General features: G+C 67.8%; 105 protein-coding genes, 1 tRNA gene and 1 pseudogene (1 of these 107 cut by a window edge). 46 read left to right on the forward strand and 61 right to left on the reverse strand.

Annotated elements, in window-relative coordinates:
• Positions 1-247: the 3' end of a class II histone deacetylase gene (locus U4Z31_RS00780; RefSeq protein ID WP_044843683.1), read on the forward strand. Its footprint begins 863 nt before the window's first position; the window shows 247 of its 1,110 coding nt (coding positions 864-1,110); its start codon lies off the left edge, out of view; it ends in the stop codon at positions 245-247.
• A 97-nt stretch (positions 248-344) separates the two neighbouring features.
• Positions 345-575, forward strand: coding sequence for a hypothetical protein (locus U4Z31_RS00785; protein WP_044843684.1), 231 nt, complete (start codon positions 345-347; stop codon positions 573-575).
• A 92-nt stretch (positions 576-667) separates the two neighbouring features.
• Here the strand turns inward: U4Z31_RS00785 and U4Z31_RS00790 are convergent, their stop codons facing one another.
• Entirely contained in the window at positions 668-961 is a 294-nt protein-coding gene (locus U4Z31_RS00790; protein ID WP_321809200.1) for a hypothetical protein, read from the reverse strand.
• A 194-nt stretch (positions 962-1,155) separates the two neighbouring features.
• Positions 1,156-1,242 (reverse strand) — tRNA-Leu (locus U4Z31_RS00795).
• Positions 1,243-1,486: 244 nt separating this feature from the next.
• On the opposite strand from U4Z31_RS00795, the gene hpnD reads away from it, so the two are divergent.
• Positions 1,487-2,320 (forward strand): presqualene diphosphate synthase HpnD, encoded by an 834-nt coding sequence (hpnD, locus tag U4Z31_RS00800; RefSeq protein ID WP_321809201.1) that lies wholly within the window; start codon positions 1,487-1,489, stop codon positions 2,318-2,320.
• 24 nt (positions 2,321-2,344) lie between these two features.
• Here hpnD and U4Z31_RS00805 read toward each other — a convergent pair whose 3' ends face one another.
• The 3 genes from U4Z31_RS00805 to U4Z31_RS00815 form a co-directional block, all read right to left on the reverse strand.
• Positions 2,345-3,565: a DUF1501 domain-containing protein gene (locus U4Z31_RS00805; protein WP_321809202.1), complete on the reverse strand. Its 1,221-nt coding sequence runs from the start codon at positions 3,563-3,565 to the stop codon at positions 2,345-2,347.
• A gap of 76 nt (positions 3,566-3,641) precedes the next feature.
• On the reverse strand, positions 3,642-5,147 hold the full coding sequence (locus U4Z31_RS00810) for a DUF1800 domain-containing protein (RefSeq protein ID WP_321809203.1): 1,506 nt from the start codon (positions 5,145-5,147) through the stop codon (positions 3,642-3,644).
• A 120-nt stretch (positions 5,148-5,267) separates the two neighbouring features.
• Entirely contained in the window at positions 5,268-5,546 is a 279-nt protein-coding gene (locus U4Z31_RS00815) for a hypothetical protein (RefSeq protein WP_124666474.1), read from the reverse strand.
• A gap of 258 nt (positions 5,547-5,804) precedes the next feature.
• Here U4Z31_RS00815 and ompR point away from each other — a divergent pair, with 258 nt between their 5' ends.
• The 4 genes from ompR to U4Z31_RS00835 all read left to right on the forward strand — a co-directional run bounded on the left by ompR (position 5,805) and on the right by U4Z31_RS00835 (position 9,283).
• Positions 5,805-6,539 carry a two-component system response regulator OmpR gene (ompR, locus tag U4Z31_RS00820; protein WP_004192636.1) on the forward strand — a complete coding sequence of 245 codons (735 nt, stop codon included), beginning with the start codon at positions 5,805-5,807 and terminating at the stop codon, positions 6,537-6,539.
• A 40-nt stretch (positions 6,540-6,579) separates the two neighbouring features.
• Positions 6,580-7,941: an ATP-binding protein gene (locus U4Z31_RS00825; protein WP_044843721.1), complete on the forward strand. Its 1,362-nt coding sequence runs from the start codon at positions 6,580-6,582 to the stop codon at positions 7,939-7,941.
• A 189-nt stretch (positions 7,942-8,130) separates the two neighbouring features.
• Positions 8,131-8,679 carry a peroxiredoxin gene (locus U4Z31_RS00830; protein WP_006478563.1) on the forward strand — a complete coding sequence of 183 codons (549 nt, stop codon included), beginning with the start codon at positions 8,131-8,133 and terminating at the stop codon, positions 8,677-8,679.
• Between the two features lie 76 nt (positions 8,680-8,755).
• Entirely contained in the window at positions 8,756-9,283 is a 528-nt protein-coding gene (locus tag U4Z31_RS00835) for a carboxymuconolactone decarboxylase family protein (RefSeq protein WP_044843722.1), read from the forward strand.
• 138 nt (positions 9,284-9,421) lie between these two features.
• On the opposite strand, the gene ispF is transcribed toward U4Z31_RS00835, so the two are convergent.
• On the reverse strand, positions 9,422-9,907 hold the full coding sequence (ispF, locus tag U4Z31_RS00840) for a 2-C-methyl-D-erythritol 2,4-cyclodiphosphate synthase (protein ID WP_044843723.1): 486 nt from the start codon (positions 9,905-9,907) through the stop codon (positions 9,422-9,424).
• 29 nt (positions 9,908-9,936) lie between these two features.
• A complete protein-coding gene (ispD, locus tag U4Z31_RS00845; protein ID WP_124486221.1) occupies positions 9,937-10,647 on the reverse strand; it encodes a 2-C-methyl-D-erythritol 4-phosphate cytidylyltransferase in 711 nt (236 codons plus the stop codon).
• A 108-nt stretch (positions 10,648-10,755) separates the two neighbouring features.
• On the opposite strand from ispD, the gene mfd reads away from it, so the two are divergent.
• The 4 genes from mfd to U4Z31_RS00865 all read left to right on the forward strand — a co-directional run bounded on the left by mfd (position 10,756) and on the right by U4Z31_RS00865 (position 17,227).
• A complete protein-coding gene (gene mfd, locus U4Z31_RS00850) occupies positions 10,756-14,226 on the forward strand; it encodes a transcription-repair coupling factor (RefSeq protein WP_257771501.1) in 3,471 nt (1,156 codons plus the stop codon).
• A 96-nt stretch (positions 14,227-14,322) separates the two neighbouring features.
• Positions 14,323-15,543: an acetylornithine deacetylase gene (gene argE / locus U4Z31_RS00855; RefSeq protein ID WP_124520045.1), complete on the forward strand. Its 1,221-nt coding sequence runs from the start codon at positions 14,323-14,325 to the stop codon at positions 15,541-15,543.
• A gap of 60 nt (positions 15,544-15,603) precedes the next feature.
• On the forward strand, positions 15,604-16,623 hold the full coding sequence (locus tag U4Z31_RS00860) for a threonine/serine dehydratase (protein WP_044843727.1): 1,020 nt from the start codon (positions 15,604-15,606) through the stop codon (positions 16,621-16,623).
• Positions 16,624-16,699: 76 nt separating this feature from the next.
• Positions 16,700-17,227, forward strand: a complete 528-nt coding sequence (locus U4Z31_RS00865; RefSeq protein ID WP_321809204.1) for a DUF3574 domain-containing protein — start codon at positions 16,700-16,702, stop codon at positions 17,225-17,227.
• A 92-nt stretch (positions 17,228-17,319) separates the two neighbouring features.
• Here the strand turns inward: U4Z31_RS00865 and U4Z31_RS00870 are convergent, their stop codons facing one another.
• Positions 17,320-19,839 carry a penicillin-binding protein 1A gene (locus tag U4Z31_RS00870; protein WP_321809205.1) on the reverse strand — a complete coding sequence of 840 codons (2,520 nt, stop codon included), beginning with the start codon at positions 19,837-19,839 and terminating at the stop codon, positions 17,320-17,322.
• Positions 19,840-20,276: 437 nt separating this feature from the next.
• On the opposite strand from U4Z31_RS00870, the gene U4Z31_RS00875 reads away from it, so the two are divergent.
• From U4Z31_RS00875 to U4Z31_RS00890, 4 genes are all read left to right on the forward strand, one after another.
• On the forward strand, positions 20,277-20,957 hold the full coding sequence (locus tag U4Z31_RS00875) for a PspA/IM30 family protein (protein ID WP_044843730.1): 681 nt from the start codon (positions 20,277-20,279) through the stop codon (positions 20,955-20,957).
• An 82-nt stretch (positions 20,958-21,039) separates the two neighbouring features.
• On the forward strand, positions 21,040-22,239 hold the full coding sequence (locus tag U4Z31_RS00880; protein ID WP_321809206.1) for a tetratricopeptide repeat protein: 1,200 nt from the start codon (positions 21,040-21,042) through the stop codon (positions 22,237-22,239).
• Between the two features lie 232 nt (positions 22,240-22,471).
• Positions 22,472-22,903, forward strand: a complete 432-nt coding sequence (gene mscL, locus U4Z31_RS00885) for a large conductance mechanosensitive channel protein MscL (RefSeq protein ID WP_257771513.1) — start codon at positions 22,472-22,474, stop codon at positions 22,901-22,903.
• Positions 22,904-23,252: 349 nt separating this feature from the next.
• Positions 23,253-23,699 carry a hypothetical protein gene (locus U4Z31_RS00890; protein ID WP_185500383.1) on the forward strand — a complete coding sequence of 149 codons (447 nt, stop codon included), beginning with the start codon at positions 23,253-23,255 and terminating at the stop codon, positions 23,697-23,699.
• 76 nt (positions 23,700-23,775) lie between these two features.
• On the opposite strand, the gene U4Z31_RS00895 is transcribed toward U4Z31_RS00890, so the two are convergent.
• Positions 23,776-24,669, reverse strand: coding sequence for an NAD(P)-dependent oxidoreductase (locus U4Z31_RS00895; protein WP_321809292.1), 894 nt, complete (start codon positions 24,667-24,669; stop codon positions 23,776-23,778).
• 137 nt (positions 24,670-24,806) lie between these two features.
• Here U4Z31_RS00895 and U4Z31_RS00900 point away from each other — a divergent pair, with 137 nt between their 5' ends.
• On the forward strand, positions 24,807-25,016 hold the full coding sequence (locus U4Z31_RS00900; RefSeq protein ID WP_006755984.1) for a dodecin: 210 nt from the start codon (positions 24,807-24,809) through the stop codon (positions 25,014-25,016).
• 255 nt (positions 25,017-25,271) lie between these two features.
• On the forward strand, positions 25,272-26,201 hold the full coding sequence (locus U4Z31_RS00905) for a LysR substrate-binding domain-containing protein (protein WP_006762467.1): 930 nt from the start codon (positions 25,272-25,274) through the stop codon (positions 26,199-26,201).
• A 163-nt stretch (positions 26,202-26,364) separates the two neighbouring features.
• Here the strand turns inward: U4Z31_RS00905 and U4Z31_RS00910 are convergent, their stop codons facing one another.
• The gene (locus tag U4Z31_RS00910; RefSeq protein ID WP_321809207.1) at positions 26,365-27,783 is read right to left on the reverse strand and encodes an 8-oxoguanine deaminase; all 1,419 of its coding nucleotides are present in this window, start codon (positions 27,781-27,783) and stop codon (positions 26,365-26,367) included.
• A 493-nt stretch (positions 27,784-28,276) separates the two neighbouring features.
• On the opposite strand from U4Z31_RS00910, the gene uraH reads away from it, so the two are divergent.
• Positions 28,277-28,630, forward strand: a complete 354-nt coding sequence (gene uraH / locus U4Z31_RS00915) for a hydroxyisourate hydrolase (RefSeq protein ID WP_011657188.1) — start codon at positions 28,277-28,279, stop codon at positions 28,628-28,630.
• Positions 28,631-28,683: 53 nt separating this feature from the next.
• Entirely contained in the window at positions 28,684-29,877 is a 1,194-nt protein-coding gene (locus U4Z31_RS00920; RefSeq protein WP_321809208.1) for a urate hydroxylase PuuD, read from the forward strand.
• A 99-nt stretch (positions 29,878-29,976) separates the two neighbouring features.
• Here U4Z31_RS00920 and U4Z31_RS00925 read toward each other — a convergent pair whose 3' ends face one another.
• The 11 genes from U4Z31_RS00925 to U4Z31_RS00975 form a co-directional block, all read right to left on the reverse strand.
• A complete protein-coding gene (locus U4Z31_RS00925; protein WP_321809209.1) occupies positions 29,977-30,387 on the reverse strand; it encodes an ACT domain-containing protein in 411 nt (136 codons plus the stop codon).
• A 310-nt stretch (positions 30,388-30,697) separates the two neighbouring features.
• Complete coding sequence (locus tag U4Z31_RS00930; protein ID WP_044843736.1) at positions 30,698-31,210, reverse strand: ureidoglycolate lyase; 513 nt, start codon at positions 31,208-31,210, stop codon at positions 30,698-30,700.
• Positions 31,207-32,220: an allantoicase gene (gene alc, locus U4Z31_RS00935; protein ID WP_044843737.1), complete on the reverse strand. Its 1,014-nt coding sequence runs from the start codon at positions 32,218-32,220 to the stop codon at positions 31,207-31,209. The genes U4Z31_RS00930 and alc overlap by 4 nt, the downstream gene beginning before the upstream one ends.
• Positions 32,221-32,282: 62 nt before the next feature.
• On the reverse strand, positions 32,283-32,804 hold the full coding sequence (gene uraD / locus U4Z31_RS00940; RefSeq protein ID WP_044843738.1) for a 2-oxo-4-hydroxy-4-carboxy-5-ureidoimidazoline decarboxylase: 522 nt from the start codon (positions 32,802-32,804) through the stop codon (positions 32,283-32,285).
• Entirely contained in the window at positions 32,801-33,754 is a 954-nt protein-coding gene (gene puuE, locus U4Z31_RS00945; protein WP_124520036.1) for an allantoinase PuuE, read from the reverse strand. Before puuE ends, uraD begins: the two co-directional genes overlap by 4 nt.
• Before the next feature lie 150 nt (positions 33,755-33,904).
• On the reverse strand, positions 33,905-34,729 hold the full coding sequence (locus U4Z31_RS00950; protein WP_321809210.1) for an aspartate/glutamate racemase family protein: 825 nt from the start codon (positions 34,727-34,729) through the stop codon (positions 33,905-33,907).
• Between the two features lie 10 nt (positions 34,730-34,739).
• A complete protein-coding gene (locus U4Z31_RS00955; RefSeq protein WP_124486209.1) occupies positions 34,740-36,224 on the reverse strand; it encodes an NCS1 family nucleobase:cation symporter-1 in 1,485 nt (494 codons plus the stop codon).
• A 149-nt stretch (positions 36,225-36,373) separates the two neighbouring features.
• Positions 36,374-37,078, reverse strand: coding sequence for a GntR family transcriptional regulator (locus U4Z31_RS00960; RefSeq protein ID WP_044843742.1), 705 nt, complete (start codon positions 37,076-37,078; stop codon positions 36,374-36,376).
• Positions 37,079-37,386: 308 nt separating this feature from the next.
• On the reverse strand, positions 37,387-38,325 hold the full coding sequence (ldcA, locus tag U4Z31_RS00965) for a muramoyltetrapeptide carboxypeptidase (protein ID WP_044843743.1): 939 nt from the start codon (positions 38,323-38,325) through the stop codon (positions 37,387-37,389).
• Positions 38,326-38,432: 107 nt separating this feature from the next.
• Positions 38,433-39,014 (reverse strand): tRNA adenosine(34) deaminase TadA, encoded by a 582-nt coding sequence (gene tadA, locus U4Z31_RS00970; RefSeq protein ID WP_321809211.1) that lies wholly within the window; start codon positions 39,012-39,014, stop codon positions 38,433-38,435.
• The gene (locus U4Z31_RS00975) at positions 39,011-39,412 is read right to left on the reverse strand and encodes a DnaJ family domain-containing protein (RefSeq protein WP_044843744.1); all 402 of its coding nucleotides are present in this window, start codon (positions 39,410-39,412) and stop codon (positions 39,011-39,013) included. Before U4Z31_RS00975 ends, tadA begins: the two co-directional genes overlap by 4 nt.
• Before the next feature lie 334 nt (positions 39,413-39,746).
• Here U4Z31_RS00975 and U4Z31_RS00980 point away from each other — a divergent pair, with 334 nt between their 5' ends.
• From U4Z31_RS00980 to U4Z31_RS01005, 6 genes and pseudogenes are all read left to right on the forward strand, one after another.
• On the forward strand, positions 39,747-40,517 hold the full coding sequence (locus U4Z31_RS00980; protein ID WP_321809212.1) for a GntR family transcriptional regulator: 771 nt from the start codon (positions 39,747-39,749) through the stop codon (positions 40,515-40,517).
• Positions 40,514-42,253: a fumarate reductase/succinate dehydrogenase flavoprotein subunit gene (locus tag U4Z31_RS00985; RefSeq protein ID WP_321809213.1), complete on the forward strand. Its 1,740-nt coding sequence runs from the start codon at positions 40,514-40,516 to the stop codon at positions 42,251-42,253. The genes U4Z31_RS00980 and U4Z31_RS00985 overlap by 4 nt, the downstream gene beginning before the upstream one ends.
• A gap of 17 nt (positions 42,254-42,270) precedes the next feature.
• On the forward strand, positions 42,271-42,516 hold the full coding sequence (locus U4Z31_RS00990) for a ferredoxin family protein (protein WP_006755644.1): 246 nt from the start codon (positions 42,271-42,273) through the stop codon (positions 42,514-42,516).
• A gap of 38 nt (positions 42,517-42,554) precedes the next feature.
• Entirely contained in the window at positions 42,555-43,517 is a 963-nt protein-coding gene (locus tag U4Z31_RS00995) for a HEAT repeat domain-containing protein (RefSeq protein ID WP_321809214.1), read from the forward strand.
• Positions 43,514-43,855, forward strand: a complete 342-nt coding sequence (locus U4Z31_RS01000; protein WP_321809215.1) for a gamma-butyrobetaine hydroxylase-like domain-containing protein — start codon at positions 43,514-43,516, stop codon at positions 43,853-43,855. Before U4Z31_RS00995 ends, U4Z31_RS01000 begins: the two co-directional genes overlap by 4 nt.
• Positions 43,856-44,167: pseudogene (locus U4Z31_RS01005) on the forward strand (acetyltransferase); the annotation flags it as partial. It lies immediately after the preceding gene.
• A gap of 163 nt (positions 44,168-44,330) precedes the next feature.
• On the opposite strand, the gene U4Z31_RS01010 reads toward U4Z31_RS01005, so the two are convergent.
• Positions 44,331-44,885, reverse strand: a complete 555-nt coding sequence (locus tag U4Z31_RS01010; RefSeq protein ID WP_044843798.1) for a TetR/AcrR family transcriptional regulator — start codon at positions 44,883-44,885, stop codon at positions 44,331-44,333.
• A gap of 108 nt (positions 44,886-44,993) precedes the next feature.
• On the opposite strand from U4Z31_RS01010, the gene U4Z31_RS01015 reads away from it, so the two are divergent.
• A complete protein-coding gene (locus U4Z31_RS01015; protein ID WP_321809216.1) occupies positions 44,994-45,647 on the forward strand; it encodes a DJ-1/PfpI family protein in 654 nt (217 codons plus the stop codon).
• Between the two features lie 226 nt (positions 45,648-45,873).
• Here the strand turns inward: U4Z31_RS01015 and guaA are convergent, their stop codons facing one another.
• The 5 genes from guaA to U4Z31_RS01040 all read right to left on the reverse strand — a co-directional run bounded on the left by guaA (position 45,874) and on the right by U4Z31_RS01040 (position 51,584).
• The gene (guaA, locus tag U4Z31_RS01020; protein WP_044843750.1) at positions 45,874-47,493 is read right to left on the reverse strand and encodes a glutamine-hydrolyzing GMP synthase; all 1,620 of its coding nucleotides are present in this window, start codon (positions 47,491-47,493) and stop codon (positions 45,874-45,876) included.
• Between the two features lie 107 nt (positions 47,494-47,600).
• Positions 47,601-48,218: a hypothetical protein gene (locus U4Z31_RS01025; RefSeq protein ID WP_321809217.1), complete on the reverse strand. Its 618-nt coding sequence runs from the start codon at positions 48,216-48,218 to the stop codon at positions 47,601-47,603.
• 6 nt (positions 48,219-48,224) lie between these two features.
• Positions 48,225-49,685 (reverse strand): IMP dehydrogenase, encoded by a 1,461-nt coding sequence (gene guaB, locus U4Z31_RS01030; RefSeq protein ID WP_044843752.1) that lies wholly within the window; start codon positions 49,683-49,685, stop codon positions 48,225-48,227.
• A 276-nt stretch (positions 49,686-49,961) separates the two neighbouring features.
• A complete protein-coding gene (locus tag U4Z31_RS01035) occupies positions 49,962-50,789 on the reverse strand; it encodes a DUF2182 domain-containing protein (RefSeq protein WP_321809218.1) in 828 nt (275 codons plus the stop codon).
• A gap of 30 nt (positions 50,790-50,819) precedes the next feature.
• Positions 50,820-51,584 (reverse strand): DUF899 domain-containing protein, encoded by a 765-nt coding sequence (locus U4Z31_RS01040; protein ID WP_321809219.1) that lies wholly within the window; start codon positions 51,582-51,584, stop codon positions 50,820-50,822.
• Positions 51,585-51,697: 113 nt separating this feature from the next.
• On the opposite strand from U4Z31_RS01040, the gene U4Z31_RS01045 reads away from it, so the two are divergent.
• From U4Z31_RS01045 to U4Z31_RS01055, 3 genes are all read left to right on the forward strand, one after another.
• On the forward strand, positions 51,698-52,918 hold the full coding sequence (locus tag U4Z31_RS01045; RefSeq protein WP_321809220.1) for a helix-turn-helix domain-containing protein: 1,221 nt from the start codon (positions 51,698-51,700) through the stop codon (positions 52,916-52,918).
• 30 nt (positions 52,919-52,948) lie between these two features.
• The gene (locus U4Z31_RS01050; protein ID WP_321809221.1) at positions 52,949-53,632 is read left to right on the forward strand and encodes a glutamine cyclotransferase; all 684 of its coding nucleotides are present in this window, start codon (positions 52,949-52,951) and stop codon (positions 53,630-53,632) included.
• Positions 53,633-53,813: 181 nt separating this feature from the next.
• Positions 53,814-54,797, forward strand: a complete 984-nt coding sequence (locus U4Z31_RS01055) for a DMT family transporter (protein WP_321809222.1) — start codon at positions 53,814-53,816, stop codon at positions 54,795-54,797.
• 63 nt (positions 54,798-54,860) lie between these two features.
• Here the strand turns inward: U4Z31_RS01055 and U4Z31_RS01060 are convergent, their stop codons facing one another.
• Both U4Z31_RS01060 and U4Z31_RS01065 read right to left on the reverse strand, forming a co-directional pair.
• Complete coding sequence (locus U4Z31_RS01060; RefSeq protein WP_124520012.1) at positions 54,861-55,184, reverse strand: RnfH family protein; 324 nt, start codon at positions 55,182-55,184, stop codon at positions 54,861-54,863.
• A gap of 4 nt (positions 55,185-55,188) precedes the next feature.
• Positions 55,189-55,626, reverse strand: a complete 438-nt coding sequence (locus U4Z31_RS01065) for a type II toxin-antitoxin system RatA family toxin (protein ID WP_044843759.1) — start codon at positions 55,624-55,626, stop codon at positions 55,189-55,191.
• 98 nt (positions 55,627-55,724) lie between these two features.
• On the opposite strand from U4Z31_RS01065, the gene smpB reads away from it, so the two are divergent.
• The gene (smpB, locus tag U4Z31_RS01070) at positions 55,725-56,171 is read left to right on the forward strand and encodes an SsrA-binding protein SmpB (protein ID WP_050012888.1); all 447 of its coding nucleotides are present in this window, start codon (positions 55,725-55,727) and stop codon (positions 56,169-56,171) included.
• A 280-nt stretch (positions 56,172-56,451) separates the two neighbouring features.
• On the opposite strand, the gene U4Z31_RS01075 is transcribed toward smpB, so the two are convergent.
• The 3 genes from U4Z31_RS01075 to ppsA all read right to left on the reverse strand — a co-directional run bounded on the left by U4Z31_RS01075 (position 56,452) and on the right by ppsA (position 60,465).
• Positions 56,452-57,387 carry an SPFH domain-containing protein gene (locus U4Z31_RS01075; RefSeq protein WP_044843761.1) on the reverse strand — a complete coding sequence of 312 codons (936 nt, stop codon included), beginning with the start codon at positions 57,385-57,387 and terminating at the stop codon, positions 56,452-56,454.
• Between the two features lie 33 nt (positions 57,388-57,420).
• Positions 57,421-57,855: an NfeD family protein gene (locus U4Z31_RS01080; protein ID WP_321809223.1), complete on the reverse strand. Its 435-nt coding sequence runs from the start codon at positions 57,853-57,855 to the stop codon at positions 57,421-57,423.
• 210 nt (positions 57,856-58,065) lie between these two features.
• Entirely contained in the window at positions 58,066-60,465 is a 2,400-nt protein-coding gene (gene ppsA, locus U4Z31_RS01085) for a phosphoenolpyruvate synthase (RefSeq protein WP_044843763.1), read from the reverse strand.
• Positions 60,466-60,838: 373 nt separating this feature from the next.
• Here ppsA and U4Z31_RS01090 point away from each other — a divergent pair, with 373 nt between their 5' ends.
• Positions 60,839-61,654, forward strand: coding sequence for a pyruvate, water dikinase regulatory protein (locus U4Z31_RS01090; protein WP_044843764.1), 816 nt, complete (start codon positions 60,839-60,841; stop codon positions 61,652-61,654).
• Positions 61,655-61,775: 121 nt separating this feature from the next.
• Here the strand turns inward: U4Z31_RS01090 and U4Z31_RS01095 are convergent, their stop codons facing one another.
• The 16 genes from U4Z31_RS01095 to rpsB all read right to left on the reverse strand — a co-directional run bounded on the left by U4Z31_RS01095 (position 61,776) and on the right by rpsB (position 77,411).
• Positions 61,776-62,558, reverse strand: a complete 783-nt coding sequence (locus tag U4Z31_RS01095; RefSeq protein ID WP_321809224.1) for an RNA methyltransferase — start codon at positions 62,556-62,558, stop codon at positions 61,776-61,778.
• On the reverse strand, positions 62,555-63,199 hold the full coding sequence (gene rnhB / locus U4Z31_RS01100; protein ID WP_044843766.1) for a ribonuclease HII: 645 nt from the start codon (positions 63,197-63,199) through the stop codon (positions 62,555-62,557). Before rnhB ends, U4Z31_RS01095 begins: the two co-directional genes overlap by 4 nt.
• Positions 63,196-64,365, reverse strand: a complete 1,170-nt coding sequence (gene lpxB / locus U4Z31_RS01105) for a lipid-A-disaccharide synthase (protein WP_321809225.1) — start codon at positions 64,363-64,365, stop codon at positions 63,196-63,198. Before lpxB ends, rnhB begins: the two co-directional genes overlap by 4 nt.
• Positions 64,366-64,368: 3 nt before the next feature.
• Entirely contained in the window at positions 64,369-65,157 is a 789-nt protein-coding gene (gene lpxA / locus U4Z31_RS01110; RefSeq protein ID WP_044843768.1) for an acyl-ACP--UDP-N-acetylglucosamine O-acyltransferase, read from the reverse strand.
• 67 nt (positions 65,158-65,224) lie between these two features.
• Positions 65,225-65,692 carry a 3-hydroxyacyl-ACP dehydratase FabZ gene (gene fabZ, locus U4Z31_RS01115; protein WP_006402657.1) on the reverse strand — a complete coding sequence of 156 codons (468 nt, stop codon included), beginning with the start codon at positions 65,690-65,692 and terminating at the stop codon, positions 65,225-65,227.
• Positions 65,693-65,822: 130 nt separating this feature from the next.
• Positions 65,823-66,902, reverse strand: coding sequence for a UDP-3-O-(3-hydroxymyristoyl)glucosamine N-acyltransferase (gene lpxD / locus U4Z31_RS01120; RefSeq protein ID WP_321809226.1), 1,080 nt, complete (start codon positions 66,900-66,902; stop codon positions 65,823-65,825).
• A gap of 16 nt (positions 66,903-66,918) precedes the next feature.
• Entirely contained in the window at positions 66,919-67,416 is a 498-nt protein-coding gene (locus tag U4Z31_RS01125; RefSeq protein ID WP_040144479.1) for an OmpH family outer membrane protein, read from the reverse strand.
• Between the two features lie 64 nt (positions 67,417-67,480).
• Positions 67,481-69,787 (reverse strand): outer membrane protein assembly factor BamA, encoded by a 2,307-nt coding sequence (gene bamA, locus U4Z31_RS01130; protein WP_044843770.1) that lies wholly within the window; start codon positions 69,785-69,787, stop codon positions 67,481-67,483.
• 64 nt (positions 69,788-69,851) lie between these two features.
• Positions 69,852-71,225: an RIP metalloprotease RseP gene (gene rseP, locus U4Z31_RS01135; RefSeq protein ID WP_321809227.1), complete on the reverse strand. Its 1,374-nt coding sequence runs from the start codon at positions 71,223-71,225 to the stop codon at positions 69,852-69,854.
• An 11-nt stretch (positions 71,226-71,236) separates the two neighbouring features.
• Positions 71,237-72,433 carry a 1-deoxy-D-xylulose-5-phosphate reductoisomerase gene (locus tag U4Z31_RS01140; RefSeq protein ID WP_044843772.1) on the reverse strand — a complete coding sequence of 399 codons (1,197 nt, stop codon included), beginning with the start codon at positions 72,431-72,433 and terminating at the stop codon, positions 71,237-71,239.
• A 15-nt stretch (positions 72,434-72,448) separates the two neighbouring features.
• Positions 72,449-73,270, reverse strand: coding sequence for a phosphatidate cytidylyltransferase (locus U4Z31_RS01145; protein ID WP_124486187.1), 822 nt, complete (start codon positions 73,268-73,270; stop codon positions 72,449-72,451).
• Positions 73,264-74,046, reverse strand: coding sequence for a polyprenyl diphosphate synthase (gene uppS / locus U4Z31_RS01150; RefSeq protein ID WP_044843774.1), 783 nt, complete (start codon positions 74,044-74,046; stop codon positions 73,264-73,266). Before uppS ends, U4Z31_RS01145 begins: the two co-directional genes overlap by 7 nt.
• A 47-nt stretch (positions 74,047-74,093) precedes the next feature.
• On the reverse strand, positions 74,094-74,654 hold the full coding sequence (gene frr / locus U4Z31_RS01155) for a ribosome recycling factor (RefSeq protein ID WP_006752152.1): 561 nt from the start codon (positions 74,652-74,654) through the stop codon (positions 74,094-74,096).
• Between the two features lie 102 nt (positions 74,655-74,756).
• On the reverse strand, positions 74,757-75,470 hold the full coding sequence (gene pyrH / locus U4Z31_RS01160) for a UMP kinase (protein WP_011885142.1): 714 nt from the start codon (positions 75,468-75,470) through the stop codon (positions 74,757-74,759).
• A 156-nt stretch (positions 75,471-75,626) separates the two neighbouring features.
• Complete coding sequence (gene tsf, locus U4Z31_RS01165) at positions 75,627-76,508, reverse strand: translation elongation factor Ts (RefSeq protein WP_321809228.1); 882 nt, start codon at positions 76,506-76,508, stop codon at positions 75,627-75,629.
• Between the two features lie 162 nt (positions 76,509-76,670).
• Positions 76,671-77,411 (reverse strand): 30S ribosomal protein S2, encoded by a 741-nt coding sequence (rpsB, locus tag U4Z31_RS01170; RefSeq protein ID WP_006483818.1) that lies wholly within the window; start codon positions 77,409-77,411, stop codon positions 76,671-76,673.
• A 368-nt stretch (positions 77,412-77,779) separates the two neighbouring features.
• On the opposite strand from rpsB, the gene map reads away from it, so the two are divergent.
• Genes map through U4Z31_RS01185 form a run of 3 tightly spaced genes read left to right on the forward strand, consistent with a single transcriptional unit; the run spans position 77,780 to position 83,240 of the window.
• Positions 77,780-78,595, forward strand: a complete 816-nt coding sequence (map, locus tag U4Z31_RS01175; RefSeq protein WP_021159103.1) for a type I methionyl aminopeptidase — start codon at positions 77,780-77,782, stop codon at positions 78,593-78,595.
• Positions 78,596-78,649: 54 nt separating this feature from the next.
• Positions 78,650-81,226: a [protein-PII] uridylyltransferase gene (locus U4Z31_RS01180; RefSeq protein WP_044843776.1), complete on the forward strand. Its 2,577-nt coding sequence runs from the start codon at positions 78,650-78,652 to the stop codon at positions 81,224-81,226.
• A gap of 16 nt (positions 81,227-81,242) precedes the next feature.
• Positions 81,243-83,240: a pseudouridine synthase gene (locus U4Z31_RS01185; protein WP_321809229.1), complete on the forward strand. Its 1,998-nt coding sequence runs from the start codon at positions 81,243-81,245 to the stop codon at positions 83,238-83,240.
• Positions 83,241-83,348: 108 nt separating this feature from the next.
• On the opposite strand, the gene def is transcribed toward U4Z31_RS01185, so the two are convergent.
• The 5 genes from def to U4Z31_RS01210 form a co-directional block, all read right to left on the reverse strand.
• Positions 83,349-83,882, reverse strand: coding sequence for a peptide deformylase (gene def, locus U4Z31_RS01190; RefSeq protein WP_044847933.1), 534 nt, complete (start codon positions 83,880-83,882; stop codon positions 83,349-83,351).
• Positions 83,879-85,954 (reverse strand): NAD-dependent DNA ligase LigA, encoded by a 2,076-nt coding sequence (ligA, locus tag U4Z31_RS01195; RefSeq protein ID WP_321809230.1) that lies wholly within the window; start codon positions 85,952-85,954, stop codon positions 83,879-83,881. Before ligA ends, def begins: the two co-directional genes overlap by 4 nt.
• 199 nt (positions 85,955-86,153) lie before the next feature.
• Positions 86,154-87,449 carry a cell division protein ZipA C-terminal FtsZ-binding domain-containing protein gene (locus U4Z31_RS01200; RefSeq protein WP_321809231.1) on the reverse strand — a complete coding sequence of 432 codons (1,296 nt, stop codon included), beginning with the start codon at positions 87,447-87,449 and terminating at the stop codon, positions 86,154-86,156.
• A gap of 85 nt (positions 87,450-87,534) precedes the next feature.
• Positions 87,535-91,047, reverse strand: coding sequence for a chromosome segregation protein SMC (gene smc / locus U4Z31_RS01205; protein ID WP_044847936.1), 3,513 nt, complete (start codon positions 91,045-91,047; stop codon positions 87,535-87,537).
• A 140-nt stretch (positions 91,048-91,187) separates the two neighbouring features.
• Positions 91,188-92,129 (reverse strand): DMT family transporter, encoded by a 942-nt coding sequence (locus tag U4Z31_RS01210; RefSeq protein WP_321809232.1) that lies wholly within the window; start codon positions 92,127-92,129, stop codon positions 91,188-91,190.
• A gap of 167 nt (positions 92,130-92,296) precedes the next feature.
• Between U4Z31_RS01210 and dapC the strand changes: the two genes are divergently transcribed.
• The 6 genes from dapC to cls all read left to right on the forward strand — a co-directional run bounded on the left by dapC (position 92,297) and on the right by cls (position 98,470).
• Positions 92,297-93,529: a succinyldiaminopimelate transaminase gene (gene dapC, locus U4Z31_RS01215; protein ID WP_044847938.1), complete on the forward strand. Its 1,233-nt coding sequence runs from the start codon at positions 92,297-92,299 to the stop codon at positions 93,527-93,529.
• A gap of 45 nt (positions 93,530-93,574) precedes the next feature.
• Complete coding sequence (gene dapD / locus U4Z31_RS01220; protein WP_006478479.1) at positions 93,575-94,402, forward strand: 2,3,4,5-tetrahydropyridine-2,6-dicarboxylate N-succinyltransferase; 828 nt, start codon at positions 93,575-93,577, stop codon at positions 94,400-94,402.
• Complete coding sequence (locus U4Z31_RS01225; RefSeq protein ID WP_044847939.1) at positions 94,402-94,770, forward strand: ArsC family reductase; 369 nt, start codon at positions 94,402-94,404, stop codon at positions 94,768-94,770. The genes dapD and U4Z31_RS01225 overlap by 1 nt, the downstream gene beginning before the upstream one ends.
• A gap of 87 nt (positions 94,771-94,857) precedes the next feature.
• Positions 94,858-95,997, forward strand: a complete 1,140-nt coding sequence (gene dapE, locus U4Z31_RS01230) for a succinyl-diaminopimelate desuccinylase (RefSeq protein WP_321809233.1) — start codon at positions 94,858-94,860, stop codon at positions 95,995-95,997.
• 11 nt (positions 95,998-96,008) lie between these two features.
• On the forward strand, positions 96,009-96,917 hold the full coding sequence (prmB, locus tag U4Z31_RS01235; RefSeq protein ID WP_124519992.1) for a 50S ribosomal protein L3 N(5)-glutamine methyltransferase: 909 nt from the start codon (positions 96,009-96,011) through the stop codon (positions 96,915-96,917).
• Between the two features lie 113 nt (positions 96,918-97,030).
• The gene (gene cls / locus U4Z31_RS01240) at positions 97,031-98,470 is read left to right on the forward strand and encodes a cardiolipin synthase (RefSeq protein ID WP_321809234.1); all 1,440 of its coding nucleotides are present in this window, start codon (positions 97,031-97,033) and stop codon (positions 98,468-98,470) included.
• Between the two features lie 106 nt (positions 98,471-98,576).
• On the opposite strand, the gene U4Z31_RS01245 is transcribed toward cls, so the two are convergent.
• On the reverse strand, positions 98,577-99,056 hold the full coding sequence (locus U4Z31_RS01245; RefSeq protein ID WP_321801211.1) for a glutathione peroxidase: 480 nt from the start codon (positions 99,054-99,056) through the stop codon (positions 98,577-98,579).
• Between the two features lie 136 nt (positions 99,057-99,192).
• Between U4Z31_RS01245 and U4Z31_RS01250 the strand changes: the two genes are divergently transcribed.
• Positions 99,193-101,124 carry an ATP-binding cassette domain-containing protein gene (locus U4Z31_RS01250; RefSeq protein WP_321809235.1) on the forward strand — a complete coding sequence of 644 codons (1,932 nt, stop codon included), beginning with the start codon at positions 99,193-99,195 and terminating at the stop codon, positions 101,122-101,124.
• Between the two features lie 196 nt (positions 101,125-101,320).
• On the opposite strand, the gene U4Z31_RS01255 is transcribed toward U4Z31_RS01250, so the two are convergent.
• The 3 genes from U4Z31_RS01255 to alr form a co-directional block, all read right to left on the reverse strand.
• Positions 101,321-101,587, reverse strand: coding sequence for a DUF2866 domain-containing protein (locus U4Z31_RS01255; RefSeq protein WP_044847945.1), 267 nt, complete (start codon positions 101,585-101,587; stop codon positions 101,321-101,323).
• Between the two features lie 148 nt (positions 101,588-101,735).
• Positions 101,736-103,112, reverse strand: a complete 1,377-nt coding sequence (radA, locus tag U4Z31_RS01260) for a DNA repair protein RadA (protein ID WP_044847946.1) — start codon at positions 103,110-103,112, stop codon at positions 101,736-101,738.
• Between the two features lie 11 nt (positions 103,113-103,123).
• Positions 103,124-104,194: an alanine racemase gene (alr, locus tag U4Z31_RS01265; protein ID WP_044847947.1), complete on the reverse strand. Its 1,071-nt coding sequence runs from the start codon at positions 104,192-104,194 to the stop codon at positions 103,124-103,126.
• Between the two features lie 218 nt (positions 104,195-104,412).
• On the opposite strand from alr, the gene lplT reads away from it, so the two are divergent.
• Both lplT and thiD read left to right on the forward strand, forming a co-directional pair.
• On the forward strand, positions 104,413-105,720 hold the full coding sequence (gene lplT, locus U4Z31_RS01270) for a lysophospholipid transporter LplT (protein ID WP_044847948.1): 1,308 nt from the start codon (positions 104,413-104,415) through the stop codon (positions 105,718-105,720).
• Positions 105,721-105,778: 58 nt separating this feature from the next.
• Positions 105,779-106,588 carry a bifunctional hydroxymethylpyrimidine kinase/phosphomethylpyrimidine kinase gene (gene thiD, locus U4Z31_RS01275; protein ID WP_124666404.1) on the forward strand — a complete coding sequence of 270 codons (810 nt, stop codon included), beginning with the start codon at positions 105,779-105,781 and terminating at the stop codon, positions 106,586-106,588.
• A gap of 18 nt (positions 106,589-106,606) precedes the next feature.
• Here the strand turns inward: thiD and U4Z31_RS01280 are convergent, their stop codons facing one another.
• Genes U4Z31_RS01280 through tsaB form a run of 4 tightly spaced genes read right to left on the reverse strand, consistent with a single transcriptional unit; the run spans position 106,607 to position 109,890 of the window.
• Entirely contained in the window at positions 106,607-107,566 is a 960-nt protein-coding gene (locus U4Z31_RS01280; RefSeq protein WP_321809236.1) for a DUF1853 family protein, read from the reverse strand.
• Complete coding sequence (locus U4Z31_RS01285) at positions 107,563-108,639, reverse strand: uracil-DNA glycosylase family protein (RefSeq protein WP_321809237.1); 1,077 nt, start codon at positions 108,637-108,639, stop codon at positions 107,563-107,565. Before U4Z31_RS01285 ends, U4Z31_RS01280 begins: the two co-directional genes overlap by 4 nt.
• Positions 108,626-109,126 (reverse strand): ribosomal protein S18-alanine N-acetyltransferase, encoded by a 501-nt coding sequence (gene rimI, locus U4Z31_RS01290; protein ID WP_044847952.1) that lies wholly within the window; start codon positions 109,124-109,126, stop codon positions 108,626-108,628. Before rimI ends, U4Z31_RS01285 begins: the two co-directional genes overlap by 14 nt.
• Positions 109,123-109,890, reverse strand: coding sequence for a tRNA (adenosine(37)-N6)-threonylcarbamoyltransferase complex dimerization subunit type 1 TsaB (gene tsaB, locus U4Z31_RS01295; protein ID WP_044847953.1), 768 nt, complete (start codon positions 109,888-109,890; stop codon positions 109,123-109,125). Before tsaB ends, rimI begins: the two co-directional genes overlap by 4 nt.
• A 147-nt stretch (positions 109,891-110,037) precedes the next feature.
• Between tsaB and U4Z31_RS01300 the strand changes: the two genes are divergently transcribed.
• The 3 genes from U4Z31_RS01300 (at position 110,038) to aceA (ending at position 113,905) form a co-directional block, all read left to right on the forward strand.
• A complete protein-coding gene (locus U4Z31_RS01300; protein WP_044847954.1) occupies positions 110,038-110,307 on the forward strand; it encodes an acyl-CoA-binding protein in 270 nt (89 codons plus the stop codon).
• 368 nt (positions 110,308-110,675) lie between these two features.
• Positions 110,676-112,217 carry a DEAD/DEAH box helicase gene (locus U4Z31_RS01305; protein ID WP_044847955.1) on the forward strand — a complete coding sequence of 514 codons (1,542 nt, stop codon included), beginning with the start codon at positions 110,676-110,678 and terminating at the stop codon, positions 112,215-112,217.
• Between the two features lie 380 nt (positions 112,218-112,597).
• A complete protein-coding gene (gene aceA / locus U4Z31_RS01310) occupies positions 112,598-113,905 on the forward strand; it encodes an isocitrate lyase (RefSeq protein ID WP_321809238.1) in 1,308 nt (435 codons plus the stop codon).
• Positions 113,906-113,994: the final 89 nt, after the last annotated feature.

A 113,994-nucleotide genomic window follows, 5' to 3' on the forward strand; every position in this document is an offset into this window, starting at 1 on the left:
GACGCGAGCGGTGAAGGAGGCGGCACGGCGCCACTGCGACGGACGGCTCGTGATCGTGCACGAAGGCGGCTATTCGGAGGCTTACGTGCCGTTCTGCGGACTCGCGATCGTCGAGGAACTGGCCGGCATCCGCACCGAGGTCGCCGATCCGATGCTCGACCTCGCGATCGCGCAGCAGCCAGGCGAGCGGTTCGTCACGTTCCAGCGCGAGCTGCTCGACGAACTGGCCGTGTCGTTCGGGTTGTAACGCGCGCTCACCAACGAGATGGGGCCGGCCCTTGCGCGATCGGTGCGGATGGGGTTTCCTGTGCTTTTACACCTGCCGGGCCCGGGCCCCTCTTCAGATGAAATCGTCTCCGCGCGAACCCGACACCAACGACAAAGCGCGCCGCCAGCCTTCGAAGCTCGCCCTGAATATCGCCGCGGTGCTGGTCGGCCTCGTCACGTTCGCGATCGGCGTCGCGTGGTTGATCTATAGCTGGATCGTCGATCGCGAAGCGCAGTATTTCGCGATTCCGCTGGTGTTTTCGGTGCCGGTGATCGTGGCGGTCGCGGTGCGGAGTTTCTGGGACTAGGCGCGCGCCGAACGACAAAGCGCCGCGGTCGGTCAACGCGCGGCGCTTTTCATCAAATGCGGTAGCAATATTGGCGGTTCGCTCCCGGCCGCTCACAAGCCGGCGTGTCGACACGGGTTGGGAACCGCGCCCTGATATCCGCTGGCGAAACCCAGCGCGGAACCGAGCAGCGCCGTGCCGACCGATTTCAGGACGGTTTCGCCCGACAGCGACACCCCGCTCGAAATCAGCCGGCCCGAATAGGCCGAACACTCCGGGGAGGCTGCGCCGGTCTGCACGGGTCTGGCGCTCCACGCGACGTTGTCGGCGGCCGTCGTGGCAGATGCCGGTACGGCCAGCGCGAGCGTGAGTACGGCAATCGATGTGTGTGCGATGTTCTTCTTCATGGACGGTCCTCGGCAGGGAGCGCTGCGTACAGGAACTGTAATGAAGAGATGATACGCGCTACGCGACCCGAATTTCCGTGCGCTGGACAGGAGCCGTGTATCGGCGAAAATCGTCATCAACAAAAAAGCGCTGCCGGTCAGCCGACCGGCAGCGCTTTGTTGGAACGGTCCTGGGCGGAGCCCGTTCGACTTCGTGGTGCGTGAGGCCGGACTCGAACCGGCACACCCTTGCGGGCGTCAGGACCTAAACCTGGTGCGTCTACCAATTTCGCCACTCACGCGCATTCCTGTCGCCTGACCGCGCGGCACGCAAGAAGCGTGCTTCACGCGCCCGGGCGTCATGCCGGCCCGAAAACCCGAAAACCGGCACGCCCGATCAGGCGAGCGCGAGATTCTACCCGATCTGCGCAGCATTGTCTCGCCCCGCCGGCGCCCGTCGGACAGCGGTGCTAGAATGCCGCGCTCGACGTGCCGGCCACGCGCCGGCACGCGTCCCCCGAACCCGCCTCCGCCACGACCCCACCCGTGAACTTCGACGACTACTGTCAGCAAAAGGCCGCCCCTGCGGGCTCCAGCGTCTACTACGCGCTGCGCCAGGCGCCGCTCGCCGCCGAACCGCGCCTGACGGCCCTGTTCGCGCTGCGCCGCGAACTCGAGGAAACCGTCAAGGAAACCAGCGATCCGACCGTCGGACACACGAAACTCGCGTGGTGGCACAAGGAACTCGCGGCGCTCGCCGCAGGTGAACCGTCGCACCCGGTCACGAAGGCGCTCGCGCAGCACCACCCGGCGATCGGGGCAGAAACCGACGCGCTGCGCACGCTCGTCAACGGTTACGGGATGGATCTGGAACAGGCGCGTTACCTGGATTTCGCGAACCTGCAGCGCTACATCGCGCAGGTCGGCGGCACCTTCGCGTCGCTGGTCGCGCGCGCAAGCGCCGCGAATCCGGCCGAACCGCAACCGTGGGCCGCGCAGGCCGGCCACGCGCTGATGCTCGCGCAATTCGTGCAGGAACTCGGCAACGATGCGCGCCACGGCCGCATCTATCTGCCGATCGACGAACTGCAACGCTACAACGTAACCGCGGCCGACCTGCTGAATCGCCGCTACAGCCCGGCCTTCAGCGAGCTGCTGCAGTTTCAGACGGCCCGCGCGCGCCAAGCGCTCGCCGCCGCCGACGCGGCGATCCCCGCGTCCGAACGCCGCGCGCAACGCACGCTGCGTGCGCAGATCGCACTGGCCGGCGCGCTGCTCGACGAAATCGAGCGCGACGGCTACCAGGTGCTGCACCAGCGTATCGCGCTGACGCCGATCCGCAAGCTGTGGATCGCGTGGCGCGCCGCACGCCGCCGCTGATCCGCCCCGTCACGCACGACCGCCTCACACCTTCAGCAGCGGCAGCGTCTCGAAGCGCTGCTGCAGCACGTGCGTTGCATCGAGCCCCCACCACGGTCCGAGCACGGTCGCATAGAGCTGGCGGATATCGACCGCGACCGGCAGGTTGCCGTTGCCGTCGAGATGCCCGAGTGCCGGCGCCGCGCCGTACAGCCCGCCGGCCACGCGGCCGCCCATCACGAAATGCGGCGCGGCGGTACCGTGATCGGTGCCGTTGCTCTGGTTCTCGCGCACGCGCCGCCCGAATTCCGCATACGTCATCACGAGCGTCTGGTTCCAGCGCCCGAGCTCGACCAGCGCGCCGCGCATCGCACTCATCCCTTCCGCGAACTGCCTGAGCAACGCCGCCTGCTGCCCCGGCTGGTTCTGGTGCGTATCGAAACCGTTGAGCGTGAGCCGCAGCACCGCGACGCCGTCCTGCGCGCCGGGCCCCGACGCCTCGCATGCCGCGAGCACCTGCATCGCGGTCTTCACCGAGGTCCCGAACGTACCGGCCGGAAAGGCCGTCCTGAACTCGCGCATCCCGCCGCGCGGGCGCAGCCGGTCGGCCGCCTTCACGATGTCGTTCTCGACCTCGATGATGTGCGCGAGCGCCGGGTTCCGTTCGCGCAGCGACGACGGTTCGGCCAACCGCGCCGCGCGGATGAACTGCGCGGGATTGACGAGCGCGATCGCGCGCGCGCCGTTCGCGAGCGGTCCCATCTCCGCACTGCCGAGCACGACGCCGTCCGCCGCGAAGCCGGGCGGCACCGGCGCCTGCGCGAACGTGCGCGTGAGCCAGCCTTCGTGCAGGTACTGGTCCGAGCGCGACGCGGTGTCCCAGATCTCGATCGAGCGGAAATGCGACAGGTTCGGCTGCGGATAACCGACGCCCTGCACGATCGCGACCTGTCCGTCGCGCCACAGCGGCATCAACGGCGCGAGCGACGGGTGCAGCCCCGTCTGCGCGTCGAGCTGCAGCACCTGGTCGCGCTTGATGCCGATGCTGCGGCGGAACTGGTAGTAAAGCGGATCCGCATACGGCACCACCGTGTTGAGGCCGTCGTTGCCGCCCTTCAGCTCGACGAGGATCAGCACGTTCGCATAACCGGCCGCCGGCTGGCGCCCGGCCGCGACCATCGATGCCGCCTGCGCGGGCGGCTGCCACAACGACACGCCCGCCGCGGCCGCGGCGCCCGTCAGCGTCAGAAAATCACGTCGGTTCATCGTGCATCCTTCGGCTCGCCGTGCGGTATGGCCACCGCGGCAGCGTGCCTGTTCGTCGTCGTTTCGGTCGTTTCAGTCATTTCAGTTGATAGGCCGGATCCATCAGCAGCGCCTCGAGATACGCGCTGCCGGTCGAGTCCGTATCGATCGCCGCGACCGGCGACACCGGCAGCACCGCGTGCTGCAGCTGGAGCTCGGTCGACAATCCCGCAATCGCCTGCGGCCGCGCACGATACTGCGCGAGCCAGCGTTCGAGGTCGAATCGCAGGCCGCCGCGCGCGGGTTTGACCGGCGCGCCGCGCATGCCGGCAACCGACGCCGCGTCCGCAACCGGTATCGCTTGCGCCCGCGCATTCGGCGACGGCGGCGCCATCGCGTGCGCGGCCGAGCGCATGCCGGCCGTCTCGGTCGCGCGGAACAACTGCTCGACGAACTGCTTGCGCGCCAGCAGCGTGGTGCTGTTGATCCACATCGCGCCGCCCGGCCAGCCCTTCACGTTCGGCGGATAGAACAGGTTCTGCCCGAGCGTGCGCACGGTGTTCGCGAGCATCTGCGGATCGCCGTACGCGACGTCGAACAGCCGCACCGACCCGACGACGAACTCGGCCGGCGACTTCACGAGCACGCCGCGATTGCGCGGATCCCAGAATGCGTCGGTCGACCAGAGCGCGGCGAGCGCCGCGCGTATGTCGTAGCCGCTGGCGCGAAACCGCTCGGCCACGACATCGAGCGCGCCGGCGTCGGGCGTATCGGACACGAACTCGCGCCACAGCTTGCCGGCGATGAAGCTTGCCGTGTCAGGCCGCTTCAGCAGGATGTCGAGAAACCCGTCGCCGTCGAACGCACCGGTCTCGCCGAGGATCGTCTTGTCGCCCGCGTCGTGCCAGTCGGGCCGCACCTCGAAGCGCAGCGTATCGGGATCGACGCTCCAGCCGGTCATCGCGCGCGCGGCTTCGGTCACGTCCCGCTGCGAGTAATGCCCTTCGCCGAGCGTGAACAGCTCCATTACCTCGCGCGCGAAATTCTCGTTCGGGCGGCCCTTGCGGTTGCTCGCGCCGTCGAGATACTGGAGCATCGCCGGATCCTTCGCGACCGCATGCAGCAGCGTGCCGAAGTTGCCGAGCGCCTCGCGCCGAAACAATGCATTCTGCGCGGCCATCGTCTGCGGATACGGGACCTTGTCCTGCCCGGACGTGAAGTGCCCGTGCCAGAACAGCGTCATGCGCTCGGTGAGCGGCGACGGCGTGACGATCATCTCGTTGACCCACGCGGCGCGCAGCGCATCGTAGCGGACATTGCGCTCGCGCTGCTCGTCGCGGCGCATGTCGGGCGTCAGCGCCTGACGCTGCGCGCGCGTCGGCGGCAGCTCGGCGATCCAGTCGGGCCACGTCGTCACTGGCTCGCGCCGCACGCTGCCGAGCGTGTCGGCCACGACCTGCGCGCGCGTCATGCCGACGACGCGCACGACGTCGGCGGGCGCGGGAGAGAAACCGGTGCGGCTGAGGAAAAACAGTGCGTCGTCCGCATCGAGCGGCGACTGCATGGCAGGCGACGGCGCCGGGGCGGCAGCGTTCGCTTTCATCGTCGTGGACTCCCGGAGCGCACCGGCGGTGCGGATGCCGGTTCAACGGCGGCACGCATCCGAAAGTTGACCGAAAAATTGCTACGGAATCTTTCCGCGCCGTGCGAACGCGCGTGCGTGTCAGCGCTTGTACAGCTCGCGAACGGCGTCCTCGATGTGCTGGCGCAGCAGGTGGCGCTCCTCGGGCGTCATGTGCCCGTCGCGACGGTGCTGATCGAGATCGGGAGGCACGGCGGAACGGACCGCCATGTCGGCGGCGCGGTCGGGCTGCGGCGCTTTGCCGCGCGGCAGCTTGCGCGACGAGGCGCCCTGCTCGGGGCGCTGCGCATACGCGAAGTTCGACGCATATGGACCGGCAAGTGCGATCGTCAGCATCAGTGCAATCCGGGCAGATCGCATGACCGTCCTCGCTTCTTTGGTCGATTTGTTCCCTTCGTCACGCGGCAACCGGTTACCTCTGGTACTTGAAAAACCCTGCGGAATTCGGGTGTACAAAGATGAAAGATGGAGTGCAGGGGAGTATCTACCGAATTTCAGCTTCGAGTAAAGGAATCTCTATAGCCTGCCTTTACTCCGCGCGACACTACGGGTAAATTTTGTAACGGACTGTAACGCGCGAAAATACGCGACCGTGCGTGATTTCCCATTCGCGATAAGATGCCGCTCATGGAAACGAAAAACCCCTCCAAGATTCTCGTCGTCGACGACGACCCGCGCCTGCGCGATCTGCTGCGCCGCTATCTCGGCGAGCAGGGTTTCAACGTGTACGTCGCGGAGAACGCGACCGCGATGAACAAGCTCTGGGTGCGCGAGCGCTTCGACCTGCTGGTGCTCGACCTGATGCTGCCGGGCGAAGACGGCCTGTCGATCTGCCGCCGCCTGCGCGGCAGCAACGACCGCACGCCGATCATCATGCTCACCGCGAAGGGCGAGGACGTCGACCGCATCGTCGGCCTCGAGATGGGCGCCGACGACTACCTGCCGAAGCCGTTCAACCCGCGCGAACTCGTCGCGCGCATTCACGCGGTGCTGCGCCGCCAGGCGCCGGCCGAACTGCCGGGCGCACCGTCGGAAACCACCGAGGTGTTCGAGTTCGGCGAGTTCTCGCTGAACCTCGCGACGCGCACGCTGACGAAGTCGGGCCAGGAAATTCCGCTGACGACCGGCGAATTCTCGGTGCTGAAGGTATTCGCGCGCCACCCGCGCCAGCCGCTGTCGCGCGAAAAGCTGATGGAGCTCGCGCGCGGCCGTGAATACGAAGTGTTCGACCGCAGCCTCGACGTGCAGATCTCGCGTCTGCGCAAGCTGATCGAACCGGATCCGGGCAGCCCGCGTTTCATCCAGACCGTCTGGGGCCTCGGCTACGTGTTCATTCCGGACGGCGCCGCCTGATCTTTTCTCTTTCCGGTTTCGCCCGTCCACGGCCCGTCCCATGCGTATCGACCGGCGCCTCCTGCAGCTCGCGTTCGGCGGGCTGTTCTGGCGCACCTTCCTGCTGATCGCGCTGCTGATCTCGGTCAGTCTCGCCGCGTGGTTCCAGAGCTTTCGCGTGATCGAGCGCGAGCCGCGCGCGCAGCGCGTCGCGCTCCAGCTCGTCGCGATCGTGAAGCTCACGCGCACCGCCCTGCTCTATTCCGATCCCGATCTGCGGCGCGCGCTGCTGCAGGATCTCGAGAGCAACGAGGGCGTGCGCGTGTACCCGCGCGAAAAGACCGACAAGTTCAAGCTGCAGCCCGACGAATCGCTGAACCGCCTGATCGAACACGACATCCGCAGCCGTCTCGGCGACGATACCGTGATCGCGCAGTCGGTCAACGACATCCCCGGCGTGTGGATCAGCTTCAAGATCGACGACGACGATTACTGGGTCGCGCTCGACCGCGACCAGCTCGACAGCGTCACGGGCCTGCAGTGGGCCGGCTGGGGCCTGTTCGCGCTCGCGCTGTCGCTGTTCGGCTCGGCGTTCATCACGAGCCTCGTGAACCGGCCGTTCTCGCGGCTCGCGCTCGCCGCGCGGCAGATCGGCTCGGGCCAGACGCCCGAGCTGCTGCCCGAGCGCGGGATGGGCGTCGCGGCCGACACCAACCGCAGCTTCAACCAGATGGTGCGCGACCTCGAACAGCTCGAGGCCGACCGCGCGCTGATGCTCGCGGGCATCTCGCACGACTTGCGCACGCCGCTCGCGCGGCTGCGGCTCGAGACCGAGATGAGCCCGTCCGACCAGGCGACCAAGGACGCGATGGTCGACGACATCGAGCAGATGGACCGCATCATCGCGGCCTTCATCGACTACGCGCGTCCGACCCAGCGCAAGCCGGAGCCGGTCGACCTGTCGTCGATCGCGCACGAAGTCGCCGCGCGCGTGTCGGGCGAGGACGGCGTCGAGATCCGCACGCGGCTCGCGCCGACCGCCGTGATCGAAGCCGACGAAACCGACATGCGCCGCGTGATCGGCAACCTCGTCGAGAACGCGCGCAAATACGGCCAGAGCCGCGACGACGGCGTGTCGCGCATCACGCTCGAGACGCGCGTGACGCACGCGCGCGTCGAGCTGTCGGTGAGCGACGAGGGCCCCGGCATCCCCGAGGATCAGCTGCCGCTCGTGATGCGGCCGTTCTACCGCGTCGACACGGCGCGCACCAAGGCGGACGGCACGGGGCTCGGCATGGCGATCGTGCTGCGCCTCGTCGGCCGCTATCGCGGCGCGCTGCGCCTGCGCAACCGCAGCCCCGAAGCGGGCCTCGAAGTCACGCTCGAATTCCCCGGCGCCGGCAAGGCGCGTGCGACGGCGTGACGCGTTCGCGCACGCTTCTTGCGCGTCACACTATCGGCGCGGTTGAAAAAAACTATGGGAATCGTTAGTCAAAAACTATTGAAGCGACTTATTAATAGTGTTATAGTCGTGCCCATGCTGTCACATCAACGTTGCAGCACCGAGGTAGCTTGACTCAGTCTTCTTCCCAACTCACACAGGAGTATCCGCATGAAAACCGTGGGCGATAAACTCGAAGCATTCACCGTCGTAGCCGCGAAGCCGGGCTTCAACAATCACGAGGAAAACGGCCAGTCGGCGTTCGAGACCGTCACCGAAGCGTCGTTCCCGGGCAAGTGGAAGATCATCTACTTCTATCCGAAGGATTTCACGTTCGTGTGCCCGACGGAAATCGTCGAGTTCGCGAAGCTGACGAAGCAGTTCGAAGAGCGCGACGCCGTCCTGCTCGGCGGCAGCTCGGACAACGAATTCGTGAAGCTCGCATGGCGCCGTGAGCACAAGGACCTCGACAAGCTGAACCACTACTCGTTCGGCGACGTCAAGGGCGAGCTGATCGACCAGCTCGGCGTGCGCGACAAGGAAGCCGGCGTGGCCCTGCGTGCAACGTTCATCGTCGATCCGGACAACACGATCCAGCACGTTTCGGTGAACAACCTGAACGTCGGCCGTAGCCCGGAAGAAGTCCTGCGCATTCTGGACGGCCTGCAAACGGACGAACTGTGCCCGTGCAACCGTGCAGTCGGCGGCGCAACGCTGTAAGCGCATCGATGCACGAAGCCCGCGGCGCACGTCCTGCCTGCGGGCTTTTTTAACGGCCAACCCATAGGAGATATCAATGGAATTCATCGATTCGATTAAGGCACGTATCCCCGACTACGCGAAGGACATTCGCCTGAACCTCGACGGCACGATCTCGCGCTCGTCGCTCGAAGGCACCGATGCAGTGGGCGTCGCGCTGGCGGCGGCGGTCGCGGCGAAGAGCACCGTGCTCGTGAAGACGATCCGCGAAGCCGGCGTGCTGTCGCCCGAAGAGACGAACGCCGTGCTGACGGCGGCCGCGCTGATGGGGATGAACAACACCTGGTATCCGTATGTCGAGATGGCCGACGATGCCGACCTGAAGACGCAGCGCGCCGAGCTGCGGATGGGCGCGTATGCGTCGCACGGCGGCGTCGACAAGCGCCGGTTCGAGATGTATGCGCTCGCCGCGTCGATCGTCGGCAAGTGCCACTTCTGCGTGAAGTCGCACTACGCGCTGCTGAAGAACGAGCAAGGCATGACGACGACGCAGCTGCGCGACGTCGGCCGCATCGCGTCGGTGATCAACGCCGCCGCGCAGGTGATCGCCGCCGAAGGCGAATAAGCAGCCACGCGAACGGCAGCGCGATACGGCGGTCAAGCGCGCCGGATCGCGCCGCAAAACGAAAATGCCACGCAAGCGCGTGGCATTTTTCATTCCGGCGGCGCAACCTGCGCGCCGCTTCGGACCGGCGTCAGGCGCTCACGCGCCCTGCTTCACCAGCAGCGCGGCGGCCTGCGCCTCGATGCCCTCGCCGCGGCCGAGGTAGCCGAGCTTCTCGTTGGTCTTCGCCTTCACGTTCACGCGCTCGAGCGGCAGGCCGAGATCGGCCGCGAGGTTCGCGCGCATCCCGTCGATGTGCGGTGCGAGCTTCGGCGCCTGCGCGATCACCGTGCTGTCGACGTTCTGGATCGTGAAGCCGGCCGCCTTCACGCGGGCGACGCATTCGCGCAGCAGCACGCGGCTGTCCGCGCCCTTGAACGCCGCGTCGGTGTCGGAGAAATGGCGGCCGATGTCGCCGAGCGCCGCCGCGCCGAACAGCGCGTCGGTGATCGCGTGCAGCAGCACGTCCGCGTCCGAGTGGCCGAGCAGGCCGCGCTCGTACGGAATCGTCACGCCGCCGATGATGAGGGGGCGCCCCGGGACGAGCTGGTGCACGTCGTAGCCTTGTCCGATTCTGAAGTCCATGCGTAATCCGGTTTGAGATGAGGTGAAAGTCAGGAAGCGTTCGCGGGGCGCGCGAGGATCGCTTCCGCGAGCGCGAAATCTTCCGGGTACGTGACCTTGAAGTTGCGCAGGCTGCCCTGCACGACGCGCGGCGTATGGCCGGCCCATTCGATCGCGCTGGCCTCGTCGGTCAGGTCGTGCCCTTCGCGCTGCGCGCGCAGGATCGCGTCGCGCAGCATGCCGATGCGGAACATCTGCGGCGTCTGCGCCTGCCACAGCGCGTCGCGCGACTCGGTGCGCGCGATCGCGTCGCCGCCGGCCGGCACGCGCTTGAGCGTATCGGCCACCGGCAGCGCGACGATGCCGCCGACCGGGTCGTCCTTCAGCGTCGCGACCAGCGTGCGGATCAGCGCCGGCGTGATGCCAGGGCGCGCGGCGTCGTGCACGAGCACCCAGTCCTGCTCGGTCGCGCCGAATTCGGCCAGCTCGAGCAGCCCGTTGAGCACCGACGCCTGCCGCGAGCCGCCGCCGCAGCGGCGCACCGCGAAGCGCAGGCCCGCGAAGCGGCGCGCGTCGAAGTGCGTGTCGTCGGGCGCGAGGACGACGAGCGTCTGCGCGAATTCGCTGCACGCGTCGAACGCAGCGAGCGTGTAATGCAGGAGCGCGCGGCCGGCCAGCGTGCGGTATTGCTTCGGCACGGCCGAACCGGAACGGCTGCCCGTGCCGGCGCAAGGAATCAGGGCGAAAAGTCGGGGAGTCACGAAGGGGAAACGCCGGAAAGATGAAATCGAGAAGCGGATTTTATAATAGGTCTTTCGTCTCGACCGGCGCGCCGCGTCGCGCCCGTGCCCGCCACCCCTGCCGTCCCTATGCCAGACAACGCTTCCACCCCGTTCGCCTCGCCCGTCGCCCGCGTCAAGCCGGGCCAGCGGTTCGCCTTCGACGGCGCGCACGGCTCCGCCGACGCACTCGCCATCGCCCGCTATCTCGCCGACAACCGCGACGCGGTCCCGCTCCTTGCGGTGATCTGCGCGAACGCGGTCGACGCGCAGCGGCTGTCGCAGGAACTCCGCTACTTCTCGCCGGAGGCGCGCGTGCGCCTGCTGCCGGACTGGGAGACGCTGCCGTACGACACGTTCTCGCCGCACCAGGATCTCGTCTCCGAGCGGCTCGCGACGCTGCACGACCTCGGCGAGGGCCGCTGCGACATCCTGCTGGTGCCCGCGACCACCGCGCTGTACCGGATGCCGCCCGCGTCGTTCATGGCCGCGTACACGTTCGCGTTCGCGCAGGGCGAGCGGCTCGACGAGGCGAAGCTGAAGGCGCAGCTCACGCTGGCCGGCTACGAGCACGTCAGCCAGGTCGTGCGCCCGGGCGAATACTGCGTGCGTGGTTCGCTGATCGACCTGTACCCGATGGGCTCGCCGCTGCCGTACCGGATCGACCTGTTCGACGACCAGGTCGACTCGATCCGCGCGTTCGATCCCGATACGCAGCGCAGCCTCTATCCGGTGCGCGACGTGCGCCTGTTGCCCGGCCGCGAGTTTCCGTTCGACGAAGCGGCGCGCACGGCCTTCCGCAGCCGCTGGCGCGAGACCTTCGAAGGCGACCCGAGCCGCGCGCCGATCTACAAGGACATCGGCAACGGCGTGCCGTCGGCCGGCATCGAGTACTACCTGCCGCTGTTCTTCGACGAGACGGCCACGCTGTTTCACTACCTGCCGCAGGATGCGCACCTCGTGTTCGCCGGCGACCTCGAAGCGTCGATCCGCCGTTTCACGGCCGATACGAAGCAGCGTCACGCGTTCCTCGCGCACGACCGCGAGCGGCCGATCCTGGAGCCGCAGCGGCTGTTCCTGTCCGACGAGGATTTCTTCGCGTTCGCGAAGCCGTTCGCGCGCGTCGTGCTGCCCGCGCAGCCGGCCGGCGGCTGGGCGACGGCCTTGCCCGAGCTCACCGTCGACCGCCACGCGGACGATCCGCTCGCCGCGCTGCGCACCTTCGTCGAAGCGTCGGGCAAGCGCGTGCTGCTGACGGTCGAATCGGCCGGCCGCCGCGAGACGATCCTGCAACTGCTCGCCGAGCATCGCCTGCGTCCGGCGTCGAACGACCACTTCGCGGGCTGGCTCGAAAGCGACGCGCCCTTCGCGCTCGGCGTCGCGCCGCTCGCGAGCGGCTTCGCGGTGCCCGGCGAAGGCTACGCGATCGTCACCGAGACCGAGCTGTACGGCGCGCTCGGCCGCCGCGCCGGGCGCCGCCGCCAGGAACAGGCGAGCAACGTCGACGCGATGGTGCGCGACCTGTCGGAGCTGAAGGTCGGCGATCCGGTCGTGCATGCGCAGCACGGCATCGGCCGCTACATGGGCCTCGTGTCGATGGATCTCGGCGAAGGCGAGACCGAATTCCTGCATCTCGAATACGCGGGCGACAGCAAGCTCTACGTGCCGGTCGCGCAGCTGCACGTGATCTCGCGCTACAGCGGTGCCGATCCCGACAGCGCGCCGCTGCACGCGCTCGGCTCGGGCCAGTGGGAACGCGCGAAGCGCAAGGCCGCGCAGCAGATCCGCGATACGGCGGCCGAGCTGCTGAACCTGTACGCGCGCCGCGCGGCCCGCGAAGGCCATGCGTTCGCGCTCGAGCCGCGCGACTACGTGAAGTTCGCGGAAAGCTTCGGGTTCGAGGAAACGCCCGACCAGGCCGCGGCGATCGCGGCCGTGATCGGCGACATGACGAGCGGCAAGCCGATGGACCGCCTCGTGTGCGGCGACGTCGGCTTCGGCAAGACCGAGGTCGCGCTGCGCGCCGCATTCATCGCGGTGATGGGCGGCAAGCAGGTCGCGCTGCTGTCGCCGACCACGCTGCTCGCCGAGCAGCACACGCAGACCTTCGCCGACCGCTTCGCCGACTGGCCGGTGCGCATCGTCGAGCTGTCGCGCTTCAAGACCGCGAAGGAAGTGAACGCGGCGATCGCGCAGATCAACGAAGGCAGCGTCGACATCGTGATCGGCACGCACAAGCTGCTGTCGTCGGACGTGCAGTTCAAGCGCCTCGGCCTCGTGATCATCGACGAGGAACACCGCTTCGGCGTGCGCCAGAAGGAAGCGCTGAAGGCGTTGCGCGCGGAAGTCGACGTGCTGACGCTGACCGCGACGCCGATCCCGCGCACGCTCGGGATGGCGCTCGAGGGCTTGCGCGACTTCTCGGTGATCGCGACCGCGCCGCAGAAGCGGCTCGCGATCAAGACCTTCGTGCGCCGCGAGGAGGAAAGCGTGATCCGCGAGGCGATGCTGCGCGAGCTGAAGCGCGGCGGCCAGGTGTATTTCCTGCACAACGAGGTCGAGACGATCGAGAACCGCAAGGCGATGCTCGAGGAGCTCGTGCCCGAAGCGCGCATCGTGATCGCGCACGGCCAGATGCACGAGCGCGAGCTCGAACGCGTGATGCGCGATTTCGTCGCGCAGCGCGCGAACGTGCTGCTGTGCACGACGATCATCGAGACCGGCATCGACGTGCCGAGCGCGAACACGATCATCATGCACCGCGCCGACAAGTTCGGCCTCGCGCAGCTTCACCAGCTGCGCGGCCGCGTCGGCCGTTCGCACCACCAGGCGTACGCATACCTGCTGGTCCACGACCCGCAGTCGCTGACCAAGCAGGCGCAGCGCCGCCTCGAGGCGATCCAGCAGATGGAGGAACTCGGTTCGGGCTTCTATCTCGCGATGCACGACCTCGAGATCCGCGGCACCGGCGAGGTGCTCGGCGACAAGCAGTCGGGCGAGATCCACGAGATCGGCTTCCAGCTGTATACCGACATGCTGAACGACGCCGTGAAGGCGCTGAAGAACGGCAAGGAGCCCGACCTCACAGCCCCGCTCGCCGCAACGACGGAAATCAACCTGCACGCGCCCGCGATCCTGCCGGCCGACTACTGCGTGGACGTGCAGGAGCGGCTGTCGCTGTACAAGCGGCTCGCGAACTGCGAGCACGGCGACGCGATCGACGGCATCCAGGAAGAGCTGATCGACCGCTTCGGCAAGCTGCCGCCGCAAGCGCACGCGCTCGTCGAGACGCACCGGCTGCGGCTCGCCGCGAAGCCGCTCGGCATCGTCAAGATCGACGCGAGCGAGGCCGCGATCGGGCTGCAGTTCGAGCCGAACCCGCCGATCGATCCGATGCGGATCATCGAGATGGTGCAGAAGCACCGGCACATCAAGCTCGCGGGCCAGGACAAGCTGCGCATCGAGACGCGCTCGCCCGATCTCGCGATCCGCGTGTCGACGATCAAGGAAACGCTGCGCGCGCTCGCCCCGCGCGCCGATGCGACGAGCGCGGCACGCTGACGGCACGGCCGCGATGCTGCACCGCATCGCGGCCGGCGAAGGCGGGCCGGCGCGTTTTTGAGTATGATTTTCCCATTCCTCAGACGGAGTTTTGCCATGTCCACTCTCGACGCGCCGGCGCCGTCCGCCGCAACCCAAGGCGACGCCTCGCTCGTCAGCCTGCCCTGGATCAAGCAGCTGGTGTCGATGGACACGACGAGCCGCGTGCCGAACCTCGGCCTGATCGAAACGGTGCGCGACGCGCTCGCCGCGAAGGGCATCCAGTCGACGCTCACGCACGATCCGCGCGAAGGCTGGGCCAACCTGTTCGCGACCGTGCCCGCGCACGACGGCTCGACCGACGGCGGCATCGTGCTGTCGGGGCACACCGACGTCGTGCCGGTCGACGGCCAGCAGTGGGACAGCAACCCGTTCGAGCCGGAGTTGCGCGACGGCCGCCTGTACGGCCGCGGCACGTGCGACATGAAGGGCTTCATCGGCGCGGCGCTCGCGCTGCTGCCGGAGATGCAGGCGACGAAGCTCGCGAAGCCGATTCATTTCGCGCTGTCCTACGACGAGGAAATCGGCTGCGCGGGCGCCCCGCTGCTGATCGCCGATCTGGTCAAGCGCGGCGTGAAGCCGTCCGGCTGCATCGTCGGCGAGCCGACCAGCATGCGGCCGATCATCGCGCACAAGGGCATCAACGCGTACCGCTGCTGCGTGCGCGGCCACGCGGCGCACTCGTCGCTGACGCCGAAGGGCCTGAACGCGATCGAATATGCGGCGCGCCTCATCTGCCACATCCGCGACATCGCCGAGCGCTTTCGCGCCGAAGGCCCGTTCGACGCGCTGTACGACGTGCCGTTCACGACCGCGCAGACGAGCACGATCCAGGGCGGCAACGCGATCAACACGGTCCCGGCCGAATGCCGGTTCGACTTCGAGTTCCGCAACCTGCCGACGCTCGATCCCGAGCAGATCTTCGCGCGCATCGAAGCGTATGCGCGGGAAACGCTGCTGCCGCAGATGCTTCGCGAGCATCCGAACGCGGCGATCGAATTCTCGAAGATCGCCGCGGCGCCCGGGCTCGACGCGACCGAACAGGCCGCGATCACCCAGCTGGTGCGCGCGCTGACGGCCGACCAGGACAAGCGCAAGGTCGCCTACGGCACGGAAGCCGGCCTGTTCGAGCGCGCGGGCATCCCGAGCATCGTCTGCGGGCCCGGCAACATCGAACAGGCGCACAAGCCGAACGAGTATGTCGAGCTCGCGCAGCTCGCCGCCTGCGAGCAGTTCCTGCGCAAGTTCATCCGCAGCATGTCGGTCGACGCACACTGACTGCCCCCGCCACGCCGGCCTGCGTGTGCGGGCCGGCCCACTCCCGCCACCCGCCACGTCATGTCGACTGACCAACAGCGCACTGCCCATACGACGATCGACGGCGAACCGATTCCGACGCTCGACGAAATCGCCGCGCAGCATTTCGCGTTGTCGCCGTGGGTCGCGCGCACGCCCGTGTTCGAGCGCGCCGACCTGCCGTCCCTCGAGGGCACGCACGTCAACTTCAAGTTCGAGCTGCTGCAGGTGAGCGGCAGCTTCAAGGCGCGCGGTGCGTTCACGAACCTGCTGGCCCTCGACGAAGCGCGCAAGAACGCCGGCGTCACGTGCGTGTCGGCCGGCAATCACGCGGCGGCCGTCGCGTATGCGGCGATGCGGCTCGGCAGCAGCGCGAAGGTCGTGATGTTCCATACCGCGAGCCCGGCGCGCATCGCGCAGTGCAAGCAGTACCGCGCGGAAGTCGTGCTCGCCGGCAGCGCGTCGCAGGCATTCGACGTCGTGCGGCGGATCGAGGCCGAGGAAGGCCGCTTCTTCATCCATCCGTTCAATGGCTATCACACGATTCTCGGCACCGCGACGCTCGGCTACGAATGGGCGACGCAGACGCCCGATCTCGACGCGGTGATCGTGCCGATCGGCGGCGGCGGGCTCGCGGCCGGCATGGCGACCGCGCTGCGGCTCGCGAATCCGCGCGTGCACGTGTACGGCGTCGAGCCGGAAGGCGCCGACGCGATGAGCCGCAGCTTCGCGGCGAATCACACGATCCAGATGAGCGCGATGCAGACCATCGCCGACTCGCTGATGGCGCCGCACACCGAGGAGTACAGCTACCAGCTGTGCCGGCGCCACGTCGACCGCATCGTCACGGTGTCCGACGACGCGCTGCGCGCGGCGATGCTGTTCCTGTTCTCGCAACTGAAGCTGTCGGTCGAGCCGGCGTGCGCGGCAGCGCTCGCGGCGCTGCTCGGCCCGCTGCGCGAAACGCTGCAGGGCAAGCGGGTCGGCGTGCTGCTGTCGGGCACGAACACCGATCCCGCGACGCTCGGCATGCATCTCGCGCACGCAAAACTGCAGCACTGAACCCGCGCACGATACTCAGGGTTATCCCCAGTTTATGTTGACAGCCCTGTTGATAACCCGCCGGACAAGCACGCAAGTGGTTGAGCGCGCAGCGTTTTACGCGCACGAAGCGCGCCGGACGCGAAATAGGCAGATAGCGCCACCGAACGCATGGCCCGCGGCGTGGCAACGTCGTACGCGGCAGGTGATCGGCACGGCAGCCGTCGCGCTGCTTGCCGGTTGCGCGGCCCCGCCCTCGCCCGTCGTCGACGCTTCCGTTGGCTGCCTGCAGCCGGACATGCACCGGATGCTGCAGGCCGACCTGCTGTTCGGGCGCGATATCGCGGGACGCGGCCCCGTCACCGAAACGGAACGCGCGGCCTTCCTTGCCGAGGTCGTCACGCCGCGCTTTCCGGACGGTTTCACGGTCTGGGACACCCGCGGCCAATGGCGCGACCGCGCCACCGGCCGGATCATCGGCGAAGCGAGTTTCGTGATCCGTATCGTCGCCGACGATACTGCCGATACGCACGCGCGGCTCGCGGCGATCCGGCACGCGTACCGCGAGCGCTTCCGGCAGGACTCGGTCGGCATCACGCTCGTACCGGCCTGCGCGTCGTTCTGATTCGCCCTTCCCGGCTGACGCGCGAACGCGACGACACATAAGAAAACGGGCGCCCGAAGGCGCCCGCCGCATGCGACACATCCGCGTATCGCTTACTTGTTCTCGAACATGTCCATGATCTGCTGCTTCTCCTGCTGCGTGACGGGCGGCGGCGCGAGCCCCTCCGAGCCGGCCGAGCCGAGCGCGTCGTTCGCGCTGATCGCATTCGCGGCCGGGTTGATGTCCACGCTGCCGACGAAGCCGTTGCCCGGCGTGCGATCGGCGTAGTACAGCTCGCCGTCGATCGAGGTCAGGCCGTCCGGCATCGGCATCTGCTGCTCGGGCACGCCGTTCAGCGCGGTGCGCATGTAGTTCACCCAGATCGGCAACGCGAGCTGCGCGCCGAATTCGCGGCTACCGAGGCTCTTCGGCTGGTCGAAGCCCATCCACGCGACCGCGACGAGCGACTGCTGGTAGCCGGCGAACCAGCCGTCCTTCGCATCGTTCGTCGTGCCCGTCTTGCCCTGCAGGTCGCTGCGGCCGAGCGCGTTGGTGCCCGCGCCCGTGCCGGCCGTCGCGACCGTGTGCAGCAGGCTGTTCATCACGTATGCGTTGCGGCCTTCGATCGTGCGCGGCGCGGTGCCGCCAGCGATCACCGGCTGCGATTTCTGCAGCGGCTGGCCGCGCGCGTCGTCGACTTCGGCGATCAGGTACGGATCGACCTTGTAGCCGCCGTTCGCGAACACCGCATAGCCGGTCGCGAGCTGCAGCGGCGTCACGAGGCCGGCGCCGAGCGCCATCGGCAGGTACGGCGGCGTCTTCGCCGGATCGAAGCCGAAGCGCTGCGTCACATACTCCTGCGCGTACTGCGTGCCGATCGACGCGAGGATCCGGATCGACACGAGGTTCTTCGAACGCTGCAGGCCGGTGCGCATCGACATCGGGCCGTCGGGCTGGTCGTCGTCCTTCGGTTCCCACGCGGTGCCGCCCGGCACGCTCGGCGGGAAGTACAGCGGCGCATCGTTGATGATCGTCGCCGGCCCGAGGCCCTTGTCGAGCGACGCCGAATAAATGAACGGCTTGAACGACGAACCCGGCTGGCGCCACGCCTGCGTCACGTGGTTGAACTTGCTCTTGTTGAAGTCGAAGCCGCCGACGAGCGAACGGATCGCACCGTCCTGCGGCGCGATCGCGACGAGCGCGCCTTCCACCTGCGGCAGCTGCACGATCTGCCAGCCCGTCTTGCCGTCCTTCAGCACGCGCACGATCGAGCCCGGCTTGATGTGCAGCGTCGCGTTCGCGCGCGGGCTCAGCGCGGCCGACACGAAGCGCAGGCCGGCCGGGCCGATCGTCGTCGTGGCGCCGCCGACGAACTGCACCTCGACCGCGTTCGGCGACGCCGACAGCACCACCGCCGACTGCAGGTCGCCGTTGTCCGGGTGATCGGCGAGCGCGTCGTCGATCGCCTCGTCGCGATCGTCGCCGGCCGCCGGCAGGTTGATCGAGCCTTCCGGCCCGCGATAGCCGTGGCGGCGCTCGTAATCGAGAATGCCGCGACGCACGGCCTGGTATGCGGCTTCCTGGTCGGCCGAGTTGATCGTCGTCGTGACGGTCAGCCCGCGCGTATAGGTTTCGTCCTTGTACTGCTGGTACATCATCTGCCGCACCATCTCGGCGACGTATTCGCCGTGCACCGCGTACTGGTTGCCCGGCGTGCGCACGCGGATCTCTTCCTTCACCGCCTGGTCGTACTGCGGCTGCGTGATGTAGCCGATCTCGAGCATGCGCTTCAGGATGTACTCCTGACGCACCTTCGCGCGCTTCGGATTGACGACCGGGTTGTACGCGGACGGCGCCTTCGGCAGCCCCGCGAGCATCGCCGCTTCCGCGAGCGTGATGTCCTTCAGGTCCTTGCCGAAATACACGCGCGCGGCGGCCGCGAAACCGTACGAGCGCTGGCCCAGGTAGATCTGGTTCATGTACAGCTCGAGGATCTGGTCCTTCGTCAGCGCCTTCTCGATCTTGTACGCGAGCAGCATCTCGTAGATCTTGCGCGTATACGTCTTCTCGCTCGACAGGAAGAAGTTGCGCGCGACCTGCATCGTGATCGTGCTCGCGCCCTGGCGCGCGCCACCGTGCATCAGGTCGGCCACGCCGGCGCGCAGGATGCCGAGGAAGTCCACGCCACCGTGTTCGTAGAAGCGGTAGTCCTCGATCGCGAGCACCGCCTTCTTCATCACGTCGGGAATGTCCTGGAAGCGCACGAGGCTGCGGCGCTCCTCGCCGAACTCGCCGATCAGCACGTGATCGGCGCTGAACACGCGCAGCGGCACCTTCGGCTGGTAGTTGGTCAGCGCATCGAGCGACGGCAGTTGCGGCGCCATCACGACGAGCGCGTAGCCGACGATCAGCGCACCGACGATCGCGAGCGTCGCGATCAGGCCGACGAACCACAGTGCGACGCGCGAGCCGAACGAGCGGCGCGCGCCGTCCCCGCCGCCGCGGCGCTGCGCGCGCCGGTCGTCGCTGCGCTCGTCGTCATCGGGGTAATAAGCTCCAGACGGCGAACGGCGCAACGTGTAGTGAGGTTCGTTCCGGTCGGAAGGAGAAGACGGTCGTTTAATGATTGGCATGTCGGAATGGCGGGCGGCGTGGCGCCCTCGGACGCATGCGGAAAATGCAAGCGGATGAATCAGAGTGGGTGCATCGTGGCAACTGTCACGTCGACAGACCCCGCCGCGCGGCGATCCGTTCCCGCGACGTGACAGCGCATTTTAATGAAATCGACCGATCGGCTTCGCGATTTTTTGTAAAAATTCCCGCACAAGCATGAATTGCGGAACGTATTGGCGCCATGCTCCGCCTATCATGGACTCGCGCCCCGGTGCGTGGCGCGGCGTTTCTTTCAGATGCGAAAGCTGGAAACCTGCACACGCATGGCGCTTGAACTCCGGCGCTTAAGCCGTATTTAAGGGGCCGGCGGTGTAATATCCGCCGGCTCACGCGGGTCGGAACCGATTCGCGACGGGCATTGCCGCCGACGCGGCACCTTTCAACCACGGAGGATTTCATGTCGCTTTTCGACTCTGTTTCGCGCACGATCAAAGGCCTGCTGAACGATGCGGCCGACTCGGTACAGGATCCGTCGCGCGACGCACGGCAGATCGTGCGGGAGCTCGACGACAGCATCGGCCGTGCCGAGAATTCGCTGATCGAGATCGAGGCACAAGTCGCGACCCAGCGCAGCAAGCGCGATGCGGCCGACGACAAGGTGAAGAAGTACGAGGACGGCGCGAAGCGCGCGCTGCAGGCGGGCGACGAAGCGCTCGCACGCGAGGCGCTCGCCGCGCAGTCGAACGCCGAAGCCGAGCGCGATGCGCTCGCGGCGGAGCTGACGACGCTCGAGCCGTCGGTCGACAAGCTGAAGGGGCAGATCGCCGACATGCGTCAGCGCCGCAACGACCTGAACGCACGCTCGAACATCCTGCAGGCCAAGCAGGAAATCGCGCAGGCGAAGGACGTCGCGGCAAGCGCGTTGGGCGGCATCGGCGGCAAGAACCTGTCCGAGGACTTCCAGAAGCTCGAGGACAAGGTCGCGCTGCAGAATGCGCGTTCGGACGCCCGCCTGAATTCGGCCGACACGTCGAGCGGCAAGGCGCTCGACGACAAGCTCGCCGCGTTGAACAAGGGCCCGTCGGTCGAGGACCGCCTCGCCGCGCTGAAGAAGCAGCTCGACACGCCCGCGCAGTAACGGCAGGCAACCGCGCCGCGGCCCGCCGGGCGCGCGGCGCGCACCGATCGTCAGGAGACGGGCGCCCGCGCCCGGTTCGACCATGAAGAAATCTCTCGCCGCACTCGGCTTCTCGCTGATGCTGCTGTCGTCCGCCGCCTTTGCGGTTCCGTCGCTGCAGCAAGTCGAGCAGTCGATCGCGCAACGTGACTGGCAGCGCGCCGACGCGCAGCTGTCGCAAGTCATCGACGCCCATCCGAACAATGCGCATGCGCGCTATCTGTACGCACAGGTGCTGGATCGCGAAGGCCGCGCGTCCGACGCGCTCGCGCAACTGCAGCGGGCGAAGTCGCTCGATCCGCAACTGCGCTTCACCGACGCGTCACATTTCGCGCAGACCGAATCGCGCATTCGCGCCGACGCCGCGCGCGTGAGCGGCGCGAGCGGCAACGCACCGTCGGCCACGCAGGCCGGTTCGTTGCAGTCGTCGCTCGCACCTGCCGCGCCGGTTGCGAAACACGGTCCGTCGACCGGCATGTGGATCGGCCTCGGGCTGCTCGTCGCGGTCATCGCGCTGGTGCTGCGCTGGACGTTGCGGCGCGCACGCTCGGCCGACGACAGCCGTGCCGGCGACGAACGCCGCGCGCAGTTGAAACGCGCGACCGACGTGCTGAACGACATCCGTCCGCTGAAACTCGACGCGAAACTGTCGACGGCGCCCGGTGCCGCGGCGCTCACCAGCGAACTCGAAGGCATCGAGACCGATGCACGCGCGCTCGTCGAAGCGCTGTCGAACGGCAAGAACCCGGTGCCGCCGTATCGCATCGACGAACTCGAACAGCGGCATGCGAGCGTGAAGGCGCGCGTCGAAGGCCGCCCCGATCCGAGCGCGCCGCCCGCTGCGCCCGCGAACGGCAGCGGCTCCGTGTATGCGCAGGAAGCCGATCGCGTGACCGGCATGCAAGGGCAGCCGTATCAGCAGCAACCGTACCCGCAACAGCCGTATCCGCCGCAACCGTATCCGCAACAGCAGCCGCCCGTCGTGGTTCAGCAAGGCGGCGGTTTCGGCAGCGGAATGGGCGGGCTGCTGACCGGCGTGCTGCTCGGCGAAGCGATGTCCGGCGGCCGCGAACGCGTGGTCGAACGCGACGTGATCGTCGACGACCCGCGCCGGCGCCAGGAGAACAACGATCCGGGCTTCGACCTCGGCCGCGGCGACGATTCGAACTGGAGCGACGGCAATGGCGGCGGCGGCGTTGATCTCGGCAGCAACGACGACGGCTGGACCGACGACAACACCTGAGCATGGCCCACGCGGGCGTCGACGCATCGCGCCGCGCCCGCCCCCGCGCTTTCTTTCATTTCCACTCGCGCCGGCCCGGTGATTTGTTAATCATTTCAAGATGGGCTACCGGCAATGGGGCACGTTCGCTATCATGCGGCCATCGGCGTGCCCCCGATCCAACCCATCAGACGCTTCGCAGCCCTGCGCGTCGCGGCACGCCTCCTCTCGCCCAACCAGGAGAAAGCCGCTCATGAGCATAATCAAGGAATTCAAGGAGTTCGCCGTCAAAGGCAACGTGATGGATCTCGCCGTCGGCGTGATCATCGGCGGCGCGTTCTCGAAGATCGTCGACTCGGTCGTGAAAGACCTCATCATGCCGGTCATCGGCGTGCTGACGGGCGGTCTGGATTTCTCGAACAAGTTCGTTCTGCTCGGCACCATCCCCCCGACGTTCAAGGGTAATCCCGATTCGTTCAAGGACCTGCAGGCCGCGGGCGTCGCCGCATTCGGCTACGGCTCGTTCATCACCGTGGCGATCAACTTCGTGATCCTCGCGTTCATCATCTTCCTGATGGTGAAATTCATCAACAAGCTGCGCAAGCCGGAAGCAGCTCCGCCTGCCGCGACGCCGGAAGACGTGCTGCTGCTGCGCGAGATCCGCGATTCGCTCAAGCAACGCTGAGCACCGCGCCACGCTGCGACTGCCGGGCCCGCCATGTGCGGGCCTTTTTCATGGGCACGCATCGTGCACCGTCGTGCGAGCGCCTATCTCACTTTTTTGTGACGCGCGAATGCACGCGCGGGAAAAGCAGGTCTATGATGGAGACTAAACGACAGTACGGGCGCCAAGACGCTGGCTGTGTCGATCATCGTGGCATGCGGGTCGACGGGAGACATTGATCGTCGTACCGCACGAGTGCGGAGTGCAGCATTTTCGTGTGCTATAAAGGATCGACATGCGGCGTACATAGCCGGGAGTGGGTCGCATGAAAGTGCCGCATTTCTTGCAATTGTTTTTCAGGCGAGTGTTTATGTCCTTCCCGAAAAAACGTCGACGTGCGCAACAGGATGGCCAGGAGTCCTTCCTCGCGGTATTGCGCCATTCGAAACCGTTCGCGCAGCTCGACACCAAGATTGCCCGCGCCCGTGCGCAGGACGAACCCGTCCTCTATGCGCACGTGCTACCCGGCCTCGACGTGCTTCTATGCAGCGTGCGCGGCGCACAGCCGCCCTATCCGGCCATCGCCGAACTGCGCAAGCGCTGCCTCGAATCGATCGCCAACGCACTCGAACAGCCGCTCGACGGCCTCGAGAACGGCGGGTACTGGTACGAGGCGAACGGCTTCGGCTTCCTCGTGTTCGCGAGCCGCGCCCGCGCGCGTATCCTGCCCGAATTTGGTGCAGGCACGAAAGCGAGCCTGCGCGGCGGGCTCGGACGCCAGAACGCCGGCGACACGACACCGCGCTCCCTCGGCTGAACCGACACCGACACGATGGGCCGCCTCCGGGCGGCCCATCGGTCATTCAGCTTCCCGCTTCAGCGTCGCGGCGCGCTCACTGCGCCGTCCCGCGCCCGTTGCCGGGCCGGATGATGTCGATGAACGCGGCGAAATCGGCGCCAGCAAGCCCCTGCGCGGCGCCCAGGCGCAGCACCTGCTGCACCGTGGCCGATACGGGCATCACCGCACCCGTGTCGCGCGCGGCGTCGGCGATCGCATCGACATCCTTCTGGAACGTACTGAGCGCGCCGATCGGCGCGTGACCGCCTGACGTCATGCGCGGCACGAAGGTCTGCAGCAGCACCGAATCGGCCCAGCCGCCCGCCAGCGCGTCGGCCAGACGCGCGGCGTCGATGCCGCTCGCCTGGGCCAGGCCGACGGCTTCCGCGATCGCGGTCACCGTCGCGGTGACGATCGCCTGGTTGCACAGCTTCGCGGTCTGGCCCGCGCCTGCGTCGCCCATGTGCGTGACGCGCGACGCGTAAGTGTCGATCAGCGGTCGCACCGCAGCGAGGTCGGCCGCGCCGCCGCCCGCCATCACCGCAAGCGTGCCGGCCTGCGCGCCGGGCACGCCGCCTGACACCGGCGCATCGGTCCAGCCGACGCCGAGCGCGGCGGCACGCGCCGCGTAGTCGCGCGTCGCGGCAGGCGGAATGCTCGAGTGATCGACGATGCGCTTCAGGCGGCGTGCATGCGCATCGCCGGCAAACAGCCCGTGCTCGCCGAACGCGACGTCGCCGACCGCACGGCCGTCGAGCACGCACACGAATACCGTGTCGACGCGCTCGGCCAGTTCGCGCGGCGTGTCGACCACCTGCGCACCGTCCTTTTCAAGCGCCTCGGCCTTGCCGCGCGTGCGGTTCCATACGCTGACCCGGTGGCCCGCCGCCAGCAAATGCCGAATCATCGGCGCGCCCATCAATCCCGGTCCGCAAAATCCGACTTCCACGATCTTCCTCGTCTCCAATTGAGGTTGCACTTGCCGCCCATCATACCTATCACTCAAGAAGCCGGACACGCGCGGCGCCGCTTCGGGCCCGCCGCTTGCGCCGGCCGCACACACACCGACATCCCAGGGAGCGCATCATGAGCGACCACGTCTACAAGCTGATCGAACTGACCGGTTCGTCGCGGCAATCGTGCGACGACGCCATCCGCAACGCGATCTCGAAAGCCGGCAAGACGCTGCACAACCTGCACTGGTTCCAGGTGACCGAAACGCGCGGCCACATCGAAGGCGACCAGGTCATCCACTGGCAGGTCACGCTGAAAGTCGGCATGCGCATCGACGACTGACGCCCGCGTGTCACGCGCGGTGCCCTGACCACCGGATGCGTGCAATGCGCATCCGCGCGGTACCGCGCACGCCCGCATTCCGCCCCCTTCACCCGTTCCCGCTTCGGCCCTTTTCAGCCCGCTTCAGCCCGCTTGGCGAGGCCCGGCGACGGGTGTCTGCGGGTATCCATCTCTTGACGCTGACTTTCGTTCATATTAAAAACCATATACCCACCTCCCCCATCGATCAGCCCAGCCATATAAACCGGAGAAATCATGAGTCAGCAACGCGAGGCGATCGACACGTACCTCTTGCGCGTCTTGCACACCTTGTTGATGGAGCGCAGCGTCACGCGCGCGGCCGTCAAACTGAACCAGTCGCAACCGGCGATCAGCGCCGCGCTGCGGCGCCTGCGCGACATCACCGGCGATCCGCTGCTGGTGCGCGGCAAGTCCGGCATGGTCCCGACCGAATACGGGCTGCGCCTGCTCGAGCCGGTGCAGAACGCACTGCGTGAAATCGAGCGCATCAAGTTCCAGCAGCACAATTTCGACCCGGCCACGTCGATCCGCTGCTACCGGATCGGCTGCCCCGACTACCTGAACGTGCTGTTCGTGCCGACCGTCGTCGAACGCTTCCGCCAGGCGGCGCCGAACGCGACGCTCGAGTTCCACTCGCTCGGCCCCGCGTTCGATTACGAACTCGCGCTGGAAGACGGCAAGCTCGACATCGTCGTCGGCAACTGGCCCGAGCCGCCCGAGCAGCTGCACCTGTCGAACCTGTTCGTCGACGAAATCGTCTGCCTGATGAGCAACACGCACCCGTTCGCGAAGCGCGGCGGGCTCACGCTCGACCAGTACCTGAACGCACCGCATCTCGCGCCGACGCCGTACTCGGTCGGCCAGCGCGGCGCGATCGACGTGCATCTCGCGCGCGAACGGCTCAAGCGTCACGTGGTCGTCACGCTGCCGTACTTCAACCTCGCGCCGTACGTGCTGGTGAAGTCCGACCTGATCTTCACGACCACGCGCCTGTTCGCCGATCATTACGCGAAGTTCCTGCCGCTGTCGGTCGTGCCGGCACCGCTCGACTTCCCGCCGATGCAGTATTACCAGCTGTGGCACGAACGCTGCCACTACTCCGACGAAGTGCGCTGGCTGCGCAGCCTCGTCGCCGAAGCGACCCGCACGCTGATCGAGGCGTAAGCGCATGCGACGCGCGCGCCGGCCACGCCGTTGCGGGTTGGCCCGGGGTGACGCGCGGCGCGGCGCTTGGCGGCTTCAGCCTCAGCCTCAACCGTAGCCGTAGCAACGGCCGCGCGCCCGCACGACGCGGGTCGGGCGCGGCCTTCACCTCACGTCGACGCGGTCAGCGCGACGCCTCCACGAGTGCCTGCGCCAGCAGGTTGTGGCGCTCGATGACCGGCGGCAGGTCGAGCGTCGCGAGCCGCCCTTCCCGCACCACCACCTTCCCGTTCACCACCGTGTACGCCGTCTGCGACGGCGCGCAGAACACGAGCGCCGCGACCGGATCGTGCAGCGCGCCCGCGAACAGCGGCTGGCGCAGGTCGAACGCGGCGAAGTCCGCGGCCATGCCGGGCTTCAGCGCGCCGATGTCGTCGCGGTTCAGCACCTTCGCGCCGCCGAGCGTCGCGATCTCGAGCGCTTCGCGCGCGGTCATCGCATCAGGCCCGAAACCGACCCGCTGCAGCAGCAGCGCCTGCCGCACTTCCGCGACCATCTGCGCGCCGTCGTTCGACGCGGAACCGTCGACACCGAGGCCGACCGGCACGCCCGCAAGACGCATCTTCCGCACCGGCGCGATGCCCGACGCGAGCCGCATGTTCGAGCACGGACAGTGCGCGACGCCGGTGCCGGTGCGCGCGAACAGGCCGATCCCCGCATCGTCGAGCTGCACGCAGTGCGCGTGCCACACGTCGTGGCCGACCCAGCCGAGATCTTCCGCGTATTCGGCAGGCGTCATCCCGAACTTCTCGCGGCTGTACGCGATGTCGTTGACGTTCTCGGCCAGGTGCGTGTGGAGCGACACGCCGTAGTCGCGCGCCAGCACGGCCGCGTCGCGCATCAGGCCGCGGCTCACCGAGAACGGCGAGCACGGCGCGACGACCACCCGCAGCATCGCGTAGCGGCCTTCGTCGTGATAGGTCTCGATCAGGCGCTGCGCATCGCGCAGGATGTCGGGCTCGCGCTCGACGACCGAATCGGGCGGCAGCCCGCCGTCGCGCTGACCGACGCTCATCGCGCCGCGGCTCGCGTGAAAGCGCATGCCGATCCGCTGCGCGGCGCCGATGCTGTCGTCGAGCCGGCTGCCGTTCGGATAGATGTACAGATGGTCGCTCGACGTCGTGCAGCCCGACTGCAGCAGCTCGGCCATCGCGGTCAGCGTCGACACCTCGATCATCTCGGGCGTCAGGTGCGCCCAGATCCGGTACAGGTTCGTGAGCCAGCCGAACAGCTCGGCGTTCTGCGCGGCCGGCACCGCGCGCGTGAGGCTCTGATACATGTGATGGTGCGTGTTCACGAGCCCCGGGATCACGAGGTGGCCGCGCAGGTCGAGCACTTCGTCCGCAGTATCGGGCAGTTCGGCGCTCGGGCCGACCGCGACGATCCGGTTGTCTTCGATATAGAGCCCCGCGTCGCGCAGTTCGCGGCGCGTGTCGTCCATGGTCACGAGCACGTCGGCGTGCTTGACCAGCAGGGTTTTCGGGCGGGATGAGGATGGGTGCGGCGCGCGTGCGTGCGCGCCGGAGTGCTGCTCGGGATTCATGCGTTCTCCGCGTCGGTCAGCCCTTTCGGGCGGTCGCAAAGCCGTTCGAACGCTGATTCGCGGCACGCCCCGGTGCCTGCGTCCGTTCGAACGCCCTGGCCCGGTTACCCGGCGTGCTCGCCGTCTTCGGGGTGCGCACCGGCCTCGGGCCGACGCGCACGGCGGGAGGATCGCCGATGCGCGCGCGCCGCACAATGCGCGACGCCGAATACTGCGCTTCACGGTTTCGATATGGTACGCGCGCAGGCCGCGCAGCGGCCCGCCGGGCGCGGCGCGGCGGGTTTTTTCCCGCCGTCGACAGCGGTTCATGCGCGGCGCATTATCTTTGATATCGCGCCCGTATTTGCGCGGGGAACCTTTTTACAATGCCTGCACGGCGCTCGCTTCAATCTCGCCGACGGGTATGTAGCCACGTGACGTGGAGCCTCGATCCGCCGCACAGTCATGGATCGAGTCGCCGCCGAACCTCGCATTCACACAAGGACAATTGCGAATGGGAAAGCTCACTACCCACGTACTCGATACGGCGCACGGCCGCCCCGGCGCCGCCATCAAGGTGGACCTCTACGCGCTGGACGGCGAATCGCGCCGCGCGATCAAGACCGTGCTGACCAATAGCGACGGCCGCTGCGACGAACCCCTGCTCGAAGGTGCCGCGCTCGCCGCCGGCGAATACGAACTCGTGTTCCATGCCGGCGACTACTTCGCGTCGCTCGGCGTGAAGGTGCCCGAACCGCGCTTCGTCGACCGCGTCGTGCTGCGCTTCGGCATCGCCGACACCGCATCGCACTACCACGTGCCGCTGCTCGTGTCGCCGTGGTCGTACAGCACCTATCGCGGCAGCTGACACACGCATCGGCGCCCGCATCAAAGACAACGATCTGAGTCTGGAGGAGTTTCATGGAAGGCTTCATCACCGACTGGCTGAACCTCGCGCTGCGATGGCTGCACGTCATCGTCGCCATTGCGTGGATCGGCGAGTCCTTCTATTTCGTCGCGCTCGACAACAGCCTGAAACCGCCGACCGACGCGAACCAGCGCAAGCGCGGCGTGTTCGGCGAACTGTGGCACGTCCACGGCGGCGGTTTCTACAACATGCAGAAGTACACGGTCGCGCCGCCGGAAATGCCGGATGACCTGCACTGGTCGAAGTGGCCGTCGTACACGACCTGGCTGTCGGGCTTCTCGCTGTTCTTCGTGCTGTACCTGCTCGCGCCGAACACCTACCTGATCGACAAGAGCGTGCTCGACATGGGCCCGGTGGTCGCCGTCGCCTCCGCGCTCGGCTTCCTCGCGGCCGGCTGGATCGTCTACGACTCGCTGTGCCGCATCCTCGGCACCAACGATCGCGTGCTGGGCATCTGCGTCGGCCTCTACGTCGTCGTCGCCGCGTACCTCGCGTGCCACATCTTCTCGGGCCGTGCGGCGTACCTGATCGTCGGCGCGATGCTCGCGACGATCATGTCGGCGAACGTGTTCTTGGTGATCATCCCCGGCCAGCGCAAGATGGTCGACAAGATGCTCAAGGGCGAGGAGCCGAACCCGATCTACGGCAAGCGCGGCAAGCAGCGCTCGGTGCACAACACGTACTTCACGCTGCCGGTCGTGTTCGCGATGCTGTCGAACCACTATGCGATGACGTACACGAACAAGTTCAACTGGGTCGTGCTCGTGCTCATCATGCTGGCCGGCGCGCTGATCCGTCAGTTCTTCGTGATGCGTCACCGCGGCAAGCAGCTGTGGTACCTGCCGATCGGCGGCGTCGCACTGCTGTCCGGCGCGCTGGTGTGGACGATGCCGAAGCCGGTCGCACCGGAAGCACAGGCTGCGAACGCACCGAAGATCGTGATCAACGACATCATGCCGATCCTGCAGCAGCGCTGCGTCGAGTGCCACTCGGCGAAGCCGACGCTGATGGGCAGCGCGCCCGCCGGCGTGATGTTCGACACGCCGGACGAAGTGTCGAAGAACGCGCAGCGCATCTACGAACAGGCCGTGCGCCTGAAGGCGATGCCGATCGGCAACGTCACGCACATGACCGACGACGAGCGCGTGAAGCTCGCCGCCTGGTTCGAGGGTGGCGCGGCCAAGTAAGCCGCGGTGCGCCGGCTATCAATTGCCGGCGCGATCCTCTCCGTTCGCGGGCCCGGAAACGGGCCCGTTTTTTTGCGTGCGCGAAATGCGCGTCGTGCGCTAGCCGCGCATCGCGTCGCGCTGCAGCGCGACGAGCGCATCGAGCGCGCGCGGGCCGTCGTCGAACGGCACGAAGATGTGATCGTGATACGCGGCGGCCATCACGTTGCAGCTGATGCCGGCCTCACCCAATGCCCGCGCGAACGCGGCCGTCAGGCCGACCGCCGCGAGATCCGAATGCACGGTCAGCGTGATCCACGCGGCGCGGAACAGCACGGGCCAGCCGCGACGCGCGGCCGTCGCCTCGTCGACCACGACCGTCACGCCTTCCGCTTCGCGAAAGGTCGCGATCGTTTCGGACAACGATATTTCCATAGCGGCCGGCAGTGCGACGAATGCGAACGCACCGCGATGCAGTTCGGGCTGCAGCGTGCGCAGCAGTATCGTGAGGTCGTTTTCAGGTTGGCTCATCGGGGGAACGCGTCCGGAACCGGACGTCGGGCGGTGGCGATGCGGGCACGATAGCACGCGACCGGCCGCCTCGCCGCCCCGCAACGTCATGTCCTCGTCAGCGCAACGTCGTCCGCGAGCCGGCCGCGCGACGCGACGATGCACGGCACGGCTCGGCTCGGCGACACGCCCCGATGCGACGCCGTTCGTCGCGCTGCCGCATCGTGCGTACGAGCACGCACGGCTCGTCGCGCCATGACGCGCGCGGCGCGCATAAAAAAACCCGCGCAGGTCGCGCGGGTTGCTTCGACAGGCGGGGCCGAACTGCCGCTCAGGCCGTCACTGCGTCCAGCGCGTCCTCGGTGAGCCACAGCGATTCCAGCAGGTCCTGCTCGTTCAGGTTCAACCCGTCGCCGCCGCGATCGACGACGATGAAGTCGCTGACGCCGCCCAGCGCGATCAGCGGGTGATGCCACACGCCCTTCGCATAATTGACGCCCTGCCAGCCGCTCGTCACGAACGCGCGGATCTTCGACGGATCGAGATCGCCGGCCGGCGCGACGACGACGAGATACGGCTGGTCGTTCAGCGGCACGAACGCCTGGCTGCCGAGCGGATGGCGCTCGAGCATCTTCACCTCGAACGGCAGCGTGCGCGGCTGGCCGCGGAACAGGTTGACGAGCGTGCGGCCTTCTTCGTCGCTCACGTCGACCTTCGCAAGATCGTGAAAGCGGATCGTCGTGCCGAGATTGATCGGAATCTGCTTCGCGCCTTCGGTTTCGATCACGTCGCCGAACGCCGCGAAGGCTTCCTTGGTCAGCGGTTCGATTGCGAGCGTCTTCATTTGTCGAGCGTCCCCCACAGACGCAGGCGCGATACGCCGCCGTCCGGAATGATGTTCAGGCGCACGTGGGTCACCGGGCCCAGCGATGCGATCTCGTGTTCGAAATAGTGCTGCTTGTCCATCTGCAGCTTCTGTTCGCCGAGCAGCACCGGCCAGAACATCGACTGCGTGATCAGCGAGCTGTCGGTGCCGCCCGACACGTACGCGGCCTGGATCGAGCAGCGGTCCGGATAGTTGCCCTTGAAGAACGCGGTGTCAACTTCGATCTTGCGGATCACGCCCGGCTGCGCGAGCGCGATGATCGCCCAGTCGTTGCCCGGCTCGCGGCGACGGCGGGTTTCCCAACCGTCGCCCATGTTCACGCCGCGGCCCGGCAGCAGCAGGTTCGACGCAACGCCGAAGTGCTGGTTGTTCGCCGCCACCACGTAACCGCCGTTCTCCATCGCCGCGAGGTCGAACTGCTCGGTCGCGCTGGCGCCGGCCCAGTCGAGCTGCGGCTGGCCGTACACGCGCAGGCGCGCGATGCCGCCGTCCGGATAGATGTTCACGCGCAGGTGCGTGAACGCGCGCGCGTCGCTCGCCGCGACGTAGTGGTGGCTGTTGCCTTGCAGCGTCGTCGACGGCACGATTTCGACCCATTCGGTCGCGTGCGTCGGCGCGCCGTCGGCCACGTACGCGGCCTCGATCGACGCGGCCGGCGGGAAGTTGCCGGTGAAGTGGCTCGTGTCGATGTCGAAGCCCTTGATCACGCCCGGACGCGCGAGCTTGACGATGCACCAGTCGTAGCCCGTCGTGCGCTTGCGACGCGTCTCCCAGCCGTCCATCCACTTGCCGTGGTCGTCGTACTTGCCGGGGATGAACACCGCCGGCTCGGGGTTCAGCATCCGCTCCTTCGGCGCGAAGAAGTCGTCGCTGGCCTCGAGCGCCTGCGCACCGAGACGCGGGTCGGCGAGGTTCACGTAGCGCCGCGTGAAGTCGGGTGCGTCGGGATCGAGAAGCGGAACAGCCATGATGTTTCCTTGTTTCAGTGATGCGATCAGGCCGCTGCGACGCAGCAGGCCGTCGTGAGGTGTCAGGCGTCGATCAGGTCGTCGAGGCGAAAGCGCGCGATCCGGTAGATCTGGTCGAGGCTCGCGCGCAGTTCCTCGGTGCGCGAATGATTCACGCGCGACTCGAAGTTCGCGATGATGCCGTGCCGGTCATAGCCGCGCACCGCGAGGATGAACGGGAAACCGAACTTCTCGCGATACGTGCGGTTCAGCGTCAGCAGCTTGTCGAACTCTTCCTGCGTGCACTGGTCGAGGCCGGCGCCGCTCTGCTCGCGCGTCGACTCGGCCGTCAGCTCGCCGCGCACGGCAGCCTTGCCGGCCAGCTCCGGGTGGGCATTGATCAGTGCGAGCTGGCGGACTTCGCCGCCCGTCTCCACCGCGTTCGACATCGTCTCGTGCAGCGCGTCGATGCTCGCGAACGGCCGCTTGCCCGCGGCGACCTCGGCCACCCACGGCGAATGTTCGAAGATCCCCGACAGTGCCGCGACGAATGCGCTCGGCGCCATCGTGTTCAGTTGCTCCAACGTGTAACGCATCGCCTTCATGCTTTCCCTTCGTTTCGATGACTGGGCTGGTACGGATGATGTTCGCGCCAATGACGCGCGATATCGACACGCCGCGTCACCCATACGCGATCGTGCTTCTCGATGTGATCGAGGAAACGCTGCAGCCCGCGGAAACGCCCCGGCCGGCCGAGCAGCCGGCAGTGCATGCCGATCGACAGCATCTTCGGCGCGTCGTCGCCCTCCGCGTAAAGCACGTCGAACGCGTCGCGCAGGTACTCGAAGAAGTGGTCGCCGGTGTTGAAGCCCTGCGGCGTCGCGAAGCGCATGTCGTTCGTATCGAGCGTGTACGGAACGATCAGCTGCGGCGACGTGCTGCCGCCCGACACTTCGACATCCATCCAGAACGGCAGGTCGTCGCCGTAGTTGTCGGAGTCGTACAGGAAGCCGCCGTATTCCGCGACGAGGCGGTGCGTGTTCGGGCTGTCGCGGCCGGTGTACCAGCCGAGCGGACGCTCGCCCGTCACGCGCTCGATCGCTTCCATCCCGAGGCGCATGTGCTCGGCCTCGAGCTCGGGCGTCATGCTCTGGTAGTGGATCCAGCGCCAGCCGTGGCACGCGATCTCATGGCCGAGCTCGACGAAGGCACGCGCGAGTTCCGGATGACGCTCGATCGCCATGCCGACACCGAACACCGTCAGCGGCAGCCCGCGCTTCTCGAATTCGCGCAGGATGCGCCACACGCCCGCACGCGAACCGTACTCGTAGATCGACTCCATGCTCATGTGGCGGTCCGGATAGGCGGCCGCGCCGACGATTTCGGACAGGAACTGCTCGGAGCCCGGATCGCCGTGCAGCACGCAATTCTCGCCGCCCTCCTCGTAGTTCAGGACGAATTGCACGGCGACGCGGGCGCGCCCGGGCCAGTTTGCCTGCACGGGATGGCGGCCGTAGCCGATCAGGTCGCGAGGATAGTTGGGATCGAGTGACATGGGTTCGAAGTGCCGCGAAAGCGTGCTGAAATAATGGGTTCGCATCGACCCGCGCGGGTGCCGGAGGCCGGCCGCACGGGCCGATGCGATGACGGCCCAGTGTAGCGAAAAGGTTCATACGCGCCCATACAGCGGCGCAGATAGTGCAGGTCAGACGGCGTGTATGTGCGGTTGCGGCAAAGCCGGGACCGGTTCCGGTGCGGCGCTCCCGCTGCGCGCCGTGGCGGCGGCCGGCGCGGCCTCCGGCGGGCTGAAATGGGCGAATTCGCCGTCGTAGCGCTTCGGCAGCGGCCGCGCATAGTCGCCGCGCTTCGCAGTCGCGAGGCGCAGCGCGACGAGCGCCTCGGCCCACTTGACGGCTGCCGTGACACCTTCCACGACCGGCGCGCCGATCTGCTGCTCGATCTCGTGCGCGAATTCGGCCATCCCGGCACAGCCGAGGACGATCGCGTCGGCACCGTCCTCGTCGAGCGCGCGCCGGCATTCGTCGACGATGATCCGCCGCGCGGCCGAACCGGGCCGGTCGAGCTCGAGCACCGCGACGTCGGTCGCCCGCACGTTGCGGCAGAACCGCTTCATCCCGTAGCGCTCGGCGAGATGCCATGCCATCCCGCAAGTGCGCGCGAGCGTCGTGACGACCGAGAAGCCCGGCGCGAGCACGCTCGCCGCGTGCATCGCCGCCTCGGCGATCCCGATCACCGGCCCGCGCGCGAGTTCGCGCGCCGCATACAGGCCCGGGTCGCCGAAACACGCGATCACGTACGCATCGCAGCCGTCACGCTCGCCCTGCGCGATCTCGGCGAGCAGCCCGGGCGTCGCGAGCGCTTCGTCGTAATAGCCTTCGATCGACGGCGGCCCCATCGGCGGGCTCACCGCGACGATCTCGGTGCCTGCCGCCGCGACTTCGCGCGCGCAGCGGCCCATCGCATCGGTCATCCGCTGCGTCGTGTTCGGATTGATCAGCTTGATCTTCATCGCGCGCTCCTCAGGCCTTCGTGCTCGCGAGCAGCCGGTAGAACACGAAGCCGAGCCCCGCGCCGATGAACCACGAGAAGTTCGCGGCGGCCTGCCAGCCCGGCACCATCACGCAGACGACGGCGATCACCGCGGCCGGCAGCAGCGCGGCGAGCGCGCGGCGGTTCACGCCGCCGGTGTACCAGTAGGTGCCGCGCTCCGACATCGTGTACAGGTCGTCGCGCACGAGCCGGCCGCGCTTGACGAGGTAGAAGTCGGCGATCAGCACGCCGTACAGCGGGCCGATGAACGCGCCGAGCACGTCGAGCGTGTAGTGGATCACGGCCGGGTTGTTGAACAGGTTCCACGGCGTGATGAAGATCGACGCGACGGCCGCGAGCATCCCGCCCGCGCGCCAGCTGATCAGCCGCGGCGCGACGTTCGAGAAGTCGAACGCGGGCGACACGAAGTTCGCGACGATGTTGATGCCGATCGTCGCGATCGTGAAGGTCAGCGCGCCGAGGATCACCGCGGTCGGATGGTCGATGCGGCCGACCGTCTCGACGGGATCGGTGATCAGTTCACCGAACACCGGCAGCGTCGCGGCGGTGGTGATCACCGTGACGAGCGAGAACGCGAGGAAGTTGACCGGCAGCCCCCAGAAGTTGCCGCGCTTCACGTCGCCGAACGAGCGGCAATAGCGCGAGAAGTCGCCGAAATTGAGCATCGGCCCGGAGAAGTACGACACGACGAGCGACACGGCCGTGATCATCACCGGGATCACTTCCGCGCCGTGATACTTGACGCCGCCGAGGTTGAGGCCGATGTTGCGCCAGCCCGCGCGCCACACCATGTAGCCGGCCAGGATGAACATCACGACGTAGACGGCCGGGCCCGCGAAGTCGATGAACTTCTTGATCGTCTCCATCCCGTTCCAGAACACGAGCGCCTGCAGCACCCACAGCAGCATGAAGCCGGCCCAGCCGACCGCCGACAGCCCGAGGAAGCCGTAGCGATGGACGTCCGCGTACGGCAGCCATTGCGGAAAGAACTTCAGCACGACGATCACGAGCGCGCTGGACGCGAGATACGTCTGGATGCCGTACCACGCGATCGCGATCAGCCCGCGGATCACGGCCGGCACGTTCGCGCCGAGCACCCCGAAGGTCGCGCGGCACGCGACCGGATACGGCACGCCGATCTGCTGGCTCGGCCGCGCGATCAGGTTGCACAGCCGGTTCACGATCGTGATGCCGACGATCAGCGCGATCAGCACCTGCCAGCTTGTCAGCCCGAGCGCGAACAGGCTGCCCGCGAACACGTAGCCGCCGACGCTGTGCACGTCCGACATCCAGAACGCGAAGATGTTGTACGAGCCCCACGTCTGATTCTTTAGTGGTGCCAAATCTTCGTTGTACAAACGTTCGCTGTAGCCGTCCGGCAACACGGGGCCGCCGCCCTCGCCGCCTTCTTCCGCCGGATACGCACTGTCGTGCGCCACACTGAACTGAGCCATGACTTCTCCTTGACGCGGCCTGGCAGCCGCTCCACCGTCATCGATATCGCTCCGGATCGTCGTCCGGAGTCGGACTGGCGGCCGGCGGCGCGAACCGCCGGCCTGCATTGCTCTCGTCGTGTGGCGCGCGGCCGGGTTCGCGTCGCCGCTCAGGCGCCGCCGAACACTTCGCGCAAATCGACCTGCCCTTGCGCGGGCCGGTCCAGCATCTTCAGTTCGACATGCTGCAGGTGGTGCGCCATCAGCGTCACCGCCCGCTTCGAATCGCCCGCTTCCAGCGCGGTCAGGATCTCGTCATGGTCGTCGCACGAGCACGGGCTGCGCCCGTGCGATTCGTACAGCGCCGACATCAGCGTCGAGCGTGCGACGAGCCCGTCGAGGCACTCGCAGAGCGTCGCGTTGCCCGTCAGCGCCGCGAGCGCCGTATGGAATTCGCCCGACAGGCGGATCCACGCCGCGAAGTCGTGCCGCTCGAACGCCTTGCGTTCCTTGTCGATCAGCGCGGCGACGCCCTTCAGCCGCTTCGCGCCCGGCCCCGTCGCGAGCCGCTCGACGACGGCCAGCTCGATGATCCGGCGCATCTCGAACACCTCGTGCACGTCCTGCAGCGTCGGGCTCGCGACGAACGCACCGCGGTTCGGCTCGAGATCGACCAGCTTGTCGGCCGCGAGCTGCGAAAGCGCCTGGCGGATCGTCCCGCGCTTCACGCCGAACACGTCGCAGAGCTGCGCCTCCGTCAGCTTCGCGCCGGGCGCGAGCCGATGCTCGAGGATCGCGGTGCGGATCCGCTCGGCGATCGCTTCGGGACCGGCGGCGCCGGACGGATGGGTAGCGGAGTCGTTCATGTTCTGCATCGTGTGATGGTCCTCATCCTAGGACGGACATAAAGATTGTCAACAATTCTTTTCGGAGAATGCGCACAATCGGTGTGCATCGGCCTGTGCCAGAGCGGTGCGCTGCGCCCGATATCCAGGCACGACAAGTCTCTCGCGCTTGCCCATGGCGGCTCGCGGTGTATACCCTCCCAGCCATTTTGTTGACAAAAATGGTGCGTGCCACGACACCAACCCGATCGGCGGCGATGAAAATTTCCGACCGTTAGTTGCACAGTTACTTAAAGAAAAAGGCGGGAAGCCCCGCCTTTCGATGGTCCGCGCCCGCCTCAGCCGAGATGCGGATAGTCCGACAGCGTGAGCCGGAAACCGTGCGCATTCGCGACGAGCTGCGCCTGCGCGCCGAACGGCAGCGTCAGCAGGTCGGGCACGTGACCGAACTGCAGCCCCGTGACGACCGGAATGCCGACCACCGAGCGCACCTGGTCGATCATCGCCTGCATGTCGTAGCCGTTGTCGTACTCGAACGGCCGCGCGCCCGTGAACTGGCCGAGCACGAGCGCCTGCTGGCGCGCGAGCAGCCCCGACAGGTGCAGCTGGTAGATCATCCGTTCGATCCGGAACGGCTGCTCGTTCACGTCCTCGATGAACAGGATGCCGCCCTCGATGTCGGGCATGTACGGCGTGCCGACGAGCGACGTGAGGATCGCGAGGTTGCCGCCCCACAGCGTGCCCGTCACGTTCACGGTCTGCACTTGCGGCGCCTCGGTGACGATCGTCGTGGTCGGCTGCGACAGCGTCCGCCAGAAGTGCTGCATCGTGAAATCGCTCGGCGTTTCCGCGCCGAAGTCGGCCGACAGCATCGGGCCGCCGAAGGTCTTGATGCGCGCCTTCGCGTACAGCGCGAGCTGGATCGCGGTGAAGTCGCTGTGGCCGACGAGCGCGATCGGCTGGTCGCGCAGCCGACGCTCGAGCCCGCGATAGTCGAGCCCGTGCAGGATGCGCGCGGCGCCGTAGCCGCCGCGCACCGCGAGTGCGATATCCGGCAGCGCGCGCTCCGGATCCGCGAGACGGTTCAGGTCGCCGGCCCGCTCGCCGTCGGTGCCGCCGAAGCGCTGAAAGCGACGCTGCGTCGCCTCGATGTTCTCGATGCGCTGCTGCGCGCCGCTCAGGCGCTCGAGCGCGCGGTTGATCGCATCGGGGTCGTGCGGATAACCGGACGGCGCCAGCAGGCGGATGGTGTAGGACGCGGCGGGCTGGAAGGACATGGCGAAAGATATCGGGATCGTCAAACCTGCTTAGAGGGTCCGAACCGTCTCCGGTTCACGGAACCGCGCGGCCCGCCCCGCTCCGGGCGACAGGCACGGCGGGCGCGCTACGACGCGCCGGATGCGGCGTCGCGGGCGAGCCGTGCTTCCCGCAGCGCGCGACGGCGCTCCGCGAAGAACGATTTCAGCGCGGCGCCGCACTCGTCGGCGAGCACGCCGCCGATCACGTCGGTATGGTGATTGAGCTGCGGATTCGCGAACGCGTCGATCACGCTGCCGCACGCGCCCGTCTTCGGGTCGGCGGCGCCGTAGACGACCCGCGCGATGCGCGCGTGCATGATCGCGCCCGCGCACATCAGGCACGGCTCGAGCGTCACGTACAGCTCGCAGCCGGGCATCCGGTAATTCTGCAGATGCTGCGCGGCCATGCGCAGCGCGGCCATTTCCGCGTGGGCCGACGGATCGTGCCCGCCGATCGGATGGTTGAAGCCGCGTGCGATCACTTCGTCGCCGCGCACGAGCACCGCGCCGACCGGCACTTCGCCGGCCGCACGCGCCTCTTCGGCGGCAGCTTGCGCGAGCCGCATGAAATGCAGGTCGCGCGCCGACACCGGCGCGGCTTCGGGAACAGGAGCATCGGGAACGACAGCCGGTCCGGCTGCCGCGTCGGGCAACGCGTCGGCGCTCACATCGGCCCCGCTTCGGCGGGCGCGTCGTCGAGCCCGCGCTCGCACAGACGTTCCGCGATGCGCCGGCAATAGTCGCGCGGCATCACCATCGGGCCGCCGCGCAGCGATTCGAGCGCCATGTCGAGGGCGAGGATCTTCGCCTGCAGCCGGCAGCGCGCGGCGCGGTCGCTGACCGCCTGCAGTTCGTCCTGCAGGTTGCGCAGCGCGCGCAGTTGCTCGACGGCCGGCGGCACGAAGCCCGCATTCTTCAGGATACGGTTGGCCACCCGCACCTCCTCGGGTACGAGCAGGTCGTCATCCAGCGCCTGCGGCGCGCCGGTACCCGGCAAATCGTCGAACTCGCCCCGCGCGGCGGCGGCGGCAATGCGTTGTTCGACCAGTGCGTCAAGCAATCTCATCAGTCAATCGGAACAAATGCGGCAGCCGAATTCTAGCAGGGTGACGTGCGTATGACAGGCCCTTCGAACGCATGCTCGATATTGTGTTTTTAGGGGCCGAATCGGCGCGCATGCGTGCCGATCGCCGCGACTTGCCGCTGTGCTGCGCCGCAGCAGGCTCCGCGCGGATTCGGCGCCGTCTGCGCGGGTCATGCCGGGCCCCGTTTTTTTATTTTCGCGCGGGTCGCCGCCGCCCCGCTTTTCCGGAATCGGAAAGTCGAAATCAGAAATAGTTGGTTGGGACGCGCGAGCGCGCTCACTACACTCGAGCCATCTTGTCATAACAAGTTGAACGATGACCCCACCCAACGTCGTGCCGCTGTCGGCGGCGCCGCTCTACGTGCAGATCAAGGACACGCTGCGCACGCGCATCCTCGACGGCACGTATGCACCACACAGCCGGATGCCGTCCGAGCACGAACTCTGCGCGATGTTCGACGTGAGCCGCATCACGGTGCGCCAGGCACTCGGCGACCTGCAGAAGGAAGGCCTGCTGTTCAAGCTGCACGGCAAGGGCACGTTCGTGTCGAAGCCGAAGGCGTTCCAGAACGTGACGTCGCTGCAGGGCTTCGCCGAGGCGATGTCGTCGATGGGCTACGAGATCGTCAACCAGCTGCGCAGCTTTCGCACCGTGAAGGCCGATCGGCACCTCGCGACGAAGCTGAACGTGCCGGAAGGCGCGCCGCTCGTCGAGATCCACCGCGTGCGGCTGCTGAACCGCGAGCCGGTGTCGCTCGAGCAGACGTGGGTGCCCGAGGCGCTCGGCAAGCGGCTCGCCGGCGCCGATCTCGCGACCCGCGACATCTTCCTGATCCTCGAGAACGACTGCGGCGTACCGCTCGGCCACGCCGACGTATCGATCGACGCGATCCTCGCCGACGATGAAATCGTCGACGCGCTGCGCGTCGAGGAAAGCAGCCCCGTGCTGCGGATCGAGCGCCTGACGCACGACGCGTCGGGCACGCCGATCGACTACGAACACCTGTACTTCCGCGGCGACGCCTTCCAGTACCGGCTGCGCATCGACCGGCAGAAGACCAGCCAACCTGCAAGGAATCCTCAATGAACACCCATGTACTCGAATACGACATCGTCGTGGTCGGCGGCGGCACGGCCGGCCCGATGGCGGCGATCAAGGCGAAGGAGCGCGACCCGTCGCTGCGCGTGCTGCTGCTGGAGAAGGCCAACGTGAAGCGCAGCGGCGCGATCTCGATGGGGATGGACGGGCTGAACAACGCGGTGATCCCGGGCCACGCGACACCTGAGCAGTACACGCGCGAGATCACGATCGCCAACGACGGGATCGTCGATCAGGAAGCCGTGTACGCGTATGCGACGCACAGCTTTGCGACGATCGAGCAGCTCGACCGCTGGGGCGTGAAGTTCGAGAAGGACGGCACCGGTGACTACGCGGTGAAGAAGGTCCACCACATGGGTTCGTACGTGCTGCCGATGCCGGAAGGCCACGACATCAAGAAGGTGCTGTACCGGCAGCTGAAGCGCGCACGCATCGCGATCACGAACCGGATCGTCGCGACGCGCGTGCTGACCGATGCGCAGGGCCGCGCGAGCGGCGTGCTCGGCTTCGACTGCCGCACGGCCGAGTTCCACGTGATCCGCGCGAAGGCCGTGATCCTGTGCTGCGGCGCGGCCGGCCGGCTCGGCCTGCCGGCGTCCGGCTACTTGATGGGCACCTACGAGAACCCGACCAATGCGGGTGACGGCTACGCGATGGCGTACCACGCGGGCGCGGCGCTCGCGAACCTCGAGTGCTTCCAGATCAATCCGCTGATCAAGGACTACAACGGCCCGGCCTGCGCATACGTGACGGGCCCGCTCGGCGGCTTCACCGCGAACGGCAAGGGCGAGCGCTTCATCGAGTGCGACTACTGGAGCGGCCAGATGATGTGGGAGTTCTACCAGGAACTGCAAAGCGGCAACGGCCCGGTGTTCCTGAAGCTCGACCATCTCGCGGAGGAAACGATCCAGACCATCGAGCAGATCCTGCACACCAACGAGCGGCCGAGCCGCGGCCGCTTTCACGCGGGGCGCGGCACCGACTACCGGCGCCAGATGGTCGAGATGCACATCTCCGAGATCGGCTTCTGCAGCGGCCACAGCGCATCCGGCGTCTACGTGAACGCCCGCGCGGAAACGACCGTGCCGGGGCTCTACGCGGCCGGCGACATGGCGGCGGTCCCGCACAACTACATGCTCGGCGCATTCACCTACGGCTGGTTCGCCGGACAGAACGCGGCCGACTACGTGGCCGGCCGCGCTCACGCGCCGGTGGACGACGAACAGGTCGCGGCCGAACGCACCCGCGTGCTTGCGCCGCTCACGCGCGAGCGCGGCCTCGCGCCGGCGCAGGTCGAATACAAGCTGCGCCGCATGGTGAACGATTACCTGCAACCGCCGAAGGTGACGCGCAAGATGGAGATCGGGCTGCAACGTTTTGACGGCATTACTGAGGACATCGAAGAAATCAAGGCGGGCCACCCGCATGAACTGATGCGCGCGGCCGAAGTGCGCGCGATCCGCGACTGCGCCGAAATGGCCGCGCGCGCGTCGCTGTTCCGCACCGAGAGCCGCTGGGGGCTGTACCACCATCGCGTCGACTTTCCGCATCGCAACGATGCCGAGTGGTTCTGCCACACGTGGCTGCGCAAGGGTGCCGATGGCACGATGCGCAGCGAGAAACGACCGGTCGAACCCTACGTCGTGCCTCTCGCCGACGACGAACGCAGCGCCTACGCGCACCTGCGCATCCGCGAACCGGCCGCACACGCGGCCGCCCTCTGACTCCGAGGAGCCTTACCGTGCCCCATACCCCGCACGACATCTTCCTGCGCAGCAGCGCGCCCGTGACGATCGACGAGGACCGCTGCATCGCCGACAAGGGCTGCACCGTCTGCGTCGACGTGTGCCCGCTCGACCTGCTCGCGATCGACGTGACCAAGGGCAAGGCCTACATGCAGTTCGACGAATGCTGGTACTGCATGCCGTGCGAACGCGACTGCCCGACCGGCGCGGTCAAGGTCGACATCCCGTACCTGTTGCGCTGACCCGGCGCGCCGCTTCCCCACTACCGGACTCACGACACATGAACCCTGCTTCCGACCATGCCGCGCTCGTCGCGCGCGTTGCCGCACCCGATGCATCGGTGCGCCGGATCGCGCTGCTCGAACTCGCCGATCTCGAGGATCCCGATCTCGTGCCGATCTTCGTAGCCGCGCTGCGCGACGATCCGTCCGCCGACGTGCGCGGCGAAGCCGCGCGCGTGCTCGCCGCCTGGGAGCAGCCCGACGTCGTCGACGCGCTGTGCCGCGCGCTGCTCGATCCGGACGACGACGTCCGCGCGACCGCCGCACACAGCCTGTCCGAACTGAAGGACGTCGCATCCGGCGCCGCGCTGTGCCGCTGGGTCGAGCACGCCGAACCGTTCGTGCGCGGCGCCGTGCTGCGCGCGCTGCGTGAACTGCGCGACCCCGACGCGTTCGCGCCGGCGCTGCGCGCACTCGACGCGCCGGCGTCGGCCGTGCGCGCCGAGGCCGTCGCCGTGCTCGGCTGGCTCAAGGACGCCCGCGCGCTGGCGCCGCTCGCACGCATCGCCACGACCGACACGCATGCGGACGTACGGCGTATCGCGGTCGGCGCGGTCGGATTCGCGGCGTCCGCCGACACGGCCGTCGTCACCGCCTTGCTGGCGGCGCTGCGCGACGCCGAATGGCAGGTCCGCGAGGAAGCGGCCGCGACGCTCGGCAAGCTGCGTGTCGCGGCCGCGCGCGCACCGCTCGTCGCCGCGCTCGACGACGATTACTGGCAGGTGCGCTTGCGTGCGGTGCGCGCACTCGGGCAATTGCGCGACGCCGCCGCGGCGCAGGCCGTCGCCGCGCTGCTGTCGCACGCGATCAGCAACCTGCGCAAGGAGGCCGCGCTCGCGCTCGGCGAACTGCGCGATCCTGCGACGCTGCCCGCGCTGCACGACGCGCTCGGCGATCGCGATCCCGAAGTACGCAAGGCCGTGCGGATCGCGATCGCGCAGATCGGGGAAGATGCACGATGACGCCGCCGACCGAGATCCTGCTCGATCATGCGGCCCGCGCATTGACGCTGTGCTGGCCGGACGGCGACACGCAGCGCATCGGCTATGCGCGCTTGCGCAGCGCTTGCCCGTGCGCCGCATGCCGGAAGATCCGACTCGATGGCGGGCAGGTCGACGCGCCACCCGACCTGACGCTGGACGGCGTGGAAGCGGCCGGTTACGGCATCCGCCTGCTGTTCGGCGACGGTCACGCGCGCGGCATCTATCCGTGGCCGTTTCTGGCGGAACTCGGCGCAGACGATACGGATGCGGGCGCCGCAGCGCCCGAGGTGCCCGTATCCAGCCATCCCGCGAACTGACCGTCGGCGAAGCTCGATCTGGCCGTCGACGAGCACGATCGTCCGGTCGACTTCATGCTGCTCGACGGCAGTCACATGGAAGCACTGTTCGTCGATCCCGCTCACCATGGCGCGGGCGTCGGGCGGCGGCTGGTCGAAGCGGCCCTCGGACGCCATCCCGACCTGTCGACCGACGTCAACGAGCAGAACGAAGCGGCGGCGGAATTCTACGAACGGCTCGGATTCGAGCGCTGCGGGCGATCGGCGCTCGATGGACAAGGGCGGCCTTATCCACTGATTCATCTTCGTTATCGTAGTGGCGGACAAGACTGAGCAGGATCGGGACAGCGCGTGACGTCGCCTTGCGCTGCATCGAAAGCCGCGCTTTCCACCGACGCTACAACGGAGCACCCGCCCGCCTTCTGCTCTGCGATACGCGAGCCATCCGTGCAGCACGGGCATCGCGGGCATCGCGGGCATCGCGGGCATCGCACCGCTACGCGCGTCGGCGTGGCAGCATGCGCTCGGCGAACGCGAACGCACGCTGCATGAAGTGGTTGAACCGCTCGGCATCGCGCCGCAGTCCGGCCTGCTGGCCGCCGATCAGACACAGGTGCGCGATCTGCCCGACGATCTCGGCTTCGCCCGGCATGGGGACCCACCGACGGGACGTCTCGAGCGCGAATGCGAGACGCGTGGCATCGACGCGCTGCTGGAATTCCGCGACCAGCGCGTCCTGCATTGCCCAGGCGCGGATCGCCACTTCGCGCCCCGGTCGCTTCTCCGCCGCGATGCGCAGGTAGCGCGTCAGCGTGTCGCCCGCGCCGCGGCCGTCCGCCGCGTAGGCGAGCATGCGTGCGGTGTAATCGTCCTCCCACGCGGTCAGCAACGTCCTGACGAAGTCCTCCCGATTCCGGAAGTGGTGATGGAACGAGCCGCGGGTCACGTTCAGCCGTCGTGCGAGACGCTCGGCCGAAATCCCCGCATACCCTTCCCCGTCGAGGGCGTCGAAGCCCGCGGCGATCCAGTCGTTTCGAGTCAATGTGCGCATCGGTATCGCCATACAGGCTGTGTATGGCGCGGCATGGGCAGATAGGCTGCGAACTCTATCACGGCCGCCACCGCTTCCGGCAAGGCGCCACGACTCACGGAGTTCACGTTGAAAGACATCGCTCTCGTCGCATTCGACCAGTTCACCGACATCGACCTGTTCCTGATGTGGGACATCCTCGGCCGCAACACCGCGGACTGGCGTGTCCGGATTCTCGGCGCGCAGCCGCTGCTGCGTTCCGCGCATGGTCTGGCCATCCCCGTGCACGGCCCGCTCGAGGAAGCCAATCGCGCCGACGCCGTGCTGTTCTCGAGCGGCAGGCTGGGCATCCCGGCCGCGCTCGCGAGCCCGGATTTCCTGCCGTCGTTCGATCTCGATCCGGCGCGCCAATACATCGGATCGATCTGCGCGGGCGCCTTCGTCCTGGAGCGGCTCGGGCTTTTGCCGGACCGTCGCGCAACGACGCACCCCGACGCGCGACACGGGCTGACGGATCGCGGGCTGCACGTGCCGGACCAGCCGCTCGTGTGTCACGGCAATGTTGCGACGGCGGGCGGCTGCGTGGCGGCGCTCTATCTGACGGGATGGCTCGTGGAATCGATGTTCGATGCGGACAAGCGGCGCGAGACGTTGCTGCCGGTCCTGCCCGCCGGACAACAGGAACTCTACGAGGACATCATCGAATTCAGCATTCGACAAGGACAGGGGCAGACTTCGGGCTCGATCAGGATGATCGATGCCGGCGGTCGTCGGCTGCCCTAGCGCGCGACATGCAGGCGCGTCGCTTGTAGCGGCCGGGCTGTCCCGCACCTCCGCGCCCGGACCCGGCATGCAGGCAAGGAAAACGCTGCGCGCCGGCGACCATCGAATCACGGCCGTCAACCGCACAAACGACAACGCCCGGCAGGTTCCCCTGCCGGGCGTTGCGCATCATCCGATGCCGCTATCGGTCATCGAGGGTCATCGAGGCACGCCTCGACGCCGACGCTCACTCCCACTCGATCGTCGCCGGCGGCTTGCCCGAGATGTCGTACACCACACGGTTGATCCCGCGCACCTCGTTGATGATCCGGTTCGACGCACGGCCGAGCAGCGCGTACGGCAGGTGCGCCCAGTGCGCGGTCATGAAGTCGGTGGTCTGCACCGCGCGCAGCGACGTCACGTAGTCGTACGTGCGGCCATCGCCCATCACGCCGACCGACTTCACCGGCAGGAACACCGCGAACGCCTGGCTCGTCAGGTCGTACCAGGTCTTGCCGACGTCGGCCTCGCCGCACAGGCCCGCTGCCGCGTCCTGCGCGGTGGCGGTCGTGCCGCGCAACTCCTCGATGAAGATCGCATCCGCGCGACGCAGCAGGTCCGCGTATTCGCGCTTCACTTCGCCGAGAATCCGCACGCCGAGGCCCGGGCCCGGGAACGGATGGCGGTACACCATCTCCGGCGGCAGGCCGAGCGCGACGCCGAGTTCGCGCACTTCGTCCTTGAACAGGTCGCGCAGCGGCTCGAGCAGCTTCAGGCCGAGCGTTTCCGGCAGGCCGCCGACGTTGTGGTGGCTCTTGATCGTCGTCGCCTTCTTCGTCTTCGTGCCGCCCGACTCGACCACGTCCGGATAGATCGTGCCTTGCGCGAGCCACTTCGCCTTCGACAGCTTCTTCGCCTCGGCCTGGAACACCTCGACGAACTCGCGGCCGATGATCTTGCGCTTCGCTTCCGGATCGGTCACGCCGGCCAGGTGGCCGAGGAACTGCTCGGATGCGTCGACGTGCACGACCTTCGCATGCAGGCGGCCCTCGAACATGTCGAGCACCATCTGGCCTTCGTTCAGGCGCAGCAGACCGTGGTCGACGAACACGCAGGTCAGCTGGTCGCCGATCGCGCGGTGGATCAGCGCGGCCGCGACGCTCGAATCGACGCCGCCCGACAGGCCGAGAATCACTTCCTCGTCACCGACCTGCTCGCGAATCTTCGCGACGGCTTCCTCGATGTGGTTCTTCATGATCCAGTCGGGCTTCGCGCCGGCGATCTGCAGCACGAAGCGTTCGATGATCTGGCGGCCCTTCACCGTGTGCGTGACTTCCGGGTGGAACTGCACCGCGTAGTAGCCGCGCGCCTCGTCGGCCATGCCGGCGATCGGGCAGCTCGGCGTCGACGCCATCAGCGCGAAGCCCGGCGGCAGCTCGGCAACCTTGTCGCCGTGGCTCATCCAGACCTTCAGCATGCCGTGGCCTTCGTCCGTCTTGAAATCCTCGATGCCGTCGAGCAGGCGCGTATGGCCGTGCGCGCGCATTTCCGCATAGCCGAATTCGCGATGGTCGCTCCACTCGACCTTGCCGCCGAGCTGCACGGCCATCGTCTGCATGCCGTAGCAGATGCCGAGCACCGGCACGCCGAGATCCCACACGGCCTGCGGCGCGCGCAGCTGGTGGTCTTCGTACGTGCTCGCGTGGCTGCCCGACAGGATCACCGCCTTCGGCGCGAACTCGCGGACGAAGTCGTCGGACACGTCGTTCGGGTGGATTTCGCAGTAGACGTGCGCTTCGCGCACGCGGCGCGCGATCAGTTGGGTGACTTGCGAACCGAAGTCGAGAATCAGGATTTTGTCGTGCATGGCTGCGGACGGGATGAAGAGAATAAGAAAAGCAGCGCACGAAGCGCTGCGTCAAAAGCATGGACGGCGGCGTCGGGCGGCAGGCGGCTCGCTCGACGCATCGCCGGTCAATCCTGCAACGGCGGGCGGGCGTCGAACGCGACGCTGCCTGACGCGCGGTCGGATGCGGCCGACGTGGTGGCCGCGGCCGGCGCCGAGGGCGCCGCCGGACGGCTGACGACCGGTTCGACCCGCTGCCGCGAGGCGGAGGCCGGCGCCGGTTCGGCCGGGCGCTTCACGTCCCGGGCGTCGGGCGCCTGCGCCCGTTCCACCCTTTCCGCCTTCTCGCGCCGCCGCACGGTCGATGCCAGCCGCACGCCGCCGAGGCCCAGCAAGATCAGCGCGACCCCGGCCATCGCCGACAGCACGCGGCCGGCGGCCGCGAGCGCGGGACCGTTGCCGGTGCCGAACGACCACACGACCGCCAGCACGCCGATCAGCCAGTTCACATGGCCGACCGCACGTGCGACGGGCGCCGTGAGATCACCGTTGAGCGCCGCATGAAACGCGAGCCACGCGAGGCCGAGCAGCGCGATGCCGAACGCCTGGCCGAGCATCGCCGGCTGGATGTTCGCCAGCTGCAGCGCGTTGAACAGCGCCTGCCAGGGCGTCAGCACGAACAGCACGCCGAACGCCAGCAGCAGCACGGCATCGACGATCAGCACGGCTCGCAGCAGCGGTTTCATCGGCGATCAGTCCACGTGGTAGTTCGGTGCTTCCTTCGTGATCTGCACGTCGTGCACGTGCGACTCGCGCATGCCCGCCGCGGTGATCTGGACGAATTCGGCCTTGTCGTGCAGCTCATCGATCGTCTTGCAGCCGCAGTAGCCCATGCTCGCGCGCACGCCGCCGACCAGCTGGAACAGGATCGCGTTGACCGAACCCTTGTACGCGACGCGGCCCTCGATGCCTTCCGGCACGAGCTTGTCGATGTTCGCCGAGTTGTCCTGGAAGTAGCGGTCCGCCGCGCCGTCCTTCATCGCGCCGACCGAACCCATGCCGCGGTACGACTTGTACTGGCGGCCCTGGTACAGGAACACGTCGCCCGGCGCCTCTTCGGTACCCGCGAACATGCTGCCCATCATCACCGCGTTCGCACCGGCCGCGAGGGCCTTCGACACGTCACCCGAGAAACGCACGCCGCCGTCGGCGATGCACGGCACGCCGGTGCCCTTCAGCGCTTCCGCGACGTTCGCGATCGCGCTGATCTGCGGCACGCCGACGCCCGCGACGATCCGCGTCGTGCAGATCGAGCCCGGGCCGATACCGACCTTGACCGCGTCCGCGCCGTATTCGACGAGCGCCTTCGCGGCGGCGGCCGTCGCGATGTTGCCGCCGATCACCTCGACGTGCGGGAAGTTCTGCTTGACCCAGCGCACGCGCTCGAGCACGCCCTTGCTGTGGCCGTGCGCGGTATCGACGACGATTACGTCGACGCCGGCCTGCACCAGCAGCTCGACGCGCTCTTCGTTGTCCGGGCCGACGCCGACCGCCGCGCCTGCGCGCAGCTTGCCGTGTTCGTCCTTGCACGCATCCGGGTGTTCGGTCTGCTTCGTGATGTCCTTGACGGTCATCAGGCCGCGCAGCTCGAACGCGTCGTTGACGACCAGCACGCGCTCGAGGCGGTGGCTGTGCATCAGCGCCTTCGCTTCGGCGAGCGGCGTGCCTTCCTTGACGGTGACGAGACGCTCGCGCGGCGTCATGATCGACTTGACCGGTTCGTCGAGGCGCGATTCGAAACGCAGGTCGCGGTTCGTGACGATGCCGACGAGCTGCGGGCCTTCGACGACCGGGAAGCCCGAGATGCCATGCTGACGCGACAGCGCGATCACGTCGCGCACCTTCATCTGCGGCGGAACCGTGATCGGGTCGCGCACGACGCCCGATTCGAAACGCTTGACCTTCGCGACTTCGCGAGCCTGCTCGGCCGGCGTGAGGTTCTTGTGGACGATCCCCACACCACCCTGCTGCGCCATCGCGATCGCGAGGCGACCTTCGGTGACCGTGTCCATCGCGGCGGACACGAGCGGCATGTTCAGGGAGATGTTGCGGGTCAGCTTGGTCTTCAGGCTGGTGTCGCGCGGGAGAACGTCGGAAAAGGCGGGAACGAGGAGCACATCATCGAAAGTGAGTGCTTTTTGGATCAGACGCATGGCAAATCCTATGGGCGCAAAAGCGAATTATACGCGAAGCGCTGCGAATTTTCACAACACGAACAACGGGTTAGCCGTTTCCCGGCAGTCGGGGGCCGAATCGTTCGGATCGCCGTTCGGTTCGTTTTCGATCGCCTTTCGTTTCACCCCCGCATCGGCCCATTCGCGCAGCCGGCCGGAATCGGGCCGATCGCCCGCCGTTGCCGTACGACGCCGGACCTGCCGACGGTGCCTGCGCCGGCCCCGTTCGACGCGCGCCGGCAGCCCCGGGCGCCGCTAGGCCAGGCCGGCCGCGGCCCACGCGATCATCGCCGCGCCGGCGCCGATCGCGACACCGCCGACGATCCGCGCGACGCGAACGCCAGCCGGCGCCAGCCGCTCGGCGGCGACCGCCACGGTCACGACGGCCATCACGCGCAGGTCCATCATGCCGGCCGCCAGTGCGACGGCCATCAGGTTCCCGCAGCAGGCGCCGCACCGTAGCGCGGTACGCACGCCGTACCGCCACGCGACCGCGGCCCGGGCTGCCGCCCGCGGCGCGCATGCGTCGTCCGGTGCATGCCGGCAGCAACCGAGCCGGCGCGCCTTCCAGCCGGAAAACTGCAGCACGCCCGCGCCGAGCACGATCGCGCCGGCCGCGAACGGCACCGTGGCGGCGAGCGCGGGCAGCCGCGCGGCGGCCGCCGCCCAGGCAGTGCCGACCGGAAACACCAGCGCGCCGAGCGCCATCCACACGGAGAAATACGCGGCGCCCGCGACCGCGACGAACCATGCCGCACGCGCGTCGCCCACCGCGCCGAGACGTTGCCGATATCGCCAGAGCACCGGCGCCAGCACCGGCAGCATCATCGTCACCGTCATCGCGCCCCACATCCCGGCGAATGCGGCGAACGCGCGCCCTGCCTGCCATCCGCACGGCCTGAGCCACCCGGCCGACAGCGTCCAGCCGCCGGCCATCGGCATGCCACCCATCGCGTCCATCGATGCGTGCTGCGCGAGCGTCGCCCAGATCGCGGCGGCCCATACCGCGACGAGCGCGGCGCCGAACACCCGCCGGCCGCCGCCCGCTGCAGCGGCCGCAGCCCGTTTCGTCGCCGTGCTCATCGCCCGCTCCCGCGGCTCGCCGGGCCGCGCTCAACCGCGTGCGTACTCGTCATGACGGCGCCACCACACGCCCGTCTCGTTGCGCCCGAGCGGCGCGCGATCGAGCCACTGGTACATCCCCCACAGCCCGTCGAGCCCGCGCGCGTACGTCGAATACGTGTGATAGACGATGCCGTCCTCGCGCACGAACGCGCTCAACCCCGGCCGGTCGCGCGCGTACGTCGCGGCGTCGGTGCCGCACGTCGCCGCGAACTGGGCGACCGCGGCAGGCGGCGGGTCCATGTCCATCGCGTGGCCGGCGCGCGCATAGTTGTATTCGACGTCGCCGGCGCGCTGCTGCGCTTCGGTGAACGACACGTTGAAGTCGAAGTTGAACTCGCCGCCGTCCGACGACGCCCACGGAAAGTGCCAGCCCATCCGCTGCCGGTATGCCAGCAGCTTCGCAAGCGGCGCGCGCGACACCGCCGCGAGCGTCACGTCGTGGTTCGCGAGGTGGATAGCGAAACCGTCAAAGCCGTCGGCGAGCGCCGAGCACGACGGGCAGCCGGCCTTGTAGTCGGGGCCGAACATGAAGTGATAGACGAGCAGTTGCGAACGGCCGCCGAACAGATCGTCGAGCGTCGCCGGGCCGCGTTCGGTGTCGAACCGGTAGGCCTTGTCGACGCGCACCCACGGCAGCGCCTGGCGCCGCCGCGCGAGTTCGTCGCCCTGCCGGGTCAGCGCCTTTTCCGCATCGAGCAGCGCGCGGCGCGCAGCCAGCCATTCGTCGCGCGTTCCGGTGAGATGGTTCGTCATTACGGGTTCCTCCTTTCGATGGATATCCGGGCACGGCGCATCTGCCGTGTGCGTGGTGCTAGATTAGGACCGGGCGTCGAACCGGAGGGAGTGACAACTGTGTCGGGATTCGGATGGATTCGCTGATCACGGCCGCCGCGCGGGCGCTCGCGGCGGGCGACCCGCTCGGCGCGCTGAACCGCGTCGCGTTGCGCGACGACGCGCCGGCGCTCGCGTTGCGCGGCATCGCGATGGCCCAGCTCGGCGATTTCGAGCGCGCACGCGCGCTCGTGCGCAGCGCGGCTCGCGCGTTCGGCGCGAAGGAAGCCGTCGCGCGGGCGCGCTGCGTCGTCGCGGAGGCCGAGATCGCGCTGGCGTCTCGCGACCTCGGCTGGCCGTCGCGCGCCCTCGACGCCGCCTGCGCGACGCTCGACGCACACGGCGACCGCACGAACGCCGCTCATGCGCGCTATCTCGGCGTGCGCCGGCTGCTGCTGATCGGGCACGTCGGGGATGCCGAACAGCGGCTCGCGAGCCTCGATCCCGCACCGCTGCCCGCCGCATCGCGCGCGGCTCACGAACTGATCGCGGCCGGCATCGCGATGCGCCGCATCCGCCCGCGCGTGGCGCGCATGGCGCTCGCCCGTGCGCGCGCGGCCGCACAAGACGCCGGCATCGCCGCGCTGACGGCCGAAGTCGACACGGCCGCCCGCATGCTCGATACGCCGGCCGCGCGACTCATCGCGCGCGGTGCGTCGCGGCTCGTGCTGCTCGACGAGGTCGAGGCGCTGCTGGCATCGAACGCGCTCGTCGTCGATGCATGCCGCCACGCGGTGCGCGACGCGCGCACGACCGTGTCGCTCGCACGCCGCCCGGTGCTGTTCGTGCTCGCCCGCGCACTGGGCGAGGCGTGGCCCGGCGACGTGTCGAGAAACGCGCTCGTCGCCGCGGCGTTTCGCGCGAGACACGCGGACGAATCGCATCGCGCCCGCCTGCGCGTCGAGATCGGCCGCTTGCGCGCGGTGCTGCGGCCGCTCGCGAACATCACTGCGACGCCGAGCGGCTTCGCGCTCGAACCGCTCGGCCCGCACGAGGCCGTCGTGCTCGCACGTCCGGTCGACGACCGCCACGCGGCCGTGCTCGCGCTGCTCGCGGACGGCGAGGCGTGGTCGAGCTCCGCGCTGGCGCTCGCACTCGGCGTGAACCAGCGCACCGTGCAGCGCGCGCTCGATGCGCTCGCCGAAGCGGACAAGGTGCAGGCGGTCGGCCGCGGTCGCGCGCGCCGCTGGATGACGCCGCCGCTGCCCGGATTCGCGACGACCTTGTTACTCCCCGCGCCGCTGCCGGGCGACTAGGATGGGGATACCAACGACGAGGTGACAAACATGAAACGCTCCCCCGCAGACATCCTCCGCGAATACGGCCCGTTTCCGGGCGTCGACGGCGTACACGGCGTCACGTTCGACGGGCGGCACGTGTGGTTCGCGTCCGGCGACAAGCTGAACGCGCTCGACCCGGAACGCGGCATGACCGTGCGCGCACTCGACGTCGCCGCGCACGCAGGCACCGCGTTCGACGGGCGCCACCTGTTCCAGATCGTCGAGGACCGTATCGAGAAGATCGATCCCGACTCCGGCCGCGTGCTCGCGACGATCCCCGCGCCCGGCGGCGGCGCCGATTCGGGGCTGGCCTGGGCGGAAGGCACGCTGTGGGTCGGCCAGTACCGCGAACGCAAGATTCACCAGGTGGATCCGCAATCGGGCGCCGTGCTGCGCACGATCGAATCGAACCGCTTCGTCACCGGCGTGACGTGGGTCGACGGCGAGCTGTGGCACGGCACGTGGGAAGCGGACGAGAGCGCGTTGCGGCGGATCGACCCGCGCAACGGGCAAGTGCTCGAACAGGTCGACATGCCGCCCGGCGTCGGCGTGTCGGGGCTGGAGTCCGACGGCCGCGACCTCTTCTACTGCGGCGGCGGCAACAGCGGCAAGCTGCGCGCCGTGCGCCGCCCCGCGCGGGCACGCGCGGCGGGCGACGGTGCGGCGGCGGCCGAGCCGGTCGAGCGCTGATCGGTTGATCGTCGAAGGGCAACGCGACCCGCCGCAGCCTCCGGTTAAACAGGATCGGGTCGCGGCGGCGCTTGCAGCCGGTCCCTGCCACACCCCGCTCCCGAGTGCAGGAATGAACAAGACGCGGTCGCGCCGCCGTCGTTAAGATGCGCGCTCGTCAGTCTTTCGTTCGGAGCAGTCGATGCAGCGCGGTGTGGTGTATGGCGTCCTCGCGGGCGCGTTGTGGGGCATGGTTTTTCTCGTGCCGCGGCTGATGACCGACTTCTCGCCGCTGCTGCTGAGCGCGGGCCGCTATGCGATGTACGGCCTCGTGTCGCTGGCGGCGGCCCTGCCGGCCGCCCGTTCGCTGCTCGCCCGGCTGACCCGCGAGGACCTCGTCGCGCTCGCGAAGCTCGCGCTGATCGGCAACGTTGCGTACTACATGCTGCTGTCCGGTGCCGTGCACCTGATCGGCATCGCACCCAGCTCGCTGATCGTCGGCGTGCTGCCCGTGACCGTCACGCTCGCGGGCCTCGGCGACCACGGCGCGATGCCGCTGCGGCGCCTCGCCGCCCCGCTCGCGCTGGTGATCGCCGGCATCGTCTGCATCAACGTCGACCTCTTCACGTCGGAAGCTGCGCAGGCGACGACGCTCGGCCAGAAGCTCGCGGGCATCGCGTGCGCAAGCGGCGCACTCGCGAGCTGGACCTGGTACGCGGTCGCGAACACGCGCTACCTGCAGCGCAACCCTCATTTCGGCGGCAACGAGTGGTCGGTGCTGTGGGGTGTGGTGACGGGCCTGATCGGCGGCCTCTGCTGGCTCGCGATCCTCGCGCTGCCGGCCGGCACGGTGCAGGCCGCCGTTCCGGCATCGCGCTGGCACCTGTTCTGGCTGCTGAACCTCGTGCTTGCGATCGGCGCGTCGTGGCTCGGCAACGGACTGTGGAACGCGGCGTCGAAGCGGCTGCCGCTCACGCTGTCCGGCCAGCTGATCGTGTTCGAAACCGTGTTCGCGATGCTCTATGCGTTCGTCTACGATCAGCGGATGCCGCGCGTACTCGAGATCGTGGCGCTCGCCCTGCTGCTGGCGGGCGTCTACGGGTCGGTGCGCCGGCACAACGACACGCATGCGGGCGGCAACACGCCCGGCAGCACGGCCGTGAACGCGAACGTCACGGCGCACTGAGCGCCGCCGCGCCTGGTCTGACAAATCGGAACGGAGAAGATGCAGCGACGCCGACGCGACGCGTCAGCGCGCGTCCTTGTGCATCCACTTGCGGCCCTCGACGGAGCCCTCGCGGCGGGTCTTGTCGACGCGCCGCTGACGCGCGAGCTTCGGATCGACGATCAACGGGCGGTAGATCTCGACGCGGTCGTGGTCGGCGAGTGGCGCGTCGAGCGGCGCGAGCTTGCCGAATATGCCGGTTTTCGTGTGCGCGAGGTCGATTTCCGGGTGCAGCGCGAGCACGCCGCTCGCGTCGATCGCCGCGCGCACGGTCGCGCCTTCGGGCAGCGACACCGGAATCAGCGTCTGGCGATCCGGCAGCGCGTAGCAGACTTCGATCGACAGCATCGCGTCACCCTTTCCCGTAGCGCTGGTCGGCGCGCTTGACGAACGAATCGACGAACGTGTTCGCGATATGGCTGAACACCGGCCCGATGATCTTCTCGAGCAGGATGCTCGAGAACTCGTAGTGCAGCGCGAATTCGATCTTGCATGCATCGGCGCGCAGCGGGATGAAGCGCCACGAGCCCGTGAACTTCCGGAACGGGCCGTCCGCGAACTCCATGTCGATCCGCGTCGGGCGCTGCTGCGTGTTGCGCGTCGCGAAATGCTGCTTGATGCCCTTGAAGTTGATGTCGATGCGCGCTTCCATCCCGCTGTCGTCCTGACGGCGAATCTCGACGCCGCCGCACCAGGGCAGGAAATTGGGGTAATCGGCCACGTCGGTGACGAGGTCGAACATCTGTTCCGCCGAATGACGGATCAATACGGTTTTCTGGACATCTGCCATAAATCGCGCGGCATCGCTCGAGGTGAGAACGCAAGCCGGGCGATTCCCGCCCTGCTTTGCTAAAATCGTGATTTTAAACGAGTTGGCCCGATCCTTTCATGAGCATCATCGACAACAGGAAAGCGCACTTCGATTATCACATCGAGGAACGCTACGAGGCGGGGCTCGTGCTCGAGGGCTGGGAAGTCAAGGCGCTGCGCGCCGGGCGCGGCCAGATCAAGGAAGGCTACGTCGTGGTGAAGAACGCCGAGATCTTCCTGATCGGTACCCACATCAGCCCGCTGCCCGAAGCCTCGACGCACATCAAGCCCGATCCGGTCCGCACGCGCAAGCTGCTGCTGCACCGTGACGAAATCAAGAAACTGATCGGCAAGGTCGAGCAGCGTGGCTACACGCTCGTGCCGCTGAACTTCCACTACAAGGGCGGTCGCGTGAAATGCGACATCGCGCTCGCGAAGGGCAAGAAGCTGCACGACAAGCGCGAAACCGAGAAGAAGCGCGACTGGGAACGCGAAAAGGCGCGCATCATGCGCGCCGGCACCTGACGCTCGGGAAAGCCAGCCTCGCAAACGACACGGCCCGCTCGAAGCGGGCCGTGTTGCTGTGTGCGATGCGAAGCGCATGAGCGGCAGCCGGACCGCCGCTCGCGTTCCGGGACGAACCGCTGCGCAGCCTGCGCTGCTGACATGCGGGCGCGATCGCGCCCAAGGTCGCGCGACGATTCGCCGCATGCCGGGCGCATAACGAGCACATAACGAGCACATGAGCGGCGCGCACCCGGCGACGCTCGCGGCGATCGCCGGCACGCGTAACCCGCGTTGCCGCTCAGCCCCGCCCGCTCGCCGCCGGTGCCGCGTTCTTGACGATCGTCAGCGCCGACGCGATCGCGGTGCCGAGATCCGACAGGTTCGCCGGCACGATCAGCGTATTGCCCTGTTTCGCGAGGTTCGAGAACGCGCCGACGTACTGCTCGGCGACCTTCAGGTTCACCGCATCCATCCCGCCCTGCGACTGGATCGCGTTCGCGATCTTCTGGATGGCCTGCGCGTTCGCCTCGGCCACCGCGAGAATCGCGGCCGCCTCGCCCTGGGCCTGGTTGATCGCGGCCTGCCGCTCGCCTTCCGACTTCTGGATCGCCGCTTCGCGCGCGCCCGACGCGAGGTTGATCTGCTCCTGCTTGCGGCCTTCGGACGCAGCGATCAGCGCGCGCTTTTCCCGCTCGGCGGTGATCTGCGCCTGCATCGCATGGAGGATCTCCTTCGGCGGCGTCAGGTCCTTGATCTCGTAGCGCAGCACCTTCACGCCCCAGTTCGCAGCGGCCTGGTCGAGCGCCGACACGATGTTGTGGTTGATGAAGTCGCGCTCCTCGAAGGTCTTGTCGAGTTCAAGCTTGCCGACCACCGAGCGCAGCGTCGTCTGCGCGAGCTGCGTGATCGCGAGCACGAAGTTGCTCGACCCGTACGATGCCTTCATCGGATCGGTCACCTGGAAGTACAGCACGCCGTCGACCTGCAGCTGCGTGTTGTCGCGCGTGATGCAGACCTGGCTCGGCACGTCGAGCGGAATTTCCTTCAGCACGTGCCGGTAGGCGATCCGGTCGACGAACGGCAGCACGATATTGAGACCAGGCGACAGCGTCGCGTGATAGCGCCCGAAGCGTTCGAGCACCCACGCATGCTGCTGCGGCACGATCTTCACCGTCTTCGACACGATCACGATGGCGATGACGAGCAGGACGACCCAGATGATCAGCGAATCCATGAAATATTCCCTCCTTGTTGTATCAGTGGACGATCAGCCCGCGGGTTTCGCGATGACGACGAGACTGTTGCCGCGCACGGCACGCACCTGATACACGCGTGCATCGTCGCGCTCGCCGGCCGCGAGTTCGACGTCCCAGTCGGCGCCGCGATACTGCACGCGCGCGCGGCCGTCATGCCACGCATCGACCGTGACGGTCGCGCCGATATCGAGATTGACGTCCGGATTCGTCGACGTGTCGCGTTTCTGCTTGCGCCCGAGCCCCGAGCGGCGCAGCACGATCATCGCGACGATCGCGACCACGGCGGCCGCACCGAACTGCACGTGCGGCGCGAAACCGGCGAGCTGCAGCAGCGCGCCCGCGAGAAAGCCGAGCGCGATCATCAGCAGATAGAACGTGCCGGTCAGCAATTCGGCGACGACCAGCACGCCGACTCCGACCCACCAGAACAGATGCCCCGACATCATTGTGGTCTCCCGAAAAACGTCCCCGCTGCTCACTATATTCGCTGCGCGCCCGCCCGTGGGTCGCGGTCGACACGCATGACGCAACGCGGCGCGTACCGACGAAAAAAAACACCCCGGCGCTTACCGGGGTGTTTATAACACGAACCTTGCATTTTGCCTTCAACACAAGCGCGGCGTACCGCGCTTGCACCGAATAAGCGTTACCGACCGTTACTTCCGGTTGGCGAGTGCCTGCCACGTATCGATGATCGTGTCCGGGTTCAGCGAGATCGACACGATGCCTTCGTCGGTCAGCCATTGCGCGAAGTCCGGGTGATCGGACGGGCCCTGGCCGCAGATACCGACGTACTTGCCCATCTTGCGGCAGGTATCGATCGCGCGCTTGAGCAGGAACTTGACGGCCGGGTCGCGTTCGTCGAAGTCGACGGCCAGCAGTTCCATGCCCGAGTCACGGTCGAGGCCGAGCGTGAGCTGCGTAAGGTCGTTCGAACCGATCGAGAAACCGTCGAAGTGCTCGAGGAACTCTTCGGCGAGGATCGCGTTGGTCGGGACTTCGCACATCATCACGAGGCGCAGGCCGTTCTCGCCGCGCTTCAGGCCGAACTTCTCGAGCAGGCCGACGACACGCTCCGCCTGCTTCACGGTACGCACGAACGGCACCATGATCTCGACGTTGGTCAGGCCCATCTCGTCGCGCACGCGCTTCAGTGCACGGCATTCCATCTCGAACGCCTGCGCGAAGTCTTCGGCGATGTAACGCGACGCGCCGCGGAAGCCCAGCATCGGGTTTTCCTCGTCCGGCTCGTAGCGCGAACCGCCGATCAGCTTCTTGTACTCGTTCGACTTGAAGTCGGACAGACGCACGATCACGGGCTTCGGATAGAACGCCGCGGCGATCGTCGCGACGCCTTCCGTCAGCTTGTCGACGTAGAACTGGCGCGGCGACGCGTGACCGCGCGCGACGCTCTCGACCGCCTTCTTCAGGTCCTGGTCGATGTTCGGGTACTCGAGGATCGCCTTCGGGTGCACGCCGATGTTGTTGTTGATGATGAACTCGAGACGCGCGAGGCCAACACCACCGTTCGGCAGTTGCGAGAAGTCGAACGCGAGCTGCGGGTTGCCGACGTTCATCATGATCTTGACCGGGATTTCCGGCAGTTCGCCGCGCTGCACTTCCGTGACTTCCGTCTCGAGCAGCCCGTCGTAGATCTTGCCTTCGTCGCCTTCCGCGCAGGACACCGTGACGAGCGCGCCGTCCTTCAGGATGTCGGTCGCGTCGCCGCAGCCGACGACTGCCGGCACGCCGAGCTCACGCGCGATGATCGCCGCGTGGCAGGTGCGGCCGCCACGGTTCGTGACGATCGCCGCCGCACGCTTCATCACCGGCTCCCAGTTCGGGTCGGTCATGTCCGCCACCAGCACGTCGCCCGGCTGCACGCGTTCCATTTCCGACGGGTCCTGGATCACGCGCACGGGGCCCGCGCCGATCTTCTGGCCGATCGCGCGGCCCGTTGCCAGCACCTGCGACTGGCCCTTCAGCTTGAAGCGCTGCTCGGCCTTGCCGCTCGCCTGGCTCTTCACCGTTTCCGGACGCGCCTGCAGGATGAAGATTTTGCCGTCGCGGCCGTCCTTGCCCCACTCGATGTCCATCGGACGCTGGTAGTGCTTCTCGATGATGACCGCGTACTTCGCGAGCTCGATCACGTCTTCGTCGGTGATCGAGTAGCGGTTGCGCTGCTCGTGCGGCACGTCGACCGTCTTCACGCGGCCCGGCTCGCCCGGCTGCGTGAATTCCATCTTGATCAGCTTCGAGCCGATCGAGCGACGGATGATCGGGTACTTGTCCTGTGCGAGCGTCGTCTTGAACACGTAGAACTCGTCCGGGTTCACGGCGCCCTGCACGACGGTTTCGCCCAGGCCGTAGCTCGACGTGATGAACACGGCGTCCTTGAAGCCCGATTCGGTGTCGATCGTGAACATCACGCCGGCCGCGCCGACGTCCGAGCGGACCATGCGCTGCACACCGGCCGACAGCGCGACTTCAGCGTGCGTGAAGCCCTTGTGGACGCGGTACGAGATCGCGCGGTCGTTGTACAGCGACGCGAACACGTGCTTCATGCGGTCGAGCACGTCGTCGATGCCGACGACGTTCAGATACGACTCCTGCTGGCCGGCGAACGACGCGTCGGGCAGGTCTTCCGCGGTCGCGGACGAACGCACGGCGAACGACAGCTCGCCCGGCGAGCCGTTCTTCAGGATTTCGAACTGTGCGCGGATTTCCTCCTCGAGACGTGCCTGCAGCGGCGCGTCGACGATCCACTTGCGGATTTCGGCACCGGCTTCGGCGAGCGCCTTCACGTCGTCGATGTCGAGCGACTCGAGACGCTTGGCGATGCGATCGGTCAGATCGTTGTGCTTGAGGAAATCGCGGAATGCGAGCGCGGTCGTGGCGAAACCGGTGGGTACGCGAACGCCTGCTTCGGAAAGCTGGCTGATCATCTCGCCGAGCGACGCATTCTTGCCGCCCACGATCTCCACATCGGTCATCCGCAACTGCTCGAACGGGATTACATACGCCTGGTCCTTTGCGACGTTTGCTGCGTTAGTCATACAAGCCCCTAAGTGTGAAAAAAATGCTCGATTGCGCAAGTGGGCTCGGACGCGGGCGCTTGCAAAAAGGCGCGGCGCGTCTTGCGCAACCTGTTGGAGAAACAATCGCAGGCGGGAAATCTTCCGACCCGATTTGCAAAAATCCCGGCAGAAGGGCGATATATTCAGACGAATCGCCGAACTTGCCGGGAGTTCTGGAACGCTCGCGGCAAGCCTGGCGTGCCGTTCGCACCCGCCCCCGCAATTGCTTATCCAACAGGTTGCCGCTATTCTACCGTGCCGGCTGCCGGATGTGGCGCGACCTTGTCACTGTGCCTGGAGGCGGACCTCCAGCGGCCCGCGCAACCGCCCTTCACGCTCGACGCCCAGATTCATGCTGCCTACCGTTTTCATCGTCTCCGACGGCACCGGGATCACTGCCGAAACCTTCGCGCACTCGATCCTCTCCCAGTTCGACCAGAAATTCCGCCTCGTGCGCGTGCCGTTCGTCGACTCGCTCGACAAGGCCTTTTCGACCGTCGAAAAGATCAACGAAGCCGCGGTGCACGACGGCCGCCGCGCGATCGTGTTCACGACGCTCGTCGACAGCGAGTCGAACGACATCGTCAAGCGCTCGAACGCGCTCGTGCTGGACATGTTCCAGCGCTTCGTCGAGCCGCTCGAGCAGGAACTGGAGCTGAAGTCGAGCCACGCGATGGGCCGCGGCCACCAGAACGCCGACACCGAGGAATACAAGACGCGGATCGAGGCGATCAACTTCTCGCTCGCGCACGACGACGGCCAGTCGAACCGCAACCTGTCGGAAGCCGACGTGATCCTGGTCGGCGTGTCGCGCAGCGGCAAGACGCCGACGAGCCTGTATCTCGCGATGCAGTACGGCGTGAAGGCCGCCAACTATCCGCTGATTCCGGAAGACTTCGAGCGCGGCAAGCTGCCGTCGGCGCTGTCGCCGCATCGCGACAAGCTGTTCGGGCTGTCGATCGATCCGCAGCGCCTGTCGGAGATCCGCAACGAGCGCCGCCCCGGCAGCAAGTACGCGGCGCCCGAGAATTGCCGCTACGAGATCAACGAGGCCGAGGCGATGATGCGCCGCGAAGGGATCAAGTGGCTGTCGTCGACGCACAAGTCGATCGAGGAGATCGCGACGACGATCCTGCAGGAAATCCGCCTCGACCGGCAGTCGTACTGACGACCGGCGCACGGGCGGCCGCCGGGCCGCCGTCGCCAGAAGCAACAAGGCCGCGTCGAACGCGGCCTTTTTTCGTGGTGCGGGATACCGCGCGGGCAACGCCGCGCGTCACGTCATCATGTCATGCGAGCCGCTGCTGCCGCACCTGCTCGAACAGGCACACCGCCGCCGCTGCCGCCACATTCAGCGACTCCATGCCGCCCGGCTGCGGGATCGTCACGCGATGCGTGGCCACGTCGCGCCAGAACGCCGACACGCCGGCGCCCTCGTTGCCGAACACCCATGCGACGGGGCCGGCCAGGTCGCAGTCGTAGATCGCCTGCGCGCCGTGCGAATCGGTCAGCGCGACCGGCACGTCGAGGCGTTCGGCGAGCGCGCCGGCCTCGACATCCTCGTGGATCGACAGCAGGAAGTGCGCGCCCATTCCCGAGCGCAGCACCTTCGACGACCACGCATAGGCGGTGCCCGGCGCGCAGAACACGTGCCGCACACCGGCCGCGGCCGCGCTGCGCAGGATCGAGCCGACGTTGCCGGCGTCCTGCACGCCGTCGAGCACGACCGACGTGTGCGTGACACGCTCCGGCAGCGGCTGCGCGGGACGCTCGACGAGCAGCAGGAAACCGACGCCGCTCACCACGTTCGACAGTTGTCCGAACAGCGCATCGGGCAGCGTGACGACCCGCTGCGCATCGACGCGCGCGATGATCGCCTGCGCTTCGTCGTGCGCGAGCGCGCCTTCGGTGGCGACGCACAGCTCGGGTAGCGCGCCCGTATCGAGATACGCGCTGGCGAGGTGAAAACCTTCGAGCAGCGCCTGGCCGCCGCGGCGCTGCTGGGACGTCGAACCCGCAAGCGCCTTCAGGCGCTTGTACAGCGGGTTGTCGCGGGAAGTAATGCTTTTCATCGAATCAGGTCGAGTGCCGCGCGCACGGGTGCGAACGAGCGCCGATGCGCTTCGCACGGGCCGTGCTCGCGCAGCGCGGCGAGATGTTTCTCGGTGCCGTAGCCCGCATGCACGTTGAACCCGTACACCGGGAAGCGTTCGTGCAGCTCGACGAGCATGCGGTCACGCGCGACCTTCGCGAGGATCGACGCGGCCGAGATGCTCGGCACGAGCGCGTCGCCGCTGACGATCGCCTCGGCACGCACCATCAGCGTCGGGCAGCGGTTGCCGTCGATCTGCGCGAGCGTCGGCAGCACCGACAGGCCTTCGACGGCCCGCTTCATCGCGAGCATCGTCGCGTGCAGGATGTTGAGCGTGTCGATCTCGTCGACGCTGGCCGACGCGACGCAATACGCGCGCGAGCGCGCGACGATCAGGTCGTACAGCGCGTCGCGCTTTTTCGCGGACAGCGCCTTCGAATCGTCGAGCCCGTCGATCGGCTGCGCGGGATCGAGGATCACCGCGGCGGCGACCACCGGCCCCGCGAGCGGGCCGCGGCCCGCTTCGTCGACGCCGCAGACGATCTCGTCGGGCCGACTGAAGTCGAAGCCGCCCTGCACGTCGGTCGACGCGCGGCGGCGTGGTGCACGGGCTGCCGTCATACGCGCCTCTTGCGTTGCTCGAGTACGCGCACGACCGCTTCGGCCGCCTTCGCGGCCGTGTTCTGCCGCAGCGAGAGATGCATTTCGGTAAACACTTCGGTCAGCGTGCGGCGGTTCGCGTCGTCGCGCAGCTGCGTGAGCGTCGCATCGGCGAGCGCCTCGGGCGTCGCGAAATGCTGCAGCAGCTCGGGCACGACGAAGCGCCCCGCCAGGATGTTCGGCAAGCCGACGTACGGCAGATAGCCCTGCCGGCGCATGATCTGTCCGGTCAGCCAGGGCACCTTGTACGAGATCACCATCGGCTTCTTCAGCAGCGCGGCTTCCAGCGTGACGGTGCCGCTCTTCACGAGGATCGCGTCGGCGGCCGTCATCGCGACCTGCGAGCGGCCGTCGGTGATCGTCAGCGCGAGTTGCGGATGGGCGTCGACGAGCGGCTGCAGCAGTTCGCGCAGCGCGGGCGTCGCCGCCGGCATCACGAACCGCACGCCGGGCTCGCGCTGCTGCATCAGCGCCATCGCGGCGAAGAACGTCGGGCCGATCAGCCCGGTCTCCGAGCGCCGGCTGCCCGGCAGCACCGCGATCACGGGGCCCTCGGCCGGCAGGCCGAGCGCGATGCGCGCGCCGTGCGTGTCGGGCTCGAGCGGAATCTCGTCGGCCAGCGGGTGGCCGACATACGTCGACGCGACGCCTGCCTTGTCGAGGATCGCCGGTTCGAACGGGAACAGGCACAGCATGTGGTCGACGGACTTCGCGATCTTCTTGATCCGGCCGCCGCGCCACGCCCAGATCGACGGGCACACGAAGTGGATCGACGGGATGCCCGCGTCGCGCGCGGCCTGCTCCACGCTGAAGTTGAAATCGGGCGCGTCGACGCCGATGAAGGCGTCGGGCCGCTCCGCGAGCAGCTGGCGCTTCAGCTCGCCGCGAATCCGCAGGATCTCGGGAATCTGGCCCAGCGCCTCGACGTAGCCGCGCACCGTCAGCTTGTCCATCTGCCAGTGCGAGTCGAAGCCGTGCGCGAGCATCCGCTGCCCGCCGATCCCGTAGTAGCGGGTCGATGCGGGCAGCCGCGCCTGAAGCCCGCCGAGCAGCGACGCCGCGAGCAGGTCGCCCGACGGCTCGCCGGCCACCATCGCGAGCCGGAGCTGATTGGTCGGGAGCGACATCGCTTAGCGGATGATGCCGCGTTGGGACGCGTCGATGAACTCGACGAGCGCGGTGACCGCTGCGTCGCCTTCGCCGCCCGCGGCCGCCAGCTCGCGCAACTGCACCTTCGCTTCCTCGAGCGACAGGCCGTTCTTGTACAGCAGGCGGTACGCGCTGCGCAGCGCCGAGATCGCGTCGGGCGAGAAACCGCGCCGGCGCAGGCCTTCGACGTTGATGCCGTGCGGCTCGGCCTTGTTGCCGGCCGCGATCACGAACGGCGGCACGTCCTGCACGAGCGCCGAGGCGCCGCCCAGCATCGAGTGCGCGCCGATGCGCACGAACTGGTGCACGCCCGACATCCCGCCGACGATCGCAAAGTCGCCGATCTCGACGTGACCGGCCATCTGCGCGTTGCTCGACAGGATCACGTTGTTGCCGACGCGGCAGTCATGGCCGATGTGCACATAGGCCATGATCCAGTTGTCGTCGCCGAGCGTCGTCACGCCGACGTCCTGCACGGTGCCGGTGTGGATCGTCGTGAATTCGCGGATCGTGTTGCGGTTGCCGATCACGAGCTTCGTCGGCTCGTCCTTGTACTTCATGTCCTGCGGACGGCCGCCCACCGACGCGTAATGGCCGATGCGGTTGTCCTCGCCGAGCGTCGTGTGACCTTCGATCACGCTGTGCGAGCCGATCGTCGTACGCGCGCCGATCGTGACGTGCGGCCCGACGATCGCGTACGGCCCGATCTCGACGGACTCGTCGATCTGTGCGCCCGGTTCGACGATCGCGGTAGGATGAATCCTGGTCATGCGCCGTTGCCTCTCGATGTGATGTGTCGCGTTGCCCGCGTTACGTTACCCATGCGTGCCGCGTCGCTCAGGGCGCCGCGTCGGCCGTCTTGACCGTGCACATCAGTTCGGCTTCCGCCGCCACCTTGCCGTCCACTTCCGCCACTGCCTTGAACTTCCAGATGCCGCGGATGTAACGTTCGAACGTCACGTTCAGAATCAGCTGGTCGCCCGGTTCGACCACGCGCTTGAAGCGCGCGCCGTCGATCCCGACGAAGTAGTACAGCGTGTTTTCCGGATCCTTCGGCTGCTCTTCCGAGAACGTCAGCAGCGCGGCCGCCTGAGCGAGCGCCTCGAGGATCAGCACACCCGGCATCACCGGCCGCTTCGGGAAGTGCCCCTGGAAGAACGGCTCGTTGATCGACACGTTCTTCAGCGCTTTGATCCCCTTGTGCGGCTCGAGTTCGAGCACGCGATCGACGAGCAGAATCGGATAGCGATGCGGCAGCAGCGTGAGGATCTTGTGGATGTCGAGATTGATTTTTTCAGTGCTCATGATGGTTCGTCTCACGCAGAGGCTGCGCGGTGGTGATGCAAAGGCTGAAGCGGGCCGCCGTGCGGCCCAGTCTGGCAAACCGGGCCGGATGCGCTGGCCGTGCCCGGTTCGTGGTCTCGCATGGTGTCGGTCAGGCGTGCGTGCCGCCCTGGGCGGCCAGCGCGGATTCGAGCGCCTTGATGCGGTCGCGCAGCTTGTCGAGGTTGCGCACGAGCGCGGCGCTCCGGTTCCATTCGCCGTGGTCGACGGCCGGGAACGCGCTCGTATAGATGCCGGCCTTCGGCAGCGACTTCGACACGCCCGAATTCGCCGTGATGATGACATAGTCGCCAAGCGTCACGTGGCCGGCGATCCCCGCCGCGCCGCCGATCATGCAGTGGCGGCCGATCGTCGTGCTGCCCGCGATGCCCGCCTTGCCGGCGATCACCGTGTAGGCGCCGATCCGGCAGTTGTGCGCGATCTGGACCTGGTTGTCGATCTTCACGCATTCTTCGATGACGGTGTCCGCCATCGCGCCGCGGTCGATCGTCGTGTTCGCGCCGATCTCGACGTCCGGGCCGATCGACACGCCGCCGACCTGCGGGATCTTGACCCAGCTGCCGGTGCGCGCGTCGCCGTCGCCGACGAAATCCGGCGCGAAGCCGAACCCGTCGGAACCGATCACGGCACCCGCGTGGATGATCGCGCGCGGGCCGATCTTGCAGCCGTGGTACACCGACGCGTTCGGATACAGGTGCGAGCCGGCGCCGATCGTCGTGCCGCGGCCGACGAACACGTTCGCGTCGAGCTGCACGTCGTCTTCGATCACCGCGCCGGCCTCGACCGTCACGTGCGGGCCGATCACCGCGCTCGCGGCGACCTGCGCGGCCGGATCGATCGTCGCGCTCGGATGCACGCCGGCCGCGCGCGGCGGCGTGGCGAGATCGATGAACATCTGCGCGACGCGCGCGAAGTACGCGTACGGATTCGGCGTCACGATGAAATTGCGGCCGTCAGCGGCCGCGCCCAGCTTTTCGAGATCCTTCGGCGCGATCAGCACCGCGCCGGCGCGGGTCGTCTCGACCTGCGACAGGTACTTCGGGTTCGCGAGAAACGCGAGTTGCTGAGGGCCTGCCTGGTCGAGCGGCGCGAGGCCGCCCACCTTGCACTGGGCGTCGCCGGCGATCTCGCCGCCGAACCGCTTTACGAGTGCCTCAAGCGTCAATGCCATTCGTCGTCTGCTCCGTTCAGTTCGTCGAGCCGGACGCGAGCGCCTTGAGCACCTTGTCGGTGATGTCGATGCGCGGGCTGACGTACACGGCTTCCTGCACGATCAGGTCGTAATTCTGCTGCTCGGCGATCTGCTTGATGACCTTGTTCGCACGCTCTAGCACGGCCGCGAGCTCCTCGTTGCGGCGCTGGTTCAGGTCTTCGCGAAACTCGCGCTGCTTGCGCTGGAAGTCGGTGTCGAGCTGCGCGAGATCGCGCTGCTTCTGCGCGCGATCGGCCGCCGACAGCGACGCACCGTTCTTGTCCAGCGAATCGGACATCGACTTCAGGCGCGCCGCGAGGTCCTGCAGATCCTTGTCGCGCTTCGCGAACTCGGCTTCGAGCTTCGTCTGCGCCGCCTTGGCGGGCGCCGACTCGCGCAGGATCCGATCCGAATTGACCGCCGCGATGCGGGCGACGTCCTGAGCATGCGCCGTCGCCGCGCCCAAGGCCAGCGCAACGGTCAGCGCACACATCACTCGTTTCGAAAACTTACCGGTTAGCAAAATTACCCTCTCGTTACTGTTGTCATGCGTTCGATCAGAACGCCGTCCCGATCTGGAACTGGAATTTCTGGTACTGGTCGCCTTCGTGCTTCTGCAGCGGGAAGCCGAGGCTCAGCTTCAGCGGGCCGATCGGCGAGATCCACGCGAGACCCACACCGTAGCCGTAACGCAGGCCGTTCGCGCCGGTACTCGTGCCGCCCGGCGCGTTGCCCCACACGTTACCGCCGTCGAGGAACGTGAACACGCGCAGCGTGCGGTCGTAGCCGGTGCCCGGCAGCGGGAACGTCAGCTCGATGTTGCCGACCACCATCTTCGAACCGCCGATCGGGTCGTTCGTCTTCGTGTCGCGCGGGCCCAGCGAGCTCGGCTCGTAGCCACGCACGGAGCCGATACCGCCCGCGTAGTAGTTCTTGAAGATCGGGTACGGGTTGCCGATGCCGTTACCGTAGCCGCCTTGCAGGTTCAGGCCCAGGATGAAGCCGCGCGAGAACGAATAGTAGTACTGCGCCTGCAGGTCGGCCTTGTAGTACTGGATCTTGCCGACCGGCACGCCGTATTCGACGTTCGCCTGCGTGAAGTAGCCGCGGCTCGGGATCAGCGCGCTGTCACGCGCGTCGCGCGACCATGCCACCGTCAGCGGCACCGTGTTCGACACGCGGCCGAACTCGTTCACGTAATCCTGGTAGCTCTGCGGCGTGTTCGAGTCGACGTCGAGACGGTTCTGCTCGAAGCCCGCGCCGAAGTAGACGGTGTCGACTTCCGAGAACGGAATGCCGAACTTCAGGTTGCCGCCCGCGCTGATGATCCGGAAGCTCGAACTTGTCGAGTAGTAAAGCGGCTGGTACGTGCGGTAGTAGACGTCGGTGATCCGCTTGATGCCGTCGACCGTGAAGTACGGGTCGACCTGCGTGACGGTCAGCGTGCGGTAGCTCTTCGCGGTGTTGACGTTCACCGACAGGCTCGTGCCCGAGCCGAACACGTTGTCCTGCGACACGCCGGCCGACAGCACCACCTTGTCCGTCGACGAGAAGCCCGCGCCCAGCGTGATCGCGCCGGTCGGCTTTTCGTCGACCTTCACGTTCACGTCGACCTGGTCGTTCGTGCCTTCGACCGGCACCGTCGTCACGTCGACGTTGGTGAAATAGCCGAGACGGTTCACGCGGTCCTTCGACAGCGCGAGGCGGTTCGAATCGAACCACGAGCTTTCGAGCTGGCGCATTTCGCGGCGCACGACTTCGTCGCGCGTGCGCGTGTTGCCGACCACGTTGATGCGGCGCACGTACACGCGGCGGCTCGGATCGACGACGAGGTTCAGGTTCACCTTGTGGTTCGCCTGGTCGATGTCCGGCTGCGCGTTGACGGTCGCGAATGCGTAGCCGTATTCACCGAGCTTGTCGACGATCGACTTCGTCGTTTGCTGCAGCTTTTCGGCCGAGAAGCGATCGCCCGGCTTGATCTTGATCAGCTTGTTCAGTTCGGCTTCGCGATCGAGCAGGTTGCCCGACAGCTTGATGCCCGACACCGTGTACGGCTCGCCTTCGTGCAGCGTGACCGTCAGGTACATGTCCTTCTTGTCGGGCGAGATCGACACCTGGGTCGATTCGATGTTGAACTCGAGGTAGCCGCGGTTCAGGTAGTACGAGCGCACGGCCTCGAGGTCGCCCGTGAGCTTTTCCTTCGAGTACAGGTCGTTCTTCGTGTACCAGGAGAACCAGTTCGGCGTCGACAGCTGCATTTCGTCGCGCAGCGTGCTGGTGCTGAACGCCTTGTTGCCGATGAAGTTGATCTGGCGGATCTTCGCGCTCGGGCCTTCGGCGACCGCGAACAGGATCGACACGCGGTTCGCGTCGACCGGCGTGATCGTCGTCTTGACCTCGGCCGCATAGAAGCCGCGCGTCAGGTACTGACGCTTGAGCTCCTGCTCCGCCTTGTCGACGAGCGCCTTGTCGTAGTAGCGGCCGTCGGCCAGACCCACCGCGCGCAGCGCCTTCGTCAGATTGTCCTTGTCGAATTCCTTCGTGCCGGTGAAGTCGATCGACGCGATGGCCGGACGCTCCTGCACCTGCACGATCACGACGTTGCCCTGGGTGGCGATGCGCACGTCGTTGAAGAAGCCCGTCGCGTACAGCGCGCGGATTGCTTCGGATGCCTTGTCGTCGGTGAAGGTATCGCCCTGCTTGATCGGCAGGTAGGCGAACACCGAACCGGCTTCGACGCGCTGCAACCCCTCGATCTTGATGTCTTGCACCACGAACGGTGCCGCTGCATGCGCCGCGAGGCCGTGCGCGGCGAGCGCGGCCGCTGCAACTGTCTTAGGTACAAAGCGATGAGGTTTGAACAACGTGCATCCCCAATATTTAGCTGCATCAAATCAGGCGGCGGCCGACTGGCCGCCGCCTGACGCTTCAGAAATGGATTAACCGAGCCAGGTCGTTGAACAGCGCGATCGCCGACAACGCGACGATGCAGATCAACCCGGCTCTTTGCAGAATCAGCTGCCAGCGCTCCGATACGGCTTTCCCGGTCGCGGCTTCAACCAGATAATATAACAGATGCCCCCCGTCCAAAACGGGAATCGGCAGCAAGTTCAGCACCCCGAGGCTAATGCTGACAAGGGCGAGGAACGACAGGAAGGCCGACGGACCGAGCCGCGCGCTCTTGCCCGCGTAGTCCGCAATCGTCACCGGGCCGGACAGGTTCTTCAGCGACGCATCGCCCGTGATCATCCGCCCGAACATCCTCAGCGAGTAGACGGCGATGTCCCACGTGCGGTGCGCGCCGAGCCGCAGACTCTCGATCGGCCCGTAGCGCACGTCGACCGACGGCGTGTGCATCGACAGCGCCGCGCCGATGCGGCCGACCTGCTGTCCCGTTTCGTCGTCGCGCTGCGCCTTCGGCACGATCGACACTGTCCGGGAGGCACCGCCACGCTCGATCTGCAGTTCGACCGCCTGGCCCGCATGGTGCTTCACCGCGTCGATGAAGCGCGTGGCGCCGCCGATGGGCTTGCCGTCGAGCGCGAGCAGCTTGTCGCCGGCCTTCAGGCCCGCCTGCTCGGCCGCGCTGCCGGGCTGCACCGACGCCACCGACAGCGCGCCGCCGCCGGTCTCGAAGCCCAGGTGCATCATGAAATCGTCGTCGAGCGCGCTTTCGGGAACATTGCGCAGGTCGACGCGGAAGTCGAACGTCGCCGCGCCTCCGTCGCGCGCGCCGAGCACGACCTCGCGATGATCGAACGCGGCGGCCAGCAGCTTCCAGCGCAGGTCCGACCACGAGCGCACCGGCACGGCGTCGCCGCCCTGTGCGTCGCGAATGGACACGATCGTCTCGCTGCCGTCGAAGCCCGCGCGGGCCGCCGCCGTGCCGGCGGCCGGCGGCGCGAGCACCGCGGCCGGCTCGGTCACGCCGGTTGCGAATACGGCGGAAAACAGGACGATTGCCAACAGGAAGTTCGCGATCGGGCCGGCGGCGACGATCGCGATGCGCTTGAACACCGATTGCCGGTTGAACGCCTGGCCGAGCTCCTCGGGTTTGACGCCCGCCCCCGGCTCGCGCTCGTCGAGCATCTTCACGTAGCCGCCGAGCGGCAGCGCGGAGAGCGTCCATTCGGTGCCCGTCTTGCGGCTGACCCAGCGCGCGACGGGCTGGCCGAAGCCGATCGAGAAACGCAGCACCTTCACGCCGCACCAGCGCGCGACGCGATAATGTCCGTACTCATGCACGACGACCAGCACCCCGATCGCCACCGCAAACGCGATCAGTTCGACCAGCACGTTCATGAGCACCTCATTCAGACAGTGCGCTCCACGCGTGGCGCAGGCGCTTTCGCAATGATCTCGGCGGCGAGGCGGCGTGCCTCGGCATCCGCCGCAAGGACGTCGTCGAGCCCGTTCGGGTTGCGGTTCGGCAGTGCGTTGAGCACCGCGTCGACCGTCGCCGCGATCGCCATGAAGCCGATCCGGCGCTCGAGAAACGCTTCGACCGCGATTTCGTTCGCCGCGTTCAACGCGGCGCTCGCGATGCCGCCCTCCTCGAGCGCCTTCAGCGCGAGCGCGAGGCACGGGAAGCGCGTGTAGTCGGGCTTCTCGAACGACAGCTGGGCGATCTGCGCGAGGTCGAGCTGCTCGACACCGGCGTCGACGCGCTCCGGGAACGCCAGCGCGTGCGCGATCGGCGTACGCATGTCGGGGTTGCCGAGCTGCGCGAGCACCGAGCCGTCGCGGTACGACACGAGCGAATGGATCACGCTCTGCGGGTGGATCAGCACGTCGATCCGGTCGCCCGGCAGGCCGAAGATCCAGTGCGCCTCGATCACTTCGAGGCCCTTGTTCATCATCGTCGCGGAATCGACGGAAATCTTGCGGCCCATCACCCAGTTCGGATGCTTGCAGGCCTCGTCGGGCGTCACGTCGACGAGCGTGGCCGGCTCGCGCGTACGGAACGGGCCGCCCGACGCGGTCAGGATGATCTTCGAGATCCCGCCGTGCTCGTTCGCGTCGCGCGGCATGCACTGGAAGATCGCGTTGTGTTCGCTGTCGACCGGCAGCAGGATCGCGCCATGGTCGCGCACGGCGTCCATGAAGATCGCGCCCGACATCACGAGCGATTCCTTGTTCGCGAGCAGGATGCGCTTGCCGGCGCGCGCGGCCGCCAGGCTCGGCGCGAGGCCGGCCGCGCCGACGATCGCCGCGACGACCGTGTCGCAGCCGTCGCTGTTCGACACGTCGACGAGCGCCTGCGGCCCGTACAGCACCGTGGTCTTGTTGCCCGCCGCGCGCAGCTTCGCCTCGACGTGCGCTGCCGTGTTCGCATCGCCGACCACCGCGACTTCGGGTGCGAAGCGCAGGCACTGCTCGACGAGCTTGTCGCCATTGCGGTGCGCGGTCAACGCATAGACCGAGAAACGCTCGGGATGGCGGGCGACCACGTCGAGCGTGCTGTCTCCGATCGAGCCCGTGGAACCGAGCAGTGTCAGACGTTTTTGCATAACAGAAATAGTGGTTTAACCAAGCAGCAGCATTGCGAGCGGCAGCACCGGCAGCAGCGCGTCGACGCGGTCGAGCACGCCGCCGTGACCGGGCAGCAGGCCGCTCGAATCCTTCACGCCCGCCTGACGCTTGAGCAGCGACTCGAACAGGTCGCCGATCACGCTGTACGCAACCAGCAGCGTCAGCGCGGCCCACGCGCCGGGCATCCCGTAGCGCGTCGCGAATGCGGAAAACAGGGTCGGCTCGAACCAGTGCGCGGCCATCGCGGCTCCCGCGACGACCATCACGGCGAGCCAGCCGCCGATCGCGCCTTCCCAGCTCTTCCCGGGACTGATCGTAACGGCCAGTTTACGCTTTCCGAAGGCCTTGCCCGCGAAATATGCACCAATATCGGCCAGCCACACGACGAGCAGCAGCGAGAGCACGAACGGAACGCCCTGCGCACGCGCCGCGACGACCGCGTGCCAGCAGGCCGCGAACACCACGAGCCCGGCCGCGAGCAGGAACGGCCGCCACACGCCGCCCGCGAGCTCCGGCTTGCGCCGCAGCGAGAACGGGCCGACCAGCAGCCAGAACACGCCGGCCGCCATGAAAAGGGGACGGGACGAAGCGGCCTCGACGCCGAGCGGCGCGGTCGCCGCGAGCGCCAGCGCGGCGACGATCGCATAAACGACCGAACCGGCCGCGCCGAGCTTCAGCAGGCGCGCCCATTCCCACGCGGCGAACACGAGCACGACGCCGATCAGCGCGCCGAAGGCCGCGAGCGGCGCGAACAGCGTCACCGGCAGCAACACGGCCAGCATCACGACCGCCGTGATCACACGGGTCTTCAGCATGAAAGGGAATCGGCGTTCTGCGATTGCGGTTCGAGCTGCGCGCTGGTGCGCCCGAAACGGCGCTCGCGCTCGGTATACGACGCGATCGCGTCGGCCAGCGCCGCGCCGTCGAAATCCGGCCAGTATTTGTCGGTGAAATAGAATTCGGCGTACGCGAGCTGCCACAGCAGGAAATTGCTGACGCGCTGCTCGCCGCCGGTGCGGATGAAGAGATCGGGCTCCGGCGCATAGGCCATCGCCAGGTGCGGCGCGAACGCGTCTTCGGTCACCTCGACCTCGCGGCCCTCGCGCACGGCCTGCTCGACGAGTTTCTTCGTCGCCTGCAGGATGTCCCAGCGGCCGCCGTAGTTCGCGGCGATCGTCAGGGTCAGGCGGGTGTTGCGCGCCGTCTTGGTTTCGGCGCGGCGGATCAGTTCGCGGATACGCGGCTCGAAACGCTCAAGATCACCCACGACGCGCAGGCGGATCCCGTTCGCATGCAGCTTGCCGATCTCGCGCTCGAGCGCGGTGATGAACAGCCGCATCAGGAACGACACTTCGTCGTTCGGCCGGCGCCAGTTCTCCGAACTGAACGCGAACAGCGTCAGGTATTCGACGCCGGCGCGCGCGCAGCCTTCGACCACCGACCGCACGGCGTCGACGCCGCGAGTGTGCCCCGCGACGCGCGGCAAGCGGCGTTCGGTCGCCCAACGGCCGTTGCCGTCCATGATGATCGCGATATGACGCGGCACGGCGCCGACGTCAGGCACGCGAACGGTAGAGCTGGTATAGGTCATGGCCGTTGAGACAGTTGCGGGAAGAAGGCGGCGCGCGAGGACGGTCGTCAGACCGTCATGATCTCGGCTTCCTTGCTCTGCACGAGCTTGTCGACTTCGGCGACGTGCTTGTCGGTCAGCTTCTGCACGTCGTCGCTCGCACGGCGCTCGTCGTCTTCCGAGATTTCCTTGTCCTTAACGAGCTTCTTGAGCGCTTCGTTCGCGTCGCGGCGCAGGTTGCGGATCGCGACCTTGGCCGTTTCGCCTTCGCTCTTGACCACCTTGGTCAGCTCGCGGCGGCGCTCTTCCGTCAGCGCGGGCATCGGCACGCGAATCAGGTCGCCGGCCGTGGCCGGGTTCAGGCCCAGATCGGCTTCGCGGATGGCCTTCTCGACCTTCGCGACCATGTTCTTTTCCCACGGCTGCACGCCGATCGTGCGTGCGTCGACGAGCGTCAGGTTCGCAACCTGCGAGATCGGCACCATCGAACCGTAGTAGTCGACCTGCACGTGATCGAGCAGACCGGTATGCGCACGGCCCGTACGGATCTTCGCCAGATCGTTCTTGAACGCTTCGATCGAGCGCTGCATCTTCTGCTCTACGCCCTTCTTGACATCAGCGACACTCATTTCAACCTCCGAACCTTCCAACCTTCAATGAACGCGGGCCGCGCCCGGTGCGCCACGCACCACGGCCGGCGACCCGCGCCGCTTGCCCGCATCCGCGGGAGTTTACACGTGGACGAGCGTACCTTCGTCCTCGCCCAGCACGATGCGCTTGAGCGCGCCCGGCTTGTTGATCGAAAACACGCGGATCGGCAGCTTCTGGTCGCGGCACAGCGCGAAGGCCGTCGCGTCCATCACCTGCAGATTGCGGCTGATCGCCTCGTCGAAGCTGATCGTCGTGTAGCGCGTGGCCGACGGATCCTTCTTCGGATCGGCAGAATATACGCCATCGACCTTGGTCGCCTTCAAAACGACCTCGGCGCCCACTTCCGAACCGCGCAGCGCGGCGGCCGTGTCCGTCGTGAAGAACGGGTTGCCCGTGCCGGCCGCGAAGATCACGACCTTGCCTTCCTCGAGCTGGCGGATCGCGCGCGGCCGGATGTACGGCTCGACGACCTGATCCATGCGCAGCGCGGACTGCACGCGCGCGACGATGCCGGCATGGCGCATCGCGTCCTGCAGCGCCAGCGCGTTCATCATCGTCGCCAGCATCCCCATGTAGTCGGCCGTCGCGCGGTCCATGCCGGCCGCACCGCCCGCGACACCGCGGAAAATGTTACCGCCGCCGATCACGACCGCGAGTTGCGTACCGAGACCCACGACTTCGGCGATATCCGCCACCATCCGTTCGATCGTCGCGCGATTGATGCCGAAGGCATCGTCGCCCATCAGCGCTTCGCCGGAGAGTTTGAGGAGGACGCGTTTATAGGCATTGGACATAGGGGCTTCCGAGCGACGAGAGGATGACAACCACGAACTGTAGGGGCGAAATACTGATTCGGGCAAGCGCCGGCGACCGGACCGGGTTTCCCGGCCGGCCGGCGGCGCCGCCGGCCGCGGCGGAGCGGACGTCCGCCGCGGATACTGCCTGACTGCTTACTGCTGCTTTGCTGCTGCGACTTGCGCGGCCACTTCGGCGGCGAAGTCGTCCTGGCGCTTCTCGATGCCTTCGCCGACGACGAACAGCGCGAACTTCTGCACGGTCGCGTTCGCTGCCTTCAGCATCTGCTCGATCGTCTGCTTGTCGTTCTTCACGAACGTCTGGTTCAGCAGCGACACTTCCTTCAGGTACTTCTGGACGCTGCCGTCGACCATCTTCGCGACGATTTCAGCCGGCTTGCCCGATTCGGCAGCCTTCTGCTCGGCGACGCGGCGTTCCGTCTCGATCAGTTCCGCCGGCACGTCGGCCGACGACAGGGCGACCGGCTTCATCGCGGCGATGTGCATCGCGACGTCCTTGCCGACCTGCTCTTCCGCACCCGTGTACTCGACGATCACGCCGATACGCGCGCCGTGCAGGTACGTTGCGATCTTGTTCGCGGTTTCGAAACGGACGAAACGGCGGATCGAGACGTTCTCGCCGATCTTGCCGATCAGGGCCAGGCGGACTGCGTCGACCGTCGAACCGTCGAGCGACAGTGCCGACAGCGCTGCCACGTCGGCCGGGTTTTGCGTCGCGACGAGTTCTGCGACCGTCTTCGAGAATGCGAGGAAGTCGTCGTTCTTCGCGACGAAGTCGGTTTCGCAGTTCAGCTCGACCAGCGCGCCCGCGTTGCCGCCGACGAACGATGCGACGACGCCTTCTGCCGTCACGCGCGATGCCGCCTTGCTCGCCTTGTTGCCGAGCTTGACGCGCAGCAGCTCTTCAGCCTTGGCCAGGTCGCCGTCGGCTTCCGTCAGCGCCTTCTTGCACTCCATCATCGGTGCGTCGGTCTTTGCGCGCAGTTCTGCCACCATGCTTGCGGTAATTGCCGCCATCATTCGCTCCTTGAGTCTGTATTCACAACGCCGCCCGCTTGGACGCGAACGGCCGAAAATCGTTTCCGGACCCGCGCCGATTCGGCGCGATCAGGTCCGGCGCACAAGCTTAAAAAAAGGGGGCCTGTTGAGAGCCCCCTTTTTGCGCCGGCTCGGGGCCAGTTACGCGTTTTCCTCGACGTACTCGTCGTCGCCACGCGCTGCCTGGACCACTTCGTTGACCGCGTTCGCACGGCCTTCCAGGATCGCGTCGGCCACGCCTTCAGCGTACAGCGCGACTGCCTTGCTCGAGTCGTCGTTGCCCGGGATCACGTAGTCCACACCTTCCGGCGAGTGGTTCGTGTCGACCACGGCGATGACCGGCACGCCCAGCTTGTTCGCTTCCGTGACGGCGATCTTGTGGTAGCCGACGTCGACGACGAAGATTGCGTCCGGAATGCCGCCCATGTCCTTCACGCCGCCGATCGACTTCTGCAGCTTCGCGATTTCGCGTTCGAACAGCAGCGCTTCCTTCTTGCTCATCTTCTCGAGCTCGCCCGCCTCGACTGCCGCTTCCATGTCCTTCAGGCGCTTGATCGATACCTTCAGCGTCTTGAAGTTGGTCATCATGCCGCCGAGCCAGCGTGCGTTGACGTACGGCATGCCCGCACGTTGCGCTTCCTGGGCGATCGTGTCACGCGACTGGCGCTTCGTGCCGACGAACAGGATCGTGCCGCGGTTCGCTGCCAGCTGGCGCACGTACTTCTGTGCGTCCGTGAACATCGGCAGCGTCTTTTCGAGGTTGATGATGTGAATCTTGTTGCGGTGACCGAAAATGAACGGAGCCATCTTCGGGTTCCAGAAGCGCGTCTGGTGACCGAAGTGGACACCCGCTTCCAGCATTTGGCGCATCGTGACTGCCATGTAAATTCTCCACGAGGGTTGGGTCTTAAGCCGGCTGCCGTACCGCCGCGCGTTCCGCGCGGCCGGCACCCTGGTTGCGCCGGCTTGCGATTCGGCACGTGCGAAACTGCCCGTGCCGCAAGCCTTTCATCCCGATGCCGTCGCGATACCGCCCCACATCAGGGCATGTTCGGCATTTGGATGTCGACTTAGCCAAAGAGTATAGCACGCCGATTTGTCGGCTCTCAAGTCGCCCGCCACTTTCGCTTGCCGCGCGGCAGCCGGCCGGACAATCCGCGAAAACCCGCACCGGCACCGCCGGCAGGGGCTGCGAGGCCCGCCATAAGGTGCGATAATCCGTCAATTCACCGCATTCCAGGCATACCTCGATGGCTATTACGCTCAAAAACGAACACGACATCGCCGAGATGCGCGTCGCCTGCCGTCTCGCGAGCGAAGTGCTCGACTTCATCACGCCGCACGTCGTCGCGGGCATCACGACCGCCGAACTCGACCGGCTCTGTCACGAATTCATGCTCAACGAGCAGGGCACGATCCCCGCGCCGCTGAACTACCAGCCGCCCGGCTATCCGCCGTACCCGAAGGCCACCTGCATCTCGGTCAACGACGTGATCTGCCACGGCATTCCCGGCGAGAAGGTGATCAAGAACGGCGACGCGCTGAACATCGACATCACCGTGATCAAGAACGGCTACTTCGGTGACACCAGCCGGATGTTCATCGTCGGCGAAGGCTCGATCCTCGCGAAGCGCCTCGTGCAGACCACCTACGAGTGCATGTGGCTCGGCATCGACCAGGTCAAGCCCGGCGCGCACCTCGGCGACATCGGCTACGCGATCCAGAAGCATGCCGAAGCGCAGGGCTACAGCGTCGTGCGCGAATACTGCGGCCACGGCATCGGCACGGTGTTCCACGAGGATCCGCAGGTCGTCCACTACGGCCGCCCGGGCACCGGCATCGAGCTGAAGGCCGGGATGATCTTCACGATCGAGCCGATGATCAACGCCGGCAAGCGCGACATCCGCACGATGCCCGACCAGTGGACGGTCAAGACGCGCGATCGCAGCCTGTCCGCGCAATGGGAGCACACGGTGCTCGTCACCGAAACGGGCTACGAGGTGCTGACCGTGTCCGCCGGCACGCCGGCACGCCCGGTGTTCGCGCAACCGGCCGCCGCAGTCTGAGCGCCGTCGCGCCCGCCCCGCCCACCCCTCACCCGCTGACCTGAACGGCCGCCCATGAGCGCTCACGCCGCCCCCTCGCCCGCAGCGCTGTCGCGGCGCGCCGAATTCAAGGCCGCCAAGGCCGACCTGCTCGAGCGCTTTCGCAGCGCGACGAACGTCACATCGCTGATGCACGCGCTGTCGAGACTCACCGACGATGCGCTCAAGCGCGTGTGGGACGACTGCGGGCTGCCCGCGACGCTCGCGCTCGTCGCCGTCGGCGGTTACGGGCGCGGCGAGCTCGCGCCCCACTCCGACGTCGACATCCTGGTGCTGCTGCCCGATGCGCACGACCCGGCGCTCGACGCGCGGATCGAGCGCTTCATCGGGATGGCGTGGGATCTCGGCCTCGAGATCGGCAGCAGCGTGCGCACGGTCGAGCAATGCATCGAGGAGGCGTCGCAGGACGTCACCGTGCAGACCTCGCTGCTCGAGGCGCGCCGCATCGTCGGCAGCACCGCGCTGTTCGAGCGCTTCACCGTGCGGTATCACGAGGCGCTCGACGCGCGCGCCTTCTTCACCGCGAAGGTGCTCGAGATGCGCCAGCGCCACGCGAAGTTCCAGGACACGCCGTACAGCCTCGAGCCGAACGTGAAGGAGAGCCCCGGCGGGCTGCGCGACCTGCAGACGATCCTGTGGATCGCGCGCGCGGCCGGCTTCGGCAGCAGCTGGCGCGAGCTCGACACGCGCGGCCTCATCACCGATCGCGAAGCGCGCGAGCTGCGCCGCAACGAAGGATTCCTGAAGACGCTGCGCGCGCGGCTGCACGTGATCGCCGGGCGCCGCCAGGACATGCTCGTGTTCGACCTGCAGACGCAGGCCGCCGAGAGCTTCGGTTACCGGCCGACGCAGGCCAAGCGCGCGAGCGAGCAGCTGATGCGCCGCTACTACTGGGCCGCGAAAGCAGTCACGCAGCTGGCGACGATCCTGATCCAGAACATCGAGGCGCAGCTGTTCCCCGCGACGAGCGGCATCACGCGTGTGCTGTCGCCCGATCGCTTCGTCGAGAAGCAGGGCATGCTCGAGATCGTCGACGACGGCGTGTTCGAACGCCATCCCGACGCGATCCTCGAGGCGTTCCTGCTGTACGAGGCAACCCGCGGCGTGAAGGGCCTGTCCGCCCGCACGCTGCGCGCGCTCTACAACTCGCGCGAGATCATGAACCACACGTGGCGGCGCGATCCGCAGAACCGCCGCACGTTCATGCAGATCCTGCAGCAGCCCGAAGGCATCACGCATGCGTTCCGGCTGATGAACCAGACGAGCGTGCTCGGCCGCTACCTGCTGAATTTCCGCCGCATCGTCGGCCAGATGCAGCACGACCTGTACCACGTGTACACGGTCGACCAGCACATCCTGATGGTGTTGCGCAACATCCGCCGCTTCGCGGTGGCCGAGCATGCGCACGAGTACCCGTTCTGCAGCCAGCTGATCGGCAACTTCGAGCGCCCGTGGGTGCTGTACGTCGCGGCGCTGTTCCACGACATCGCGAAAGGCCGCGGCGGCGACCACTCGACGCTCGGGATGGCCGACGCGCGGCGCTTCTGCCGCGAGCACGGGATCACCGGCGACGACGCGTCGCTGATCGTGTGGCTCGTCCAGCATCACCTGACGATGAGCCAGGTCGCGCAGAAGCAGGACACGAGCGACCCGGAAGTCATCAAGCGCTTCGCCGAAGTCGTCGGCAACGAGCGCTACCTCACCGCGCTCTACCTGCTGACCGTCGCCGATATCCGCGGCACGAGCCCGAAGGTGTGGAACACGTGGAAGGGCAAGCTGCTCGAGGACCTGTACCGCATCACGCTCGCGGTGCTCGGCGGAGCGAACCCCGACGCGCATTCGGAACTGAAGTCGCGGCAAGAGCAGGCGCTCGCGCTGCTGCGCCTCGAGACCGTGCCCGACGACGCGCACCGCGCGCTGTGGGACCAGCTCGACGTCGGCTTCTTCCTGCGTCACGACGCGGCCGACATCGCATGGCAGACGCGCGTGCTGTACCGGCACGTGAACGCCGAGACCGCGATCGTGCGCGCGCGGCCGTCGCCGATCGGCGACGCGCTGCAGGTGCTCGTGTACGTGAAGGACCGCCCCGACCTGTTCGCGGGCATCTGCGCGTACTTCGACCGCAACGGGCTGTCGGTGCTCGATGCGCGTGTCAGCACGACGCGGCACGGCTATGCGCTCGACAACTTCATCGTCACGCAGACCGAACGCGACGTGCGCTACCGCGACATCGCGAATCTCGTCGAACAGCAACTCGCGGCGCGCCTTGCCGAAACCGCGTCGCTGCCGGAGCCGTCCAAGGGCCGCCTGTCGCGGTTGTCGCGGACGTTTCCGATCACGCCGCGCGTCGACCTCCGGGCCGACGAGCGCGGCCAGTACTACATCCTGTCCGTGTCCGCCAACGACCGGCCGGGCCTTCTCTATTCGATCGCGCGCGTCCTGGCCGAGCATCAGGTCGGCGTCCACGCGGCGCGGATCAATACGCTCGGCGAACGCGTCGAGGACATCTTCCTGCTCGACGGTGCCGGCCTGTCCGACAACCGCCTGCAGATCCAGCTCGAAACCGAATTGCTGCGCGCGATCGCAGTCTGAATGAATCCCAGCGTTTATGCGCACCAAATTAACCGTCAAGAATCCGAAGCCGGCGTCGCCGACCCGCGCCCCTGTCCGCTCCGGCAGCCTCGTCGCCCGCAAGGCGGTGCGCCCCGCCACGCTACCCGCAGGCGACAAGCCGGCGCGCCCGAAGAAGGCCGCGCCGGCCGCCGCCGGCGAACGCTCGTTCAAGCCGCGCGGCGCGGCAGGCGCCGAGCGCCCGGGCGCGGATCGCGCACCGGCCAAGCGTGCGCCGCGTGAGGGCGGTGCCGAACGCGGCACGCGCGCGCCGTATCGCGACAACGCAGCCGGCGAAGGGGCGAAGCGCAGCTTCGGCGACCGTCGCACGTCGTCGGATCGCCCGCCGCGTCGCGATGACGATGCACGTCCGCGTCGCGCGGGTGGCGAAGGCGGCGCACGTGCGCCGTATCGTGACAACGCGTTCGGCGAAGGCGCAAAACGCAGTTTCGGCGACCGTCGCACGTCGTCGGATCGTCCGCCGCGCCGTGACGACGATGCACGTCCGCGTCGCGCGGGTGGCGAAGGCGGCCCGCGTGCGCCCTATCGCGACAACGCATCCGGCGAAGGCGCAAAACGCAGCTTCGGCGACCGTCGCACGTCGTCGGATCGCCCGCCCCGTCGTGACGACGATGCACGTCCGCGTCGCGCGGGTGGCGAAGGTGGCGCACGTGCGCCGTATCGCGACAATGCATCCGGCGAAGGGGCGAAGCGCAGTTTCGGCGACCGCCGCACGTCGTCAGATCGTCCGCCCCGTCGTGACGACGATGCACGTCCGCGTCGTGCGGGTGGCGAAGGCGGCCCGCGTGCGCCCTATCGCGACAACGCATCCGGCGAAGGCGCAAAACGCAGTTTCGGCGACCGTCGCACGTCGTCGGATCGCCCGCCGCGTCGCGACGACGATGCACGTCCGCGTCGCGCGGGTGGCGAAGGCGGCGCACGTGCGCCCTATCGCGACAACGCATCCGGCGAAGGCGCAAAACGCAGCTTCGGCGACCGTCGCACGTCGTCCGATCGCCCGCCGCGTCGTGATGACGACGCCCGCCCGCGCCGCGCAGGCGCCGATGAAGGCAAACGCCCGTCCTATCGCGACAAGGCATCCGGCGAAGGCGCGAAGCGCAGCTTCGGCGACCGCCCGGCGCGCCCCGCACGCGACGGCGAACGCCGCTCGTTCGGTGCGGTCAAGACCGCGCAACCGGTCAAGCGCGCGGCGGCCGAAGTCGACCACGGCGACGAAACCGGCCTGATGCGCCTGTCGAAGCGCATGTCCGAACTCGGCCTGTGCTCGCGCCGCGAAGCCGACGAGTGGATCGAAAAGGGCTGGGTGCTCGTCGACGGCGAACGCATCGACACGCTCGGCACCAAGGTCCGCCCGGACCAGAAGATCGAGATCGACGAGCGCGCGAGCGCCGCGCAGGCCGCGCAGGTGACGATCCTGTTGCACAAGCCGGTCGGCTACGTGTCGGGTCAGGCGGAAGACGGCTATGAGCCGGCATCGGTGCTGATCACGCGCGCCAACCAGTGGAGCGGCGACCGCTCGCCGCTGCGCTTCTCGCCGCAGCACCTGCACGCGCTCGCGCCGGCCGGCCGGCTCGACATCGACTCCACCGGCCTGCTCGTACTGACGCAGAATGGCGTGATCGCCAAGCAGCTGATCGGCGAGCAGTCGGACATCGACAAGGAGTATCTGGTGCGCGTGCGCTTCGGCGAACGGCTGATCGACATCGACCAGCACTTCCCCGCGGAATCGCTCGCGAAGCTGCGCCACGGCCTCGAACTCGACGGCGTCCCGCTGAAGCCGGCGATGGTCAGCTGGCAGAACGGCGAACAGCTGCGTTTCGTGCTGCGTGAAGGCAAGAAGCGCCAGATCCGCCGCATGTGCGAACTGGTCGGTCTCGAAGTGATCGGCCTGAAGCGCGTGCGGATGGGCCGCGTGATGCTCGGCGCGCTGCCGCAGGGGCAATGGCGCTACCTGTCGGCCGACGAGTCGTTCTGACAGCGGGCACGCGCTGCGTGCCGCACCATGAAACAAGCCCGCGCAAGCGGGCTTTTTCATATCCGGTACGAAACCACACGCAACGCGGCGCGCGCAGCCGCATCAAGGTCAGTCGTCGGCGGCCGGATCGAGCCCCGGGAACAGCACCTCGGTGAAGCCGAAGCGCGTGAAGTCGGTGATCCGCATCGGATACAGCTTGCCGATCAGGTGATCGTATTCGTGCTGGACGACCCGCGCATGGAAGCCTTCCGCGACACGGTCGAGCTTCGCGCCGAACTGGTCGAAGCCGCTGTAACGCACCTTCGCGTAGCGGCTGACGACGCCGCGCATGCCCGGCACCGACAGACAGCCTTCCCAGCCCTCTTCCATGTCCGGCGGCATGTACTCGAGCTTCGGGTTGATCAGCACGGTCTCGGGCACCGGCGGCGCGTCCGGATAACGGTTGTTGCTGCCGAAGCCGAAGATGATGATCTGCAGCCCGACGCCGATCTGCGGCGCGGCAAGCCCCGCGCCGTTCGCGTGATGCATCGTCTCGAACATGTCCGCGACGATCTCGTGCAGTTCGGGGGTGTCGAACCGCTCGACCGGCTTGGCGACTTCGAGCAGGCGCGGATCGCCCATCTTCAGGATCTCGCGAATCATGGCGTGTTGCCCTCCAGGAGTTGGTGCAGTCCGTCTTCGTCCAGCACGGGGATGCCGAGTTCCTCGGCCTTCGCGAGCTTGCTGCCGGCGTCGGCGCCCGCGACCACATAATCCGTCTTCTTCGATACCGAGCCCGCGACTTTCGCGCCGGCCGCTTCGAGCATCTCCTTCGCCGCGTCGCGCGTGAGGTTCGGCAGCGTGCCCGTCAGCACGACCGTCTTGCCGGCGAGCACGCCCTGCGGCGCCTTCGGCGCGGGCGGGCCTTCGGGCCAGGTGACCTTGCCGGGCGCGCGCAATTGCTCGATCACCGTGCGGTTGTGCTCTTCCGCGAAGAACTGGTGAATCGACTCGGCCACGATCGGCCCGACGTCGTTCACTTCGAGCAGTTCCTCGATCGACGCGTCCATGATCGGGGTCAGCGACCCGAAATGCTTCGCGAGATCCTTCGCGGTGGATTCGCCGACATGGCGGATCCCGAGCCCATAGATGAAGCGCGCGAGCGTCGTGTGCTTCGCCTTCTCGAGCGAGTCGAGCAGATTCTGCGCGGACTTCTCGGCGAACCGGTCGAGTTCAGCGAGCGTCGCGAAACCGAGATTGAACAGGTCGGCCGGCGTGCGCACGAGATTCAGTTCGACGAGCTGATCGATGATCTTCTCGCCGAGCCCGTCGATGTCGAGCGCGCGGCGCTGCGCGAAGTGCCACAGCGCCTGCTTGCGCTGCGCCGGGCAGAACAGCCCGCCCGTGCAGCGCGCGATCGCCTCGTCCGGCAGGCGCTCGATCTTCGAGCCGCACACCGGGCACTCGGTCGGCATCACGAACTCGGCCGCGTCCGCCGGCCGGCGCTCGAGCAACGCACCGACGACCTCGGGGATCACGTCGCCCGCGCGCCGCACGATCACGGTATCGCCGATCCGGATGTCCTTGCGGCGCACTTCGTCCTCGTTGTGCAGCGTCGCGTTGGTCACCGTCGCGCCGCCGACGAACACGGGTTCGAGCCGCGCGACCGGCGTGATCGCGCCCGTGCGGCCGACCTGCACGTCGATCGCGACCAGCTTCGTCAGCGCTTCCTGCGCCGGAAACTTGTGCGCGAGCGCGAAGCGCGGCGCGCGCGACACGAAGCCGAGGCGGTCCTGCTCGTCGCGCCGGTTCACCTTGTAGACGACGCCGTCGATGTCGTACGGCAGCGACTCGCGCTTCTCGCCGACCTTGCGGAAGAAGCCGAGCAGGCCATCGGCGCCCTGCACGACCGCGCGTTCGCGGTTCACCGGCAGGCCGAGCGTTTCGTACCAGTCGAGCAGCGCGCTGTGCGTGTCCGGCATCGGCATCCCGTCGAGCCTGCCGACCCCGTACGCGAAGAACGACAGCGGACGCTGCGCGGTGATCTTCGGGTCGAGCTGGCGCAGGCTGCCGGCCGCCGCATTGCGCGGGTTCGCGAATTCGCGCTGCTCGGCCGCGCGCTGGCGTTCGTTCAGGCGTGCGAAATCACGCTTGAACATCAGCACCTCGCCGCGCACGTCGAGCACGGCCGGCACATGCTTGCCCTTCAGCTTCAGCGGGATCGAGCGGATCGTGCGGACGTTCTCGGTCACGTCCTCGCCGGTCGTGCCGTCGCCGCGCGTCGACGCCTGCACGAACACGCCCTGCTCGTAGCGCAGCGAGATCGCGAGCCCGTCGAACTTCAGCTCGCACGCGTATTCGACCGGGTCCGTCACCGAGCCGGCGAGATCGGTCGTCTTGTCGAGCGCATCGGCGACGCGCTTGTCGAATGCGACGATGTCCTCGTCGGCGAAACCGTTGTTCAGCGACAGCATCGGCGCGTCGTGGACGACCGGCGTGAAACCGCCCGCCACTTCGCCGCCGACGCGCTGCGTCGGCGAATCGGGCGTCACGAGTTCGGGATGATCGGTTTCGAGTTGCTGCAGCTCGCCGAACAGCCGATCGTATTCGGCGTCGGGCAGGTCCGGCTGGTCGAGCACGTAATAGGCGTAATTCGCCCGCTCGAGTTGGTCGCGCAGCCACGCGGCACGCGCGTCGGGCTGGCTGGCTGGCGGTTCGGCTTGGGTTCGGGCCATGCTGGCGGCAGATTCGTTCTGAAAAATCGGATGTTCGATTATCTCAGTTTGACGCCGCGACGGGGGCGCGCGATGACGCCGCGACGGGGGCGCGCGATGCATGCCGCGCAGGCCCGCTGCGGCGCACCCAGGCGGTGTGTGTGCACTGCAGCAGCGACCGACGGGCGACGGCACGTCAGGCCGCCGCCCGTGCAACGCGTTACTGGCTGAAGAGACGGCGCGTGACCGGCGAACCGGCCGGGATGCCCGCTTCCTCGAGCTTCGCGTACAGCTTCATCAGTTGCTGGTCGATCGCGACGAGCGTCGATTCCGGCAGCGGCCGGCGCGAATCGTCGACGACCCGCGCGCCGATCCGCTCGGACAGCGACTTCGCGTAATCGCACATCAGCCGGAACGGCAGGATGTCCTCTTCGGCGACCGGCACGTCGAGCACCAGCGTGATCATGTTGCCGCCCTTGTAGGTCAGGTCGTCGCGCAGGAAGTTCGTGTCGCCGAACTGCAGCATGAACACGGGGTTCTGCTTCGCGTCGAGCTTCACGAACCGCGTGCCGTCGCGCGACAGCAGCAGCCCGTCCTGGGACGCGACGGCCTGCACGTAGTTCGCCGACCACGGCGCGCCGTCCGACATCACGTTGATCGACAACTGCGCGTCGCACTGCGCGGCAAAGCCGTCGAGCTCGCGCGCCATCGCGACCGTCTCCATCATGTCGGGGAATTCCGGTGCGCCGTCGATCGTGTCGGCGAACTGCTGGACGCCCGTCACGAACTCGGAGAATTCGAGCTCGTTCAGCGCGCCGCTGCGGTTCGCGAGCTGCGCGGCCGCGCGCAGCTCTTCATAGCGCACGCCGTTCTGCAGCAGCTCCCATTGGCCGCCTTCCGGCTTGCCTTCGATATGCACGGGCTTGCTGCCCGCGCGGCGCAGCCGCTGCGCGGCCGGCAGGATCTTGTCGCCCGGCAGCGGCGCGCCGAGGCGAATCGGCACGATGCAGTCGATCCGGCGGTCGACGATCGCGGGCGGCGCCGACGAAATCGTCGTGGCGGCCGGCAGCACGGGTTCGGCCGGTTCGTGCGATGCGGCGGCGGCCGGCGCTTCCTGCGCGGCGGCGGCGGCGGCATCGTCGACGGCCTGCTCGGCCGACTCGGTCGACCCCGACGGCGCGTCGCCCCCGGTGGCTTCGGCCTGCAGGTCGGCCGGCGTGTCGGCAGGCGCCACGCCGCCGAAGGTCGGCTCGACGCGCGCGGCTTCGACCGGCGCGCTCGCGGCGGCGGCGGCCGGTGCCGGCGCCGCGGGCTCGCGGCGTGCGGGCTGGCGCACCGGCTCGATGAACGGCAGCTCTTCGTCGCGCTCGGGGCGATTCATCGCCTCGACCGCCTCTTCCGGCATCGGGCGCGGCATCCTGCGCCGCACCTTCGCACCCTGCCACGCGTTGTAGACCACGACGCCGCCCACCACGACGGCGCCCGCGCCGATCAAACCGAGTGTCAACTCGTCCATGCACGCTCCATCAGCAATTCTTGTTCGTCGGAACCGCGAACGGGCGCCCATGCGCCGCGCGAACGCGGTCCGGTTTCTTCAAACGTCAATTCTGGGCAAAACCCGCGGCGGTTTCCATGTCCACCGCGACGATCCGCGACACGCCCTGCTCCTGCATCGTCACGCCGATCAGTTGCTGCGCCATCTCCATCGCGATCTTGTTGTGCGAGATGAAGAGGAACTGCGTCTTGTCGGACATCGCGCGCACGAGATTCGCGAAACGCTCGGTGTTCGCGTCGTCGAGCGGCGCGTCGACCTCGTCGAGCAGACAGAACGGCGCCGGGTTCAACTGGAACATCGCGAACACCAGTGCGGTGGCGGTCAGCGCCTTTTCGCCGCCCGACAGCAGGTGGATGGTCGCGTTCTTCTTGCCCGGCGGCTGCGCCATCACCTGCACGCCCGCATCGAGGATTTCGTCGCCCGTCATGATCAGCTTCGCCTGGCCGCCGCCGAACAGGCGCGGGAACAGGTCGCTGAAGTGACGGTTGACCTCGTCGAAGGTACCCTGCAGCAGCGTGCGGGTTTCCTGGTCGATCTTGTGGATCGCATCCTCGAGCGTCGTGATCGCGTCGGTCAGGTCGGCCGACTGCGCATCGAGGAACACCTTGCGCTCGCTCGCGGCCTTCAGCTCGTCGAGCGCGGCCATGTTGACCGGACCCAGCGCGTTGATTGCGTTGTTCAGGCGCGTGACCTCGCCCTGCAGGTACGACGGTTTCAGGTCCGGCGTCAGCTTCTCGCGCAGCGCTTCCTCGTCGACCTCGGCCGCCGCGAGCTGCTCGGCAAACTGCTCGACGGACAGGCGCGCGGCCTGCTCCTTCAGCTGCAGCTCGGTGATGCGGTCGCGCAGCGGCTGCAGCGAACGCTCGGCGACGAGACGCTGCTCGTCCGACGCGCGCAGCTTCGCGGTCAGGTCGTCGAGTTCGATCCGTGCCGCCTGCAGCGCCTCTTCCTTCACCGCGCGAATTTCGAGCGCGTCCTGCAGGCCCGTGTGCGCGGTCTGCTCGTTGATCGTTTCGAGTTCGGCGCGCGCGTCTTCCAGCGACGCGGCGACGCGCTCGCTCTGCTCGTGCGCGACCTGGATGCTGCGCTTCAGTTCGTCGATGCGCGTGACCGCGTTGCGCGCGGCGAAACGCGCGTCGTTCGCGCCGCGCTCGAGGTCGCGCGCTTCCTGGCGCGCCTGCGTCAGCGATTCGTCGAGCGCCTCGAACGCGAGCTGGTTGTCCTCGAAGCGCGCCTGCAGCTCCGCGAGTTCGCCGTCGAAGCGCTCGAAGTTCGCTTCCGATTCCGCGCGCAATGCGCGCTGCTCGTCGATCTGCGCGCCGATCTCCTCGAGTTCCTCGCGGATCTGCGTGCTGCGCTGCGTGTAGCGTTCATGCGCCTGGGCGAGCTTCAGCACGTCCATCTGCAATGCATGCACGCGCTGGGTCGCGCGTTCGGCCTGCGCGCGCACGTCGCCGAGCGCCTGCGTGGCCTGCGTGTGTGCGGCTTCCGCGCGCACCGCCGCCGTGCGGGCCTCGTCGGCGAGCAGCGCCTGCGCGCGCACCTGGCGCGTCAGGTTCTCGATCTCCTGCTGGCGGGCCAGCATCCCGGCCTGCTCCGAATCGGCCGCGTACAACTGCACGCCGACACGCGTGACGATGTGGCCGGCCTTCACGACGAACGCGCCGCCGGCCGGCAGTTGCGCGCGCGTCGCGAGTGCCTGCGCGACGTCGTCGGCGACGTACACGTTGCCGAGCCAGTCGTTCAGCACCGCGCGGATGCCTGCATCGTCGATGCGCACGAGCGACAGCACCGGGCGCAGCCCGGCCGCGGCGGCCGGCGGCTCGCCGGCCACGGGCGGCGCGTAGAACGCGAGCTTCGCGGGCGGCGCATCGGTCGCGAACGCCTTCACCCAGTCGAGATTCGACACTTCGAGCGCGGCGAGGCGCTCGCGCAGCACGGCCTCGAGCGCCGCTTCCCAGCCGGCCTCGACGTGCAGCTTCTTCCAGAGACGCGGCAGCGCGCCGAGCTCGTGCTTGTCCAGCCACGGCTGGATCTTGCCTTCGGTCTGCACGTTCTCCTGCAGCTGCTTGAGCGCGGCGAGCCGCGCCTCGAGCTGGTGGATCTGCGCGCTTTCGGCCTGCACGCGCTCCTGGGCCGCGCGGCGCTCGCCGTCGAGGCGCGGTACCGTTTCCTGCGCATCGGCGAGGCGCGCTTGGGCTTCGGCGAGGATTTCTTCCTGCTCGGCGAGCTGCATGCGCAGTTCTTCGAGCTGCGCCTCGTCGGGCGCGTCGAGCCCGCCCGCCTCGGACTTCAGGCGCTCGTGGCGCTGCTGAAGCTGCTGGAGCTGCTGGTCGGCATTGCGCTGGTGCGCAGCCTCGAGCTTCAGCGACTGTTCGGTCTGCGCGATCCGCGCGCGCTCGTCGTTGAGCTGCGCCTGCGCATCGCGCCATTTCGCCTCGAGCGCCGGCAGCGCGTCGTGTTTCGCGGCCGCGTTGTCTTCGGCGAGCGCGGCCTTCTCGTCGGCCATCGCGCGCGCTTCCTCGGCTTCCTCGAGCTCGTCCTGCGCCTTCTCGGCCTGCGCGCGCCACTGCTCGCGCTGCGCGTTCAGCGCGGCGATCTGCGCCTGCACGCGGTTGCGCGATTCGACGATGAACTTGATCTCGGCCTCGAGGCGGCTCACTTCGGCGTTGGCCTCGTAGAGCGCGCCCTGCGCGCCCTGCATCGCGTCGCTCGCCGAGTAATGCGCGACCCGCAGCGTCTCGAGCTGCGATTCGACCTCGCGCAGTTTCGCCGTCTGCGCCTCGAGGTCGATCTGCGCCTGCTCGATCGCGCGCTGCTGCTTCTGCTGCTCGCCGGCGGCCTCGTTCTTGCGCAGCAGCCACAACAGGCGCTGCTTCTCCTCGCCGTCGGCGACGAGTTCCTTGTACTTGGTCGCGACGACGGCCTGCGCCTCGAGCTTCTCGAGGTTCGCGCCGAGCTCGCGGACGATGTCCTCGACGCGCGTCAGGTTCTCGCGCGTGTCGTGCAGGCGGTTCTCGGTCTCGCGGCGGCGCTCCTTGTACTTCGACACGCCCGCGGCTTCCTCGAGGAACACGCGCAGCTCTTCCGGCTTCGCCTCGATGATCCGCGCGATCATGCCCTGCCCGATGATCGCGTACGCGCGCGGCCCGAGGCCCGTGCCGAGGAAGATGTCCTGGATGTCGCGGCGACGCGCCGGCAGGTTGTTGATGTAGTAGCTCGACGTGCCGTCGCGCGTCAGCACGCGCTTCACGGCGATCTCGCCGTACTGGCCCCACTGCCCGGCCGCGCGGCCGTCGGAATTGTCGAAGATCAGTTCGACGCTGGCCCGGCTGCCGGGCTTGCGGGCGGTCGAGCCGTTGAAGATCACGTCCTGCATCGACTCGCCGCGCAGCTCGGACGCGCGCGACTCGCCGAGCACCCAGCGCACGGCATCGATGATGTTGGACTTGCCGCACCCGTTCGGGCCCACCACGCCGACAAGCTGGCCCGGAACCTGGAAATGCGTGGGATCGACGAAGGATTTGAAGCCAGCGAGTTTGATCGAGCTCAGACGCACGGCGGTATCGGATGTGAAGAAGAGGTGAAACGGACGGGGCCGCGACGCGCGGGGCCGGACGGCCCTGCGCGCGATGCGCCCCGGAATTCAAAAGCGGGGCCGCGCGCATCTCAAGCGTTGGGCCCCGCAAACGGCTTCCATCATACCATCGCGCGTGCGCCGTCCCGCCCGTCGCCGGGTTTGCCCGATGCCGGCGCGGCACGATGGACCCGGCTCGACAGCAGCGTCGCCAGCACGATACAGGCGCCGCCCGCCCACTCTCGCGCGCTCGGCAGTTCGCTCGCGAACACCCACGCCGACAGCGCGGTGATCACGATCTCGAACAGCATGATGATCGACGCGCGGTTCGCCGGCACGCGCGCGAGCCCGTATTGCACGAGCAGGTTGTTGGCGGCCATCGTCACGCCGATCGCGGCGATGATCGCTGCCGCGACGCCGAGCTGGCTTCCCGCCGGCGCGGCCGGCAGCCCCTCGAACAGCGACGCGACCGCGCCGAACACCGCCGCGCCGCCGAACAGCGTCGCCGTACGCATCTCGGCGCGCATCTCCGGCAGCTCGCGGCTCGCCTTGATCACGAGCACGTTGCTCATCGCGAAACTCAGGCCGGCCGCGAGCCCCGCCCATTCGGCCGGGTTGGCCGGCAGCGGCACGCCGAGCTGCGGCGACCACAGCATCAGCATCGCGCCGCCGATCGACAGCGCCGCGAGCGCCGCGCCGGCCCAGGTCAGCCGCTCGCGCAGCAGGAAATGCGCGTAGATCGCGGTCCATGCCGGGGTCAGGTAGAACAGCAGCATCACGCGCAGCACTTCGCCGTGGATCGTGCCCCACACGAAACCGAGATTGGTCACGCCCGCCGTGATCGCGATGCCCGGCAGCACCCAGTGCCAGCGCAGCGTGGCGATCGTGCGGTGCCGCACGACGACCACGAACAGGAACGCGACCGTGCTCGTCAGCGCGCTCGCCAGCGTGCCGGTGAGCCCGAGCGACGCGAGAATCCGCAGCGGATACCAGATCAGGCCCCATACCGACGCGCCGATCAGGATGGCCAGCGTCGGCAGGCTGCCGCGTACCGCGTTATTCATTTGATTCGCTACCCTTTATTCGAGCGGCCCGGCCGCCGTTCCGGCGGGCCGCGACCGCATTGCGTCACGTTATAATCGTCCGCTGCGAGCCGCGCGCCGTCGGCGCCCGCCCGCAGCCGTGCGGCACCCGCGCCGCCCCTTTCGCCCTTTCGCTCCAACCGGCCGCGATGGCCGCTTCGCCCGTGAACCCTCGACTCGACTCGCTCCAGCCCTATCCCTTCGAAAAGCTGCGCGCCCTGTTCAAGGACGTGACGCCTTCCGGCGACCTGAAACCGATCAGCTTCGGCATCGGCGAGCCCAAGCACCCGACGCCGGCGCTGATCCGCGACGCCGTGGTCGCCGCGCTCGACGGTCTCGCGTCGTACCCGGCCACGGCCGGCTCGGACGCGCTGCGCACGTCGATCGCACACTGGCTCGAGCGCCGCTACGGGCTGCCGGCAATCGACCCGGCGACGCAGGTGCTGCCGGTGTCGGGCTCCCGCGAGGCGCTGTTCTCGCTCGCGCAGACGGTGATCGACGCGCGCCCGCGCGCGGACGGCAAGAAGGCGATCGTACTCTGTCCGAATCCGTTCTATCAAATTTACGAAGGCGCGGCGCTGCTGGCCGGTGCCGAACCCTATTTCGCGAACAGCGACCCGGTCCGCAACTTCGCGTGCGACTACGCGGCCGTGCCCGATGAAGTGTGGGCGCGCACCCAGCTGCTGTACGTGTGCTCGCCGGGCAACCCGACGGGCGCCGTGCTGACGCTCGACGACTGGCGCGAGCTGTTCGCGCTGTCCGACCGCCACGGTTTCGTGATCGCGTCCGACGAGTGCTATTCGGAGATCTATTTCGACGAAGCGGCGCCGCCGCTCGGCGGCCTCGAGGCCGCGCACCGCCTCGGCCGCGGCTTCGAGCGGCTCGTGATGCTGTCGAGCCTGTCGAAGCGCTCGAACGTGCCGGGCATGCGCTCGGGCTTCGTCGCCGGCGATGCCGCGCTGCTGAAAAAATTCCTGCTGTACCGCACGTACCACGGCGCCGCGCTGTCGCCGGTCTGGCAGCACGCGAGCATCGCCGCGTGGAACGACGAGGCGCACGTGCGCGAGAACCGCGCGCTGTACCTGCAGAAGTTCAGCACGGTCACGCCGATGCTGGCCGACGTGATCGACGTGAAGCTGCCTGACGCCGCGTTCTACCTGTGGGCCAACGTCGCGCGCACCGGCCTGTCGGACACCGAGTTCGCCCGCCGCCTGTACGCCGACTATAATGTGACGGTTCTGCCCGGCTCGTACCTCGCGCGCGATGCGCACGGCACGAATCCGGGCCGCGATTTCATCCGGATCGCGCTCGTCGCGGGCACCCCCGAATGCGTCGAGGGCGCGCAACGCATCGTCGATTTCTGCCGGGCTCTCGCGCGGTAAGACGTCCATCCCGATCAATTCCATTCATCTCCTGCGAAAACGAACATGTCGCAACAACTTCAGCAAATCATCGATACCGCCTGGGAAAACCGCGCCGAGCTGTCGCCGAAGGCCGCGCCCGCCGACGTCCGCGAAGCCGTCGCTCACGCGATCGAGCAGCTCGACAAGGGTGCACTGCGCGTCGCCGAGAAGATCGACGGCAACTGGACCGTCCATCAGTGGCTGAAGAAGGCCGTGCTGCTGTCGTTCCGCCTGGAGGACAACGCACCGATGCCGGCGGGCGGCTACTCGCAGTTCTACGACAAGGTGCCGTCGAAGTTCGCGAACTACACGGCCGAAGACTTCGCCGCGGGCGGCTTCCGCGTCGTGCCGCCGGCCATCGCGCGCCGCGGCTCGTTCATCGCGAAGAACGTCGTGCTGATGCCGTCGTACACCAACATCGGCGCGTACGTCGACGAAGGCACGATGGTCGACACGTGGGCGACGGTCGGCTCGTGCGCGCAGATCGGCAAGAACGTGCACCTGTCGGGCGGCGTCGGCATCGGCGGCGTGCTCGAGCCGCTGCAGGCCAACCCGGTCATCATCGAAGACAACTGCTTCATCGGCGCGCGCTCGGAAGTCGTCGAAGGCGTGATCGTCGAGGAGAACTCGGTGATCTCGATGGGCGTGTACCTCGGCCAGAGCACCAAGATCTACGATCGCGAAACGGGCGAAGTCAGCTACGGCCGCATCCCGGCCGGCTCGGTCGTCGTCGCCGGCAACCTGCCGTCGAAGGACGGCTCGCACAGCCTGTACTGCGCGGTGATCGTGAAGAAGGTCGACGCGAAGACCCGCGCGAAGGTCGGCCTGAACGAGCTGCTGCGAGGCGACTGATGGCCAAGCCGCGCACCGTGGTCGTCTACGGCATTCCGAACTGCGACACCGTGAAGAAGGCCCGCGTGTGGCTCGACGATCACGGCGTCGAGTTCGAGTTCCACGACTTCAAGAAGCTCGGCGTCAGCGCACCGCTGGTCGAAGACTGGCTGAAGGACGTATCGCTCGACGCGCTCGTGAACAAGCGCGGCACGACGTGGCGCGGCCTGGACGACGCCATGAAGGCGGCCGCGGAAACGAAGTCCGGCGCGGTTGCGCTGATGATCCACAAGCCGTCGGTCATCAAGCGCCCCGTGCTCGTCGTCAACGGCCGCGTGAAATCGCTCGGCTTCGTGGCCGATCAGTACGCGGCGCTGTTTGCCGCCTAGGCGGCCCGCGCGGCGCCCGCGCTGCACACGACGCCTCATCGCTGCCGGCCACCGCGCCGGCATTTTTTATCGAAAGTGGTCCGAACCATGTCCGCCACCCTAGCCCTTACCGAACAGCTGATCGCCCGCGCGTCCGTCACGCCCGACGACCAGCATTGCCAGCAGATCATGACCGAGCGCCTCGCCGCGCTCGGCTTCGAATGCGAAACCATCGCGTCGCACGGCGTGACCAACCTGTGGGCCGTCAAGCGCGGCGCCGACGGCCGCGACGGCAAGCTGCTCGCGTTCGCGGGCCACACCGACGTCGTGCCGACCGGCCCGCTCGAGCAGTGGACCTCGCCGCCGTTCATTCCCGCGCATCGCGACGGCAAGCTGTACGGCCGCGGCGCGGCCGACATGAAGACGTCGCTCGCGGCGTTCGTCGTCGCCTCCGAGGAATTCGTCGCGGCCCACCCCGGCCACCGCGGCGCGATCGCGTTCCTGATCACGAGCGACGAGGAAGGCCCGGCCACCGACGGCACCGTGAAAGTCGTCGAGCTGCTCGAAGCGCGCGGCGAACGTCTCGACTACTGCATCGTCGGCGAGCCGACGTCGACCGCCGAACTCGGCGACGTCGTGAAGAACGGCCGCCGCGGCTCGATGTCGGGCGAGCTGATCGTCAAGGGCGTGCAGGGCCACATCGCGTACCCGCACCTCGCGAAGAACCCGATCCACCTGCTCGCGCCGGCGCTCGCCGAGCTCGCCGCCGAACAGTGGGACGAAGGCAACGAATACTTCCCGCCGACCACCTGGCAGGTGTCGAACCTGCATGCCGGCACCGGTGCGACCAACGTGATCCCCGGCAACGCGGACCTGATGTTCAACTTCCGCTTTTCGACGGCGAGCACCGTCGAGGGCCTGCAGGCGCGCGTGCATGCGATCCTCGACAAGCACGGCCTCGAATACACGCTGAAGTGGTCGGTGAGCGGCCTGCCGTTCCTCACGCCGCGCGGCGACCTGTCGAACGCGCTGGAGAACGCGATCCGCGCCGAGACCGGCCTCACGACCGAGCTGTCGACGACGGGCGGCACGTCCGACGGGCGCTTCATCGCGCGCATCTGCCCGCAGGTGATCGAGTTCGGTCCGCCGAACGGCAGCATCCACAAGATCGACGAGCACATCGACGTGCGCTTCGTCGACCCGCTGAAGAACGTGTACCGCCGCGTGCTCGAACAACTGATCGCCTGACGGAGCCTCGCATGACGACACCTTTTGCAACTGTTCGCGACCTGCTGCGCTATGCGGTCACGCGCTTCTCGAAGGCGAAGCTCGCGTTCGGCCACGGCTCGGACAACGCGTACGACGAAGCCGCCTACCTCGTGCTCCACACGCTCGACCTGCCGCTCGACACGCTTGAGCCGTTCCTCGATGCCCGCCTGCTGCCCGACGAAATCGCGGCCGTGCTCGCGGTGATCGAACGGCGCGCGACCGACCGCGTGCCGGCCGCGTATCTCACGCATGAAGCGTGGATGCACGGCCACCGCTTCTACGTCGACGAGCGCGTGATCGTGCCGCGCTCGTTCATCGGCGAACTGCTCGACGACGGGCTGCAGCCGTATGTCGCCGATCCCGAGCAGGTCGGCGCTGTGCTCGAGCTGTGCACCGGCTCCGGCTGCCTCGCGATCCTCGCGGCCAGCGCGTTCCCGAATGCCGAGATCGACGCGGTCGACCTGTCCGAGAAGGCACTCGAAGTCGCCGAGATCAACGTGCGCGACTACGGCCTCGACGATCGCATCACCCTGCATCGCGGCGACCTCTACACGCCGCTGCCCGCGTTCCGCGCCGAACCCGACACGCGCTACGACGTGATCCTGACGAACCCGCCGTACGTGAACGCGACGTCGATGGCGGCCCTCCCGCCCGAGTACCGGCACGAGCCGGAAATGGCGCTCGCGGGCGGCGACGACGGGATGGACATCGTGCGGCGCATCATCGGGCAAGCGCACAACTGGCTGCACGACGACGGCGTGCTCGTCGTCGAGATCGGCAACGAGCGCGAGCACGTCGAAGCCGCGTTCGGCGGCCTCGAGCTCACGTGGCTGCCCACCAGCGCGGGCGACGACGCCGTGTTCCTGATCCAGGCGTCGGACCTGCCGCGCAAGGCCTGACGGCGCGCCGCGACCGAACCGTGCGGTACGGCACACCGCTGTCCCGCACGGTTGGGTAAGATGCGCGTAAGCGGCCGTCGCGCCGCACGACTTCAGGAGTCCGTCACGCGCCCATGACCCTCGACTGGCTACATCTCGGCACCCTGGTCCTGGCCATCCATGTGCTCGGGATCATCGCGGCGTGTCATGCGCTCATGAATACCCGCACGTCGCAAGGCGCGATCGCATGGGCCGTGTCGCTCGCCGCGATGCCGTACCTGACGCTCATCCCGTACCTGTTCCTCGGCCGCAGCAAGTTCTCCGGCTATGTCGACGCGCGGCGCCACGAGATGGAAGCGCTGCGCACGCACGCACCGCGCGCGCCATGGCCCGCTGCGGACGCAACCGACGGGCAGGCCGCCGACGCGATCGGCCGGGCCGCCGTGCTCGCGCTCACGCGGCTGGGCGGAATGCCGTTCGTCGGCGGCAATGCGGTGCGCACGCTCGTGAACGGCGACGCAACCTTCTCGGCGATCCTGTCGGCGATCGACGCCGCGCGCGACTACGTGATCGTCCAGTTCTTCATCGTGCGCGACGACGCGCTCGGCCAGATGCTGCGCGACGCGCTGCTCGCCCGCACGGCGGCCGGCGTGCGCTGCTACCTGCTGTACGACAGCATCGGCAGCTTCGACCTGCCGCGCGGTTACGTCGACACGCTGCGCCGCGGCGGCGTCGAGGTCCATCCGTTCGCGACCCACCGCAAGTTCGTCAACCGCTTCCAGCTCAACTTCCGCAACCATCGCAAGATCGTCGTCGTCGACGGCAATCGCGCGTTCGTCGGCGGTCTCAACGTCGGCGTCGAATATCTCGGTGCGAACCGGCGCCTGTCGCCGTGGCGCGACACCCATATCGAGATTCGCGGCCCGGTGGTGGCCAGCATCCAGTACGTGTTCGCCGAAGACTGGCACTGGGCCACGCAGACGCTGCCGCCGCTCGCCGCGCCGCCGGAGGCGCTGCCCGACGACGCGATGCATTGCCTCGCCGTGCCGATGGGGCCGGCCGACAAGCAGGAAACCGGCTCGCTGTTCTTCGTCGAGGCGATCAACGCCGCGCGCGAGCGGATCTGGATCACGACGCCGTATCTCGTGCCCGACGAAGCGGTGATCGCCGCGCTGAAGCTCGCGGTGATGCGCGGCGTCGACGTGCGCATCCTGATTCCGAGCCGGCGCGATCACTACGTGGTGTTCGAGGCGTCGAAGCTCTATGCGCGCGATCTCGTCGACGCTGGCGTCAAGGTGTTTCGGTACCGGCCCGGCTTCCTGCATCAGAAAGTGCTGCTGATCGACCGCGTCGCGGCCGCCATCGGCAGCGCGAATCTCGACAACCGCTCGTTCCGGCTGAACTTCGAAATCATGGTGCTGACCGTCGACCGCGCGTTCGCCGCCGAAGTCGAAGCGATGCTCGACGCCGATTTCGCGCTGGCCTACGAAGTCGATGCGAACGAGTATCGGCACTCGCCCGCGTGGCGGCGTATTGCAATGCACGTCGCGCGCCTGTTCGCGCCGATCCTGTAGCGGTTGCGCGAGCGCCGGCCCCGCGCCGCCGCCCGGCGGCGCATGCTTTCGCACGGCGCGACCCAGGCCGGCTCGATCCGAACCGCCCGCTCGCCGCATCGAACCGTCAAAGCAGCTTGTCGATATCCGCGGCGATTTCCTCGGGCTTCGTCGACGGCGCGTAGCGCTTGACGATCCGCCCGTCGCGGTCGATCAGGAATTTCGTGAAATTCCACTTGATCGCCTTGAGGCCGAGGATGCCGGGCGCCTCGTCGGTCAGGTAGCGGTACAGCGGATGCGCGTGGTCGCCCTTCACGTCGATCTTCGCGAACATCGGGAACGTGACGCCGTAGTTGCGCTCGCAGAACGCGCCGATCTGCGTGGCGTCGCCCGGCTCCTGCTTGCCGAACTGGTTGCACGGGAAGCCGAGCACGAAGAAACCGCGGGCCGCGTACTGCTCATACAGCTTCTGCAGGCCCGCGTACTGCGGCGTGAAACCGCACTCGCTCGCGGTATTGACGATCAGCAGCACCTTGCCGCGATACGCGTCGAGCGACGCGGGTGCGCCCGCGAGCGTCTCTGCGCTGAACGAATACAGGGTGGACATCGGGCACTCCTTTTACGAAACCGTATCGACGTGGAGTCTAGGCGAAATCGCGTCGTTGCGGCACCTGCCGAACGGCCGATATCCGGGGCGACGCGCGCGCAGTCTAGAATAGCGGTTTTGGTCAGTCATTCCCGCCGTGATCCGTTTCAATCAGTTCAGCCTTGCGCGCGGCACCAAGCCGCTGTTCGAGTCGGCCTCGTTCGTGCTCAATCCCGGCGAGAAAGCCGGCCTGATCGGCGCGAACGGCGCCGGCAAATCGACGCTCTTCTCGGTCCTGCGCGGCGAGCTGCATTCCGACGGCGGCGATTTCGCGATGCCGCCGTCGTGGCGGATCGCCCACGTGTCGCAGGAAACGCCCGCCGTCGACCGCTCCGCGCTCGACTACACGCTCGACGGCGACACCGCGCTGCGCGAGATCGAGGCGCGTATCGCCGCCGCCTCGGCCGCGCACGACGGCGCGGCCGAAGCCGACGCGCACGCGGCGTTCGCCGACGCCGACGGCTATACGGCCCCCGCGCGCGCCGAAGCGCTGCTGCTCGGCCTCGGCTTCACGCTCGCGCAGACGCGCGAATCGGTCGCCAGCTTCTCCGGCGGCTGGCGCATGCGGCTGAACCTCGCGCAGGCGCTGATGTGCCGCTCCGACCTGCTGCTGCTCGACGAACCGACCAACCACCTCGACCTCGACGCGATCGTCTGGCTCGAAGACTGGCTGCACCGCTACGCCGGCACGCTCGTCGTGATCTCGCACGACCGCGAATTCCTCGACTCGATCTGCAACGTCACGCTGCATCTGGAAAATCGCCAGGTGAAGCGCTACGGCGGCAATTACTCGCAGTTCGAAGTGCTGCGTGCGCAGCAGCTGGCGCTGCAGCAAAGCGCGTACGAAAAGCAGCAGAAGACGATCGAGCACCTGCAAAGCTTCGTCGACCGCTTCAAGGCCAAGGCAACCAAGGCCAAGCAGGCGCAAAGCCGGATGAAGGCGCTCGAGAAGATGGAGCTGATCGCGCCCGCGCACATCGCGTCGCCGTTCACGTTCGAGTTCCGCACGCCCGACGCCGCGCCGAACCCGATGATGGTGATGGAAGACGTCCGCTGCGGCTACCACGCCGAGGACGGCACGGACATCCCGATCGTCGAACGCGTGGCGCTGTCGATCCAGAACGGCCAGCGCATCGGCCTGCTCGGCGCGAACGGCCAGGGCAAGTCGACGCTGATCAAGACGCTGGCCGGCACGCTCGCGCCGCTGTCGGGCCACGTGCGCGACGGCAAGGGGCTGACGATCGGCTATTTCGCGCAGCACCAGCTCGAAACCCTGCGCGAGGACGATTCGCCGCTCGCGCATCTCGCACGGCTCGCCCCCGATACGCGCGAGCAGGAACTGCGCGACTTCCTCGGCGGCTTCAATTTCTCCGGCGACATGGCGACGAGCCCGGTCGGCCCGTTCTCGGGCGGCGAGAAGGCGCGGCTCGCGCTTGCGCTGATCATCTGGCAGAAACCGAACCTGCTGCTGCTCGACGAGCCGACCAACCACCTCGACCTCGAGACGCGTCACGCGCTGACGATGGCGCTCGCGCAGTTCGAAGGCACGCTGATCCTCGTCTCGCACGACCGCCACCTGCTGCGCGCGACCACCGACCAGTTCATGCTCGTCGCGAAGCACCGGCTGCAGCCGTTCGACGGCGACCTCGACGATTACCGCGACTGGCTGCTGCAGCATGCGGCCGAGCAACGCGCGGCCGCGAAGGCCGACAGCGCGGCGGCAGCGGGCACGGATCCGGGCGTCAACCGCAAGGACCAGAAGCGTCAGGCGGCCGAGGAGCGCCAGCGGTTGTCGCAACTGAAGAAACCGCTGCAGAACCGCATCACGAAGCTCGAAAGGGAAATGGAAACGCTGCACGCGGAAAAGGCGCGCCTCGACGCGTTCGTCGCCGATCCGGCGAGCTACGAAGCCGCGCGCAAGACGGAACTGACCGAAGCGATCCGCAAGCTGGGCGAGGTCAATGCCCGGCTCGAAACGGTCGAGGCGGACTGGCTCGCCGTGCAGGAAGAACTCGAGCAGATCGGCTGAACGCGCCCGGCGCGCCGTCAGCCGGTCGTTTTCAGCGGCGGCCGCACGCCTAGGCACGATCCACGACCGGCGAACCCGCCCGGCCGCACCGGGCGCGGAAACGACAAGGCCGGGCACCCGGGCCCGGCCTCTTTGTCATTGTTGCGTTCGACGTGATCGCGTCGGCCGTCCGCCGGCCGCCGGCCGCGCCAACCGCTCAACGCCGCGGCAACGTATCGCGCGGCATCTGCTCGTCATCGCCCATCAGGTGACGCCGCCCTTCGGTCGGCCGGCGGATCGCCGCGGCGACCTCCGCTTCCGTCACGTCCTCGGACACGACCCGGCGCGCCAGGCGCCCTTCGTCGTCGATCCATTCGACGATCCGGCATCCGCCGCCCCACGGCTGAACGATCGGCTCCGACACACGGCAGCCGCGCAGGTTGTAACTGCGTCCGCTCGGCGCTTCCCCATACTGTTTAAACATAGGTTCCCTTCGCATTGTGCGGTTCGACGATCCGGCAAAGGATAGGGAAAAGCGATGTCCGGCGGGTTACATCAGCCTACATATTCATTACATTCAATTACGCGACAGATCACCGTGGCCAACGCACGGCGGCGCTGGCCAGCCACGGCTATTCGAGATCGCGCACACGGTCGATCGCCTGCTCGATCCGCTCGACGGCCATCACGTTCAGTCCTTCGATCGGCTGTTTCGGCGCATTCGCCTTCGGGATCAGCGCCGCGGTGAAACCGAGCTTCGCCGCCTCGCGCAGCCGTTCCTGGCCGCGCGGCGACGGCCGGATCTCGCCCGCCAGCCCCACTTCGCCGAACACGATCAGGCCCTTCGGCAGCGCCTTGTTGCGCATCGACGAATGGATCGCGAGCAGCACCGCGAGGTCGGCGGCCGGCTCGGTGATCTTCACACCGCCCACCGCGTTCAGGAACACGTCCTGGTCGAAACACGCGATGCCCGCGTGCCGGTGCAGCACCGCGAGCAGCATCGCGAGCCGGTTCTGCTCGAGGCCGACCGCGAGCCGGCGCGGGTTCGGCACGTGGGCCGTATCGACGAGCGCCTGGATCTCGACGAGCAGCGGGCGCGTGCCCTCCTGCGTGACGAGCACGCAGGAACCCGGCACGACCTGCTCGTGCTGCGACAGGAACAGCGCGGACGGGTTCGCGACGCCGCGCAGCCCGCGCTCGGTCATCGCGAACACGCCGAGCTCGTTGACCGCGCCGAAGCGGTTCTTGAACGCGCGCACGAGCCGGAACGACGAATGGGTGTCGCCCTCGAAGTACAGCACCGTGTCGACGATGTGCTCGAGCACGCGCGGGCCCGCGAGGTTGCCCTCCTTCGTCACGTGCCCGACCATGATGATCGCGGTGCCGGACTGCTTCGCGATGCGCGTGAGCTGCGCCGCGCACTCGCGCACCTGCGCGACCGAGCCGGGCGCCGATGTCAGCGCTTCGGAATAGACGGTCTGGATCGAGTCGATGACGGCGACGTCCGGCCGTTCCGCGTCGATCGCGGCCTGGATCTTCTCGAGCTGGATCTCGGCGAGCAGCTTCAGCTCGGCCGCCGGCGCGCCGCCGTCGAGCAGTGCGAGCCGTTGCGCGCGCAACGCGATCTGCGCGGCCGATTCCTCGCCGCTGATATAGAGTGCGCGCCGCTCGCTCGCGATGTCCGCGAGCGACTGCAGCAACAGCGTCGACTTGCCGATGCCGGGATCGCCGCCGATCAGCACGACGCCGCCCGGGACCAGCCCGCCGCCCAGCACGCGATCGAATTCGCCGATGCCGGTGGAGAACCGCGGCACGTCGGCCGCTTCGATGTCGACGAGGCGCTGCACGGGCGCGCGTTTCGCGAGCGACTGGAAGCGATGGGCGGCCGGCGACTCGGCGACCGATTCGACGAGCGTGTTCCAGGCCTGGCACGACGGGCATTGCCCCTGCCACTTCGGGGTTTGTCCGCCGCACTCGCTGCAGACGTAGACGGTTTTCTGTTTGGCCACGCGTGCTGCCCTTATTCCGCGCGCACCGGCACGCGGGCGGCGACCGCGCACATCAGTTCATAGCCGATGGTCCCGCAATGGCGCGCGACGTCGTCGATCGGCAGCGCGTTGCCCCACAGCTCGACCCGCGCGCCGACGCCGGCCTGCGGGCACGGCGTCAGGTCGACGGTAATCATGTCCATCGACACGCGGCCGACGATCCGCGTGCGGATGCCGTCGACGATCACGGGCGTGCCTTCGGGTGCGACGCGCGGATAGCCGTCCGCATAGCCGCACGCGACGACGCCGATGCGCATCTGCGCTTGCGCGGAGAACGTCGAGCCATAGCCGATCGCCTGCCCCTTCGCGATCGTCTGCACGGCGATCAGCTCGGAGGCGAGCGTCATCGCGGGCTTCAGGCCCGTGTCGGCGATGTCGGACGACAGCCCCGACGGCGATGCGCCGTACAGCACGATCCCCGGCCGCACCCAGTCGAAGTGCGTATCCGGATGCCACAGCACGGCCGCCGAATTCGCGAGGCTGCGCGCGCCCGCGATGCTTGCCGCGCCGCGCTCGAACGTCGCGAGCTGCTCGGCGACGCCGCGCTCGTTGTCGGCGTCCGAAAAATGGGTCATCAACGTGATCTGGCCGATGCCGGGGCACGCACGGGCGCGCTCCCACGCGGCGCGGTACTTCTCCGGCACGTAGCCGAGCCGGTTCATCCCGCTGTTCATCTTGAGCTGCACGTTGACGGGCTTCGACAGCCGCGCCGTCTCCAGCATCCGCATCTGCTCGTCGTTGTGGACGGTGGTCGTGAGGCTGTAGCGGTCGATCACGTCGATGTCGGTCGACCGGAAGAACCCTTCGAGCAGCAGGATGGGGCCGGCCCAGCCGAGCTCGCGCAGCTTCACGGCCTCGTCGAGGTCGAGCAGGCCGAAGCCGTCGGTGCCGCGCAGGCCGGGAAACACGCGCGCGAGACCGTGGCCGTACGCGTTGGCCTTGACGACCGCCCAGACCTTGGACGGGCCGGCAAAGCGGCGGACGACGGAGAGATTGTTCGCGAGGGCGGCGGTGTGGATGGTGGCGGAGATCGGGCGCGGCATGGGAAATTTACGTAAAGACGCTTGCGAATCATCAGCTTACCGCGCCTTTTGAGCACCGAAGCCGACAATTTGCGGAACGATCGGGGAATCTTGCTAGTCCGAATTGCCGTATTTTCGTGTTATAAAGCCGTGCGCACAACCCATTTCGAACGGAATAAGCCGATCGCATACCAGGCGGCCTACGCGGCCCTGCCGCAGCGACGAAAGCATCGCATCAGATGAAAAAAGGTTTTTACACCATCATGGCCGCGCAGTTTTTCTCGTCGCTGGCCGACAATGCGCTTCTCATCGCCGCCATCGCCCTGCTGAAAGACCTCCACGCCCCCAACTGGATGACACCGCTGCTCAAGCTGTTCTTCGTGTTGTCGTATGTGGTGCTGGCGGCCTATGTCGGTGCGTTCGCCGATTCGCGTCCGAAGGGGCGCGTGATGTTCATCACCAATTCGATCAAGGTGGTCGGCTGCCTGATCATGCTGCTCGGTGCCCATCCGCTGATCGCATACGGCATCGTCGGGTTCGGCGCCGCGGCCTACTCGCCCGCGAAGTACGGCATTCTGACCGAGCTGCTGCCGGCCGACCGGCTCGTCGCCGCGAACGGCTGGATCGAAGGCACGACCGTCAGCTCGATCATCCTCGGCACCGTGCTCGGCGGCGCGCTGATCAGCCCGCACATCGCGTCGCACGTGATCGCGCACACGCCAGCCTGGATCGCCACGCCCGCCGAAGCGGCGATGGTGATCATCATGGCGATCTACGTGATCGCCGCCATCTTCAATCTGCGGATCCCCGATACCGGCGCGCGCTACCCGAAGCAGGAGCGCGGCCCGGTCAAGCTCCTCACCGACTTCGCCGACTGCTTCATGGTGCTCTGGCGCGACAAGCTCGGCCAGATCTCGCTCGCGGTCACGACGCTGTTCTGGGGCGCGGGCGCGACGCTGCAGTTCATCGTGCTGAAGTGGGCCGAAGTGTCGCTCAACATGTCGCTGTCCGAAGGCGCGATCCTGCAGGCGGTGGTCGCGGTCGGCGTCGCGGGCGGTGCGATCGCCGCCGCCGCGCGGATCCCGCTGAAGAAGTCGCTCAGCGTGCTGCCGGTCGGCATCATCATGGGCATCGCGGTCATGCTGATGGCGTTCTACACGCGCGACCTGTTCCCGGCGCACTGGGCCGTGCATTTCGGCCACCTGCGCCTGCCCGTGTACCTGATCGTCGCGTACATCTTCCTGATCTGCGTCGGCGCGCTGTCCGGCTACTTCGTGGTTCCGATGAACGCGCTGCTGCAGCATCGCGGCCACGTGCTGCTGTCGGCCGGCCATTCGATCGCGGTGCAGAACTTCAACGAGAACCTGTCGGTGCTCGTGATGCTGTGCCTGTATGCGGTGCTGGTCTGGCTCGACGTGCCGGTCGGCGTCGTGATCGTGCTGTTCGGCACGTTCGTGTGCCTGACGATGTGGCTCGTGATGCGCCGCCACCAGGCGAACCAGCGTCAGTTCGACTCGGTCGCGCTGATCGGCGAATCGCGGCACTGACGCTACACTTCCTGTTTCCGTCCGTCGGCGCCGGTCTTCGAACCGGCGCCTTGCCATCATGACGCACCCGATACCCAACGTCCTGACGATCGCCGGCTCCGACTCGGGCGGCGGCGCGGGCATCCAGGCCGACCTCAAGACCTTCTCCGCGCTCGGCGCGTACGGCGCGAGCGTGATCACCGCGCTGACCGCGCAGAACACGCGCGGCGTGACCGGCGTGCACGCGCCGGACGCCGCGTTCGTGACCGCGCAGCTCGACGCGGTGTTCGACGACATCCGCATCGACGCGGTCAAGATCGGCATGCTCGCGAACACGGCGATCGTGCACGCGGTCGCCGACGCGCTGCGGCGCCATGCGCCGCGCTTCGTCGTGCTCGATACGGTGATGATCTCGAAGAGTTCGCACGCGCTGCTCGCACCCGATGCGGTCGACGCGTTGCGCGACGCGCTGCTGCCGCTCGCGACCGTCGTCACGCCGAACCTGCCCGAAGCGGCCGCCCTGCTCGGCGACACGCCCGCGATGACCGAAGACGACATGGTCCGGCAAGGCCAGGCGCTGCTGAAGACCGGCGCGCGCGCCGTGCTGATGAAGGGCGGCCACCTGCCCGACGCGGCCGCGAGCCCCGACTGGCTCGTCGATGCGGCGCATGCGGTCCGGTTTGACGGCACGCGCGTGCCGGTCAGCAACACGCACGGCACGGGCTGCACGCTGTCGTCGGCGATCGCCGCGCTGCTGCCGCAGCGGCCCGATCTCGACAGCGCGGTGCGCGAAGCGAAGGCCTACCTGACCGGCGCGATCGCCGCGAGCGGCCAGCTCGACGTCGGCCACGGCGTCGGCCCCGTCCATCACTTCCATCGCTGGTGGTAAGCGCCGGCTGACGCGGCGTCAGTGGTCCTGGGCGGCGAACGCCTGCGCACGCGCGGGCCAGTCGTCCGGCACGATGAAGCCGCGCGCCGTCTCCCGCCATACGCCGTTGCCGTCCTGTCGATGGACGCCGATCAGCGCGGGCGCCTGGCGCGCCGTCAAAGCGGACGGCAACTCGAGCGAACGCGCCAGCGGTTCGGGCGCGGCGTCGGCCGCCACCCGCCGCGGCGCGAGCCATGCGAGCCGCGGCAGCACGTTCCATGCCGCACCGTCGGGCTGCGCGGTGGCCCACGCCGGCCACTGCGCGTGCGTGAGCCAGAACCCGCGCGGATGATCGGCCGCGATTTCCGCGGCCACCGGCGGCAGCGGCACGCCGTGCGGATAGAACAGCCAGCCCTTGATGAACATCTGCGCATCGGACGGCGCGCCGTAGCCCAGCAGCGCGAACCCGTGGCGATCGCTCAGCCGCAGTTGATGCTCGAGCAGCCGGCTGCGCTTGCGGTCGAGGCGGTCGACGAGATTCGGCCCGACGAAATCCGCGAGCGACGCGTCGCCGTCGACCGGCGCGCATAGATAGCACTTGACCGCGAGTTCCCAGTGCAGGCGCAGCCCGCCCGGCGCATCGACGAGGAAATCGACCTCGCCGAGCGTCTTGCCGTTGCTGCGCAGCGGCAGGTTGGCGGCGACGAGCCGCAGCGACGGCCCGTGTGTGAGGAAATACTCCAGCAGGCATTCGGCATAGCGGCCGAGTCGCACGGGCCGCAGCCCGTCGAGCGCGCGGTGCAGCGGCTCGGGCGCGGCATCGAGCGCGACGAGCCACGCTTCGACGGCCACCCGCTCGACCGCATCCGACCACGGATGCGCGAGCGGCGCGCCGGGCGCGGCAGTGAGCAGGCTCGGGCTCGCGAGGAGCCAGCCCAGATCGCGGACCGCGGCATCGTGCAGCGTATCGACGAACGCGACCGCCGCGCCGCGCGTCATTGTCCGGCCGGCCCGTGCGCGGCGGCGCCCTCCGCCCGCTGGAACGTATCGCGCGCCAGGCACAGGTCGGCCCACGCCTTCGACTTGTCCTGCAGGCTGCGCAGCAGGTACGCCGGGTGGTAGGTGACGATCACCGGCACGCCTTCGTACGTGTGCACGCGGCCGCGCAGCGATGCGATGCTCGCGTCCGTCTTCAGCAGCGTCTGCGCGGCGAAGCGGCCGAGCGCGACGATCAGCTTCGGCTTCACGAGCGCGACCTGGCGCTGCAGGTACGGCTCGCAGCGCGCGACCTCGTCCGGTTCCGGATTGCGGTTGCCGGGCGGGCGGCACTTGATCACGTTCGCGATGTAGACGTTGTCGCCGCGCTTGAGCGCGAGCGACTGCAGCATGTTGTCGAGCAGCTTGCCGGCCTGGCCGACGAACGGCTCGCCCTGCCTGTCCTCGTTCTCGCCCGGCGCTTCGCCGATCAGCATCCAGTCCGCTTCCCGATCGCCGACACCGAACACGGTATTGGTGCGCTTCTCGCACAGGCGGCAGCTCGTGCAGCCGGCGACGCGTGCGGCGAGCGCATCCCAGTCGAGCATCGCGACCGGCGTTGCAGCAGGACGCGCTTCGGCCGGCGGCAGCGGATCGCCGGGCGGCGCCGCGTCGAACCACGCGAAATCGTCTTCGGTGAGCGGCGGCAGGTCGTCCGCGGCGGCGGCGGCCGGGGACGACGCCGGCCCGGCGGACGCGCGATCGTCGTCGATCGCGGCACGCGCGCCGCTACCCGTTTCCGCAGCCGGTGGCGCGGAGCGCGCGGCGCCCCCAGCGGGCGGCGTATCCGCCAGCGGCATATCGCCGCGCGGGAACACGCGTGCAGGCGCCTGCGTATCACGCGGCCGCTCCGACGTCGGCCGCGACGCGGGCGCGACGGTTGCAGCCGCAACGGTGGACGCATCGTCCGCCGCGCCCGGCACGTCGACCGGCCCGGCCCCCGCGCCACCCGCTTCGGCGCCTTCCGCGCGCGACCCGCGCCGCACCCAGATCTGCGCGAGCCCCATTTCCTCGAGCGCTGCTTCAGCCCACGCCATGCGCGTCCCCTTCGTCCTTGTTCAGCGTCAGACGCATCACGATCGCGTCCTCCCGGCTGCGATGCCGCGCCGGATAGTAGTTCTTGCGCCGGCCGATCGTCACGAAGCCGAAGCGCTCGTACAGATGGATCGCCCGCGGATTGGACGGCCGCACCTCGAGCAGCACGCCGTCGAGCCCCTCCGCGCGCGAGATGCGCACGGCTTCGCGCAGCAGCGCGAGGCCCGCGCCCGACTGCTGGGCGGCCGGCGCGACGCACAGGTTCAGCAGGTGCATTTCGTCGATCACCGGCATCAGCACGCAATAGCCGACGAGCGCGCCCGTCACGTGCCGCAGGCACACGCCGAAATAGCCGTTGCGCAACGAATCCTGGAAATTGCCGCGGCTCCACGGGAATTCGTACGCGACCTGCTCGATCGCGACGACCTCGTCGAGATCGGTGTCGGTCATCGGCGACAAATAGCGGTCGCTCAACAGGACGCCCGTCATCCTTTTGCTCCGTCCGTCTGCGCGGCACGCGCGGCCATGCGTTCGGCGGTGGTCTGCGCGACCTTGTCGCGCACGTATTCGGGTGCGGCCTGGTCGGCCGGCACCGTCCGGCCGGCGCGGAACGCCCGCAGCCCGGCATGCGCGACCGCCAGCGCATGCGGCAGCGCATCGCCGTCGATCACTGCCGCGGCCGCCGCCGCCGGCAGTTGCGCGCCGAACGCGGCGGCCGCGTTGCCCGCGAGCGTAAACGGCGCGTCGGGCACGCCGACGGCGCCCGGTGCATCGAGCGACGCCGGATGCAGCGTGCGCCAGTCGCCCGCCTGCTCGTCCCATGCGAAGTCGGCCCAGTACGCTTCGTCCATCCGCGCGTCGAGCGCGGCCAGCACGCGCGTCGTGCCGGGTGCGCGCAGCCGCGCGTGCTCGGCGCACGCGAGCAGCGTGCTGACCGGCACGACCGGCAGCCCGCGCCCGAACGCGAGCCCCTGCGTAATGCCGGTCGCGGTGCGCAGCCCGGTGAACGAGCCTGGGCCCGCGCCGAACGCGATCGCGTCGCAATCGGCGAACGTGAGGCCCGATTCGGCGAAGAGCTCCTGGATGGCCGGCAGCACGCGCGTGCTCGACACGGCGCCCGTCAGCTCGTGGCGGACCCAGGTTTGCGGGGTGGAAACGGCGTCATCGGCGAAAGCCGAGCGCAGCAGCGCGACCGAGCAGTATTCGGTCGACGTATCGATGGCGAGGAGCACTGTTTGCGTCATGGCCGACATTGTAATGCGGCGCCCCGCTCCCACGGGCGATCGGACCCGATCGCGATGCGCGCGCCGCGCGGCCGGCGGTTTGGAAGGATCGCTCGACCCCGCGCGGCGCGGCGCTTGTTAAGATCGCCCGACCTGAAACCCTTACGGAGACACACGATGAGCGAACTCACCGCCCAATTCGACCAGGCCCAGGTCGACGTCAAGCAACTGACCGAGCGACCGGGCAACCTGACGCTGCTGCGCCTGTATGCGCTCTTCAAGCAGGCAACCGACGGCGACGCGCACGGCGACAAGCCGGGCTTCACCGACATCGTCGGCAAGTACAAGTACGACGCGTGGGAAGCGCTGAAAGGCACGACCCAGGATGCGGCGAAGCAGCAATACATCGAACTCGTCGAATCGCTGAAGAACGGCACGGCGTCCTGATCTGTCCCGCCTGCCGAGACCGGCAATCAATAGGCAATCAAATCAGTGGCGCAGCGCAGCAAATATCTCTATAATGCTGGCTGCGTCACCTCCCGCGCTCGGCTCGCAAGCCGTTCCGGCCCGACGCCTCGTAGCGTTAAGCTCCAATCCGGTTTAGAACCTGTCCCCTCCTGCTTCGACCCTCGCGGTCGTCAACTAGGCTGGCGGCCCCCGCTCCAGAAGCGCGCCGCACCCAAAACAGCTTCTAATGCCTCATCCGCCGACGGTTCGGCGGATTGCACCCGTTTCCCGATTTGCTCGCTGAATCCGACGACTTGGGTATGCGCGATTGGCGCCGACGTTTCACCCACTGTGTTTCAAGGATTGTTATGACTTCGAGCATCAACTCCAGCCCGCTCAACGCGATCGCCGACCAGGCGCTCGGTCTCGAGAACGCCGCCGCACCGGCCGCGGTCGAACCGGCGTCGGACGAGCCGACTTTCGCGTCGCTCGGGTTGTCGCCGGAGATCGTCTCCGCGCTGCAGGCCGCCGGCTACGCCAAGCCGACGCCGGTCCAGCAGCGCGCGATTCCGGCCGGCATCGCCGGTCGGGACCTGCTGGTGTCGAGCCCGACCGGTTCGGGCAAGACGGCCGCATTCATGCTGCCCGCGATCGAACGTTTCGCGCAGCTCCAGAAGGCGCAGGCGCAGCAACCGCGCGCGCCGCGCGAACCGAACCAGGGCGACCGCCGTGCGCGCCGCCCGCAGCCCGTCGCCCGCCCGGGCCTGCTCGTGCTGACGCCGACCCGTGAACTCGCGATGCAGGTCACCACGGCCGCGTCGACCTACGGCAAGCACCTGAAGCGCCTGCGCACGGTCAGCATCCTCGGCGGCGTCGCCTACGGCCAGCAGCTGATGCTGCTCGCGAAGAACCCCGAGATCCTGGTCGCCACGCCGGGCCGTCTGCTCGATCACCTCGAGCGCGGCCGCATCGACCTGTCCGAACTGAAGATGCTCGTGCTCGACGAAGCCGACCGCATGCTCGACATGGGCTTCATCGAAGACATCGAGACGATCGTCGCCGCGACGCCCGAGTCGCGCCAGACGATGCTGTTCTCGGCCACGCTCGACGGCAAGATCGGTTCGCTGACGAGCCGCCTGCTGAAGGATCCGGAACGCATCGAGATCCAGCAGCGCCTCGAGTCGCGCGCGAACATCGCGCAGACTGTGCACTACGTCGACGACCGCGACCACAAGGACCGCCTGCTCGATCACCTGCTGCGCGACGACGCGCTCGACCAGGCGATCATCTTCACGGCGACCAAGATCGATGCCGACCAGCTCGCCGGCCGTCTCGCCGACGCCGGCTTCGAATCGGCCGCGCTGCACGGTGACCTGCCGCAGGGCGCGCGCAACCGCACGATCCGTGCGCTGCGCGAGCGCCGTGTGCGCGTGCTGGTCGCGACCGACGTCGCAGCCCGCGGCATCGACATCCCGGGCATCACGCACGTGTTCAACTACGACCTGCCGAAGTTCGCGGAAGACTACGTGCACCGTATCGGCCGTACGGGCCGTGCCGGCCGTTCGGGCACCGCGGTGAGCCTCGTGCACCACGCCGAGCAAGGCGCGCTCAAGCGCATCGAGCGCTTCGTGCGCTCGCCGCTGCCGGTCAACGTGATCGAAGGCTTCGAGCCCCGCAAGGCACCCCCGCGCAACGATCGCGGCACCGGCGGCCGCGGCCGTCCGGGCGGCGGTAACGGCGGTCGTCGTTTCGGCGGCAAGCCGGGCGGCGGTCATGGCGGCAACGGCCGCAGCTACGGCGGCGGCAATGGCGGCGGCTGGAGCGGCAAGCCGGGCGGCAGCCGTGACGGCGGCCCGCGTCGCGACGGCCAGCGCAGCGGCGGCCCGCGTCGCAGCAATTCGGCGTCGTAAGCACGCCCCGGCGGCCCCCGTGGCCGCCGGCCCATCCGGCAAACCGGCGCACCCGCGCCGGTTTTTTTTCGTCCCGCGCCAAATTTCACGATGCGGAAAATTTTTTTGCGTCGTAAAAAATCATGCTGCGCGGCACAACCTTACAATTGCGAGATGGGAAAAATCGTTTCTCATTGCGAAACACAAAACACAAGTTGTTGATTAACAACGATTAAAAAGTTTCAAACTTCCTGGTATAGCCCCTGTTTCACTCGGATCGGTTTGCCTAGACTCTTATACAAGACTTCTCAAAGCGGCACGCACCGCGCCCCGCTTCGAGAACAGCATCAACACCGTCCGATTCGACCGATCTGGCAACACACCGCATCAAGGAGCTCATCATGTCGCGACAGCAACAGGCACAGGAACTGCAAAAGCAATGGGAAACCGATCCGCGCTGGAAGGGCATCAAGCGCAGCTACACGGCTGAGGACGTGGTGCGCCTGCGCGGCTCGATCGCCGTCGAGCACACGCTGGCCAAGCGCGGCGCGGAAAAGCTGTGGCGCCTCATCAACGAAGAGCCGTTCGTCAACGCACTCGGTGCGCTGACCGGCAACCAGGCGATGCAGCAGGTGAAGGCCGGCCTGAAGGCGATCTACCTGTCGGGCTGGCAAGTGGCCGGCGACGCGAACGTCGCGGGCGAAATGTACCCGGACCAGTCGCTGTACCCGGCGAACTCGGTGCCGCTCGTCGTCAAGCGCATCAACAACACGCTGACGCGCGCCGACCAGATCCAGTGGTCGGAAGGCAAGAATCCGGGCGACGAAGGCTACGTCGATTTCTTCGCACCGATCGTCGCGGACGCGGAAGCCGGCTTCGGCGGCGTGCTGAATGCGTTCGAACTGATGAAAGCGATGATCGAGGCCGGCGCCTCGGGCGTGCACTTCGAGGATCAGCTCGCGTCGGTAAAGAAGTGCGGCCACATGGGCGGCAAGGTGCTGGTGCCGACCCGCGAAGCGGTCGCGAAGCTGTCGGCGGCGCGTCTCGCGGCCGACGTAATGGGCACGCCGACCGTGCTGGTCGCGCGGACCGACGCGGAAGCGGCGGACCTGATCACGTCCGACATCGACGACAACGACAAGCCGTTCCTGACGGGCGAGCGCACGGTCGAAGGCTTCTTCCGCACGAAGCCGGGCATCGGGCAGGCGATCTCGCGCGGCCTCGCGTATGCGCCGTACGCCGATCTCGTCTGGTGCGAGACGGGCAAGCCGGATCTCGAGTACGCGAAGAAGTTCGCGGAAGCGATCCACAAGCAGTTCCCCGGCAAGATGCTGTCGTACAACTGCTCGCCGTCGTTCAACTGGAAGAAGAACCTCGACGACGCGACGATCGCGAAGTTCCAGAAGGAACTCGGCGCGATGGGCTACAAGTTCCAGTTCATCACGCTGGCCGGCTTCCATGCGCTGAACTACTCGATGTTCAACCTCGCGCACGGCTATGCCCGCACGCAGATGAGCGCGTTCGTCGAACTGCAGCAGGCCGAGTTCGCGGCGGCCGACAAGGGCTTCACGGCCGTCAAGCACCAGCGCGAAGTCGGCACCGGCTACTTCGACGCGGTCACGCAGACGGTCGAGCGCGAAGCCTCGACGACCGCGCTGCACGGCTCGACCGAAGACGAACAGTTCTTCGACGGCAAGAAGGTCGCGTAACGCGCGCAAGCGTCACGCCGATGCCGGCCCGTCACGCGACGGCGCGGCATCGGCGGAACCGGACAACAATCAGGGAGGAGACGGCTGGC

Source organism: Burkholderia sp. BCC1985 (assembly GCF_905339915.1).
Classification (GTDB): Bacteria; Pseudomonadota; Gammaproteobacteria; order Burkholderiales; family Burkholderiaceae; genus Burkholderia.

Coding starts and splice junctions, on each gene's coding strand:
- mscL (WP_257771513.1), top strand. CDS start 22,472: ATGAGCATAATCAAGGAATTCAAGGAGTTCGCCGTCAAAGGCAACGTG.
- prmB (WP_124519992.1), top strand. CDS start 96,009: ATGACGACACCTTTTGCAACTGTTCGCGACCTGCTGCGCTATGCGGTC.
- def (WP_044847933.1), bottom strand. CDS start 83,882: ATGATTCGCGAGATCCTGAAGATGGGCGATCCGCGCCTGCTCGAAGTC.
- ligA (WP_321809230.1), bottom strand. CDS start 85,954: ATGGCCCGAACCCAAGCCGAACCGCCAGCCAGCCAGCCCGACGCGCGT.
- U4Z31_RS01045 (WP_321809220.1), top strand. CDS start 51,698: ATGGATTCGCTGATCACGGCCGCCGCGCGGGCGCTCGCGGCGGGCGAC.
- U4Z31_RS01000 (WP_321809215.1), top strand. CDS start 43,514: ATGACGCCGCCGACCGAGATCCTGCTCGATCATGCGGCCCGCGCATTG.
- dapE (WP_321809233.1), top strand. CDS start 94,858: ATGTCCGCCACCCTAGCCCTTACCGAACAGCTGATCGCCCGCGCGTCC.
- U4Z31_RS01055 (WP_321809222.1), top strand. CDS start 53,814: ATGCAGCGCGGTGTGGTGTATGGCGTCCTCGCGGGCGCGTTGTGGGGC.
- U4Z31_RS01210 (WP_321809232.1), bottom strand. CDS start 92,129: ATGAATAACGCGGTACGCGGCAGCCTGCCGACGCTGGCCATCCTGATC.
- U4Z31_RS01305 (WP_044847955.1), top strand. CDS start 110,676: ATGACTTCGAGCATCAACTCCAGCCCGCTCAACGCGATCGCCGACCAG.
- map (WP_021159103.1), top strand. CDS start 77,780: ATGGCTATTACGCTCAAAAACGAACACGACATCGCCGAGATGCGCGTC.
- puuE (WP_124520036.1), bottom strand. CDS start 33,754: ATGTCACTCGATCCCAACTATCCTCGCGACCTGATCGGCTACGGCCGC.
- U4Z31_RS00950 (WP_321809210.1), bottom strand. CDS start 34,729: ATGAAGATCAAGCTGATCAATCCGAACACGACGCAGCGGATGACCGAT.
- ompR (WP_004192636.1), top strand. CDS start 5,805: ATGCCGCTCATGGAAACGAAAAACCCCTCCAAGATTCTCGTCGTCGAC.
- dapD (WP_006478479.1), top strand. CDS start 93,575: ATGTCGCAACAACTTCAGCAAATCATCGATACCGCCTGGGAAAACCGC.
- pyrH (WP_011885142.1), bottom strand. CDS start 75,470: ATGTCCAATGCCTATAAACGCGTCCTCCTCAAACTCTCCGGCGAAGCG.
- U4Z31_RS00955 (WP_124486209.1), bottom strand. CDS start 36,224: ATGGCTCAGTTCAGTGTGGCGCACGACAGTGCGTATCCGGCGGAAGAA.
- rseP (WP_321809227.1), bottom strand. CDS start 71,225: ATGAACGTGCTGGTCGAACTGATCGCGTTTGCGGTGGCGATCGGGGTG.
- U4Z31_RS00860 (WP_044843727.1), top strand. CDS start 15,604: ATGTCGACTGACCAACAGCGCACTGCCCATACGACGATCGACGGCGAA.
- U4Z31_RS00835 (WP_044843722.1), top strand. CDS start 8,756: ATGGAATTCATCGATTCGATTAAGGCACGTATCCCCGACTACGCGAAG.
- U4Z31_RS01280 (WP_321809236.1), bottom strand. CDS start 107,566: ATGACGCGCGGCGCGGCGGTCGCGTTCGTCGATACGCTGCACGATGCC.
- U4Z31_RS00995 (WP_321809214.1), top strand. CDS start 42,555: ATGAACCCTGCTTCCGACCATGCCGCGCTCGTCGCGCGCGTTGCCGCA.
- uraD (WP_044843738.1), bottom strand. CDS start 32,804: ATGAAGGCGATGCGTTACACGTTGGAGCAACTGAACACGATGGCGCCG.
- frr (WP_006752152.1), bottom strand. CDS start 74,654: ATGAGTGTCGCTGATGTCAAGAAGGGCGTAGAGCAGAAGATGCAGCGC.
- cls (WP_321809234.1), top strand. CDS start 97,031: ATGACCCTCGACTGGCTACATCTCGGCACCCTGGTCCTGGCCATCCAT.
- rimI (WP_044847952.1), bottom strand. CDS start 109,126: ATGACGGGCGTCCTGTTGAGCGACCGCTATTTGTCGCCGATGACCGAC.
- U4Z31_RS01065 (WP_044843759.1), bottom strand. CDS start 55,626: ATGGCAGATGTCCAGAAAACCGTATTGATCCGTCATTCGGCGGAACAG.
- tsaB (WP_044847953.1), bottom strand. CDS start 109,890: ATGTCGGCCATGACGCAAACAGTGCTCCTCGCCATCGATACGTCGACC.
- U4Z31_RS01140 (WP_044843772.1), bottom strand. CDS start 72,433: ATGCAAAAACGTCTGACACTGCTCGGTTCCACGGGCTCGATCGGAGAC.
- guaA (WP_044843750.1), bottom strand. CDS start 47,493: ATGCACGACAAAATCCTGATTCTCGACTTCGGTTCGCAAGTCACCCAA.
- lpxB (WP_321809225.1), bottom strand. CDS start 64,365: ATGTCGCTCCCGACCAATCAGCTCCGGCTCGCGATGGTGGCCGGCGAG.
- smpB (WP_050012888.1), top strand. CDS start 55,725: ATGAGCATCATCGACAACAGGAAAGCGCACTTCGATTATCACATCGAG.
- guaB (WP_044843752.1), bottom strand. CDS start 49,685: ATGCGTCTGATCCAAAAAGCACTCACTTTCGATGATGTGCTCCTCGTT.
- U4Z31_RS01075 (WP_044843761.1), bottom strand. CDS start 57,387: ATGGATTCGCTGATCATCTGGGTCGTCCTGCTCGTCATCGCCATCGTG.
- alc (WP_044843737.1), bottom strand. CDS start 32,220: ATGGCTGTTCCGCTTCTCGATCCCGACGCACCCGACTTCACGCGGCGC.
- U4Z31_RS00975 (WP_044843744.1), bottom strand. CDS start 39,412: ATGAGATTGCTTGACGCACTGGTCGAACAACGCATTGCCGCCGCCGCC.
- lplT (WP_044847948.1), top strand. CDS start 104,413: ATGAAAAAAGGTTTTTACACCATCATGGCCGCGCAGTTTTTCTCGTCG.
- U4Z31_RS00900 (WP_006755984.1), top strand. CDS start 24,807: ATGAGCGACCACGTCTACAAGCTGATCGAACTGACCGGTTCGTCGCGG.
- U4Z31_RS00805 (WP_321809202.1), bottom strand. CDS start 3,565: ATGAACCGACGTGATTTTCTGACGCTGACGGGCGCCGCGGCCGCGGCG.
- uppS (WP_044843774.1), bottom strand. CDS start 74,046: ATGACCTATACCAGCTCTACCGTTCGCGTGCCTGACGTCGGCGCCGTG.
- rnhB (WP_044843766.1), bottom strand. CDS start 63,199: ATGACGGCAGCCCGTGCACCACGCCGCCGCGCGTCGACCGACGTGCAG.
- rpsB (WP_006483818.1), bottom strand. CDS start 77,411: ATGGCAGTCACGATGCGCCAAATGCTGGAAGCGGGTGTCCACTTCGGT.
- U4Z31_RS00905 (WP_006762467.1), top strand. CDS start 25,272: ATGAGTCAGCAACGCGAGGCGATCGACACGTACCTCTTGCGCGTCTTG.
- U4Z31_RS00875 (WP_044843730.1), top strand. CDS start 20,277: ATGTCGCTTTTCGACTCTGTTTCGCGCACGATCAAAGGCCTGCTGAAC.
- U4Z31_RS01010 (WP_044843798.1), bottom strand. CDS start 44,885: ATGCGCACATTGACTCGAAACGACTGGATCGCCGCGGGCTTCGACGCC.
- U4Z31_RS00890 (WP_185500383.1), top strand. CDS start 23,253: ATGTCCTTCCCGAAAAAACGTCGACGTGCGCAACAGGATGGCCAGGAG.
- U4Z31_RS00985 (WP_321809213.1), top strand. CDS start 40,514: ATGAACACCCATGTACTCGAATACGACATCGTCGTGGTCGGCGGCGGC.
- U4Z31_RS01300 (WP_044847954.1), top strand. CDS start 110,038: ATGAGCGAACTCACCGCCCAATTCGACCAGGCCCAGGTCGACGTCAAG.
- U4Z31_RS01255 (WP_044847945.1), bottom strand. CDS start 101,587: ATGTTTAAACAGTATGGGGAAGCGCCGAGCGGACGCAGTTACAACCTG.
- fabZ (WP_006402657.1), bottom strand. CDS start 65,692: ATGAGCACTGAAAAAATCAATCTCGACATCCACAAGATCCTCACGCTG.
- ldcA (WP_044843743.1), bottom strand. CDS start 38,325: ATGTCCTTCCAGCCCGCCGCGTCCTACACCATCCGCCTGCTGGCGCCG.
- U4Z31_RS00910 (WP_321809207.1), bottom strand. CDS start 27,783: ATGAATCCCGAGCAGCACTCCGGCGCGCACGCACGCGCGCCGCACCCA.
- U4Z31_RS00960 (WP_044843742.1), bottom strand. CDS start 37,078: ATGCAGAACATGAACGACTCCGCTACCCATCCGTCCGGCGCCGCCGGT.
- U4Z31_RS01090 (WP_044843764.1), top strand. CDS start 60,839: ATGCTGCCTACCGTTTTCATCGTCTCCGACGGCACCGGGATCACTGCC.
- U4Z31_RS00810 (WP_321809203.1), bottom strand. CDS start 5,147: ATGAAAGCGAACGCTGCCGCCCCGGCGCCGTCGCCTGCCATGCAGTCG.
- U4Z31_RS00870 (WP_321809205.1), bottom strand. CDS start 19,839: ATGCCAATCATTAAACGACCGTCTTCTCCTTCCGACCGGAACGAACCT.
- U4Z31_RS00920 (WP_321809208.1), top strand. CDS start 28,684: ATGGAAGGCTTCATCACCGACTGGCTGAACCTCGCGCTGCGATGGCTG.
- U4Z31_RS01035 (WP_321809218.1), bottom strand. CDS start 50,789: ATGAGCACGGCGACGAAACGGGCTGCGGCCGCTGCAGCGGGCGGCGGC.
- ppsA (WP_044843763.1), bottom strand. CDS start 60,465: ATGACTAACGCAGCAAACGTCGCAAAGGACCAGGCGTATGTAATCCCG.
- thiD (WP_124666404.1), top strand. CDS start 105,779: ATGACGCACCCGATACCCAACGTCCTGACGATCGCCGGCTCCGACTCG.
- alr (WP_044847947.1), bottom strand. CDS start 104,194: ATGCCGCGCCCGATCTCCGCCACCATCCACACCGCCGCCCTCGCGAAC.
- ispF (WP_044843723.1), bottom strand. CDS start 9,907: ATGGACTTCAGAATCGGACAAGGCTACGACGTGCACCAGCTCGTCCCG.
- U4Z31_RS00880 (WP_321809206.1), top strand. CDS start 21,040: ATGAAGAAATCTCTCGCCGCACTCGGCTTCTCGCTGATGCTGCTGTCG.
- dapC (WP_044847938.1), top strand. CDS start 92,297: ATGGCCGCTTCGCCCGTGAACCCTCGACTCGACTCGCTCCAGCCCTAT.
- U4Z31_RS00980 (WP_321809212.1), top strand. CDS start 39,747: ATGACCCCACCCAACGTCGTGCCGCTGTCGGCGGCGCCGCTCTACGTG.
- aceA (WP_321809238.1), top strand. CDS start 112,598: ATGTCGCGACAGCAACAGGCACAGGAACTGCAAAAGCAATGGGAAACC.
- U4Z31_RS01285 (WP_321809237.1), bottom strand. CDS start 108,639: ATGGCGTGGGCTGAAGCAGCGCTCGAGGAAATGGGGCTCGCGCAGATC.
- U4Z31_RS00825 (WP_044843721.1), top strand. CDS start 6,580: ATGCGTATCGACCGGCGCCTCCTGCAGCTCGCGTTCGGCGGGCTGTTC.
- U4Z31_RS01125 (WP_040144479.1), bottom strand. CDS start 67,416: ATGTGTGCGCTGACCGTTGCGCTGGCCTTGGGCGCGGCGACGGCGCAT.
- U4Z31_RS01180 (WP_044843776.1), top strand. CDS start 78,650: ATGAGCGCTCACGCCGCCCCCTCGCCCGCAGCGCTGTCGCGGCGCGCC.
- U4Z31_RS00815 (WP_124666474.1), bottom strand. CDS start 5,546: ATGCGATCTGCCCGGATTGCACTGATGCTGACGATCGCACTTGCCGGT.
- U4Z31_RS01200 (WP_321809231.1), bottom strand. CDS start 87,449: ATGGACGAGTTGACACTCGGTTTGATCGGCGCGGGCGCCGTCGTGGTG.
- U4Z31_RS01080 (WP_321809223.1), bottom strand. CDS start 57,855: ATGATGTCGGGGCATCTGTTCTGGTGGGTCGGAGTCGGCGTGCTGGTC.
- U4Z31_RS00785 (WP_044843684.1), top strand. CDS start 345: ATGAAATCGTCTCCGCGCGAACCCGACACCAACGACAAAGCGCGCCGC.
- U4Z31_RS00790 (WP_321809200.1), bottom strand. CDS start 961: ATGAAGAAGAACATCGCACACACATCGATTGCCGTACTCACGCTCGCG.
- U4Z31_RS01145 (WP_124486187.1), bottom strand. CDS start 73,270: ATGCTGAAGACCCGTGTGATCACGGCGGTCGTGATGCTGGCCGTGTTG.
- U4Z31_RS01225 (WP_044847939.1), top strand. CDS start 94,402: ATGGCCAAGCCGCGCACCGTGGTCGTCTACGGCATTCCGAACTGCGAC.
- uraH (WP_011657188.1), top strand. CDS start 28,277: ATGGGAAAGCTCACTACCCACGTACTCGATACGGCGCACGGCCGCCCC.
- U4Z31_RS01245 (WP_321801211.1), bottom strand. CDS start 99,056: ATGTCCACCCTGTATTCGTTCAGCGCAGAGACGCTCGCGGGCGCACCC.
- mfd (WP_257771501.1), top strand. CDS start 10,756: ATGCCAGACAACGCTTCCACCCCGTTCGCCTCGCCCGTCGCCCGCGTC.
- U4Z31_RS00925 (WP_321809209.1), bottom strand. CDS start 30,387: ATGAGCCAACCTGAAAACGACCTCACGATACTGCTGCGCACGCTGCAG.
- U4Z31_RS01040 (WP_321809219.1), bottom strand. CDS start 51,584: ATGACGAACCATCTCACCGGAACGCGCGACGAATGGCTGGCTGCGCGC.
- U4Z31_RS01025 (WP_321809217.1), bottom strand. CDS start 48,218: ATGAAACCGCTGCTGCGAGCCGTGCTGATCGTCGATGCCGTGCTGCTG.
- lpxD (WP_321809226.1), bottom strand. CDS start 66,902: ATGGCATTGACGCTTGAGGCACTCGTAAAGCGGTTCGGCGGCGAGATC.
- argE (WP_124520045.1), top strand. CDS start 14,323: ATGTCCACTCTCGACGCGCCGGCGCCGTCCGCCGCAACCCAAGGCGAC.
- U4Z31_RS01050 (WP_321809221.1), top strand. CDS start 52,949: ATGAAACGCTCCCCCGCAGACATCCTCCGCGAATACGGCCCGTTTCCG.
- U4Z31_RS01060 (WP_124520012.1), bottom strand. CDS start 55,184: ATGCTGTCGATCGAAGTCTGCTACGCGCTGCCGGATCGCCAGACGCTG.
- lpxA (WP_044843768.1), bottom strand. CDS start 65,157: ATGACCAGGATTCATCCTACCGCGATCGTCGAACCGGGCGCACAGATC.
- tsf (WP_321809228.1), bottom strand. CDS start 76,508: ATGGCGGCAATTACCGCAAGCATGGTGGCAGAACTGCGCGCAAAGACC.
- U4Z31_RS00830 (WP_006478563.1), top strand. CDS start 8,131: ATGAAAACCGTGGGCGATAAACTCGAAGCATTCACCGTCGTAGCCGCG.
- U4Z31_RS01185 (WP_321809229.1), top strand. CDS start 81,243: ATGCGCACCAAATTAACCGTCAAGAATCCGAAGCCGGCGTCGCCGACC.
- U4Z31_RS00930 (WP_044843736.1), bottom strand. CDS start 31,210: ATGAAGACGCTCGCAATCGAACCGCTGACCAAGGAAGCCTTCGCGGCG.
- U4Z31_RS01095 (WP_321809224.1), bottom strand. CDS start 62,558: ATGAAAAGCATTACTTCCCGCGACAACCCGCTGTACAAGCGCCTGAAG.